This window comes from Streptomyces sp. DH10 (assembly GCF_029813805.1).
Lineage (GTDB): Bacteria > Actinomycetota > Actinomycetes > Streptomycetales > Streptomycetaceae > Streptomyces > Streptomyces coeruleofuscus.
The window spans coordinates 114,032-228,009 of the sequence record NZ_JARVKU010000012.1 but is presented as its reverse complement, the minus strand read 5'-3'; the positions used below and the strand labels follow the sequence as shown (position 1 = coordinate 228,009).

General features: G+C 69.3%; 98 protein-coding genes and 17 pseudogenes (2 of these 115 running past the window's edge). 59 read left to right on the top strand and 56 right to left on the bottom strand.

All coding sequences use genetic code 11. The features are described 5' to 3' along the window. Positions 1-150: the final stretch of a sigma factor gene (locus tag QC385_RS25140; RefSeq protein ID WP_279543658.1), read on the top strand. 717 nt of this gene lie to the left of the window's left edge; only the last 150 of its 867 coding nucleotides appear in the window; the start codon falls outside the window, past its left edge; the stop codon is at positions 148-150. A gap of 20 nt (positions 151-170) precedes the next feature. Here the strand turns inward: QC385_RS25140 and QC385_RS25135 are convergent, their stop codons facing one another. Beyond that, complete coding sequence (locus tag QC385_RS25135) at positions 171-2,075, bottom strand: ABC transporter ATP-binding protein (protein ID WP_279543608.1); 1,905 nt, start codon at positions 2,073-2,075, stop codon at positions 171-173. Beyond that, positions 2,072-2,260, bottom strand: a pseudogene (locus QC385_RS25130) (ABC transporter ATP-binding protein); the annotation flags it as partial. The pseudogene QC385_RS25130 and the gene QC385_RS25135, both read right to left, overlap by 4 nt. A gap of 100 nt (positions 2,261-2,360) precedes the next feature. Between QC385_RS25130 and QC385_RS25125 the strand changes: the two are divergent. Next, positions 2,361-2,738, top strand: coding sequence for a hypothetical protein (locus QC385_RS25125; RefSeq protein ID WP_336621326.1), 378 nt, complete (start codon positions 2,361-2,363; stop codon positions 2,736-2,738). Positions 2,739-2,952: 214 nt separating this feature from the next. Here QC385_RS25125 and QC385_RS25120 read toward each other — a convergent pair whose 3' ends face one another. Both QC385_RS25120 and QC385_RS25115 read right to left on the bottom strand, forming a co-directional pair. Then, the gene (locus QC385_RS25120; protein WP_279543607.1) at positions 2,953-3,150 is read right to left on the bottom strand and encodes a hypothetical protein; all 198 of its coding nucleotides are present in this window, start codon (positions 3,148-3,150) and stop codon (positions 2,953-2,955) included. A 288-nt stretch (positions 3,151-3,438) separates the two neighbouring features. Further along, complete coding sequence (locus QC385_RS25115; RefSeq protein ID WP_279543606.1) at positions 3,439-3,978, bottom strand: cysteine hydrolase family protein; 540 nt, start codon at positions 3,976-3,978, stop codon at positions 3,439-3,441. A 532-nt stretch (positions 3,979-4,510) separates the two neighbouring features. Between QC385_RS25115 and QC385_RS25110 the strand changes: the two genes are divergently transcribed. After that, the gene (locus QC385_RS25110) at positions 4,511-5,038 is read left to right on the top strand and encodes a hypothetical protein (protein WP_279543605.1); all 528 of its coding nucleotides are present in this window, start codon (positions 4,511-4,513) and stop codon (positions 5,036-5,038) included. A 16-nt stretch (positions 5,039-5,054) separates the two neighbouring features. On the opposite strand, the pseudogene QC385_RS25105 reads toward QC385_RS25110, so the two are convergent. The 4 genes and pseudogenes from QC385_RS25105 to QC385_RS25090 all read right to left on the bottom strand — a co-directional run. Next, a pseudogene (locus tag QC385_RS25105) lies at positions 5,055-5,180 on the bottom strand (IS21-like element helper ATPase IstB); the annotation flags it as partial. Between the two features lie 620 nt (positions 5,181-5,800). After that, positions 5,801-6,412, bottom strand: coding sequence for a hypothetical protein (locus QC385_RS25100; RefSeq protein WP_279543604.1), 612 nt, complete (start codon positions 6,410-6,412; stop codon positions 5,801-5,803). Positions 6,413-6,961: 549 nt separating this feature from the next. Continuing rightward, positions 6,962-7,300, bottom strand: a complete 339-nt coding sequence (locus tag QC385_RS25095; RefSeq protein ID WP_279543603.1) for a DUF6336 family protein — start codon at positions 7,298-7,300, stop codon at positions 6,962-6,964. A 282-nt stretch (positions 7,301-7,582) separates the two neighbouring features. Then, positions 7,583-7,684 (bottom strand): annotated as a pseudogene (locus tag QC385_RS25090) (TerD family protein); the annotation flags it as partial. 194 nt (positions 7,685-7,878) lie between these two features. Here QC385_RS25090 and QC385_RS25085 point away from each other — a divergent pair. The 5 genes and pseudogenes from QC385_RS25085 to QC385_RS25065 all read left to right on the top strand — a co-directional run. Further along, positions 7,879-8,169 (top strand): annotated as a pseudogene (locus tag QC385_RS25085) (transposase); the annotation flags it as partial. Between the two features lie 102 nt (positions 8,170-8,271). After that, positions 8,272-9,162: a GNAT family N-acetyltransferase gene (locus QC385_RS25080; protein ID WP_336621330.1), complete on the top strand. Its 891-nt coding sequence runs from the start codon at positions 8,272-8,274 to the stop codon at positions 9,160-9,162. A gap of 169 nt (positions 9,163-9,331) precedes the next feature. Then, complete coding sequence (locus tag QC385_RS25075; RefSeq protein ID WP_336621325.1) at positions 9,332-9,880, top strand: winged helix-turn-helix domain-containing protein; 549 nt, start codon at positions 9,332-9,334, stop codon at positions 9,878-9,880. Further along, entirely contained in the window at positions 9,877-10,467 is a 591-nt protein-coding gene (locus QC385_RS25070) for a transposase (RefSeq protein WP_279543602.1), read from the top strand. Before QC385_RS25075 ends, QC385_RS25070 begins: the two co-directional genes overlap by 4 nt. 120 nt (positions 10,468-10,587) lie before the next feature. Beyond that, positions 10,588-11,421, top strand: coding sequence for an alpha/beta fold hydrolase (locus QC385_RS25065; protein ID WP_279543600.1), 834 nt, complete (start codon positions 10,588-10,590; stop codon positions 11,419-11,421). A gap of 96 nt (positions 11,422-11,517) precedes the next feature. Here the strand turns inward: QC385_RS25065 and QC385_RS25060 are convergent, their stop codons facing one another. Next, entirely contained in the window at positions 11,518-11,850 is a 333-nt protein-coding gene (locus QC385_RS25060; protein ID WP_443032983.1) for a winged helix-turn-helix transcriptional regulator, read from the bottom strand. 402 nt (positions 11,851-12,252) lie between these two features. Here QC385_RS25060 and QC385_RS25055 point away from each other — a divergent pair, with 402 nt between their 5' ends. Continuing rightward, positions 12,253-12,555: a hypothetical protein gene (locus QC385_RS25055; protein ID WP_279543599.1), complete on the top strand. Its 303-nt coding sequence runs from the start codon at positions 12,253-12,255 to the stop codon at positions 12,553-12,555. A 15-nt stretch (positions 12,556-12,570) separates the two neighbouring features. On the opposite strand, the gene QC385_RS44320 is transcribed toward QC385_RS25055, so the two are convergent. Both QC385_RS44320 and QC385_RS44315 read right to left on the bottom strand, forming a co-directional pair. Further along, positions 12,571-12,810: a transposase gene (locus tag QC385_RS44320; RefSeq protein WP_279543598.1), complete on the bottom strand. Its 240-nt coding sequence runs from the start codon at positions 12,808-12,810 to the stop codon at positions 12,571-12,573. After that, positions 12,807-13,151, bottom strand: coding sequence for a transposase (locus QC385_RS44315; protein ID WP_279543597.1), 345 nt, complete (start codon positions 13,149-13,151; stop codon positions 12,807-12,809). The genes QC385_RS44320 and QC385_RS44315 overlap by 4 nt, the downstream gene beginning before the upstream one ends. Positions 13,152-13,312: 161 nt before the next feature. On the opposite strand from QC385_RS44315, the gene QC385_RS25040 reads away from it, so the two are divergent. After that, on the top strand, positions 13,313-13,852 hold the full coding sequence (locus tag QC385_RS25040; protein WP_279543665.1) for a hypothetical protein: 540 nt from the start codon (positions 13,313-13,315) through the stop codon (positions 13,850-13,852). Here the strand turns inward: QC385_RS25040 and QC385_RS25035 are convergent. From QC385_RS25035 to QC385_RS25000, 8 genes and pseudogenes are all read right to left on the bottom strand, one after another. Continuing rightward, positions 13,761-13,958, bottom strand: a pseudogene (locus QC385_RS25035) (leucine zipper domain-containing protein); the annotation flags it as partial. The gene QC385_RS25040 and the pseudogene QC385_RS25035 sit on opposite strands and share 92 nt — an antisense overlap. A gap of 193 nt (positions 13,959-14,151) precedes the next feature. Next, a pseudogene (locus QC385_RS25030) lies at positions 14,152-14,314 on the bottom strand (HNH endonuclease); the annotation flags it as partial. Between the two features lie 283 nt (positions 14,315-14,597). After that, positions 14,598-16,088 (bottom strand): aldehyde dehydrogenase, encoded by a 1,491-nt coding sequence (locus tag QC385_RS25025; protein ID WP_279543596.1) that lies wholly within the window; start codon positions 16,086-16,088, stop codon positions 14,598-14,600. A gap of 159 nt (positions 16,089-16,247) precedes the next feature. Further along, positions 16,248-16,973 (bottom strand): GMC family oxidoreductase, encoded by a 726-nt coding sequence (locus QC385_RS25020; protein ID WP_279543595.1) that lies wholly within the window; start codon positions 16,971-16,973, stop codon positions 16,248-16,250. Positions 16,974-17,062: 89 nt separating this feature from the next. Beyond that, entirely contained in the window at positions 17,063-19,975 is a 2,913-nt protein-coding gene (locus tag QC385_RS25015; protein WP_279543594.1) for an ATP-binding protein, read from the bottom strand. Positions 19,976-20,248: 273 nt separating this feature from the next. Beyond that, positions 20,249-20,431: a hypothetical protein gene (locus tag QC385_RS25010; protein WP_279543593.1), complete on the bottom strand. Its 183-nt coding sequence runs from the start codon at positions 20,429-20,431 to the stop codon at positions 20,249-20,251. Positions 20,432-20,686: 255 nt separating this feature from the next. Next, positions 20,687-21,516: pseudogene (locus QC385_RS25005) on the bottom strand (IS5 family transposase). A 1,030-nt stretch (positions 21,517-22,546) separates the two neighbouring features. Beyond that, on the bottom strand, positions 22,547-23,557 hold the full coding sequence (locus QC385_RS25000) for a hypothetical protein (protein WP_279543655.1): 1,011 nt from the start codon (positions 23,555-23,557) through the stop codon (positions 22,547-22,549). Between the two features lie 132 nt (positions 23,558-23,689). On the opposite strand from QC385_RS25000, the gene QC385_RS24995 reads away from it, so the two are divergent. From QC385_RS24995 to QC385_RS24980, 4 genes are all read left to right on the top strand, one after another. Next, positions 23,690-24,361, top strand: a complete 672-nt coding sequence (locus QC385_RS24995) for a TetR/AcrR family transcriptional regulator (protein WP_279543592.1) — start codon at positions 23,690-23,692, stop codon at positions 24,359-24,361. Between the two features lie 370 nt (positions 24,362-24,731). Then, complete coding sequence (locus QC385_RS24990; protein ID WP_279543591.1) at positions 24,732-24,962, top strand: hypothetical protein; 231 nt, start codon at positions 24,732-24,734, stop codon at positions 24,960-24,962. A 108-nt stretch (positions 24,963-25,070) separates the two neighbouring features. Beyond that, the gene (locus QC385_RS24985; protein WP_279543590.1) at positions 25,071-25,853 is read left to right on the top strand and encodes a phosphotransferase enzyme family protein; all 783 of its coding nucleotides are present in this window, start codon (positions 25,071-25,073) and stop codon (positions 25,851-25,853) included. Positions 25,854-25,979: 126 nt separating this feature from the next. After that, positions 25,980-27,362 (top strand): cytochrome P450, encoded by a 1,383-nt coding sequence (locus QC385_RS24980; RefSeq protein ID WP_336621324.1) that lies wholly within the window; start codon positions 25,980-25,982, stop codon positions 27,360-27,362. Positions 27,363-27,418: 56 nt separating this feature from the next. Here QC385_RS24980 and QC385_RS24975 read toward each other — a convergent pair whose 3' ends face one another. From QC385_RS24975 to QC385_RS24965, 3 genes and pseudogenes are all read right to left on the bottom strand, one after another. Next, complete coding sequence (locus QC385_RS24975; RefSeq protein WP_279543588.1) at positions 27,419-28,189, bottom strand: transposase; 771 nt, start codon at positions 28,187-28,189, stop codon at positions 27,419-27,421. A gap of 163 nt (positions 28,190-28,352) precedes the next feature. After that, on the bottom strand, positions 28,353-29,525 hold the full coding sequence (locus QC385_RS24970) for an MFS transporter (RefSeq protein ID WP_443032982.1): 1,173 nt from the start codon (positions 29,523-29,525) through the stop codon (positions 28,353-28,355). Positions 29,526-29,577: 52 nt separating this feature from the next. After that, positions 29,578-30,477: pseudogene (locus QC385_RS24965) on the bottom strand (flavoprotein); the annotation flags it as partial. Positions 30,478-30,695: 218 nt separating this feature from the next. On the opposite strand from QC385_RS24965, the gene QC385_RS24960 reads away from it, so the two are divergent. The 6 genes from QC385_RS24960 to QC385_RS24935 all read left to right on the top strand — a co-directional run bounded on the left by QC385_RS24960 (position 30,696) and on the right by QC385_RS24935 (position 33,220). Next, the gene (locus tag QC385_RS24960) at positions 30,696-31,070 is read left to right on the top strand and encodes an ArsR/SmtB family transcription factor (RefSeq protein ID WP_279543587.1); all 375 of its coding nucleotides are present in this window, start codon (positions 30,696-30,698) and stop codon (positions 31,068-31,070) included. Positions 31,071-31,096: 26 nt separating this feature from the next. Further along, positions 31,097-31,603: a GNAT family N-acetyltransferase gene (locus tag QC385_RS24955; protein WP_279543586.1), complete on the top strand. Its 507-nt coding sequence runs from the start codon at positions 31,097-31,099 to the stop codon at positions 31,601-31,603. Between the two features lie 194 nt (positions 31,604-31,797). Beyond that, positions 31,798-32,133, top strand: coding sequence for a hypothetical protein (locus QC385_RS24950; protein WP_279543585.1), 336 nt, complete (start codon positions 31,798-31,800; stop codon positions 32,131-32,133). Next, the gene (locus QC385_RS24945) at positions 32,130-32,579 is read left to right on the top strand and encodes a MerR family transcriptional regulator (RefSeq protein WP_279543584.1); all 450 of its coding nucleotides are present in this window, start codon (positions 32,130-32,132) and stop codon (positions 32,577-32,579) included. Before QC385_RS24950 ends, QC385_RS24945 begins: the two co-directional genes overlap by 4 nt. Then, positions 32,560-32,874: a hypothetical protein gene (locus QC385_RS24940; protein ID WP_279543583.1), complete on the top strand. Its 315-nt coding sequence runs from the start codon at positions 32,560-32,562 to the stop codon at positions 32,872-32,874. Before QC385_RS24945 ends, QC385_RS24940 begins: the two co-directional genes overlap by 20 nt. 10 nt (positions 32,875-32,884) lie before the next feature. Then, entirely contained in the window at positions 32,885-33,220 is a 336-nt protein-coding gene (locus QC385_RS24935; protein WP_279543582.1) for a YnfA family protein, read from the top strand. Between the two features lie 65 nt (positions 33,221-33,285). Here the strand turns inward: QC385_RS24935 and QC385_RS24930 are convergent, their stop codons facing one another. Further along, positions 33,286-33,825 (bottom strand): DinB family protein, encoded by a 540-nt coding sequence (locus tag QC385_RS24930; protein ID WP_279543581.1) that lies wholly within the window; start codon positions 33,823-33,825, stop codon positions 33,286-33,288. Between the two features lie 30 nt (positions 33,826-33,855). On the opposite strand from QC385_RS24930, the gene QC385_RS24925 reads away from it, so the two are divergent. Then, positions 33,856-34,332: a MerR family DNA-binding protein gene (locus tag QC385_RS24925; protein ID WP_279543580.1), complete on the top strand. Its 477-nt coding sequence runs from the start codon at positions 33,856-33,858 to the stop codon at positions 34,330-34,332. Here the strand turns inward: QC385_RS24925 and QC385_RS24920 are convergent. Genes QC385_RS24920 through QC385_RS24910 form a run of 3 tightly spaced genes read right to left on the bottom strand, consistent with a single transcriptional unit; the run spans position 34,233 to position 36,693 of the window. Then, entirely contained in the window at positions 34,233-35,297 is a 1,065-nt protein-coding gene (locus QC385_RS24920) for an ArsO family NAD(P)H-dependent flavin-containing monooxygenase (protein WP_279543579.1), read from the bottom strand. The two genes, QC385_RS24925 and QC385_RS24920, sit on opposite strands and share 100 nt — an antisense overlap. Further along, the gene (gene arsB / locus QC385_RS24915; RefSeq protein ID WP_279543578.1) at positions 35,294-36,388 is read right to left on the bottom strand and encodes an ACR3 family arsenite efflux transporter; all 1,095 of its coding nucleotides are present in this window, start codon (positions 36,386-36,388) and stop codon (positions 35,294-35,296) included. Before arsB ends, QC385_RS24920 begins: the two co-directional genes overlap by 4 nt. Beyond that, positions 36,385-36,693 (bottom strand): ArsR/SmtB family transcription factor, encoded by a 309-nt coding sequence (locus QC385_RS24910; RefSeq protein WP_279543577.1) that lies wholly within the window; start codon positions 36,691-36,693, stop codon positions 36,385-36,387. Before QC385_RS24910 ends, arsB begins: the two co-directional genes overlap by 4 nt. Positions 36,694-36,780: 87 nt before the next feature. Here QC385_RS24910 and QC385_RS24905 point away from each other — a divergent pair, with 87 nt between their 5' ends. The 3 genes and pseudogenes from QC385_RS24905 (at position 36,781) to trxB (ending at position 38,877) form a co-directional block, all read left to right on the top strand. Beyond that, the gene (locus tag QC385_RS24905; protein ID WP_279543576.1) at positions 36,781-37,416 is read left to right on the top strand and encodes an arsenate-mycothiol transferase ArsC; all 636 of its coding nucleotides are present in this window, start codon (positions 36,781-36,783) and stop codon (positions 37,414-37,416) included. 47 nt (positions 37,417-37,463) lie between these two features. Continuing rightward, positions 37,464-37,883, top strand: a complete 420-nt coding sequence (locus QC385_RS24900; RefSeq protein WP_279543575.1) for an arsenate reductase ArsC — start codon at positions 37,464-37,466, stop codon at positions 37,881-37,883. A 28-nt stretch (positions 37,884-37,911) separates the two neighbouring features. Next, positions 37,912-38,877: pseudogene (trxB, locus tag QC385_RS24895) on the top strand (thioredoxin-disulfide reductase). Positions 38,878-39,160: 283 nt separating this feature from the next. On the opposite strand, the gene QC385_RS24890 reads toward trxB, so the two are convergent. From QC385_RS24890 to QC385_RS24880, 3 genes and pseudogenes are all read right to left on the bottom strand, one after another. Continuing rightward, the gene (locus QC385_RS24890; protein WP_279543574.1) at positions 39,161-39,730 is read right to left on the bottom strand and encodes a hypothetical protein; all 570 of its coding nucleotides are present in this window, start codon (positions 39,728-39,730) and stop codon (positions 39,161-39,163) included. Between the two features lie 398 nt (positions 39,731-40,128). Continuing rightward, positions 40,129-40,722 carry an isochorismatase family protein gene (locus QC385_RS24885; RefSeq protein WP_279543573.1) on the bottom strand — a complete coding sequence of 198 codons (594 nt, stop codon included), beginning with the start codon at positions 40,720-40,722 and terminating at the stop codon, positions 40,129-40,131. A gap of 236 nt (positions 40,723-40,958) precedes the next feature. Then, a pseudogene (locus tag QC385_RS24880) lies at positions 40,959-41,117 on the bottom strand (HNH endonuclease); the annotation flags it as partial. Positions 41,118-41,548: 431 nt separating this feature from the next. Between QC385_RS24880 and QC385_RS24870 the strand changes: the two are divergent. Continuing rightward, positions 41,549-42,493, top strand: a complete 945-nt coding sequence (locus QC385_RS24870; protein WP_279543572.1) for a MerR family transcriptional regulator — start codon at positions 41,549-41,551, stop codon at positions 42,491-42,493. A gap of 24 nt (positions 42,494-42,517) precedes the next feature. Here the strand turns inward: QC385_RS24870 and QC385_RS24865 are convergent, their stop codons facing one another. After that, a complete protein-coding gene (locus QC385_RS24865) occupies positions 42,518-42,667 on the bottom strand; it encodes a hypothetical protein (protein WP_279543664.1) in 150 nt (49 codons plus the stop codon). 166 nt (positions 42,668-42,833) lie between these two features. On the opposite strand from QC385_RS24865, the gene QC385_RS24860 reads away from it, so the two are divergent. After that, positions 42,834-43,001 carry a hypothetical protein gene (locus tag QC385_RS24860; RefSeq protein ID WP_279543571.1) on the top strand — a complete coding sequence of 56 codons (168 nt, stop codon included), beginning with the start codon at positions 42,834-42,836 and terminating at the stop codon, positions 42,999-43,001. Between the two features lie 149 nt (positions 43,002-43,150). Here the strand turns inward: QC385_RS24860 and QC385_RS24855 are convergent, their stop codons facing one another. Next, positions 43,151-44,035, bottom strand: coding sequence for a helix-turn-helix transcriptional regulator (locus tag QC385_RS24855; RefSeq protein ID WP_279543570.1), 885 nt, complete (start codon positions 44,033-44,035; stop codon positions 43,151-43,153). Between the two features lie 102 nt (positions 44,036-44,137). Here QC385_RS24855 and QC385_RS24850 point away from each other — a divergent pair, with 102 nt between their 5' ends. After that, the gene (locus tag QC385_RS24850; protein ID WP_279543569.1) at positions 44,138-45,661 is read left to right on the top strand and encodes an MFS transporter; all 1,524 of its coding nucleotides are present in this window, start codon (positions 44,138-44,140) and stop codon (positions 45,659-45,661) included. A gap of 72 nt (positions 45,662-45,733) precedes the next feature. Here QC385_RS24850 and QC385_RS44310 read toward each other — a convergent pair. After that, positions 45,734-45,841 (bottom strand): annotated as a pseudogene (locus QC385_RS44310) (LuxR C-terminal-related transcriptional regulator); the annotation flags it as partial. A gap of 78 nt (positions 45,842-45,919) precedes the next feature. Here QC385_RS44310 and QC385_RS24845 point away from each other — a divergent pair. After that, a pseudogene (locus QC385_RS24845) lies at positions 45,920-46,111 on the top strand (IS5/IS1182 family transposase); the annotation flags it as partial. After that, a complete protein-coding gene (locus QC385_RS24840; protein WP_279543568.1) occupies positions 46,108-46,623 on the top strand; it encodes a hypothetical protein in 516 nt (171 codons plus the stop codon). The pseudogene QC385_RS24845 and the gene QC385_RS24840, both read left to right, overlap by 4 nt. On the opposite strand, the gene QC385_RS24835 is transcribed toward QC385_RS24840, so the two are convergent. Together QC385_RS24835 and QC385_RS24830 are read right to left on the bottom strand one after the other, a co-directional pair. Continuing rightward, positions 46,610-46,999, bottom strand: coding sequence for a hypothetical protein (locus QC385_RS24835; protein ID WP_279543567.1), 390 nt, complete (start codon positions 46,997-46,999; stop codon positions 46,610-46,612). The two genes, QC385_RS24840 and QC385_RS24835, sit on opposite strands and share 14 nt — an antisense overlap. Positions 47,000-47,189: 190 nt before the next feature. Then, the gene (locus tag QC385_RS24830; RefSeq protein WP_279543566.1) at positions 47,190-48,329 is read right to left on the bottom strand and encodes a PucR family transcriptional regulator; all 1,140 of its coding nucleotides are present in this window, start codon (positions 48,327-48,329) and stop codon (positions 47,190-47,192) included. An 86-nt stretch (positions 48,330-48,415) separates the two neighbouring features. On the opposite strand from QC385_RS24830, the gene QC385_RS24825 reads away from it, so the two are divergent. From QC385_RS24825 to QC385_RS24815, 3 genes are all read left to right on the top strand, one after another. Next, the gene (locus QC385_RS24825; RefSeq protein ID WP_279543565.1) at positions 48,416-49,471 is read left to right on the top strand and encodes a ferredoxin reductase; all 1,056 of its coding nucleotides are present in this window, start codon (positions 48,416-48,418) and stop codon (positions 49,469-49,471) included. Between the two features lie 7 nt (positions 49,472-49,478). Further along, the gene (locus QC385_RS24820; RefSeq protein WP_279543564.1) at positions 49,479-50,597 is read left to right on the top strand and encodes a fatty acid desaturase family protein; all 1,119 of its coding nucleotides are present in this window, start codon (positions 49,479-49,481) and stop codon (positions 50,595-50,597) included. Positions 50,598-51,328: 731 nt separating this feature from the next. After that, the gene (locus tag QC385_RS24815; RefSeq protein WP_279543563.1) at positions 51,329-52,111 is read left to right on the top strand and encodes a HEAT repeat domain-containing protein; all 783 of its coding nucleotides are present in this window, start codon (positions 51,329-51,331) and stop codon (positions 52,109-52,111) included. 100 nt (positions 52,112-52,211) lie between these two features. On the opposite strand, the gene QC385_RS24810 is transcribed toward QC385_RS24815, so the two are convergent. Further along, a complete protein-coding gene (locus tag QC385_RS24810; protein WP_279543562.1) occupies positions 52,212-52,736 on the bottom strand; it encodes a copper chaperone PCu(A)C in 525 nt (174 codons plus the stop codon). A 243-nt stretch (positions 52,737-52,979) separates the two neighbouring features. Further along, positions 52,980-53,384 (bottom strand): DUF6336 family protein, encoded by a 405-nt coding sequence (locus QC385_RS24805; RefSeq protein ID WP_279543561.1) that lies wholly within the window; start codon positions 53,382-53,384, stop codon positions 52,980-52,982. 445 nt (positions 53,385-53,829) lie between these two features. Between QC385_RS24805 and QC385_RS24800 the strand changes: the two are divergent. Together QC385_RS24800 and QC385_RS24795 are read left to right on the top strand one after the other, a co-directional pair. After that, a pseudogene (locus QC385_RS24800) lies at positions 53,830-54,011 on the top strand (lamin tail domain-containing protein); the annotation flags it as partial. 256 nt (positions 54,012-54,267) lie between these two features. Beyond that, complete coding sequence (locus QC385_RS24795; protein WP_279543560.1) at positions 54,268-54,621, top strand: hypothetical protein; 354 nt, start codon at positions 54,268-54,270, stop codon at positions 54,619-54,621. Between the two features lie 172 nt (positions 54,622-54,793). On the opposite strand, the gene QC385_RS24790 is transcribed toward QC385_RS24795, so the two are convergent. Further along, positions 54,794-55,792: a YdcF family protein gene (locus QC385_RS24790; protein WP_279543559.1), complete on the bottom strand. Its 999-nt coding sequence runs from the start codon at positions 55,790-55,792 to the stop codon at positions 54,794-54,796. Between the two features lie 979 nt (positions 55,793-56,771). Between QC385_RS24790 and QC385_RS24785 the strand changes: the two genes are divergently transcribed. Together QC385_RS24785 and QC385_RS24780 are read left to right on the top strand one after the other, a co-directional pair. Next, the gene (locus QC385_RS24785) at positions 56,772-57,233 is read left to right on the top strand and encodes a cupin domain-containing protein (protein ID WP_279543558.1); all 462 of its coding nucleotides are present in this window, start codon (positions 56,772-56,774) and stop codon (positions 57,231-57,233) included. Positions 57,234-57,751: 518 nt separating this feature from the next. After that, a pseudogene (locus tag QC385_RS24780) lies at positions 57,752-58,929 on the top strand (PP2C family protein-serine/threonine phosphatase). Positions 58,930-60,215: 1,286 nt separating this feature from the next. Here QC385_RS24780 and QC385_RS24775 read toward each other — a convergent pair. Continuing rightward, a complete protein-coding gene (locus QC385_RS24775; RefSeq protein ID WP_279543556.1) occupies positions 60,216-61,088 on the bottom strand; it encodes an alpha/beta fold hydrolase in 873 nt (290 codons plus the stop codon). Positions 61,089-61,625: 537 nt separating this feature from the next. Between QC385_RS24775 and QC385_RS24770 the strand changes: the two genes are divergently transcribed. Further along, entirely contained in the window at positions 61,626-62,888 is a 1,263-nt protein-coding gene (locus QC385_RS24770) for a TolB family protein (protein ID WP_279543555.1), read from the top strand. 9 nt (positions 62,889-62,897) lie between these two features. Here QC385_RS24770 and QC385_RS24765 read toward each other — a convergent pair. Together QC385_RS24765 and QC385_RS24760 are read right to left on the bottom strand one after the other, a co-directional pair. Continuing rightward, positions 62,898-64,109 (bottom strand): annotated as a pseudogene (locus QC385_RS24765) (transposase). Positions 64,110-64,364: 255 nt separating this feature from the next. Beyond that, positions 64,365-64,985, bottom strand: a complete 621-nt coding sequence (locus QC385_RS24760; RefSeq protein WP_279543554.1) for a class I SAM-dependent methyltransferase — start codon at positions 64,983-64,985, stop codon at positions 64,365-64,367. A 292-nt stretch (positions 64,986-65,277) separates the two neighbouring features. On the opposite strand from QC385_RS24760, the gene QC385_RS24755 reads away from it, so the two are divergent. Next, positions 65,278-66,192: a S41 family peptidase gene (locus QC385_RS24755; RefSeq protein ID WP_279543552.1), complete on the top strand. Its 915-nt coding sequence runs from the start codon at positions 65,278-65,280 to the stop codon at positions 66,190-66,192. A 344-nt stretch (positions 66,193-66,536) separates the two neighbouring features. Here the strand turns inward: QC385_RS24755 and QC385_RS24750 are convergent, their stop codons facing one another. Then, positions 66,537-66,899, bottom strand: coding sequence for a DUF1330 domain-containing protein (locus QC385_RS24750; RefSeq protein ID WP_279543551.1), 363 nt, complete (start codon positions 66,897-66,899; stop codon positions 66,537-66,539). Between the two features lie 617 nt (positions 66,900-67,516). Between QC385_RS24750 and QC385_RS24745 the strand changes: the two genes are divergently transcribed. Together QC385_RS24745 and QC385_RS24740 are read left to right on the top strand one after the other, a co-directional pair. After that, positions 67,517-69,121: an SDR family oxidoreductase gene (locus QC385_RS24745; protein WP_279543549.1), complete on the top strand. Its 1,605-nt coding sequence runs from the start codon at positions 67,517-67,519 to the stop codon at positions 69,119-69,121. Between the two features lie 4 nt (positions 69,122-69,125). Further along, positions 69,126-69,248 carry a hypothetical protein gene (locus tag QC385_RS24740; protein ID WP_279543547.1) on the top strand — a complete coding sequence of 41 codons (123 nt, stop codon included), beginning with the start codon at positions 69,126-69,128 and terminating at the stop codon, positions 69,246-69,248. Between the two features lie 598 nt (positions 69,249-69,846). On the opposite strand, the gene QC385_RS24735 is transcribed toward QC385_RS24740, so the two are convergent. Further along, positions 69,847-70,845, bottom strand: coding sequence for a MerR family transcriptional regulator (locus QC385_RS24735; RefSeq protein WP_279543545.1), 999 nt, complete (start codon positions 70,843-70,845; stop codon positions 69,847-69,849). A gap of 162 nt (positions 70,846-71,007) precedes the next feature. Here QC385_RS24735 and QC385_RS24730 point away from each other — a divergent pair, with 162 nt between their 5' ends. From QC385_RS24730 to QC385_RS24715, 4 genes are all read left to right on the top strand, one after another. After that, positions 71,008-71,616, top strand: coding sequence for an RNA polymerase sigma factor (locus QC385_RS24730; protein ID WP_279543544.1), 609 nt, complete (start codon positions 71,008-71,010; stop codon positions 71,614-71,616). Between the two features lie 106 nt (positions 71,617-71,722). Then, entirely contained in the window at positions 71,723-72,550 is an 828-nt protein-coding gene (locus QC385_RS24725; protein ID WP_279543543.1) for a DUF4397 domain-containing protein, read from the top strand. Further along, the gene (locus tag QC385_RS24720; protein WP_279543542.1) at positions 72,543-73,193 is read left to right on the top strand and encodes a class F sortase; all 651 of its coding nucleotides are present in this window, start codon (positions 72,543-72,545) and stop codon (positions 73,191-73,193) included. The genes QC385_RS24725 and QC385_RS24720 overlap by 8 nt, the downstream gene beginning before the upstream one ends. After that, a complete protein-coding gene (locus QC385_RS24715; RefSeq protein ID WP_279543541.1) occupies positions 73,193-73,660 on the top strand; it encodes a hypothetical protein in 468 nt (155 codons plus the stop codon). Before QC385_RS24720 ends, QC385_RS24715 begins: the two co-directional genes overlap by 1 nt. Positions 73,661-73,795: 135 nt before the next feature. Here the strand turns inward: QC385_RS24715 and QC385_RS24710 are convergent, their stop codons facing one another. The 5 genes and pseudogenes from QC385_RS24710 to QC385_RS24690 all read right to left on the bottom strand — a co-directional run bounded on the left by QC385_RS24710 (position 73,796) and on the right by QC385_RS24690 (position 81,708). Continuing rightward, positions 73,796-75,001 (bottom strand): hypothetical protein, encoded by a 1,206-nt coding sequence (locus tag QC385_RS24710; protein ID WP_279543540.1) that lies wholly within the window; start codon positions 74,999-75,001, stop codon positions 73,796-73,798. A 267-nt stretch (positions 75,002-75,268) separates the two neighbouring features. After that, complete coding sequence (locus QC385_RS24705; RefSeq protein ID WP_279543539.1) at positions 75,269-80,140, bottom strand: ricin-type beta-trefoil lectin domain protein; 4,872 nt, start codon at positions 80,138-80,140, stop codon at positions 75,269-75,271. Between the two features lie 673 nt (positions 80,141-80,813). Next, positions 80,814-80,927, bottom strand: coding sequence for a DUF6207 family protein (locus QC385_RS24700; RefSeq protein WP_279543654.1), 114 nt, complete (start codon positions 80,925-80,927; stop codon positions 80,814-80,816). A gap of 37 nt (positions 80,928-80,964) precedes the next feature. Then, a pseudogene (locus QC385_RS24695) lies at positions 80,965-81,051 on the bottom strand (hypothetical protein); the annotation flags it as partial. Positions 81,052-81,210: 159 nt separating this feature from the next. Continuing rightward, positions 81,211-81,708 carry a VOC family protein gene (locus tag QC385_RS24690; protein WP_279543538.1) on the bottom strand — a complete coding sequence of 166 codons (498 nt, stop codon included), beginning with the start codon at positions 81,706-81,708 and terminating at the stop codon, positions 81,211-81,213. 657 nt (positions 81,709-82,365) lie between these two features. On the opposite strand from QC385_RS24690, the gene QC385_RS24685 reads away from it, so the two are divergent. Further along, the gene (locus tag QC385_RS24685; RefSeq protein WP_279543537.1) at positions 82,366-83,070 is read left to right on the top strand and encodes an alpha/beta fold hydrolase; all 705 of its coding nucleotides are present in this window, start codon (positions 82,366-82,368) and stop codon (positions 83,068-83,070) included. A gap of 381 nt (positions 83,071-83,451) precedes the next feature. Next, positions 83,452-84,006, top strand: coding sequence for a hypothetical protein (locus QC385_RS24680; RefSeq protein WP_279543536.1), 555 nt, complete (start codon positions 83,452-83,454; stop codon positions 84,004-84,006). A 108-nt stretch (positions 84,007-84,114) separates the two neighbouring features. Here the strand turns inward: QC385_RS24680 and QC385_RS24675 are convergent, their stop codons facing one another. Beyond that, positions 84,115-84,705, bottom strand: a complete 591-nt coding sequence (locus QC385_RS24675; RefSeq protein ID WP_279543535.1) for a LysE family transporter — start codon at positions 84,703-84,705, stop codon at positions 84,115-84,117. Positions 84,706-84,983: 278 nt separating this feature from the next. Between QC385_RS24675 and QC385_RS24670 the strand changes: the two genes are divergently transcribed. After that, entirely contained in the window at positions 84,984-85,439 is a 456-nt protein-coding gene (locus tag QC385_RS24670; protein ID WP_279543534.1) for a nuclear transport factor 2 family protein, read from the top strand. Between the two features lie 281 nt (positions 85,440-85,720). On the opposite strand, the gene QC385_RS24660 is transcribed toward QC385_RS24670, so the two are convergent. Continuing rightward, on the bottom strand, positions 85,721-87,907 hold the full coding sequence (locus QC385_RS24660) for an FG-GAP repeat domain-containing protein (RefSeq protein ID WP_279543533.1): 2,187 nt from the start codon (positions 87,905-87,907) through the stop codon (positions 85,721-85,723). A gap of 250 nt (positions 87,908-88,157) precedes the next feature. On the opposite strand from QC385_RS24660, the gene QC385_RS24655 reads away from it, so the two are divergent. The 8 genes from QC385_RS24655 (at position 88,158) to yicI (ending at position 99,054) form a co-directional block, all read left to right on the top strand. Continuing rightward, positions 88,158-89,297, top strand: coding sequence for a S1 family peptidase (locus QC385_RS24655; RefSeq protein WP_279543653.1), 1,140 nt, complete (start codon positions 88,158-88,160; stop codon positions 89,295-89,297). 209 nt (positions 89,298-89,506) lie between these two features. Next, positions 89,507-89,929, top strand: a complete 423-nt coding sequence (locus QC385_RS24650) for a DUF350 domain-containing protein (protein WP_279543532.1) — start codon at positions 89,507-89,509, stop codon at positions 89,927-89,929. Between the two features lie 1,060 nt (positions 89,930-90,989). Next, complete coding sequence (locus tag QC385_RS24645; protein WP_279543531.1) at positions 90,990-92,051, top strand: LacI family DNA-binding transcriptional regulator; 1,062 nt, start codon at positions 90,990-90,992, stop codon at positions 92,049-92,051. Between the two features lie 93 nt (positions 92,052-92,144). Then, complete coding sequence (locus tag QC385_RS24640) at positions 92,145-93,398, top strand: ABC transporter substrate-binding protein (RefSeq protein ID WP_443032980.1); 1,254 nt, start codon at positions 92,145-92,147, stop codon at positions 93,396-93,398. 5 nt (positions 93,399-93,403) lie between these two features. After that, positions 93,404-94,363, top strand: coding sequence for a carbohydrate ABC transporter permease (locus QC385_RS24635; RefSeq protein WP_279543529.1), 960 nt, complete (start codon positions 93,404-93,406; stop codon positions 94,361-94,363). Between the two features lie 18 nt (positions 94,364-94,381). Then, complete coding sequence (locus tag QC385_RS24630) at positions 94,382-95,209, top strand: carbohydrate ABC transporter permease (RefSeq protein ID WP_279543528.1); 828 nt, start codon at positions 94,382-94,384, stop codon at positions 95,207-95,209. A gap of 12 nt (positions 95,210-95,221) precedes the next feature. After that, the gene (locus tag QC385_RS24625) at positions 95,222-96,646 is read left to right on the top strand and encodes a GH1 family beta-glucosidase (protein ID WP_279543527.1); all 1,425 of its coding nucleotides are present in this window, start codon (positions 95,222-95,224) and stop codon (positions 96,644-96,646) included. Then, a complete protein-coding gene (yicI, locus tag QC385_RS24620; protein WP_279543526.1) occupies positions 96,643-99,054 on the top strand; it encodes an alpha-xylosidase in 2,412 nt (803 codons plus the stop codon). Before QC385_RS24625 ends, yicI begins: the two co-directional genes overlap by 4 nt. An 88-nt stretch (positions 99,055-99,142) precedes the next feature. Here yicI and tal read toward each other — a convergent pair whose 3' ends face one another. Next, complete coding sequence (gene tal / locus QC385_RS24615; protein ID WP_279543525.1) at positions 99,143-100,258, bottom strand: transaldolase; 1,116 nt, start codon at positions 100,256-100,258, stop codon at positions 99,143-99,145. Between the two features lie 526 nt (positions 100,259-100,784). On the opposite strand from tal, the gene folE reads away from it, so the two are divergent. Further along, positions 100,785-101,381 (top strand): GTP cyclohydrolase I FolE, encoded by a 597-nt coding sequence (gene folE / locus QC385_RS24610; RefSeq protein WP_279543524.1) that lies wholly within the window; start codon positions 100,785-100,787, stop codon positions 101,379-101,381. A gap of 298 nt (positions 101,382-101,679) precedes the next feature. Here the strand turns inward: folE and QC385_RS24605 are convergent, their stop codons facing one another. From QC385_RS24605 to QC385_RS24590, 4 genes are all read right to left on the bottom strand, one after another. Further along, entirely contained in the window at positions 101,680-103,062 is a 1,383-nt protein-coding gene (locus tag QC385_RS24605; RefSeq protein WP_279543523.1) for a C40 family peptidase, read from the bottom strand. Between the two features lie 528 nt (positions 103,063-103,590). Next, entirely contained in the window at positions 103,591-103,899 is a 309-nt protein-coding gene (locus tag QC385_RS24600) for a DUF7677 family protein (protein WP_279543522.1), read from the bottom strand. Positions 103,900-104,019: 120 nt separating this feature from the next. Continuing rightward, positions 104,020-104,412, bottom strand: coding sequence for a VOC family protein (locus QC385_RS24595; protein WP_279543521.1), 393 nt, complete (start codon positions 104,410-104,412; stop codon positions 104,020-104,022). Further along, positions 104,409-104,711 carry an ArsR/SmtB family transcription factor gene (locus tag QC385_RS24590; RefSeq protein WP_279543520.1) on the bottom strand — a complete coding sequence of 101 codons (303 nt, stop codon included), beginning with the start codon at positions 104,709-104,711 and terminating at the stop codon, positions 104,409-104,411. Before QC385_RS24590 ends, QC385_RS24595 begins: the two co-directional genes overlap by 4 nt. 338 nt (positions 104,712-105,049) lie before the next feature. Between QC385_RS24590 and QC385_RS24585 the strand changes: the two genes are divergently transcribed. The 3 genes and pseudogenes from QC385_RS24585 to QC385_RS24575 all read left to right on the top strand — a co-directional run bounded on the left by QC385_RS24585 (position 105,050) and on the right by QC385_RS24575 (position 111,775). Next, complete coding sequence (locus QC385_RS24585) at positions 105,050-106,015, top strand: ADP-ribosylglycohydrolase family protein (RefSeq protein WP_279543519.1); 966 nt, start codon at positions 105,050-105,052, stop codon at positions 106,013-106,015. A 356-nt stretch (positions 106,016-106,371) separates the two neighbouring features. Then, a pseudogene (locus QC385_RS24580) lies at positions 106,372-106,668 on the top strand (LysR family transcriptional regulator); the annotation flags it as partial. Positions 106,669-107,029: 361 nt separating this feature from the next. Continuing rightward, on the top strand, positions 107,030-111,775 hold the full coding sequence (locus QC385_RS24575; protein WP_279543518.1) for a CHAT domain-containing protein: 4,746 nt from the start codon (positions 107,030-107,032) through the stop codon (positions 111,773-111,775). A gap of 148 nt (positions 111,776-111,923) precedes the next feature. Here the strand turns inward: QC385_RS24575 and gap are convergent, their stop codons facing one another. Both gap and QC385_RS24565 read right to left on the bottom strand, forming a co-directional pair. Continuing rightward, the gene (gene gap / locus QC385_RS24570; protein ID WP_279543517.1) at positions 111,924-112,922 is read right to left on the bottom strand and encodes a type I glyceraldehyde-3-phosphate dehydrogenase; all 999 of its coding nucleotides are present in this window, start codon (positions 112,920-112,922) and stop codon (positions 111,924-111,926) included. Positions 112,923-113,029: 107 nt separating this feature from the next. Further along, a protein-coding gene (locus QC385_RS24565) for a GlxA family transcriptional regulator (RefSeq protein ID WP_279543516.1) crosses the window boundary here: on the bottom strand, positions 113,030-113,978 show its 3' portion. The gene runs 8 nt beyond the window's last position; only the last 949 of its 957 coding nucleotides appear in the window; its start codon lies off the right edge, out of view — the gene reads right to left on this strand; its stop codon occupies positions 113,030-113,032.

Genomic DNA, 113,978 nt, shown 5'->3' with positions numbered 1-113,978 from the left:
GGCGCGCCCGCCGCCGTCCTGGCCACACCGGCTGGCGTGTCCGCCGTAGTCACCGCAGACATCGACCTGGCCGACGGACTCCCCCGCATCACGGCAGTAGGTGCCGTGCGCAACCCGGAGAAGCTGGGGCGGGTGCCAGCGGGGCGCTGAGCAGGCCCGGTCTGCCTCGATCACGCTGCGATCGTGCGCCTCCTTTGCCGCGATGATTCCGGCCTCGCACCTAGCGCCCCCGCGCTCTTGCTCTTCGCGACGCCGGGATTCTGAGTATGCGATGCCTTCACGATCGGCGCGGCTTCGCGTCGCGCCCGCTGTCGGGTGGTCCGGAGTTCAGGATGGGGTGACGGCGAGGACACGGTTGAGTGCGCTGTCGGAGCGGGTTGTGAGTTCGTCCAGGTGCCCTCCTCTGTGATGCGGCCGGCTTCGAGGACGGCGATGCGGTCGGCGCGGCGGATGGTGGCGGGGCGGTGGGCGATGACGATGGTGGTGCGGTTTTCCTTGCCGAGTGCGGTGGCGAGTTGGGCGTCGCTGGCGTTGTCCAGGTGGGCGGTGGTCTCGTCGAGCACGAGGACTCTCGGCTCGGCAAGCAATGCTCGGGCGAGGGCGATCCGGGCGCGCTGGCCGCCGGAGAGGGTGGAGCCGCGTTCGCCGACGAGGGTGTTCATGGGGGCGATCCGGTCGACGCCGCACAGCCGGGCCGTTTCGGCGAGGAGGTCGTCGTCCGCCTCGGGCGCGGCGAAGCGCAGGTTGTGGGCGAGGGTGCCGTGGAAGAGGGAGGTGTCCTGGCCCACTACGGCGATGGCACGTCGGAGTTCGGCGTCGCTCACGTCACGCACGTCGACGGGATCGCCATCGCCGGGGATCAGGTCGACGGTTCCCTCGGAGGGGTCCCAGAAGCGGGCCAGCAGGTGGGCGCATGTCGACTTGCCGGCCCCTGAGGCGCCGACCAGTGCGAGGGTCTGCCCGGCGCGGACTGTCAGATCGACTCCGTCCAGCACGGGCCGGTATCCGTAGTCGAAGCTCACCTGGTGCAGCCGGACGCCCAGCGGGCCGGAGGGGAGCGGGCGGGGTGAGGCGGGCGGCGGGGCGAGAGCGGGGGCCTTGAGGGCCGCGTCGACGCGGGCGGCGGCGGCGCGCAGTCCCACGGCCTGGCTCAGCGCCCTGGCCGACTCGGCGACGGGGCCGAGCACCGACAGGGCCAGCGCCATCGCCGCCGGGGCCCATGCGCCGTGCAGCCGTCCGGAGGTCACGGACTGTGCTGCGGCGGCCACGACGCCGAGGACCGCGAGGACGATGAGGAGGTCGCGGACCGCGGCGGCCATGGCCTCCCAGGTGGCCTCGGCGCGTTGGGCCTGACCCACCTGCCGGCCCTGTTCGGCGAGACGGCGGCGCCGCTCGGCCAGCCAGCCGAAGGCGAGCAGCTCACGCAGCCCGTCGACGGTCTCCACGGTGTCGGCCGACAGCTTCGCGGCGGCCGCCCGGGTGCATGCCCCGCGCGCCGCGCGTCCGCGCGCGTCGGCGAAGGGCGCCGCGGCGAGCAGCGCGGCGACCGGCACCACCGCCGCAAGCAGCCAGGGTTCCACCATGGCGAGGACCGCAGCGCCGCCGGTGAACGCTGCGCTGGACGCGAGGAGGGCGGTGGTGTGGGCGTAAAAGAACTCCAGTGCTTCGACGTCGGCCATGGCGGTGGCGGCGAGGTCGCCGCTGCGTCGGCCGGCGACGCGGGCGGGCGCGCTGCGGGCGAGTCCGTCGAAGACGCGTATGCGTAGTTCGGCCAGCACCCGGTAGGCCAGGTCGTGGCTGAGGTCCATCTCGCGCCAGGTCATCAGGGTGCGTACGAGGACGAGGACGATGAGCGCGCCGACCGTGCCGACCGAGGGGGCGCGGTCTTCGATGACGGCGGTTCCGACGGTGTGCGCGGCCAGTGTCAGCAACGTGACGAGCGAGCCCTGTTCGATGAGTGCGGCGGCGCAGGTGCGGGCCATCATGACCCGGTGCCTGGCGAGGGCGGGGAGCAGAGCGCGCAGTGAGCCGCGCGCGGGCATGTCGGCGCTGCCGCGGCCGGTGGTGGTGCTCATGCGGCGAGCCCTCCCTGGTGAGCGTGGCCCGCCTTGACGAGCTCCGTGTAGACGCCCCCGGCTTCGACGAGGGTGGTGTGCTCGCCGACGGCGTCCACGCGTCCGCCGTCGAGGACGACGATGCGGTCGGCGTGCTGGACGGCGGCGAGTCGGTGGGCGACGACCAGGACGGTCCGGCCGCCGGTGCGCGCGGAGACTTCCTCTTATCTGGCTGCGCGGGCGAGCCGATACGATTGATCACTACTTCGGCGTATGCGTGCCGTTGATCACCAGGGGGAAGCATCCGTGTCCAGCCGCGTTCAGCCGGTGCAGCAAAGTGATCCGCATCGTGTCGGTCCCTATCGCGTCGTGGGCCGGATCGGGTCCGGCGGCATGGGCACCGTGTATGCCGCGCTCAGTGCCAGCGGGGAGCGGATGGCCGTCAAGGTTGTGCATCCGACGCAGGCCGCCGACGACGAATTCCGTGCTCGGTTCCGGCGGGAGGTCCAGCTGTCCCAGCGCGTTACGGGCCCCTGCCTGATTCCGGTGGTCGATGCCGACCCCGATGCGCCACCGAATCCGATGCACCGTCACCCTCCGTATGTACACCTGGTGGAGCGGGCGGGAGTGGAGTGGCTGCCACTCCCATACGCATCGTGCGGCGCACCGGTGCGGTGGGGATGAGTGCACGGCATCGTCGGCGCGCGAACCGGTGCGCACGATGCACCGCACCAGCGCACCGGATGCCGGGGTGTCCTGCACTCCCCCACCGCACCAGTGCACCGGAGTGGAGTCCACCCGATGCGCTCCACCGTGGTCTCCACTCTCCGGGTGGACTCCACTCCCTACCCGGCCGCCGATCCGCGCCCGGGTGCGCGGTGGAGTTCACCGTGCGCACTCATCCCCAGCGGCGGCCCCGCACGGAGCGCCACGGGTTCGGCCGGCCGCCGGGGTACTGCCGAGAGCGGGAGCGGCGCCGGACGGGCGGCGGCTTCGGCGACGGGTACAGCGCCGCGCGCAGCCGGGCCGCGTCGGCGAGCTGCTCCAGGCGCTCGCGCTGCTCCGGTGAGAGGTGCGGCAAGGTCGGGTGGACCATCGGGGCCTCCGTGCTTCGGTGGGTTCGCTCCCCTGCACCATCGCGGTCTGCGTCGCCTGCGGGAGCGCTCGCGCGGCCCTCGTCCCGACAGGCGCTCCGGCGACTTCGCCCGTCGTCCCGTGAGACGGGCACGAGGGGTTCGGGCCCTGGTGGCCGAGGTCAGAGGTGGGGCAGCCATCCTGCTGAGCAAGCGACCGGCGGCTTTCCGGCCAGCGGAGGCGATGCCGTCTTGCCCCCGCATGCGAGAGTCCGCACGGCCTCCCGTTATTGTGGTGCGATGGCCTTGAGCTACTCCTCGACGCCGACGACATCTGCCCACTGCGGGAACAGCTTTTCGGTGAGCATCTGGTGCACCTCCGGATCGGTGTCGAGGCAGGCATCCGCCAGGACGGTGAGGCCGAAGTCCAGGTCGATGGCGCGCCACAGGGTGGAAAGCACTACAGCGCTGGTGGCGATGCCGGTGAGAACAAGACTGTCGATATCGCGGGCCCTGAGCACCAAGTCGAGGTCGCTGCCCGAGAACGCGCTCCCCCGCCTCTTGGTAACCACGACGTCGCCCTGCTGGGGCGCGACGTCGGGATGGATTTCGGTGCCAGGGGCCGCTTCGGTGAACAAGCCGGCCCGCACGATATTTGTCATCACCTTGTTGCGAGGGCTGACTTCAGGATCTCCCGGCCGTAATCCCATCACCACGTAGATCACGGGGATGCCAGCAGCCCGGGCACCGTCGATCGCCCTTCGCAAGCGCGGCAGATATCCGGAACTGTCGTCGGCGATGGCTACGACGTCCCGTTGGACGTCCATCACCATAAGTGCGCTGTTTGCCATGCCTGCCGTCCCTTCTCCGTTGGTGAACAAGAGCAGTCTGATGGATCACTTCCGGCCTGACAGGCCAGGGACGGCTTGGAGGCGAGCGATCCGCCCGGGCGGAGTCGCAGGAGTCTCAAGGGTGGGATGCCCGGTCCCGCTCATGCGTTTCTCGGTGTCCGTGCAGGTCCTCCTTTACGGCTGCCGCCCGGGGGCAGCCGGGATTTGTGCTTGCCTGCCGCAGGTCAGGCCGCGAGCCGTAATGCTGACACGTAAGGCACGTGCGCGGTCAGATTTTCTGAAACCGCTGCGTACCCCCTCGTGGTGGCTGTGCCGGTTTGAGTCGGCCCCGGCAGGGCGGTCCGAAGTGGCCCCAGTTCACGCCGCATCCGGCGATTGTGGTGGCTTGAAGTGGCCCCGGGTGTTGGCGTGATGCGGCTCCGCCAGGTCGGCGGCTGACGCGGGCTGGAAGAATCTGCTGGATCGGATGCGGCCACTGAGATGACTGGAGGAGCGAGTGACTGCTCAGCCCCGTGACGAGGCTCCGGCGACGGTGGCCACGGACGCCGGAATGCTCGTCTTGTGGGACCCGAAGCGGTTCGAGGCCGTAGTCGACTACGACACTTGGGAGGCAGAGCTCCTGGAGGACGAGGACGTCGTCCGCCATATCCAGGCAGGTGCTTTGGTTCCGCTGAACGTCGGCGGAGACGGCGCTTTCGGGGTTCTGGTCCGCTCGGGCACTGCCGACGCGCCGGCCCGGTTGACCGAGCGCGAGACAGCCCACCAACTGGTGGCCTCCCAGCCCTACCTCTTCGTTTCCCGCGGTCGTGCACTCGTGGGCGGCATTGAAGACGTCAGCGCAGACGGCTCGGACGACGTGATCGAGTGCCCCGTGCCCGAGGGCCGCCATGCTGTGATCGTCCATTTGATCGACTGGCAGGCCGAACCTGGCAGCCAGGACGAGGACGGGCGGCCCGTTCCAGGCGCCCTGCCGGACTTCGTGGTCCTGATCAACCCTGCTCGGTCCAGTCAGGAGGTATACCGGACCGCCGTGCAGACCTTCGAGGCCCCGAACGGCTGACGTCAGCGGATCGGGTTCAGGCAGCCTTGAGCTGCTGCTGTGCCTTGGTGTGGGCGAGGCAGTATGACTCGGTCCCGGTCTCGGGGATCGCGCCGTTGAAGGTGAGACGGTCGACGATGGCCGCGCAGAGCCGGGGATCACTGCGGCCGGCCCCAGGACGGGGGTCTTTGGCAGGTCGCCTCCAAGACGCCTGCCCGCATACCCCCCGGACACACCGGATCTCGACCCGCGCCGCATCCCTTACTCGTGCCGGGCCCTGGCACGGCTCCTACGCTGGAGGTGCTCGGGGCTGCGGAGGTGTGCCATGCCCGCGAGCTCTTCAACGGCGTGATCTCGTTCGGGCTGGTCAGCGTCCCGATCACAGTCCTGAGCGCGACCGAAGATCGCAGCGTGCGCTTCCGGGTGGCTGGTCAAGGGATGACTTCCCGGCGAGGGCAGCCCGTGTTCCGGTCGGCACACGTGGACAAGGGGTGCGCATCGGGTACAGGGCATCCAATGTGTGTCACGTTCCGTATGTAGGTCGGGTGGGGTGGGCCAGTCCTCGCTCCCCTTCGTGATGACCTTGCTCTTGCCGTAGTCCTTGAAGCAGGCTTGGCAGGAGCCCGGGTACGCGCCCCGCCCCGCGCCGTGCGGCCGCAGCGCGTTCTTCTCCGCCCATCTCCTTCGAGCTCGCTTCTTCGGCTGCTGCTCGCATGCCGCCCGGCGGCCTTCTGTGCCAGGGTCCGTCCCACGGGCGGATCGTGGTGGCGGAGTCAGTGCGGGTCATTCCGGGTTGTGCAGGTCCAACACGTTGCCAAACTGGGTGAACGATGAGTTCTCTCTGCACATAACGGAAACACGCGCTCGTTCACCGGGCAACAGAACGAGGAGCATCAAGGGCCCTGCCACGTCTCGTCTGGAGATCGCCGGTGTCCCGGGGGCGGCCGGTGACAAGTGCTCGATCTCGATGAGGTCCGCGTCCCCGCTCACCAGAAGCTCCCAGGTATGTACGAGTTCTCCTTCGTCACCGTCTGGGCCACGCCCGGTGTGGACAAGGGACTCGGATTCGGCGACGACGGACATGGAAGCCCCGGCGAGCGCGTCCTCGACCATGGCCGAAGTGCCCAACTCCTTGCCGACGATGCCCCCACTGAGATGGTCCGGACACTCCCAGCCACCGTCCGCGCGCCGCACGGAGTAGTACAGCTCTTCGGCGATGAGACCGTCGTCCCTGCGGTGCAAGAGCAGGACGAAGCCGAGGTCGCCGCTGATCCACACGTCAGCGACGATGACAGTGTCAGCGGGGATGGCCAAGTGGCGTGCCGCCGCGCGGTCGGTTGGTGGGTGCCCCAGCTGGAGGGCGGTCTCAGCGATGTCGGCCATCGGCTTTCTCATGATCCTCTTGCTTCCTCGTTTCTCGGAGTTCCTCGAATCGGCCCTGCATTCGTGGCGACCTTTGGGGGTGGCGCGCCGGGAGGGCACGCCACCTCTCTCATCGGTTTAGGTGCGGGGCGGCCGACGCCTTTGCGAGTCGGCCGCCCCCTACGCCGGGTTACTTGGCCATGCAGGAGTAGGACATGTCAGCCGCATATCCGTTGAAGCCGGAGACGATGACGGCCCCGTAGGTCCAGATCCTCGTCCTGGCTTCACCTGGACGTTGTAGCGGACCGCCCAGCCGATCTTGCCTGGTGCCTTCCAGCTTCCCTTGGCCTGCAGCCAAGTACATCGCGGCAGGTGATCTCCCGTGGACCTTCACCTACGGAAAGGCCGGCTCCAGCACCGCCGCCGGTGAAGGCATGCTGCTGAAGGCCTCGGTCCCATGCACCGGGCGTCCTCGCCAGCGGCGGTCGAAGACTCCTCGACCAGTGCTCGACGTTGGCGAATCTCGTACGGTCGTTCTTCGTCCGTCGTCTGCGTTGAGCGCCCGCTCCGGGCGTGCGTGGCTCAGTCGCCGTATAGCCAGCTGCCGTAACCGGCGCCGTCCACGAGGAAGTGCAGGCCGAAGGCGCCGGGGCACAGCACCAGGGCCAGCACCCCGACCCGTAGCAGGACCGGGGCCGCGACGGTGATGGGCCCGGCCTGGCCCGTGACGGTGTGCCAGTCGCGGCAGCGCCGGATGTCTCCCCCGCAGGTCCACCAGAAGAAGAGCCCGAGGAGGATCCCCACCACGGCCATGAAGACGGCGAACAATCCGACGACGCCGAGGAACGTCCTGCGGTCGTGGTGGTCGCCGACGAACAGGGAGGCCATCCCGAGCAGGGGCACGGCGGCCAGCCCGTACAAGGCTCCACGCGCGGGGGCCGCAGCGGCGAGCAGCTGGTCGATGCGCTCCCACTCCGCGAGCTCCGCCCGGCCGCGTTCGTCGTCGGCCAGGTGCTCGTGGCGGGAGTCCTGGCGCGCGTCGAAGAGGGCGTCCTCGAGGGCCGCCGCGACGACGGACCACGCCGGTCGAAGAGGGCGTGGTCGGCCGGCAATTGTTGATGGTCTGCCACCTTCAGTGCGGGCGGGGCGCTGGCCTTCTGCTGAGTCCCGAGCGGTGCCCGCCCTTCTCGCACGGCTAAAGGACTACACGGTGACTCGGTGGTCTAGCGCGATGCCAACAAGGCCGGAGGCGTAGCCACGGCCAATAGCCCGGAACTTCCATTCTGCGCCGTTCCGATAGAGGTGGGCCAGGGCTGGCGTCAACGAGCTGACGGCCGCCAGATCCTCGCGCTCGCGGACTAGGTGCTGCTGCGACGGTGCTTCCTCCAGGGCGGCCGCCGCCTCAGCATGGGCCATACCGCGGGCGGGCCGGCTGACCGAGGGGCGGCCGCCCCTCGCTTACAGGTCATCTCATTTGGCGAGTTCGATAGCTTGCTGCGGTGGGGATCGTTGAGCGACTGGTGCTGGATGAGCTGTGGGAATTGTTCCAGGGCGTGGTGCCGGAGGCACTGACTCGTCCGCAAGGCGGAGGCCGGCGTCGGCATGGTGACCGGGAGGTGCTGGCTGTGATCGTGTTTGCGGCCACGTCGGGCTGCACCTGGCAGCAGCTGCCGTCGGCCTCGTTCGGGCCGTCGGGAGCAACAGCTCACCGGCGCTTCACGGAGTGGTCGAAGGCCAGGGTGTGGGCGAAGGTCCACCGCCTGGGCCTCGACGAGCTCGGTGCCTGCGGCGCCGGTGCCACCGAAGTCCAAGGTCGCTCTGTGCGCGGCGATACGCCCTGGTTTCCGGGCGGGGATGTCGAACCGGGCCTTGCAGCGCAAGTACGGGGCGAAATGAAGTGGCGTCGCTGGTGTCCTGTTGCTTGGATGCCCGGCGTGACTTCTGCTGATGTTGACGATCACCCTGAGCGGGCATTGCTGGACCGGCTCGAGGAGTACTACGACGCGGTCCCGCGGCACGGCGCCCGCGTTGAGGACCACGGGCCGCTCACCCTGTTCGTGCGGGAGGGCCAGGGCTGGCCGTTCTACGCACGTCCCGCACGGGGATGGTCCGGACCGCTGGAGTCCACCGACGTGCAGAAGGTTCGTGCCCGCCAGCGGGAGCTGGGGATCCCAGAGAGTTTCGAATGGGTCGCCGAGACCACGCCCAAGCTGCGGGCGGCAGTCGAGGAGTCGGGACTCGTGGTCCACGAACATCCGCTGATGGTGCTCGAGCCCGGTACTCCCGCAGCTTCCTTGGAGGGGTTGCCCGGCAGCGTAGAGGTGCGGATCGTAGGCGCGGACGATCCGACACTGCCCAGCGCCCTGGCCATTCCTCACCTCGCCTTCGCCGAGCCTGGAACCCACGTCGGCCTCGCGGGAACACCCCAACTGACGGAAGCGATCGACGCCGGCGTCGCCGACGGATCGGTGGAACGCGCGACCGTGCGTATCCGGGCAGGTCTGACGGCGGTCGCTGCAGCTGTCGAGCACGGATCAGCGCTGTCCGCGGGCCAGCACCAACCGCTGGCAGGAGTCAGCGAGATCGTCGGCGTCGGAACGCTCCCCGCAGCTCGCCGTCGCGGTCTCGCACTCGCGGTCACCGCAGCGCTGGTGGCCGACGCCCGATCGCGGGGCGCGGCAACCGTCTTCCTGTCGGCTGGTGACGAAGATGTCGCGCGGGTCTACGCCCGACTCGGCTTCCGCAGGATCGGTACGGCGCTGATCGCCGAACCCTCGGAATAGGCCGACTCCGTCCACTTCGCAGTGGTGTTACTTCTCACAGACATTTCCGGGCTCTGTGATCGACGAGTGGGGTCCAAACTCGGATAGAGACGGTGTCCGTTTCACCTACGAAGCCACGTGACCCAGCCAATTGAGACAGCTCTTTACTGATATTTCGTAAGTTCGGTGGGTGTGGTGGGCGTGTGGGTGGGAGGCTGTCGGGGTGGCATATCAACCTTCCCCTTCGGTTGCCGGCTCCTCCCTTCCTCCTTTGTCGCGGCCTCAGTTGGCGGAGGCGCGTCGTGTTCGGGCAGTCGAGTTGTTCGAGGGTGGCGTCTCGAATGCGGAGATCGCGAGGGCGGTGGGAGTGTGTGCCGAGAGTGTGCGGCGCTGGCGGCGGGTGTGGGAGCAAGACGGTGCTTCGGGCCTGCGCAGACGGGCAGCCACCGGACGCCCACCCAAGCTGGACGACACCCAGGTCGAGATGGTCCGGGCCGCGTTGGAGCAAGGTGCCCAGGCTCATGGTTTCGAGGCCGACCTGTGGACCCTGGAACGAGTCGGCGCGGTCGTCACCCGGGCAACGGGGGTGGTGTTGTCGAGGGCGTCGGTGTGGCGGCTGCTGACCGGCCGGCTCGGATGGAGCCTGCAACGGCCCGAGCGGCGGGCGGTCGAGCGGGACGAGTCGGAGATCGCCCGCTGGATCGCGCACGAGTGGCCGCGCATCAAAAAGGGGCCGTGAACACACGTGCCTGGATCGTCTTCCTCGACGAATCAGGCGTCTCCCTGCTCCCTCAGGTCCGCCGCACCTATTCGCCCCGAGGGCGGACTCCGCTCCTGCGGCACCGTCTGAACTGGAAGCGCGCGTCGATGGCCGGAGCCTTGGGCTACCACTCCACCGACCCCGATCGCGGGGCCCGCCTGTGCTTCCACCTCAAGCCCGGCAGCTACGACACCGCCGGGCTCATCGAGGTCCTGGAGCACGTGAAGGTGTTCTACCGCGGCGAGCGAGTGGTCCTGGTCTGGGACGGCCTGTCCGCCCACTGGAGCCGGGCGATGCGGGCCTGGGCCGCCGAACAGGACTGGCTCACCCTGGAACGATTACCCGCCTACGCTCCCGAGCTGAACCCGGTGGAACTCCTGTGGTCCTCGCTCAAGAAGCGTGAACTCGCCAACCTCGCCGGCGACCACCTCGCCGATGTCGCCGACGCCACCGAGCAAGGCATCCACCGCATCAACGCCAACCCCCGACTGCCATGGTCATTCCTCGCCCACACCGGCCTGACCATCCGCCCACCACACCCACCGAACTTACGAAAAGATCAGTAGGGCGTGTTTTAGAACTGGGGTCCGTGCCTCGCCTGGTGCCGTGATGACCGAAGCAGTCGTCAACTCCACGACGACATTTGTACAAGACCGATGGTCGACACCCCACGCATCATCACTCGCATGAATGAGTACGACGTTGAGCATGTACATGGAATACATGTGGTCCACGATGGCCCTCGACAGGCGCTACCGCTGCTGCTCATCCACGGATCGGGCGCCTCGGGCGGCTCCTGGAGCCCGATGGTCCCGGCACTCGCCGGTCATCATCACGTCCTCCGGGTCGATCTCCCGGGCTGCGGCCAGTCACCGCCCGCGGCGTCCTACGACGTGCCCGAGCAGGCGGTCCACGTAGCGGCGCACCTGGACCGCCTAGGCCTCGGTCCCGTCACCGTGGTCGGACACTCCAGTGGCGGCTATGTGGCCACCGCGCTTGCCGAACAGCGCCCCGACCTGGTGAGGTCGATCGCGTTGATCAGCACCGGCCCAAGCTCCGACGCGCTCCTCCCGCAGCCGCTCGTCCTTCGCGTCCTGCTGGGCCCGCCGTTCGGGCCTCTCCTGTGGTCGAGGCGTTCAGACGCGATGATCCGCAAGAGGATCGGGGCGACGGCTGCTCGTCCAGTGGATGTCCCGGACGACGTGGTCGCCGAGATGCGGGGCACCACGTACCGCACGTTCAGGACGGTGCTGCGCCGGAACACGGAGTACATCGCCGAGCGGAGTGTGCCCGAGCGTCTCGCCGCCCTCGACGTGCCCGTACTGGCGCTTTTCGGCGCTGCCGACCCCCGTTGGGAGCCGTCGTCGGTGCACCAGTACGACGCGGTGCCGAACGCGCGGGTCGAACAATTGCCCGGGGTCGGGCACCTGCCTATGCTCGAAGCGCCCGAGGCGACCAGCAAGCTGCTTCTCGATTTTGCGGCTTCCCCAGACTTCTCGGTGTCCGCGGCCCAGCCATAGCCGCCGGTCGGCGGTGGTCTTCCCGGAGTACAACGACCCGCCCCGTACGACGGATGCGGCGCCGTCCGGTGCGGCACGCGCCAACGCAGGTTCGAGTCAGCCGATGGAGGAGATGCCGCCCTCGCGAGCATCGAGCAGCTCGTCCCAGTGCTCGGACGCCCATCGGCACGCGGCGGCCAGCGGCTCCAGCGTGCTGCGGCCCAGCGGTGTCAGCGCGTACTCCACCCGCAGTTTCGGGTCGGCGTGCACCGTGCGTGACACAAACCCGTTCCGCTCCAAGCCGCGGAGCGACTGGGTGAGCGCCTTCGGGGTGACGCGGCCCAGTGGCACGCGGAAAGCTCGCCGCGCTGGCCGCCCTCGGACTGGACTGGGCAGCCGTGTAGCCGTGTGGAAGGCTGCATCAGGGTCCGTGCCGGACGCAGCCGGCATCGGGCCCTCTGCACGTATCGGAAGCGGGAGGACCGCGGCGACGCAATGCACGGCTTCGGATGCCGTGTTCGAATCAACCGAACACTTCCTTCCAAATTCGGAAGGCCAGGCGTCTACCCGCTGTTTCAGCGGTTCTGGGTCTTCATCCAGCGAACGAGAGCCTTTTAGACGGTGGGGGCATCGGGGCCGGCGCACGCCTCAACGAGAGTGCGGTTGAGCTCCCGACGAGGGATGCGGCTGCGCTTCAGGGCGTCGGCTATGTCCCGCAATTGCTGTGGTAGGAGCGGTCCGCGCGGTGGCTGAACTCTCGCACGTTTTGCATGCCCGGGGCTGCGGCGAGACCCTAGAAATGGCGAGGCTGCCGCCCGGCAGGCATGACTCGCAGTCGTTATGGGAGGTCTCATGGCTGTCCTGGTGGAGGTCGAGATTCCGGGAGTGACAGCGCAGCAGTACGACACTGTGGATCAGCGTGTGGGCGCGCGAGCGGAGCAGCCTCCCGAAGGGCTGCTGTTCCACACGGCGATCATCACGGACACAGGTTTGCGGGTCGTTGACCTGTGGGAGTCGACCGAGGCGTGTGAAGCGTTCATCGCGAACCGGCTCCAGCCCGTCATCAGGGAGGTGGGCTACCCCGAGCCGTCGTCCGGGCCGAAGTTCTCGAATGTGCACTATCACTTCGAGCGGCGGCAGCCGGTCGGCGCCTGAGGTTCCCCTTCACGGTTACGGGATGCTGTACTGGTATCCGCCGTCGGCCCAGACCTTGGTCATGCCGGGATGTGACGCGGCCAGGTCGTCGAGCAGGAGTTTGCCGCCGGTGGTGTCGTGCACGTTCGCGGCGGTGACGAGGACGGCCAGCACCAGTCCGAGCGTGTCGGTGATCAGGTGCCGCTCGCGCCCTTTGATCTTCTTGCTGGCGTCGATGCCCTGGCTGGTCTCGGCGACGTTTGCCGAGGTCTTCACGCTCTGCGCGTCCACCACAGCCGCGGTGGGCTCCGTCCTGCGGCCGTAGCCCGCCGTGTCTTGTCGCGTAACAGGTCATGGACCTGCTGGGTGGTGCCGTCGGCCTCCCATTTCGCGTAGTAGTCGTAGACGGTCTTGTACGGCGGGAAGTCGTGCGGCAGGTACTCCCACGGGATGCCGGTGCGGTTGACGTAGAGGATCGCGTTGACGATCTCTCGTAGGTCGTGCACCCGAGCTGCCATGCCGGGTCCGGCCCGTCTCGCCCGCCAGGTGGTGAAGACCGGCTCGATCAAGGCCCAGCGGGCGTCGGACACATCACTGCGGGTACGGAGGACGAACACTCACGTCTCATGCAACGACCACCCACTGCGCCAGTCACAAAAACATCCCAGAACACCAACTACCGAGATCAGATGCCCTCTGCCGCGGGCACCCGATCGAGCCAGCCGCCTCCACCTGCCGTTCGGGACCCTCCCGCACCCGGACATCTAGGTTCTCGTCCATGTGGTCGACTCTTGGGGATTGGCTTGTCCTCCTGACGACGTTCTTGCTCATCGTGCTGGAATTGGCAGCCGGCACGGGCCTCACCAAGCTGCTCTTCGATGGGCTCGGCGCCCTCCCTAGTGCCTACGAGGCGAGGGAAAGGGACGGAGGACAGGAACTGGCTGTGATCTGGGCGGCGTGGGTCATGCGCCTCGTCGCCGACGTGGTCTTGCTGCCCGTGCTGGGCGCGGCATACGTGGCGGCAGGTCTGCGGCTGCTCGATGCGAGCACGCCGACACGCCTGCTGCTGGCACTGCCGTTCATCGCCATCGGCATACCGCTGTTCTTGTCTTTCCTGTTCCTCTGGGACCACCCTGACGGCAGGGTGGGATTCTCCACCATGACGTTGGCAGTGATCGCCCTCCTGACCGGTTTCTTCGCCGGGGGGTGGGCCGTCAGCTGGGACTGCTGTGGTGAGGGCGGCTGGAGCGGTCGCGCATCCCGGACGCGCCCAGTTGCCGGCAGCGGCCTGCCCACCGTGCGGCGGTGGTGTGGCTGACCTGGAAGCGTTCCGCGGCCCTCCGCAGCGGCCAGCCGTCGTCCACGACACACCGGGCCAGACGCAGCCTGCCGGTCGGCGTCAGCGGAGCATTACGGTGGGACACGAGGGCCTCCTGCCGGTCGGCGGTAGATGTCGCAATCCACACCGAACCCAGAAGGCCCTCACCTGTTCAAGCACCCAGCATGCGTGTCACCAACGTCCTGGGACAGCACACCTAGATCCCCGCTTCGCCTCGATCGATGACGGAGGAGACGGCGCGGCTCAGGTTGCCTCTGGCCAGGCGCGCAGCAGGTCGGCTATGCGACTGGCTCGTATGTCACCGGTCTGATCCGGGCAGCCGGCCGCCACTTCGCGCAAGGTGGCCGCCTCGGCTTCGTCGGCCGTAAGGCGCCAGCGGAGCTTCGTTGCGACCCACTCGGCGACGTACCGACAGTGCACCTCGGCGGCAGGCGGTAGCCACCACAGGCGGCCACAGAGCGACCTCACGCCGGACACGACGTACGGGCCGTCCGCCCATGAACCCAGGTGAACGCCCATGCACACCGCCCACCGTCCCACCACCACAGTTGGAAAACGTGTTGGGGGCAACCCCTCACGAGTTCGAATATCGTATCCTCCGCCAGTGCCTCACCGGACACGATGTCGAATGGCCCCGTCGTTCGTGGTGGGGCCCTTCGAGGTTGTCGTTTTCGTCTCGGTCGGGTTCTCGGTCCGCTCCTGCTGCGCCCTCCGGGGGCTTTGCTCAGCCTGGCTGTCCGTGGGCTGTTTCGTTGGGGAGGTTGATCGTCTTGTACTCGGTGAAGGAGCTGAGCCCCTCGGGCCCGAACTCTCGGCCGATGCCGGATTCCTTGTAGCCGCCGAAGGGCGCGCCGAACTCGATTCGGTAACCGTTGATCGTCAGGCTTCCGGTGCGGACTCGGCGGGCGATCCGCAGGGCGCGGTCCTGATCATTGCTCCACACGCTTCCCGACAGCCCGTACTTGGAGTCGTTGGCTATGCGGACGGCGTCGTTGTCGTCGTCGAATGGGATCACGACGAGTACCGGACCGAAGATTTCGTCCTGGGCGATGCGCATGCGGCTCTCGACGTCGGCGAAGATCGTCGGTTCGACGTACCAGCCCTTCGCCAGGCGCGAGGGGCGGCCGCCGCCCACCGTGATCACCGCGCCTTCCTGCCGCCCACTCGCGATGTAGTCCTCGACCCGGCGTCGCTGGCGCTCTGCCACCAGTGGGCCGACCTCGGTGGCGGGATCGTGTGGATCACCGACCGTCAGCGCGGCCGCGGCCTGGGAGACTGCGTCGACGACCTGGCGGTAGCGGCTTCGAGGCGCGAGGATCCGGGTCTGCGCCAGGCAGTGCTGGCCGGACATCATGATCGCGTAGGGCATGAGGGCCGGCACGACGCTGTCGAGGTCGGCGTCCTCCAGGATGATGGCGGGCGACTTCCCGCCGCATTCCAGGGTGACCCGCTTGAACTGCTCACCGCAGAGGGCGGCGACCCGTCGTCCGACCGCTGAGCTGCCGGTGAAACTGATCTTGTCGACCTGCGGATGGCGCACCAGCGCCTCGCTGTTCGCCCGGTCGGCGGGGACGATGTTCAGCACGCCCGGAGGCAGGTGCGCTTCCATCGCGGCCTCGGCGAGCACGTACGCGTCGAGCGGCGTCTCGGGCGCCGGCTTGAGCACTACGGTGCAACCGGCGATGAGTGCGGGGGCGAGGTTCACCATCGTGAGGATGAGCGGGGCGTTCCACGGGACGATCTGCCCGACGACGCCAACCGGCTCCCGGAGGATGCGGGACGTGCCGGTGAGACCTGCTCGGTCCTGCTCGAAGGGGAAGGTCGCGACGAGCCCCCGGAAGTAGTCGAGGAGCATGACGGGAACCGGTGCCTGGAGCTGATGGGAGAAGCTGATCGGCGAGCCCATCTCCTCCGTGATCAGCCGAGCGATCTGCGGGACGCGCGACCGGAGATGGTCGGCGAAGGGCTCCAGGGCGTCCGCTCGCTCCTGAGGCGACATGCGCGGCCACGGTCCGTTGTCGAAGGCAGCACGGGCCGCGCGGACAGCCCTGGCAACGTCGGCGGGCGTCGCGGAGGGAGCCGAACCGATCTGCTCCTCGGTGGCCGGAGAGATGACCTCGAGCAGGTCGGCGGACTCCGGCTCGACCATGTCACCGCCGATGAAGAGTCGATCCTGGACGAGGGCCGAGGCTTGGACGGTCGCGTGCGAAGACATCGCCGACCTCCTTGTCGTCAGCGGGTCAAGGGCGCCGTGGTCCTGGCCCACCATTGGGTTGTCAGTCCCATGGTGGGCAACCGTGAGGTGACTTCGCATCACTGAGCCAACGCTGAGGTTTTTCACGCGCGACCATGATGTTCCCGCCACATGTCAGGCTCACCAGCCGCCGTCGGCGATGAGTGCGGCGGCCCGCCCACCGATCATGACCGTGGTCGCGTTGGTGTTCGCCGAGACGATCGAGGGCATCACTGAGGCGTCGGCGACGCGCAGTCCGTCGATGCCGCGCACCCGCAGCTGCGGATCAACGACCTTGCCGATCGCGCAGGTCCCGACGAGGTGGAAATAGGTGCCTGTGCAGCGCGCCACGTAGTCGCGCACGGCGGCCCCACGGACGGCGTCGGGCCCGGGCAGCACCTGCCGACCGCGCCACTCGGCCAGGGCGGACGCCGCGCCGATCTCGCGCGCCCGCTGGAACCCGATCAACAGGCGGCGCACGTCCTCCTGCTCGCCGAGGTAGCCGGGGTCGATCAGCGGCGCCTGTGTGGGATCGGGGTCGGCCAGTCTCAGCGTGCCGCGCGAGAGCGGCGTCATGACGGCGAAGCCGATGGTGTAGCCGTTCGGAGGGCCCTGAAGGTCCGGTGGGTGGAAGGGCACGTCGATGAAGACGAACTGGAGGTCGGGCTCGTCCACGTCCGGCCTCGTGCGCTGGAGCGCGGTGACTTCGCCGTGCTGGTTGGCGCCGGGCTCGACCGGCCGGCGTGCCTCGTAGGTGATGCCGGCGAGCGGGTAGTCGTGGAGGTTCGCGCCGACGTCCGGGAGGTCTTCGACGACATCGATGCCGAACTCGCGCAGGTGCCGCTTGACACGACGCCTCCGACACAACGTCTGACACGACCTTGGCGGCCTGGGCGGCGCCTTGGCGTCGATGGATCGACGCTGACCTTTGCCGCCCGAGTCCCTGACGATTTCCCCTACGGGGACGCGGGCTCATGCGAGCCGTCGAGATGCTCTGCGAGCTGCTTGCGCGAGGTGATGTCGAGCTTGTGGAAGACGTGGCGCAGGTGGGTCTCCACGGTGTGCAGGCTGATGACGAGCGCTTCCGCGATCTGCCGGTTGGTGAGGCCCTGGGCGGCGAGGCCGGCGACGCCGCGCTCGGCGCCGGTGAGTGCGTCGACACCGGTGAGCGCCAGCCGACGAGGCCGCGCACCGCCGGCTCGAAGCTCCTCGCTCGCCCTCTGCGCCAGCGCGGTCGCCCCACAGGACCAAGCTCCGTCCATTCCGCTCTCCAGCGCGGTCCGCGCCTCGGAGCGCCGACCCCGGCGACGCAACGAAGCGCCCAACTCGACGAGGGAGCGTGCCCACTCAAGGCGCGCCTGCGAGTCCTCGAGCACCGCCACCGATTCCCGCAGCAGGTCCACCCTCTCGTCCGGGGCGCCCGTCAGCGCGGCCGCGCGCAGTGCCACCCCGAGCGTTCCCGGGGCCCCGAACACCCGGGCAAGCTCGAGCTCTTCACGGGCCAGCCGACGTGCCGCATCGGCGTCCGTGCCTGCCAGCGCGAGTGCCGCCTGCGACCGCCAGGGCACGACAGCGGGAGTCAGAACCGCACCCTCCATCCGGGCGCCCAGGGCAAGCAGCTCATTGGTCGTCTCCGCCGTCCGGCCCTGGGCGGCCCGCAGCCGGGCGCGCGCGTCGATCAGAAAGGAAAAGAGCAGCAGAGGACTGTCGGCGTCGGCCAACCCGGTCTCGGTCAGCAGCCGCTCGGCGTCCCCGGTCTTCCCGCGTTCGATCATGGTGTCCACCAGCACGGCGACTGCCATTGGAGCGTGCAGGGAGTGAGCCGGCGGCCTACTGCCGGACGGTCCGGTCCCCGGATGGAGGTGCGCTGCCTCCAACGCGGCGCGAGCATCGGCCTCGGCTTCGGCCAGCATGCCCACGCGGTGGAAGAGCGTCGAACGGAGCACAGCCGCGTTCAGGAACTGCGCGGCCGACCCGTGTCGGCGTGCGTCCTCCACCTCGTCGTCGAGCAGCCGCCGGGCGAGCGAGTGGCTCTCGGCCAGGATCAGCGCCACGAAGAGCTGGGCCTTTATCGGTCCGCGTGCGAACTCGGGCGCCTGGTACCAGCTGCGGACCGCTTCCTCGGCCAGGCGGAGAACCCGAGCGGCCGGTTCGTTGGCGAAGAGTGCCTCGACCGCCGCCAAGCTGGAGATGTGGGGAGGGACAGGTTCGCCGGCGAAGGCGGGCGAGGCGACCTGCCGGACACGGTCACGTAGTCCGCGCGGTGTCGAGAGGTCCACCTGCAGGGCCCCGGCCACGGCTGCCTCCAGGAGCAGCGCGCCCTCGGAGTCCCGCTCGGTGGCCTCGGCGATGAGGCCGTCCAGAGCGGGTGCGACCTCGCGCGCGCGGTCGGACCACACCAGTGCCGTGCGCAGGCGGTACGCGATCTCGATCTTCGTCGCCATGTCGTCGGTGCACTCCAGCGCACGCCTCAGATTTTCTGCGGCCGCTTCGAACTGGCCTGCGTTCTGCTCAGCGGTACCGAGTTCGCGCAGCAACTCGGGCCTGGACGTGTCGTGTGCCGACTCCGCGAGTGCCCGCTTGAGGTAGCGCACCGCGAGGTCGGGCGCGCCCTTTCGGGTGGCCGAGCGGGCGGCGTCGATCAGGATGTCGACGACCTCTCCATCGCCGGCCGGGGCAGCTGCCAGCAGGTGCGACGCCACGTGCTCGACCGCGCCCCCCGCGTGCCACAGCAGCCGGGCGGCCTCCCGGTGCTCTCGCGCCCGCCTACGCGGGGGGAGCCCCGCATAGATCGCCCAGCGCACGAGTGGGTGCGTGAATGCCAGGCCATCGGCGACGCGCAGGATACTAATCGAGACAAGTCCGTCGACGGCCTCGTCGCAGCTTGGTGGGTCGAGCCCTGCCAGTCGGGCGGTCAGCACTACGTCGGCTCCGTCGCCCAACACCGCCACGGCCGCTGCCAGCGCCGTGGCCGACGGCGGCAGGCCCGCCAGACGCAGATTGGTCCACCGCGACACTGTTTCCAGGCCCATCTCGCCGACCTGCTCGACTGCTGCCGAGGTCGGCTGGGCACCCCGGGCACGCAGGGCGCCGATCAGCTGCGTGACCAGGAACGGGTTACCCCCCGTCATCGTCCAGCAACCACGGACGAACCCCAGCTCAAGGGGCACTGCCGCGAATGCGTCCTGCAGCAGGGTTCGTACTGCGTCGAGCGTGAACAGACCCAGTCGGACGATCTCGACCTCCGGGCCCGCGACCAGCTCCGTGAGCAGCAAGCCGTGAGCGCCGGGGTCCTCCGGGCGCACTGCCACGGTCAGCAGCACTGGCAGCCCGTCCACGCGCCGAGCCAGATAGCCCAGGAACCGCAGCGACGGCACATCGGCCCAGTGCGCGTCGTCGACCACGATCATCAGCGGCGCGCGCGCCGCCAGCTTCGCGGTCAGCCCGTAGAGCCCGTGCAGCGTGGCGAAGCTGCGATCGCCGCCGCCGACCGGTTCACCGAGACGATCGGCGCGGCCGCCGCCGAGCAGCCATGCGGAGGGAGCGGCAGCTCCTTCGAGCAACAGCTCACGCTCGCCGTTGTCCGCGCCCGTCAACACCGGCTCGAACAACTGCCTGGCGACGCCGAAGGCGAACTCGGTCTCCATCTGCCCGCCGCGAGCGCTGACCACGGCCACGCCGCTCTCCGCCGCAAGCTCCATCGCGGCTCGTAGCAGCCGGGTCTTGCCGATACCCGCCGAGCCCTCCAGCGCCACGACCGCGCCTCTGCCGGCCTTCGCCCCTGCGATCGCCGCGCCGAGACACCGCAGCTCGCCCTCACGCTCAAGCAGCCGCGGCTTGGCGCCGACCCGATCCAGTCCGTCAGGCACCAGAGACCACCGGGCGAAGGCCCGCTTCCATGGCGCACGCGCGTGCGCGACCGGACGGCTTCACGATGGCGATGGCTCTCTCTCGGTCTCCGGACAGCTGCTCCCGCCGCCCACCATCTCCCTCTCACCGTACGAAACCATGTGCTGGACGGCCACGGCTGAATACGGCGCTGAGCAGGCAGCCGAATCCAGACTCTGGTCGCAGTCCTGGCGAGTCCAGCACCGCCCACCGCCCGCCCTGGCTCGGTCACTGACGGGCGCTGGACCGACACCTCAGCCGTGCAAGCCCAGCTCGCCCGCGCGCATCCCGGCCTGGAACCGCGAACCCGCGCCGAGGGCGTTGAGGCGTTCGGCGACGCGGCGACGGTAGGTGCGCAGGGACATGCCGAGTTCCCGTGCGGCTGTCTCGTCGGTGGCGCCCGAGCCCAGCGCCCGCAGGACAGTCCGGCTCGGCATCGAGCTGGGGCTGGTCGCCGTGCAGGAACGCTGTGAGATCGGTGGCGGTTTCCCAGGCGGCTTCGAACATGCGCGTAGATCCCGCCGACGACTGGACGCGGTGGTCATGGTTTACTCGCGGCCTTCGGGGGCGTTCAGGCCGGCGAGGATCGCGAACCGACGGTCGATGATGATCGTCTCACCTCTGGACTCTCCTTCTCACGCCGGAGACGCGCGAGCCAGCACCCAGCGACGGATTAGGTCGTGTCCGCAAAGTCAGGGCAGCCAGAGTCGTAGGCAGGCGAGGGTGACCAGGGCTTCGTAGTGGCGGGCGCGTTTGTCGTAGCGGGTGGCCAGGGCCTTGTTGTGCTTGAGCTTGTTGAAGCAGCGCTCGACGACGTTGCGGCGCCGGTAGGCGGTCCGGTCGAGTCGGCAAAGGCCCTCGCCGCGGCGGATACGACCGTTGATCTGGTCGATCCGTTCCGGGATCGCGGCCCTGATGCCTCGCCTGCGCAGGTAGGAGCGGATCTTCGTGGACGAGTAGCCTTTGTCCGCGACGACCCGCTCCGGCCGCGTTCTGGGGCGGCCCGGCCCGCACCGGCTGACGTTGATGCGGGCCATGACCTGCTCGAACTGGGTGCAGTCGTTGACGTTTCCGGCGGTGATCGTGAAGGCCAGCGGTCGGCCCTGCCCGTCGCAGGCGAGGTGGATCTTCGTGGTCAGCCCGCCGCGGGACCGGCCGATCGCCTCGCCCGACCAGAGCCCCCTTTTCGGGCCCCGGCCGCATGCTGGTGGGCCCGCACGGTGGTGGAGTCGACGCACACGACTGTCCAGTCGACTGCGCCGACGGCATCGCAGTGCTGCTGGACGTGGGCCAGGAGCCGGTCCCAGGTGCCGTCTGCCGACCAGCGGCGGAAGCGTTCGTAGACGGTCTTCCACGGCCCGTAGCGTTCGGGCAGGTCCCGCCAGGCCGCACCCGTGGACAGCTTCCACAGAATCCCGTTGATGACCTGACGGCGATCCCGCACCGGCCGGCCCATTCGCGGCGGGGCCAGCAACGGCTCGATCACCGCCCACGATTCATCAGTCAGCTCATGACGACGCACCACGAACAGACCAACGACGCCGCCACTTTGCGGACACGACCTAGCCGCACTGGCGCATCAGTGCCTTCCCACGCCCGGCTTCACCGAGGCCAAAACGGCGGACATGCCTATCAGCTCGCCTTGGCCCGGATGCACGGAAATCGAGCTCTAGCGCAAGGGCTTCTTTACCGACCACTGACAGATCGAACAGCCGTGTCATTCACGTCTTATCCTGCGGTTGGGGCGACCGGTGCCGGTCGCCCAGAACAGGACACTCCACGATGACGACTCCCGTGCCGCCGGTCACAGAGCCAGACCCGTCCGCGCTGACCTGCCCGGGCGCCACGGGCACCAAGCCGGTAAAGGCGTCAACCGACGCCTGACACCTCTCGACAGCCGGGCGGTACGCACCATGGCGCGTACCGCCCGGACTGCCGCTCCTGCGGCCCGGTCAACCGTCAGGCCGTGCCGGCGTTTCGCGGCGGGTGAATCGGGTCACCGGTCAGCACCGAACAGGATGTCAGTGCCATCGCCCTGCGCCTCATACCCCTCCCCGTCCAGCACTGAAGTGCAGAAAAGCCAGTGCAAGACCCACAAGTACGGCCGCGGCGGCTGCCCCTGTGCCAATGGTGCATGGCACCGGCCATGGAGAAGTGGGGCCCAGGCGTGCGGTACATCAACACCCGCTCCTGACGTCCCCTAGCACTCCAGTCGTAGATCGCGACCTGACGTGGTGTCATTCATCGAGGGCGAGTCGGATTGGTAGTGGTGCCAGCGGGCTCGGGCATGGTGGTGTCGTCGCCAGTCGGACCAGTTCAGATGCCGGACTACCCGGGCGCGCATGGCCGGCGGCGGTAGGTCGCGGATGCTCGTGGTGAGCAGGTGAAACAGTCGCTGGGCCTCGGGGACGGTCAGCGCGATCGCGCCGCAATCGGCCGGCGGGTCCTGGTCGGGATCGTCCGAGTTCGGCGAATTCCGCTGCCATCTGCTCGGGATCTGCACTGCGGCGCAGTGCAGATCCCCCAGCCCTGGTCATTGTGTGCGGGGTCTGTCACCTCCGATACCGCTGCGCCACTGCCGTGAAGGCGGCCTTGGGCTCCCATTCCATGTCGGGGTAGGTCTGCCCCCGGCGCCCTTCGAGGAGTTTGACGATGCCCAGCCCGGCCCGGTCCAAGTCGTCCCTGGGGTCTGCGTCTGGGCGGTGCGGGTAGCCGGGCAAGGCGAACAGGAACACGAACGCGCTGTCCACGCCCTCGGTCTCGAAGATCTCCAGCAGTTCGCTCAGATAGGCGGCCTGGCCGGCCTCGTCACGCTCGTATATGCCGTTCAGCCGTACAGGGGCCTTGGTCTGCGGGTCGTGCTCGACCACTTCCAGCACCCGCCCGCCGCGGTCTCCCGCGCCGCGGTAGGCCGCGGTGCCGAACCCGGTGATGGCGAGCGGCTTCGGGCCTTGGGCCAGGGTGCGCACCGCGTCCCGGAACCGGTCGGCGACCTCGGCGGAGCGGATCAGCTCGAACGTCACGATGTCGAAGGGAGTCCAGTCGACCTGCTCGAACTGGATGGATGCGTAGGTGAGTTTGCCTTGGAAGCGCTTGCGGACCGTGGCCGCGGCCTCGCGGAGGAAGGCGTTGATGCGTATGCCGAGTTCGCGCATCGCTTCGGCCCGCCGCTCGGGTTGGCTCATCAGCTGCTCGACCCGCTCCTCGGGGCTCTGGCCGGGCAGGAAACCGCGGTTCATCACGCTCAGCTCGACCCCTGCGACGAACACGACTGTGGCCCCCTGCTGCCGGAGTCGTTCCGCTCGCTCGGCGCAGTCGCGGAAGAGCGTGAGGATCTGCTCCGGGTCCAGCTCCAGCGGATAGGGAGAGAACCAGACCTCCAGGCCGAGGTCGGCGGCGGCACCGGCGGCCAGCTCCAGTCGGTCCGGGTCGCCGCCGATGATCTGGACCGCGTTGCAGTGCAGGTCGTCGCGGATGATGGCGAGCTCGCGACGGACCACCGCAGGCTCGAAGTGCTCGCGGGACATCTGGCCGTGCACGACAAATCCGGTGTCGTAGGTCATTCCTCTTGCTCGCATGTGCCGTCCTCTCTATCGGTCCCGGTCGGGTCGGAGACTGACAGGATAAATGCGTGCACGCAAGTTTGCGCGGGCGCAACTTTGCGTGCACGCAGGCATGTGTGGAACGCTGACGCCGTGACGACAACACCGCCAGGGCTGAGGGAGCGGAAGAAGCAGGCCACGCGCGAGGCGCTACGCGAGGCGGCCCTGCGCCTGGCCGTGGAGCGGGGACCGGACCAGGTGCGGGTTGAGGACATCGCCGAGGCGGCCGGGGTCTCGCCGCGCACCTACAACAACTACTTCGCCAGCCGCGAGCAGGCGATCGTCTCCGCTGTTACCGCGGACCGGGAGGCGCGGCTCGCGGCGGCGGTCGCGGCCCGGCCCGCAGGAGTGCGCCTGGCCGACGCCGTCACCGAAGCAGTGGTCGAGCAGTACACGAACACCGGCGAGCGCGAACACGAGGCGCTGCTACTGATCAGCACCCAGACCGCGCTGCGCGACGCGTTCCTCGATACCACCGTCGGCATCGAGCCCCCTCTCACGGCGGTGATCGCCGAACGCCTAGGTGAGGCCGGAGCACACACAGCCCGCGTTCTCGCGGCAAGCGTGGCCGCAGCCGTTCGCATCGCGCTGGAAGGCTGGCTCCGGCCGGACGGGAACGCAGAGGCCGCCGGGGCAGAGGCCGCCGGGAGTTTCGGCGCCCGAGGGCTGGTCGTGCCCTCCGGCTCACTGCCCGACCAGCTCCGCGCGGCGCTGGCCCCGCTCGCGCCCGCGTTCGACGCCGCCGAGCGAAGCACCCAGCCGTGAAGGTGACCCAACTGGGGCACCGATGACCTGCGCATCCGCTTCGTCCCGGTGTCCGGCGCTGCCACCAGCAAGAACCCGCGGGCCACGTCCCTGGCCTGCTCAGCCGTCCGCATGCCGCCGTCATCGCCGGGCTCGTGGTCTTCCTCAGCCGGCTGCACCATCACGGTCTCCGGCGGCTCGGTACTTTGACCACTACCGACTCCCCCCGATGCACCGCATCAGCCCGCAGCCCACTCCCCCGCCCGACTCCCCAACCGCCCTGCCCGCCAGGTGGAAAGCACCGATGCCACCCCTTGAGATGGAGACAGACATATCACCCGAATACTGGCAGGCTGTGAATCCGTCACGCACCACGCTGAGGACCCAGCGCATGGCTCACGAAACCCCGACCATCCCGCCAGCCCCCACTCCTCGCCCCGACCTCTCCCTGGCTCAGGACTGCAACCCCTGCCATGAATGGGGCACCGTCGTCACCCCCGCCGGCCGTCACGAGCTGTGCCCGGCCTGCCAGCGCCCCACGAGCGAAGCCATCAACCCGCAGTGGCCCGGAGAACCGATCGGCCCGCGCGTCCGGTTGGCCACGACGCTCGTGAACCCCTGAACTGCTGAAACCCGCATAGGCGCTTAGTTGTTCTTTAACCTCTGCCCCTCCCTGGTGCGCCTCCTTTAACGGGGTGTTCATGGCGGCCTGATCAGACACACTGGTTCGGTGCAGCATGATGAAGAACAGCCGTTGTCCGGCGGCAATGTCAGCGATGGTGTCGTTCGAGTCGGAGATACCGTCCGCCGTCCGACCGGACCGTGGACTCCCGCAGTGCACGCCTTGCTCACGCACCTGAACGAGGTGGGATTCCGGGCGGCGCCTCGTCCTCTGGGCATTGACGACCAGGGGCGCGAAGTCCTGACCTTTGTGCCGGGACATGTGGTGTGGCCCGACCGGTTCTCTCTGGTGGAGCCCGCTCGGCAACTGGCTCGCGTGGCACGACTGATCCGGGACTTCCACGATGCAGTGCAGGGCTTCACGCCACCACCCGACGCGCACTGGCAGGTGCTGATCCTCGCCGAGGGCAGCGACATCATCGCCCATCACGATCTGGCCCCATGGAACCTTGTGATGGCAGACGAGTCCCAGTGGGCCTTCATCGACTGGGACACCGCCGGCCCCGGTTCCCGCCTGTGGGACGTCGCGTATGCCATGCACGGGTTCATCCCGTTGTCCGCGCATCCTGACTGGCAACGCCGCGACGCGGGCGATCGACTGCGAGTCTTCGCCAACGCCTACGGCCTCGATGAAGCCGAACGCCGTCGGCTGGTCCCTCTGCTAGGGCGCCGTACCCGTCCCATGCACGACTTCCTGCGCGACCAGGCCGCCCGGGGTATCCACCCCTGGGCAACACTGTGGGCCGCAGGCCACGGCGACGCCTGGCGAAGCGACGCCGAGTACATTGAACAGCGCGAAGACCAGTGGGTACACGCCCTGCTCGCCGACTGAGGCACTGAGGAAGCAGCGAGTCGGCTACGCGGCGTTCGACATACTGAGCCATGAACAACAGTCGGCCTCATCGGCGTGATCGGGACGGTTCTGTCCGTCGCGATCGCAGTAGAGACCCTGATTGCCGTGAAGGGATTCCCCGTGACGTCCGCTGCGCCTCTCCCCATACCCCGGGCCGCAGGATCGCTTCCGTTCATCGGCCACGCTCTGAAAATGCGCGACAACCTCGGCTTCATCGACTCGCTGCGCGACTCACGAGAGCCACTCGTCGAGATCGTCCTGCAACCCGGAACGCGCACCGTCGTGGTCCAGGACCCGGCCCTGATCCACCAGATGCTCAAGGCCCTGGCGCCCTCTCTCGACAAGGGCCGGCTCTATGACAAGCTGGGCCAGCTGCTGGGCGACAGCGTCGTCACCGCCACCGGCCGGCCTCACGTACGCAAACGCCGTCAGTTGCAACCGGCGTTCGCCCACACCGAGATCAGCCGGTACGTCGACATCATGCGTGACGAGATCACGGCCACGGTCGCCGGCTGGGAGCCCGGGCGGGCCCTCGACGTGCGTGAGGCGATGGTCGGGCTGAGCCTCGACATGCTGGCCAAGACGGTGTTCTCCGGCAGCCTCGACGACGCCGTCTTCCGACGGCTGCGCAGCGACCTGTCGGTGGTGATGAACGGCGTCGGGGTGCGCCTCATGCTGCCCGACTGGGCCGAGCGCCTGCCGCTGCCCTTCAACCGCCGCTTCGACCGGGCCCGGGCCGGCGTACGCGCCACCGTCAACACCGCCGTCGACGAACTGCAGGCCTCCGGACACGACACCGGGGACATGCTCTCCATGCTGCTGCGCGCCATCGACGAGGAAACCGGCGAGCCGTTGACCGGACATCAGATCTGCTCCGAGATCCTCACCCTGGCCGTGGCGGGCACCGAGACCACCGCGTCGGTGCTGTCCTGGACCCTGTACGAACTCGCCCGCCACCCCGACATCGAGGCCCGTGTCCTGGCCGAGCTGGACGAGGTCCTCGGCGAACGGCCGGTCGCCTTCGACGACGTGACCCGGCTGCCGTACCTGAACCGGGTGATCACCGAAACTCTGCGGCTGCACCACCCCGGCTGGCTGGTCACCCGCCGCACGACCGAGGAGACCCGGCTCGGCGAGTGGACACTGCCCGCCGGCATCGAACTGGCCTACTGCCAGCACGCCCTGCACCGCGACCCCGAGCGCTTCCCCAATCCGCTCACCTTCGACCCGGACCGGTGGAACGACGCCGCGCAGGAGCCTCCGCCAGGCGCGTTCCTGCCCTTCGGGGACGGCAAGCACAAGTGCATGGGGGACCGCTTCGCCCGCACCGAAATGGTCACGGCGCTCGCGACCATGCTGCGTGCGGTAGGGCTGGAACTCGCCGAGAGCCAGGCCATCCGCCAAGTCGCCCGGCTCACCGTACGGCCGCGCGCCCTGCGGATGACCGTCCGCCCCCGCAACCGCCCCCGAGCCGAGGTGGGCCACTAAAGGGTGTTGCAGAAGGTCGGGTTCGGGCAGGCCGGGGTTGTGCTTGACCTGCTGTTTCACCCAGCCAGGGCGAGGTTGTGCATGGTGGCGACGGCTTGGACGGCGTGATGGAGGCCGTCGCCCCTTTGGCGGCAGTCGCGGAGGATCTTCCAGTTCTTCATGCGGGCAAAGGTGTGCTCGACGCGGGCACGGACCCGGCGGTGTTCGGCGTTGTCCTCCTCCTGACCGCGCAGGAGGGGGCGTCCGGCTCGTCGGCGGTGCGGGATGATCAGACCGGTGCCCAGGTAGGCGCCGTCCGCGATCACCGTCGTCCCGGCCGCCGCGGCCGGCAGGTCCGACTCCCGCCAGACGTGGGCATCGGCTTTGTTTCCGGGCGCCGGCCGAGCCGAGGCGACGACCAGGCGGGTGTCAGCATCGATGATGACCTGCACGTTCGCCGAGAAGCGGTAGTTGCGGGAGGAGGCGCCGACCTGCCGATCGCGCACGGGAATGAGGGTGCCGTCCACGATCCACAAACGCTCGACGTCCGCGACGGGCCGCGGCGCCGGCTCCAGCGCGAGCAATGGCCGCAGGCGCTGGATGACCCGACACACCGTCGCCGAAGAGATCCCGAACAGCGGGGCGAGCTGCCGCATCGTGAGGTTCGTGCGGTAGTACACCGCCACCAGCAGAACCCGGTCCGCCAGGGGCAGGCACCACGGCCGGCCACCACCGGGCCCGTTCCCGCCCCGTTCCCGTACCACCTTCACCAGCCTCGCGAACCGGTCCATACGCAAGCCCGTGAACGTCTCCACCCACACCGGCTCAGCCCGCAACACCCCACCCATACAGGGAAAATGCCCGGAGCCGAGCCTTCTGCAACGCCCTTTAGCGCGCGTCTCGTGGATGGGTGGGTCAGTTGATCGGATGCGTCCGTCCGAGCAGTGATCACTGATGCGCGTATTTGCGGGCGTTCGTCATGGTCGCCCACCTGTGGGCCACCCGGATCGGTTACCCGGCGGCGTCGCCGTGTCGGCGGTGGTGGTGTCGTCCGGGCCGGCTGCGTACGGCGCCGGTGACAGTCCACGGTGCAATGAGCGCGGCGGCCAAGGAGAGGGCGGCCAGGAGGAAGAAGAGTGGTCCGTAGCCGCCGAGGGATACGGCCAGGGCGGCGCCTACGAACGGTGCGAGGGCTGCCGCTGTGTGGGCGGGCGCGGCGAGGAGGCCGGAGAGACGGCCGTAGTGGGTGGTGCCCCAGCGGTCGGTGATGGCGGTGGCCTGGAGGAGGGTGAGGTTGCCGCGGATCATGCCGGCCACAACCGACACGGTGATGAGCAGGGCGTACGGGCCGCGGACGGCGGCGAAGGCGACGGTGGTGAGACCCCCGAGCGCGATCAGGATCGTGGTGCGGGCGGTTGCGGTGGTGCGTCGGGCGAGGGCGGCGTACAGGGTGCGGCCGAGAGTCTGTCCGGCGCCGCCGATGCCGAGGGCCCAGGCGGCCTGGTGGGTGGTGTATCCGCGTTCCAGGAACAGCGGGATGAGGGCGACGACGACGGCGTACATCGCGAAGCTGGACAGGGTGAAGGCGGTGGCGAGTAGCACGAAGGCACGGCTGCGCCCGGCCTTGGCCGCGCCTGTGGCCGTGTGTGCAGGGCTCTTTGGGGCGTCGGGCCAGGGTGCGCGCAGTGCCAGGGCGTGGGCGGGGATGGTGACGGCGGCGAGGATGGCAGCGAGCGCGAGGTAGGTGTGGCGCCAGGACAGGTGGTCGGCGAAGGCGGCTGTCAGGGGTGCGAAGACGGTGGAGGCGAGTCCGCCGGCGAGGGTGACGATGGTCAGGGCGCGGACGTGGTCGGGGGCCCACCAGCGGGTGAGGGCGGCGAACGCGGGCTGGTAGAAGGTGGCCGCCATCGCGAGTCCGGCCAGCGTCCAACCGGCGAAGAAGACCGGCAGGTTCGGGGCCGCGGCCACGATCAGCAGGCTGACGACGCCGAGCGCAGAGCCGATGGTCATGACGGCGCGCGGGCCGCGCCGGTCGAGGATGCGTCCGACGCGGATTCCGGCGAGGGCGGAGACGATGAGGCCGAGCGAGAACGCTGCGGTGGTCGCCCCGGCCGGCCAGCCGGTCGCGGCAGTGATCTGGGGGTTGAGGACGGGAAAGGCGTAGTAGACGATGCCCCAGCTCACGATCTGCGTCAGGCAGAGGGCGGGTAGGGCGGCGCGGGGGTGCCCAGGTCGGTCACGAGCCGCAGCAGCCGCCCGCCGGGGCCTGCTCGTCGGCCGCTCCGACCGCGGTGGGGGCGCCGACCTGGACGAGCTGGGGCGCGGGCGCGCAGCAGCCGCTGCCGGCCTCCTGAGCGTCGGGCGCGTCGAACAAGCCCGCGCCGCCGCAGACTCCGGTCTCGGGGAGGGTGAGTTCGACGCGGTCGGCCGCGTCGAGGTCGCCGGCGATCGCGGCGGCGACGGAGCGCACCTGCTCGTAGCCGGTCATGGCCAGGAAGGTCGGGGCGCGTCCGTAGGACTTCATCCCGACCAGGTACACGCCCGGTTCGGGGTGGGAGAGCTCGCGGTGGCCGTGCGGGTAGACCGTGCCGCAGGAGTGCTGGTTCGGGTCGATCAGCGGCACCAGCTCGACCGGTGCCTGGAGGCGCTCGTCCAGGCCCAGGCGCAGCTCGCCGAGGAAGGACAGGTCGGGGCGGAAGCCAGTCAGCACGATCACCTCGTCGACCGTGTCCAGGCGGCGCCCGTCCTCGCCGACCAGGACCAAGCGGCCGTCGTCCGCCCGCTCGATCGCCTCGGTACGAAAGCCGGTGACCGCGTCCGCGTGGCCCTCGTCGACGGCGGCCTTCGCCGCCAGACCCAGCGCGCCGCGCGCCGGGAGCTGGTCAGCCTCGCCGCCGCCGAAGGTGGAGCCCGAGATGCCCCGCCGCAGGACCCACACCCCCTTCGTCCCCGCGCCGTCGTCGGACTCCGCGAGGTCGGCCAGGTAGGCGAGGGCGGTGAAGGCGGAGGCACCGGAGCCGATCACGGCGGTGCGCTTGCCCGCGTACCGGGCGCGGACGGCGGGGTCCTTGAGGTCGGGGACGTGGTAGGTGATCCGGTCCGCGGCGGCCTTCTCGCCGAGAGCGGGACCGCTCCCGCGCTGAACACCACGGGCATCGGGCGCGCCGCACGGAGAGGCATGAGGTTCTGGTCAGCAGTCACGATGCGCATCCTCGCCGGTGGCCACCCCCGCCCGCTGCGGCACCCCATCACCTTCAGTGCAAGACACCGGACGTCGGCCGGGGAGTCGTCCAGAGCTCTGATCGCACCCGGCGCCGACTCCCAGACTGGTTCGACGTGTGTCAACATAGACGCATGTCGAATGCGATGGTGCTGCCGCTGATCGAGCCCGCCGACGGCCAGGGTGTGGCGCCGTGCTGCCCGCCGCTGACCGAGCGCCCGATGACCGCCGACGAGGCAGAGACAGCCGCGCGGATGTTCAAGGCGCTCGGTGACCCCGTGCGCCTGCGGCTGTTCTCCGCCGTGGCCTCCCACGAGGGCGGGGAGGCGTGCGTGTGCGACATCTCCGACGTCGGCGTCTCCCAGCCCACGGTGTCCCACCACCTGAAGAAGCTGAAGGAGGCCGGGCTGCTGACCTCCGAGCGGCGCGGCACCTGGGTCTACTACCGCGTCGAGCCGTCCGTGCTCGCCGCGATGGGCAAGCTGCTGACCCTGCCGGCCGCGGCCTGACCAGAGATCGGGCGAAGGGGGAAGCAGTGAGCGGGGCACTGCGTGCGGTGGTCGTGCCGCTGGTGGCGGAGTACGCCGAGCAGGTGCTGGCGATCTACCAGGCGGGTATCGACGAGGGCAACGCCACCTTCGAGGCCAGCCCACCGGCCTGGGAGACATTCGACGCCGCGAAACCGCCCGAACACCGCTTCGCTGCCCTCGATGAACACGGGGCGGTACTGGGCTGGGTAGCGGCGAGCGGGGTCTCGGATCGGTACGCGTACGCGGGCGTGGTCGAGCACTCCGTCTACGTCCACCCCGCCGCCCGCGGACGCGGCATCGCCTCAGCCCTACTCAAGGCGCTGACCGACTCCACCGAACAGGCCGGGATCTGGACGATCCAGTCGGGGATCTTTCCCGAGAACGCCGCCAGTCTCGCCGTTCACCAGCGGGCCGGCTTCCGGGTCATCGGCACGCGGGAGCGGATCGGGCGCCATCACGGCGTCTGGCGGGACGTCGTCCTCCTCGAGCGCCGTAGCCCAGTGGTCAACTGAAATCCAGTTCGCACCGCTGAGCGACTGGTCGCGCACGCCGGGGCTGCCTCTCGACCTGCCCTCGCGCGAGCCAGCGGCAGAGGCAGCGGCAGCGGCAGCGGCAGCAGAGCTTGCATCCGGTACCCAGGTACAGGTTTACCGTCGGAGATGTCCCCGCCCGCACCGTGCGGGGACGGATGACGGGAGTGGTCACGATGACGACCTGGGTACCGCAGTCCTGCACGCTGCCCACCGCTGAGCAGCCGCTGCGGGTCGCGGAGTTCGACGCGCTGTTCGCCGAGCGGCTGACCGGGATGTCCCGGCCCGACCGGGTGCGCCTGGAGCTGCGGCTCACCGGCGGTCCGGGCGCGGAGGAGACGGTGCGTGATCTGGTGGCCCGCGAGAGCGGCTGCTGCTCGTTCTTCGCCTTCACCGTCCACCCCGGTCCGGAGCAGATCCGTCTGGACATTGCGGTCGACGGCGCGCACGAGGCCGTGCTGGACGCGATTGAGGAGCGGCCAGCCGCGGCGGCCGGCCGGGATGTGCGGTGACCGGCGGCGGCCTGCGCAGCGGGCAGGTCGCGGACGCGGCCGGGGTGAACATCCAGACCCTGCGCTATTACGAACGGCGCGGTCTGCTCGCCGAACCCGACCGCAGTCCCGGCGGGCACCGCCTCTACCCCGAGGAAGCGGTCACCGCGCTGCGGGTCATCAAGGCCGCCCAAAGGCTCGGCTTCACCCTGGAGGAGGTCGCCGAACTGCTGGAAGCCGGGCGGCACCGCCACGCCCGCCCCGTGGCGGGACTCCAGCAGCGGGCCGCGGCCAAGCTCGCCGAGGTCGACGCGAAGATCGCTGATCTGACCACCATCCGCACCGCTCTGGCCGCGGCCGTCGACGCCGGCTGCGACGACCTGACCGTCTGCGCCTCCAGCACATGCTGCCCCATTCCCTTCACCGATCTCGCCGAGGAGAACCGCCATGGCGGACCCTGCTGCTGACCCCCGCTCCCCCCGCGCCCCGAAGGCGCTCGGGACTCTGGCCGCCCTGGCGTGTGTGACGTGCTGCGCGCTGCCCGTGCTGATCACGGCCGGTGTTCTGGGCACCGGCGCCGGGGCGGTGGTGGGGTGGCTGCCCGCCCTCGCCGTCGCCCTGGCCGCGGCTGCCCTCGGCACCTGGTGGCTCGGCCAGCGTCGCCGCTCCTGCTCCTGCCCGCCGAAGGCCCCGGGAGACAGCGGATGCGGCTGCAAGGCGTCCGCCAATCCGCTGAAGATCAGCAGCACGGGCCGCCAGTAGGTCCGCCGGTATGGTCGTCGCTCGTTCCGTTGCCCTGTTCGTCGTCGCCGCCCTCCTCGAAATCGGCGGCGCCTGGCTTGTCTGGCAGGGCACCCGCGGGCACAAGGGCCGGATCTGGATCGGCGCCGGCGTCATCGCCCTCGGCCTCAACGGGGTGGCGACCACCTTCCGGTCCGACGACAACTTCGGCCGCATCCTCGCCGCTACGGCGGGATCTTCGTGGCCGGGATCGATCGCCTGGGGCATGATCGCCGACGGCTACCCCCTTGACCGCTGGGACGTGATCGGCGCGCTGGTGTGCCTCGCCGGGATGGCCGTGATCATGTACGCGCCCCGCAGCCACTGACCAACTCGGGATCAGGGTGACCGACTCGGGCCCGCCGGGTGGCGAGCGGCACTCCCGGACCGCGTTCAGCCTGGCGCGTCGAGGGTCAGCTGGCGGTGATGGAAGTCGAAGTGCTGGGTGGGATAGCGGTAGATGTCCGCGAGGGTCATGAAGTCCTTGAAGAACGGGTCCCATCGAACGGGATAGTGCATGCCGCGGGCGAGGGCGACTTCGGAGTCGGCGGCAAAACGCCGCTCCAACGCGCCGGTGACCCGGTCGAACATGGCTCCCATCCGCTGCGGGCCGACCACCCTGGCAGCCCCGCAGGGTCCGAGGTAGTTGACGAGGTCGAACGGCTTGGTCCCCGCGTCCAGCAGCCGGGCGAACTCACGGATCAGCCGCCGGGGCAGCCTGCTGAACGCACGCGCCATGACCAGTAGCACGCGGGTGAGGACGTAGCCGAACAGCATGTGCCACAGCAGCTGCCGGTTGGTCCACCGCATGCCGTCACTCGAGCGATCAAAGCCGCCCTGCGAGGCGGTGTCCAACAGAGCGTGGAAGGTCCGCCGTGCCCGCGCGTAGTCGTCGCCTACAGCCTGCCGGTCCATCGCCGCGTGCTCACCCATGATGCTCACCTGCACTCGTGCCCGAGGTGGATGATTCCCGCCCTGGTCGGAGTGGAACCGGACACAGGGGCGACGTCAGTCCCGGGCCAGAAGTGGGCCGAAGGTCTACTCGGCAATGCGCAGTGCTTCGGCCCTGAACTACCGGGCAGGACCCAAGCCGCCGGGCTCACCCTCGCCAAGATCCGCTCGGTCCCTGCCCTGCGCGACAGCGGCCAGGCGCCGTGCGCCCAGGTCGGCACGCTCATCGAGGAGCACCTGACGGAGATCGACCGACGGATGGCCGAACTCCGCCAGGGCCGCACCGTGTTGCGGGAGCTTGACCGCCGGGCCGCCGTGACCGACCCGGCACCCGCGCGGCCGGCGACATCTGCACGACCCTCCCCCGGGCCTGACACCGGTGCGCGCCGTCAGCCGCTCAGCATCTGTGCGATCTCCCGGGCGGCGTCACGGGCTGGTCGACCCACACCGATGAGCGTGGCAGAGGCCGGGCCGGTCCAGTCTCCGTAGCCGAGCAGGTGCAGGCGTGGTTCGCCGAGGGCGCGGGTGCCGTCGGTGGGGATGTGCCCTCGCGGGCCGCGCAGGTTCAGCGGGGCGAGATGGGCCAGCGCCGGGCGGAAGCCGGTGCACCAGATGACCGCATCCGCGCCGGTGTGGCTGCCGTCGGTCCACCGGGCGCCGTCGGCGGTGAGCCGGGAGAACATCGGCTTCGCCTTCAGGAGTCCGACGTCGCGGGCTGCGCGAACCGGGGGTACGGCGACGATGTCGCCCAGCGAGGCCACCCCGCCGGTGTCGCTGCGGCCGGCGTCGAGGGCGCGGCGGCGGGCGGTGGCGACGTCGAACAGAGCGCGGCCATCGATGTCGTCGGCCAGGAAGTGGGGCGGACGCTGGGTCACCCACGTCACGTCGACGTGGCCGTCCAGAGCGAGGTCGGCGGCGATCTGCGCGCCGGAGTTGCCGCCGCCGACCACGATGACGCGCTGGCCGGTGAAGTCGGCCGGACGGCGGTAGTTCACGGTGTGCAGCTGCCGGCCGGTGAAGACGGACCCGCCGGGGACGGCGGGGAGGAAGGGCCGCGACCAGTTGCCGGTGGCGCTGATGACCGCGCGGGCCCGCCAGTTGCCGGAGTCGGTCTCGACCAGGAGTCGGCCTGCGTCGCGGCGTACGGCCTCCACACGGGTGCCGTGCTGGACGGGCAGGTCATAGCGCTTTTCGTAGTCGGTGAGGTAGTCGACCACGTGCCCGGCGTCCGGGTAGGTCTCGCCTGCCTGAGCGGGCATGAGCCGCCCGGGCAGCGAGGAGTAGGCGGCCGGGGAGAACAGGTGCAGCGAGTCCCACATGTGCTGCCAGGACCCGCCCGGCGCCGGGTCGGCGTCCAGGATGACGTGGTCGAGGTGCTGGCGGCGCAGGTGGTAGCCGGCGGCGAGCCCTGCCTGGCCGCCGCCGACCACCACCACATCCGTGTGCTGCGTCACGGGGCCGTCGTCACCGCGCCGGCGGCGAACTTCCTGCGCCAGGCAAGTGCGACGTAGACCAGGCCGATGAGGACCGGGACTTCGATGAGCGGTCCGACGACACCGGACAGGGCCTGGCCGGAGGTGACGCCGAAGGTGGCGATGGCGACCGCGATGGCCAGCTCGAAGTTGTTGCCCGCCGCGGTGAACGCGAGGGTGGCGGTGCGGTCGTAGGCCAGGCCGAGGCCCTTGCCGAGGAGGAAGGTGCCGAAGAACATGATCGCGAAGTAGACCAGCAACGGCAGCGCGATCCGGGCGACGTCCAGCGGCTGCGAGGTGATGGTCTTGCCCTGCAAGGCGAAGAGGATGACGATCGTGAACAGCAGCCCGTACAGGGCCCACGGGCCGATCTTCGGCAGGAACTTCGCCTCGTAGTCGGTACGGCCCATCTTCTGCTCGCCGATGCGGCGGGTCAGGAAGCCGGCCAGCAGTGGGATGCCGAGGAAGATGATGACGTTCAGCGCGATGTGCCAGACGGACACGTCCAGGCCCTGACCGTCGCCGAGGTTCATCCAGCGCGGCAGCAGGTCGAGGTAGAACCAGCCCAGCAGGCCGAACGCAAGGACCTGGAACACCGAGTTCAGCGCGACGAGGATGGCGGCGGCCTCGCGGTCGCCGCAGGCGAGGTCGTTCCAGATGATGACCATGGCGATGCAGCGTGCGAGCCCGACGATGATCAGGCCCGTGCGGTACTCGGGCAGGTCCGGCAGGAAGATCCACGCCAGGGCGAACATCACCGCCGGGCCGACGATCCAGTTGATGACCAGCGAGGAGACCAGCAGCTTGCGGTCACTGGTCACGCGGTCGAGCTTGTCGTAGCGGACCTTGGCCAGGACCGGATACATCATGATCAGCAGGCCGACGGCGATCGGCAGCGAGATGCCGCCGATCTCGACCTTGGCGAGGGTGTCGTTCAGGCCGGGGATGGCGCGGCCCAGGCCGAGCCCGAGGGCCATCGCGGCGAGGATCCAGACGGCGAGGAAGCGGTCGAGCGTCGACAGCTTCGCGACGACCGATTCCTCGGTGGTCGCGGGTGCTTCAGTGCGGGTCACGGACAGGCCCTCTTGTTGTCGGCGGCATTGCGAGCGGACTCGGCCAGGTCGGCGAACTGGCCGGCGAGCTGGGCGATGACATCGGGCTTGACCTTGTAGTACGTGTACCGGCCGCAGGGCTCCGTCTCGACGACCCCGGCCTCGCGCAGCACTCTCAGGTGGTTGGAGAGGTTGGTCTGCCGGGCACCGGTCTCGTCCACCAGGTGGGTGGTGCACAACGTCTCTTTGGCGAGCAGGGTCACGATCTGGAGCCTGAGGGGGTCGGCCAGAACCCGGATCAGGTCAGTGTCGACTGACGTCATCATGGACTGATACTCTCACATCACTCCGAGCTGATACCAGCCGGGGCTGATGCCTGGGATCCGCATTCCTGCGCCCCGAAGGGGGTTCCCGTGACCGCCTCCCCGCCTCCTGTCCTGCCCGATGAGCGCCTCGCTTCCGGCATCGCCCGCCTCGCCCTGCGCTACCGCGGGCGTTTCTCCATGGAGACCATCCAGCGTCTGGTCACCGACTCCTACGAGCGCCTCGCCGAGCACGCCCGCATCCGCACCCACCTGGTCGTGCTGGCCGAGCACCTGGCCACCGAGCGGCTGGACGCGCTCGCGCATGTCAACGGGGCACCTGGCTGCGGTCTGCCACGGGTGCTGTTCGTGTGCAGCCACAACGCCGGGCGTTCGCAGATGGCCGCCGCCCTGCTCGCACACCGTGCGGGCGGACAGGTGGTCGTCTCGTCCGCGGGCACACTCCCGGCCGCCGAGGTCGAGCCGGCCGTCACGCAGGTTCTCACCGAGGCCGGGGTGGACCTCACCGACGCGTTCCCCAAGCCGCTGACCGACGAGGTCGTCCAAGCCGCCGACATCGTCATCACCATGGGATGCGGGGACGCCTGCCCCGTCCTGCCGGGCCGCCGCTACCTCGACTGGCCGGTCACCGACCCCGAGGGCGCCCCGCTCGCCGTCGTCCGCGGCCTCCGCGACGAGATCGACGCCCACATCACCGAACTGCTCGCCTCCCTGCCGAGCACCTGAAACCGCACCCCGCACCACCGCACGTACCGATGACGAAGGAAGAACCGATGTCCTCCAGCCCGCTCGCCTCCGTGCTGTTCGTATGCGTCCACAACGCCGGCCGCTCACAGATGGCCGCTGGTTTCCTCTCCCACCTCGCGGGCGACCGGATCGAGGTCCGCTCCGCCGGCTCCGTCCCGGGCGACCAGGTCAACCCCTCCGCCGTCGAGGCCATGAAGGAAGTCGGCATCGACATCGCCGACGCCAGGCCGAAGATCCTCACCACCGAGGCCGTCCAGGCATCCGACTACGTCATCACGATGGGCTGCGGCGACGCCTGCCCCATCTTCCCGGGCAAGAAGTACCTCGACTGGGCCCTGGAAGACCCGGCGGGCAAGGGAGTCGAGGCCGTCCGCCCCATCCGCGACGAGATCAAGACCCGCATCGTTACCCTGATCGCCGAGATCGACGCCAAGCAGGAGGCGTGAGCGGCGGAGCGGTACCGACAGTGACGGCGTGCGTGAGGTTGTCATCATCGGCTCCGGCCCCGCCGGATACACCGCCGCCCTGTACACCGCCCGCGCCCAGCTGAAGCCTGTGCTGTTCGGCAGCTCCATCTTCGTCGGCGGATCGCTCACGACCACGACCGAAGTCGAGAACTTCCCCGGCTTCCTCTAAGGGGTCGACGGCCCCGCCCTGATGGAGAACATGCGCGCCCAGGCCGAGAGGTTCGGCGCCCAGATGATCGACGACGACATCATCCCCGTCGACCTGACCGGCGACATCAAGCTCCTCACCGACTCCGCCGGCACCGTCCACCGCGCCAAGACAGTGATCATCGCGACCGGCTCCGGCTACCGCAAGCTCGGCCTGCCCAAGGAGGATGAGCTCTCCGGGCGGGGCGTCTCGTGGTGCGCGACCTGCGACGGGTTCTTCTTCCGCGACCGCGACATCGTCGTGGTCGGCGGCGGTGACACCGCCATGGAGGAAGCCACCTTCCTCACCCGCTTCGCCAAGTCGGTCACCGTCGTCCACCGCCGCTCCACCCTGCGCGCCTCGAAGGCCATGCAGGACCGGGCCTTCGCAAGCGACAAGATCTCCTTCGCCTTCGACAGCGAGATCGCCGAGATCAAGGAGGCGAACGGCATGCTGAGCGGCGTCGTGCTGCGCGACGTCTTCACCGGCGCCACCCGCGACCTGGTCGTGACCGGGTTGTTCATCGCCATCGGCCACGACCCACGCACCGAGCTCTTCAAGAGCCAGCTCGACCTGGATGGCGAGGGCTACGTCAGCGTCGCCTCCCCGTCGACGCGCACCAGCCTGCCCGGGGTGTTCGCCGCCGGCGACGTCGTCGGCCACACCTACCGCCAGGCCATCACCGCCGTCGGCACCGGAGCGGCCGCAGCCCTGGACGCCGAGCGCTACCTCGCATCCCGCAACGCCACCCAGGCCGAACAGGAGCCGGCCGCGGTCCCGGCCTGACCGAACCGCGCCGCGGACCCGCCGGGGAAAACGTCCTGGCGGGCCCGCACCGTGGTGGGCATCGGCCCTGGCTGCTCCCTGAACGCGCGCCAGGGGCTCGGCTCACAGCGTTGAAGGTGGCCGGATCCGCTCACGCGATCCGGCCACCCGACCCGCTGGCACGCCCGGAACATCGCAGATCTGCGATGTTATGCAGCCGCCGGGTCCGTGGTCCGGAACGCCATGAGGGGCGTGGCCCTTGAGAGCCGGATGGGCCACGGCGGTGGGCGACGCCGATGCCGGCTTACGCGCGGTGGAGTTTCCAGTCGCCGACGTTCTGGGCCCGGTTGTAGTAGGCGTTGGTGCACACGTCGTACTTGCCGCCGGCGGGTCCGCCTCCGTTCGTCTCCAGGAAGCCGCCGTTGTCGCCGTAGGTGTTCCACAGGTGGATCACGTCGCCGGGCCGGACGCTCTGGTCACCGGGGCTGGACGCCTGGGCGAAAAGGCGCCAGCGGCCGGTACCGGGGGCGCGGTCCTGGTCCTTGGACGTCGAGACGTTGTACTTGCCGCCGCTGTTCTGCTGATCGGCGGTCGCGTGCCTGTTGGTGTCGAGGTAGCCGCCGTCACCGCCGTAGAGGTTCCGCAGGTAGACCAGGTCCCCGCTGACCACGTTGGCACCAACGGCCTTGCCCTCGGCAGAGAGGATCTGCCAGGTTCCGGTGCCCTCTCCCCGCGTGGGCGAGTCCGCCGTCGACACCGCGTACTTCGCCCCGCTGTCGCTGCTGTGGCCGTTGGTGTCCAGGTAACCGCCCGTCCAGCTGCCGTAGCCGTTCTGCAGGTGGATCTGGTCGCCGTACTTCAGCTCGTTCGCCATGCTTCTCCCTTGGTCAATGGAAGGCATGCGACGGTTCCCGACCCGATGGCCAGGTCATCCCCCCGCAACCATCCAAGTCTCACAGTCCTTGGAGAGGCCTTGGCCTGCTCCGGATGCCAAACCGCCCGTGAGGGGGGCGCTGGAAGCGCGACCGCGGTTCACAAGCACCAGGGCGCACGGAACCGGGCTTCAGGCCGGCGGACCCACCACCACCCCTGCCCGGACGGCGGGTGCTGCGGCCGCCGGCCCGCCCACTATGGGGGCTGCGCGCTCATCAGTGGACAGGCTGGTCGTTGCCCGCTTCGGCAGCCAGGCGCCAGATGCCGGTTGTCCGTGGCGAGTTCGTCGACACGAGCGCCGGCCGACGATCCCGAACGACGTCGAGCCGGTGCCAGGATCTATTCCGGCACTGGCGCCGAGCCGGAGACCGCAACGCCTGCCCGGCGGAAGTCCTCCAGAGTCGACGCTGTGGTGTCCGGGGCGACGCCGACCGAGTAGTCCAGGAGTACCCGGGCGCTGAACCCGGCCTTGACGGCGTCGAGGGCCGTCGCGCGGACGCAGTGGTCGGTGGCGATGCCTACTACGTCGACCTCTTCCACTCCCCGCGCACGCAGCCAGTCCGCCAGGGGCGTGCCGTGTTCGTCGGCGCCTTCGAAGCCGCTCTTGGAAGCACTGTGGGCTCCCTTGAAGAAGACGGCATCCACCTTGCCGCCCGTGGCCGTGGGAGCGAAGTTCGGGTGGAACTCGCCGCCCTCGTGCCCGGCCACGCAGTGAACGGGGAAGCTGTCCTTGAAGTCGGGGTCCTCGGAGAAGTGGCTCCCCGGGTCGATGTGGTGATCCCGGGTGGCGACGACGTACTGATAGTCAGCCCCCGCACCGCGTTCCACCAGATCGGCGACAGCAGTCGCGATCCGCGCCCCACCCGAGACCGGAACACTGCCTCCCTCACAGAAGTCGTTCTGCACATCCACGACGATCAACCCTCGGCTCATCACGAACACCCTTCAGCACGACGGAACACCCCCCGCGTTCTACAGGCCGCCGCACGCCCCCGGGAGACAAAAGCAGCTGCGCTCACCCGCATGGACCACGGTTTTCACCACAGGAACGTCCCGCCCTTAGGCCATGCGCGTGCACAGGGCCGGTACACCCGGGGATGTCGCCGTTCCCGGGGCAGACGACATCGGCCAGCGCCCCACCGCCTGGGGCGGCGGGTTGGGCAGGCCGGTTATGCGACTTGCTCGTACGTCACGGTCTGCTCCGGGCAGCCGGCCGCCACCTCGCGCGGGGCCGCCACCTCGGCCTCATCCGCTGTGAGACTCCAGATGAGCTTCGTTGCCACCCACTCGGCGACGTACCGGCAGTGCACGTCGGCGGCAGGCGGCAGGCGGCAGGCGGCAGGCGGCAGGCGGCAGCACGATTCCTGAGCCGGTCGATCAGGTCCGCAACCGCAGGCGCCGCGGACGTGGCGGTGGCCGTCCGCCCTTCTTCGGCCGCGAGGACTACAAGGCCCGGCATGCGGTCGAATGCGGGATCAGCCGTCTCAAAGCAGCACCGGGCCGTGGCGACCCGGTTCGACAAGCTTGCGGTTCGGTTCGAGGCGACGGTTCAGGTCTCGGCGATTCATCAGTGGCTGTGAACCCTCAGTCTGCCGTCGTGCGGATGCCCCAGCAGGAAAGGACGGGCCTGCGGTCATTACGGAGGAAGAGCGCGTTTCCTGGCATTGGCGCGGGGCGGTGTGTATGGGGTTGCACCTTCCGTAGCGGCATGTGGTCCGGTGGACTTACGTCCCGGTCCCTTGAGGAAAGGTCCCTGCTCATGCATTCGTCTTTCATGCCACCCCGCCAGGTCAAGATCGGTGACGCGGCGGCCTTCGCCGGCACCACGCCGCGGGCGATTCGCCATTACCACGAGATCGGGCTGCTCCCCGAGCCTGAGCGGGGCGGCGATGACCGCCGCCGCTACGGGTACGAGGACATGATCCGACTGCTGTGGATTCGCAAGATGGCCGATGCCGGGATTGCCCTGGACGACATCCGTGACGCCTTTACCATCGGCACGGCTTCCGCCGGTGCGGACAGCGGAGACGGTATCGCGGGCATCCTGGAGCGGTTGGAGGAAACCCTCGCCGAGCAGGAGGCGGAATTGCGGCGGCAACGGACCGCCGTGCAGCGGATGCGCACCGAAGGCAGCCGGATGGGCCTGCTCTCCGACTTCGTCACCGAACGCCTCAAGAGCCTGCCCGAGGGCTCCCTGCGTCAGGCGGACCTGGACAGTTTGCTGGTCACTGAGCGGATCTTCGGCCCGCTCGGCGCGGCCGTCCAGGCCACCCGCTTCGTCGTCCTGGCCACGCATCCCACTCTGCGGGAGGATTCCGACCGCATCGATGACGCCGAGGAGGCACTCGATGACAGTGTCGCCGTCGATGATCCACGGGTGGCTCAAGTGGCTGTCGAGCGGCACACCTTCGAAAGCGCCCTGCAGGCCGTCATCGAGGAGTCCGGCCTGGGTAAGGACGACGATGACCTCTTCGACGCCTGGGACACTTTGCACCCTGCCACGGCCGATGACGGCGAGGGCGAGGCCGACCTCCGCTCTGGCAGGCGGGAGGCTGACTCCATGAGCGTGTTCGAAGCCACCGGCAAGATGCCCTACGACTTCTCCCCAGCCCGCCTGCGCTGTATGGAACTGGCCGAAGAACTTTCGCCCAAGACTCACCCGCTACCGAAAACACGGCCTAGGCGACGTCCGGGATGTCGTTGAGACCGCCGTGGATGCCGATCGAGTTCAGCGGCCTGACTGGGAAGCGCCCTGCACCAGCTGAACGACCACGTCCAGGATCCCCTTCTTCTCATCGAACCGGCTCCGGGCCTGCGTACGCCGGCGCAGCCGCAGGATGATGATGACAGGCAGCAGAACCGCCACGTTGATCGTCACCAACATCAGGTCAGCCCTCCCCCACCAGGCACGCGTATCCACCGACTTGTGTAACCCGAAGGACTTCGAGCGGCGGTCTGCAGCGGGGGGCTGTACGAGCCGCATCAGAGTCGGGACGCCGCGTGTCTGTGGAGCCGACCTCACAACGTGCGCCTCCAGCAGCTGCGTGCAGCAGCCGGTAGCGGAGCCTTTCGGCTCGGCGGCCAGTTCGCCTTCAAGCAGCGCGGCCGCCCTCACGCTCGCGCTCGGCGTCCTCGCGGTGCGCTGGCTGCCGCGCGAGGAGCGGGACACGACGGCCGAGGTCCCGGACCGGCAGGAGCAGGCCGTGTCCTGAGTGCACGGAATCCGCATGTCCTGAGCAGGCGGGACCCGGTATGCGCTGAGTACGCGGGGCCACGTCCCCCGCGTACAGCCGCCCCGCTTCTTCCGTACGGACGCCCCCGCCCTCTTCGCGGGCGTGCCCCGGGAGGAGCGCGGGCGGTTTCAGCGCTGCTCGGCCCGTACGGTCGTCGACTCCGGCTCGTCACCCCGGCCGCTTTGCTGGCTCAGCACGCGCAACGCGTCCGCGGAGGTCGCGTCGTTGGGGGTGTAGATCTCGACGCGGTGGTCGGGGCTGTCGGGCTGGAGCCACACCTGGTAGTCCACGCTCACCGCGCCGACGGTGGGGTGATGCAGATGCATGGCCCCCGTCGTGCAGTCGGAGACGTCACCCGTCGCCCACATCGCGCCGAAGTCCGCGCTGTGTATAAGGAGTTCGCCGATCAGCCCGGCGAGCCGGGCGTCCGTGGGGTAGCGGCCCGCGGTGAGGCGCAGATAGGCGACGTGGACCTTGGCGAGATCCGGCCAGTTGCGGTACATGTCGCGGGTGTGCGGGTCGAGGAAGAACATCCTGGGGATCGACGGACGCCCCTGCGGATTCTGTGGCGCCTCGAAGGGGATGTGCTCGGCGACCAGCGCGTGCCCGGTGCGGTTCCACGCGAGGACGTCGCCGCGCCTGCCGAGCACCACCGCGGGCGTGGTCTCGCCCAGTGACTCCAGGAGGGTCAGTACCCGTGGGTGGGGCTCCTCGCGGGGCGGTTCGCCCAGACCGGGCTTCACCGACTGCCGGGCGAGGTTGTGCAGATGGACGGTCTCCACCTGGTCGAGCCGGAGCACCCGGGCGAGCGCGTCGAGCACCTGCTCGGAGGCGGTCTCGGCCTGCCCCTGTTCCAGACGCGTGTAGTACCCCGCGCTCACACCCGCGAGCTGGGCGAGCTCTTCCCGCCTGAGACCGGGGACCCGGCGGGAGGTGCCGTAGGTCAGCAGACCGATCTCAGCCGGAGTGACCCGGTCACGACGGCTCTTCAGGAACGTTCCGAGGCTCTCCATGTAACGAGCGTAGGACGCTCGCCCGCTCCGTGGGTGTACCTGTCGGGTGTACCCACGCCATGGGGATGGCTGTCGGCCACGCCGTGCCCGAGTGTCGGCACCATGACTCGACAGTATGCGAACAACGCACCCGGACTGCGGGCCTGGCTCGGGCTCGCGGTGGTCCTCGGCCCGGTCCTCCTCGTCTCCATGGACGGATCGATCCTGTTCCTGGCGATGCCCCGGATCAGCCAGGCCCTCTCGCCCACCGCCGACCAGGCGCTGTGGATCCTGGACATCTACGGCTTCGCCGTCGGCTCCCTGCTGGTCGCCTTCGGCAGCATCGGCGACCGCTACGGACGGCTGAAGCTCTTGATGATCGGCGCGACCGTGTTCGGACTCGGCTCCGCCGGGGCCGCGTTCGCACCGACCCCCGAACTCCTCATCGCCTGCCGGGCGCTCATGGGCGTGGCCGGGGCGACCCTGCTGCCCTCGGCGCTGGCCGTACTGAGCGAGCTGTTCCCCGATCCCCGGCGCCGGGCCCAGGCCATCGGCATCTTCGCCGCGGCCTTCGCGGCCGGTTTCGCCATCGGTCCGGTCATCGGTGGCGCCCTCCTCGGCCAGTTCTGGTGGGGCTCGGTCTTCCTCGTCAACCTCCCCGTCATCGTCGTGTTCCTGGTGTTCGCGCCGGTCCTCCTCCGAGAGGTCCGGTCGGGCGGGACGGGCCGCGTCGACCCGCTCAGCGTCGTGACCTCCGCCGGGGGCCTGCTGCTCACGATCTACGGGATCAAGCACCTGGCCGCCGACGGGATCTCGGCCCTTCCGATCATCACGATGATCGCGGGCATCGCCGTACTGACCTTCTTCGGCCTGCGCCAACGGCACCTCGACAACCCACTGATCGACTTCTCCCTCTTCCGCGACCGCGTCTTCACCATCGCCGTCATCACGGGCCTGCTGCCCCTGGCCGCATGGTCGGCGGCGGCGTACCTGTCCGGCATCTACCTCCAGTCCGTACTGAACCTGAGCGTCCTGCACGCGGCGCTCCTGGCCCTCCCGGGCGCCGCGGCCCTCACCATCTCCTGCATCGTCACACCGGCCGTCGTCGAACGCATCGGCAAGCGGGCCGCGCTCCTCGTCTGCCACTTCTCCATCGCGGGCGGCCTGTTGCTGCTGCTCCCCATCACAGTCGCCGGCGGGATCGGCTGGTACATCGCCTCGACCGTGATCGCCGGACTGGGATACGGCATCTCCTTCGCCGTCGTCGCGGACACCGCGGTCGGCGCGGTCCCCCCGGAGCGTGCGGGCTCGGCCGGCGCGATCGCCGAGACCAGCAACGAGATCGGCAACGCCCTCGGCATAGCGATCCTCGGCTCGCTCGCGGCGCTGCTCTTCCGCCTCCAGGGCCCGGACCTCGCCCCCACCCTCGACGAGACCCTCCAACTGCCCTCCCTGCTCCCCTCCGTGATCCGGGACGCGAAGTCCGCGTTCGTCACCGGCCTGCACGTCGTCGTGGTCGCGGCGAGCCTTCTGCACGCCGCCCTCGGAACGGCCGCCCTGCGCTGGCTCCCCAAGTCGGCGCCGGAGGAGCAGACCACCGAGGTCCACGAGGAGCCCGCAGAGGAGCGCATGGCGAGCAGGCCGTAGCGGGGCCGGACTGACGAGTGAGGCTAACGATGCGTCGCCGCCGGCCAGCCGGATCCGGATCGCAAGACCCGTCTTCGTCATCAGGGCCGCCGCATGGGTCTTGGCCGTCGTCACGCTCAAGTGCAGGACCTCGCCGATCTCCCGGTTGGACAGGCCCTCGCCGACCAGGGCCAGCGCCTCACACTCGCGCGGGTGTCAGGTCCTCCGGCGGCGGAGGGGGAGAGAGGGAGCGGGCTCCGGCGTGGCCACCGCCCGATCGATCCGAAGCGGTGGAGGGTCGAGCAGACCTACGGCATCCTGATACTGCACCGGCGACTGGTCCGCGACTACGAGCACCGCCCGGCCTCTTCCGCGTCCCGCGTGTACTGGGCGATGACCCAGGTCATGGCCCGCCGGCTCACCGGCGCGAACACTTCCACCTGGCGCGAGGCGCAGACGGTGACCGCGTGAACCTCCAGCACCTGCTCGACGCCCTCGGCATCCAGGAGGATGCCGCCCGCGCCCTGGCCGACGGTCTCCGCGGACAGATCACCGAACTGCAGGCTCGGCTGCGGGAGGCCGAGATCCACCTCGAACACCTCGCGATCACCCGGAAGACTGTCACCGGCCTCGCTGACCGACTCCCGGCCGTCCCGCCGAACCTGCCCGAGAACCCGGACTACCCCCGCATCGTCGCTGTCTTCAACGAGGTCACCGGCCCGCTGAGGGCCCGTGATGTCTTCGAAGCCCTCGACCACGAACTGCTGCCGAAGAACATCGAAGGCACCCGCGCCAAGCTGAAACGCCTCCTCAAACTCGGAATCCTCACCGAGGTCGACGTCAGCAGCTTAACCAGGAAGCAGCAGCCTCCCGAAGCCCCGCGACCAGCAGCCCTGCCCAACCCTCGCCCAGAAGCGGACATCAGTTCGCGGATCCCTCTAAGGGGGATATTCACCCCTGGTCAGGCGCCTAAAGTCGGTTGAAGCCGGCGAGGCGGGGCGAGATGACGAAGGGGAATGATTCACCGTCGGGAGTCTTGAGGGCCGCCACGATGTCGTGGTCCGGTTCACCGAATATCTCGAAGTGCTGCACGGTGCAGTGCTCCATCACCTCGCGGATGTACGGGTCCGACAGCCGCCAGTGGGCGCGGATTGCATCGGAGTCGCGGTAGAGCTGAAAGCTATGCGCCAGCATCCGCTCCTCATCGATGAAGACCTCCACCATGATCTGGGGACCGTGCTCTTGAGTGAATGCCACCGCCCGCGCGATGGCATGCCGGAAGCCGTCGAGGTGGCCGTCGGTGATGCGCATGGTGTTGCGGAAGAGAATGGTGCTTTGTTCGTGATCTTCATGCGTCAAGTGTCATATCTAAACCAAAGTTGAGGTCAAGGGCGCAGCTCGGCCGAGAGTGTCGGCGACGGTGTTGGCGCTGTTGGAACGGGCATCAACTCCCAAACCGTCCTCTCGGAGACAGCGCCCCCAACGGGCTTCCCGAGGCCCTGTCTGGTGCATGAGCCAGCTGATGGCACCGAGAACGAGGCCGTACTCGTCAGCTGACCCGAAGACCGACCGCCAGCGTCAGTTCAAGGACCCGGCGTGGCGATGCGAGGTCCGGAAACAGCTCCCGCAGCTGCGACATCCGGTACCGGACTGTCTGGGGATGGACGAACAACGCCGCCGCCACCTCGTTCCGCCTGCCCTGGTGCAGCAGCCACTCCCGCAACGTCTCCTCCAGCCGTCGCGCGGTCGCGAGAGGCAAGTTCCGCAACGGTGCGAGGGCTCGGGCACGCAGGTCTGCGAGCGCGTCCACGTCGGCGCTCAGCACCAGCTCGGGCAGGTGGTCCTCGGTGTCGCGAATATCGGAGGAGAGGGAGCGCGCGCGTACGGCTCGTGCGTACGAGGCGGACGCACGAGTCCATGGCCGGGCCGGGCCGACCACGGCGGTGCGGTCGGTCAGCCGCCGCAAGAGATGTGATCGGTCCGCATCGGGGACGAGCAGCACACCGGTGGCGTCCGGCAGATCGTCGAGGACGAGGGTGCTCGGGTCGAGCGCGCGGTAGGCAGGCCGGGCCTGGGCGGAGGGCAGCAGGACCGCCGTCAGCGAAACCGGAGGCTGCCATCCGGCCCGTTGAGCAGAGGCCAACAGCACGTCCGGGCTCGCGCCGGCGAGGAGGTCGCGGGCCAGGTGTTCCAAGTGGCGCTCGTGGGCCCTGCCCCGGGCGGCCAGTTCGTCGGCGTGGCCCGCGGCGCTCGCAGCGGAGAGCTCGTCGATGTAGGCGAAGGTCAGCTCGGCGAACTTGGCGACCTCGGCGGCGGGCAGTCCTGCGGGTACGGCACCCGCTGCCAGGCATCGCCAGGCCACGCGGGCGCCGACGCGGTATGCGCTGAGCAGGGCGTCCATCGAACGGCCGTCACGCACCTCGCCGCGGCCCAGCTCGTAGGCTGCGTCACCGGCATCGCCGCCCGTGGCGTTCCCGCTCGCGAGGTCCAGGTAGTGCCCCAGGGCGGTGCGGACGGCTCGGCGGATGGTTCCGCCCATGCTGCCCGAAAGGGCGTTGGCGTAGGAAGGGACCTCGTCGATGATCGCCTGGACGACCTCGTCGGCGGTGGTCTTCAGCGCGGCCCGAAGTGCGGTGACCGTCGTCTCGTCCAGGGCCAGTTCGCTGGCCCTCCGGATTGCATGGCTCATGTTTTGTTCCCTGCGAACAATTCAGCCGATCAGATTCACGTCCTGCGGTCAGGACTTTACGCCTTGAAGCGCAGCAAGCTGGAGTCATGACGAGTGCAGCCCTCCGCAGCAGGGCGTGGAAACTGCTCGAGATGGTCACGACACCGCTACTGCCGTCGGACTACCTCGACCTGGTCAGCCCGCTGCGTGCGGGCGCTGACCTGCGTGGGCGCATCGAGGCCGTGCACCCCGAGACGAAGGACGCCGCGACCATCGTGATCAGGCCGGGACGGGGCTGGCGCGGCCACACAGCCGGTCAGTACATGCGGATCGGGGTCGACGTCGACGGGGTGCGCCTGTGGCGTGCCTACTCCCTCACCTCGCCGACCAACCGCCCCGACGGCCGCGTCACGATCACCGTGAAGGCGATCCCGGACGGCAAGGTCAGCAACCACCTGGTCCGCAGGGCCAAACCGGGCACGCTGATCCAGCTCGACCAGCCGACCGGTGACTTCGTGCTGCCGCAGGCCAAGCCCGCCAAGGTGCTCTACCTGACGGCCGGCAGCGGCATCACGCCCGTGATGGGCATGCTGCGCGACACCGAGTTCGACGACGTCGTCATGGTCCACTGCGCGCCACAGCCGCAAGATGTGATCTTCCGCAAGGAACTGCTCGACCTGGTCGCGGACAAGAAGCTGCGGCTCACCGAGGTGCACACCGACACAGACGGCATGCTCGACATCGCCCGTCTCGACGAACTCGTGCCCGACTGGGCCGAGCGCGAGACCTGGGCGTGCGGGCCCGCGGGCCTGCTCGACGCCGCCGAAGAGCACTGGACCGAGCACGGCGTACAAGAGCGCCTGCACACCGAACGCTTCCGCCCCAGCATCGTCGTCACCGGCGCCGGCGGCGAGGTCACGTTCAGCGCCACCGGCACGACCGTCGACGCGGACGGCGCCACGCCGTTGCTGGACATCGGCGAGGAGGCCGGCGTGCTCATGCCCTCGGGGTGCCGCATGGGCATCTGCTTCGGCTGCGTCACGCCGCTCAAGGCGGGCGCCGTCCGCGACCTGCGGACCGGCGAGATCACCGAGGCCGAGCCGGGCGTCCTCATCCAGACCTGCGTGTCCGCCGCGGCGGGCCCCTGCGACATCGAACGGTAGGAGCAACTTGACCGCCATCGACCCCACCGCCCACCTGACCGCGGAGCAGATCGAGGAGCTTGGCCGCGAGCTGGACGCGATCCGCGACGAGGTGATCGCCAGCCGCGGCGAGGGGGATGCCGCCTACATCCGTAAGGTCATCTCGGCGCAGCGCAAGCTCGAGCTGGTCAGCAGGGGCGTGCTGCTGTTCTCGATCTTCCCGCCCGCGTGGCTGCTCGGCACCGTCGGCCTGTCCGTGGCGAAGATCATGGACAACATGGAGATCGGCCACAACGTCCTGCACGGCCAGTGGGACTGGATGCGGGATCCGAAGATCCACTCCACCACCTGGGAGTGGGATCACGTCTCGCCGTCCGACCAGTGGAAGCACTCGCACAACGAGCTGCACCACACGTACACCAACGTGATCGGCAAGGACAACGACCTCGGCTACGGCATCATGCGCGTCGACGAGGACCAGAAGTGGCACCCGTTCCACCTCGGCCAGCCGTTGTGGAACTTCATCAACGCCTGCTTCTTCGAGTACGGCATCGCAGCGTACGACCTGGAGCTCGGCAAGAACCTGCACAAGCGCCGCCGCAAGAACCCGGAGTTCCGCGCGCGGGCCAAGGCCGTGGGCCGCAAGATCCGCAAGCAGGTGCTCAAGGACTACGTGATCCACCCGCTGCTGTCGGGCCCGTCGTTCCTCCCCACACTCGCCGCCACGTTCACCGCGAACCTGGTCCGCAACATCTGGTCCCACTCGGTGATCATGTGCGGGCACTTCCCCGAGGGCGTGCAGGTCTTCGAGCGCCGGTCGATCAAGGGCGAGACGCGCGGCCAGTGGTACCTGCGCCAGATGATGGGCTCGGCGAACATCAGCGGCAGCAGGGCCATGCACTTCATGACCGGCAACCTCTCGCACCAGATCGAGCACCACCTCTTCCCGGACCTGCCGAGCAACCGGTACGCCGAGGTCGCGGTGAAGGTGCGCGCGCTGTTCGAGAAGTACGAGCTGGAGTACGTCACCGGGCCGCTGCCCAAGCAGGTGTTCTCCGCGTGGCGCAAGGTCGTCCGGCTCTCACTGCCGAACAAGAAGCCCAAGGTCAAAACGCCGGGCCGCGAGCAGGAGCTCCTCGCGGCCTGATTCCCGGATCCCGGGTGTCAGATGAGCTGGAGAGCCGAAGTACACGGGGAACCGGCCCATCCGGTAGTAGAGGCTGGCCGGCCAGGAACCGTCGGGCTGCTGAGGCTGGGGAAGCAGGGTGCGCCGCTGGTCCTGGCCGGCGGTGAGCGAGAGGTTGTCGGCCGCCAGCGTCCAAAAGGCGCCGGTGGCGCACCCGCGGAGGGAGAGCCGCCCCGATGCTCGGTGGCCGCTGCATGCCCTCCTGCGGGCACGTGGCGACCATCGTGGACACCCCCCTTTGTCCGCGACCTGACGGCGGCCGGTAGCGAAGTCTGTCTAGGGGAAACGCCCGCTCCTGACGGGCCCGCGCCGCATCGGACAAGGGGTGCGTGGTCGGCCCGACCACGATCGGACAAGGGGTGCGAGGTCGGCCCGACCACGACGGGACAAGGGGTCATGGTCGGGCCGACCAGACTCACCAAGGGGGCCCGCTTCGACCCTTACAGCACCAGTTCGTGTGACTTCGATTGATAGGTGACCCCGTGCCCTCGGGCGTCGATGAGGTCGGCGGGCTGCGAGGATCTGTAGGTGGCCCTCATGAGGATCAAGGGGGCACTGCGCCGTCGCTGACCGGCTGCACGGACAGTCGGGGAACGGCTATGGCAGGACGCACGGAGGCAGGTCCGGGGCACGCGGTGCTTGCGAACGGACACGCACTTGGCCTAGCGCTTGCGTCTCGATACCGTCGTGCGGTGGTCACCGAGCCGGACAACCTGACATGGCGCGAACGCCGGGCGGCTCGCCGTTGGCTCCGTACCTTGCGCCAGCACCGGGACGGCGCCACCAGGCAGCGTGCGTGCTGGCAGCTCGGGCAGACCGGCGTCCCCGGGGCGGCGGAGGCACTCGCCGACGCTGCCGCGCACGATCAGAGCGACTACGTTCGGACCTCCGCGCTGATGGCGCTGGCCCGACTCGACGCCAGGCCGTTCGCCGACGTGTTCAGCCACGCCCTCAACGACTGGAGCAACATGGTGGTGGAGGCCGCGATCAAAGGTCTGATCGCGGTCGGTGACCCGAGCCATGCCGAGGACGTGGCGGTGCACCTCGACCACGAGCTGCACGGCGTGCGGCGCGCAGCATCCGCCGCCCTGCACGAGTGGGGCTGGGCCACCGATGACGTCCGCCGCGCCCGGGTCGCGATCGCCCGCGAGGCGTGGTCCGAGGTCGCGGCGCTGGATGCGGGCGCGGTTGCCGAGGTGGCCAGGCTGCTCGCCAACGACCGGTACTGGTTTACGTATAATTGGGATGAAGAGCGCCAAATGGGGATTCGGGCGCTTGAGCAGCTTATGGAACGGCATGCCGTGCAACTCTCCGATGCCGACCTGCTCGTCGTGGAGGAGTTGGCGTCTCTCGAAGCCCCGGCCGTCAGGGGCAGAGACGAATACGGGCGCCCCCTCTATTACCGGGAGTTCGACCTGACCGGCTTGCGGCGGCTGTGCTCGGTGGAGTTGAAACGCAGGGCGCCTGATGAGTGATGCAGGGCAGCCCCAGGGTGCTATCGGGCCACGACGTCCCGGGACCGCCGATCACCGGCGGTACAACCGGATGAGAAGCCCGGCCTGACCTGCACACTCGTCACGCGCATGGGGGGCATGCCCCGCCCTCCAGCCACTCGCCGACAGCCGGTGTGGGTGGCTCACCGCGTCGGGGAGGGGCCTTAGTCGTAGACGGGATCTGCGACTGGACGTTGCAGGTGATCGATCCTGCGTTCTCGAAGCGCATGGTGAACTTCATGAAGTCGCCGCCCCTGATGAGCCGTCGCACGTCCCGCAGCACCAGATGGGCCTTGCCCTGTTCCAGCTCCACGAGCTGGTTCACCGGAAGATCCACTCCGCCGGGAAGCGGCTTGCTGTCGGAGTCGACGATGTCCACCGAGGCCGCGTTCGGTGTGCTGGCACCTACGAGATTGCCGGCCTGGTCGCTCATGTTGTGGAGCCCCACGTAGGCGGGGACGTCGTCTCCAGGCTGCCACGGCTCGCCCAACGGTACGGCCACGTGCGCGTACCGGATCACGAGGTCGCCGACACGGGCGTTCCGGCCCGGCGCATCCCAGTCCGGCAGGAAGAAGTCCTCATCCCCGCCGCAGCCGCTTGCGGTCAACGCCAGAGCAACGGCGGTCGCCAGGAGGGTGCACCGGCCGCGGTGCGCAGCGTCAAAATCGGACACTCCGAGCAGGGACGACGGCCCGACCGGAGGTGGGCACGGCGCCGCTGGTCTCGCTCGGACGTGAAGTGGGTCATTTCGGGTGGGGCGTCTAAGCTGCGCCGCAGGGACGCATGGGGCCGCCCAGCCGGTCCGGAGCTCGGCCACGTCGCCGAAGCGCCCGCGCCGGGCGCGCGTGGCTCAGTTGCCGTACAGCCAGCTGCCGTACTCGGCGCCGTCCACGAGGAAGTGCAGGCCGAAGGCGCCGGGGAACAGCACCAGGGCCAGCACCCCGATCCGCAGCAGGACCGGGGCCGCGACGGTCACGGGTCCGGCCTGGCCCCTGACGGTGCGCCAGTCGCGACAGCGCCGGATGTCTCCCCCGCAGGTCCACCAGAAAAAGAGCCCGAGGAGGATCCCCACCACGGCCACGAAGACGGCGAACAATCCGACGACGCCGAGGAACGTCCTACGGTCGTGGTGGTCGCCGACGAACAGGGAGGCCACCCCGAGCAGGGGCACGGCGGCCAGCCCGTACAGGGCCCCATGCGCGGCTACTTCCCGGATCCGGAGCAGGGGTCGGATGATCGCGTCCTCGGTGCGCATACGCGGCACCGTAACCCAGCCGTGCCGCCGGGATCACACCGCCTCTGGCCACCCCCGGATCGGCCTTCGAACCGGGCGCAGCCCGACGATGACGGGCCCGGACTGGCAGGGGCGTTCCGGGCTTCGATCTGCCGTGACCGGTACTTCGCGTCCCACTACTCGCCGTGCCCCAGGAGCATCGGGTAGAGGCAGGCGGCGCCGGCGGCCAGGCCTCTACCGCCGCAGGCAACGTGCCTCTACGTCCTTCGAACGGGTGAAGGTCTCTGTCTGTGCGCAACCACCGGACCCGGGTGCGTGTCCTGCACAGGCGACACCACCCGCTCGACCATGGGGAACCCGCTCTTGCGCAAGAACCTCGTCACAGCTGCCGCTGTTGCGGCCGGCGCGCTGACCAGCCCTGTCCTTTATTCCCGCACACGCCGCCGATTACAGCTCGGTGTTGAACGGCCACGACACCGACTCCGACACCCACAACGTCGTCTACCGCGACAACTGCAACTCCTGTGGAACAACGACAAGGACACCATCCACCCGTACAAGCCCTCAGGCAGCCGCGACGACGTCCACACCTACACCAAGCACAACGATGACCCCGACCGCAACGGATACATCAACTTCCACGGCTAAAGCCACCCCGCCCCAGGCCCGGCCCCGCTGCGCAACCCGCCTCAGCCCAAGGCTGGTGCGCTGAGGCGAAGGCGCCAGCACTGCGATCCCAGCGCATCCGTGCCCAACGCACCACCGCCCCGCCGGTCGGCGAACACACCGAACGCCCGCGCAGCTTCACCCTCTCGCTCGCGCGCATCGGGCCTTGAACGACCGCTGCCCGCCACACAGAAGAGAGCTGCTGTGGTCACGGGCACTCGAAGGGACAACGAGCTCCGTGAGCGAGAAAAAGGGACGTCCGCACCGCAACGGCCGCACAGGAAGGACAAGTCAGAGAAAGGCCGGCCGATCCAAGCGCGCTTCGGGCAAGCTCGTGCGCCTGTACCGCCGCTACCACGCGTGGCGTGCCCCGTTCCCGCTGTGGGCGCGGATCGCGTGCGACATCCTGTTCTGGGCCATCACCGCCGCAGCGGCCTACATCGCAATCGGCAGCCTGTGCGGAGCCATCCTCATCGCAGCTCCCCTCCTCGGGTTCCTCGGACTCGCATCGCGCAAGGAGCACGACGACGGCATCGACTGGAGCGACCACCGCATGGGAGGACAGCCCAAGAACCCCGGCCCCAAAATCTAGTGCTGTCCTTGTCCTCATCAACCTGGGCGCCGACCTCGACGAGCTAGCCGCGCGCACCCCGCGCAGCGGGCTGCGTGCACCGGTCGGGCAGCCCGGCCAGCCCTCTCCCTCCTCAACCGCGCCATGTACGGCGCCGTTGTCAGGACCTCTTACGAGGTGTGCGGCCGGCGCTTCAGTGCTCGAAGACCGCCGTCGCCACCGGCACTGCCAGCAGCAGGCTGAGCCCGACCAGAGGGAGGCGGTCCAGCCACAGGATGGCGGCGAATTCGCGCAGTGTCGCGGCCAGCCAGTAGGCGGGGGAGGTCGGCGCGCCCACGACGTGCACGGGCACGCCGACGCGGCGGGCCAGCAGGGTCGTGCGGTAGACGTGGAAGCCGCTGGTGACCACCGTGGCACGGTGGCCGGGAGTGGTGCCGTCCACGAGGGCCGCGCTGAAGCGGAGGTTCTGCCCGGTGTTGACGGAGCGGTCTTCCCGCACGATCCGGTCGGCGGGCACTCCGCGTCCGCGCAGATAGTCGGCCATCGCGTCCGCCTCGGAGCGGACCTCGTCGTTACCTTGGCCGCCCGAGACGACGAACACCACACGAGGCGTGTCCGGTGCGCGGGCGGCGTCGATCGCGAGGGCGCGCTCCAGCCTGCCGGTCAGCAGCGGGCCGGGCCGGTCGCCGTTGAGCCCGGCGCCCAGGACGACGACATGGGTGGTTTCCGGCAGGGGGGTGCTACGGCCCCGGACGTACACGTAGCCGGCGAAGACGATGAAGAGCAGAGTGAGGTATCCCGCGGCCGCGTTCACCGCGACCACGAGGGCACCGAACGCCTCGCCGCCGACCGCGTGGAAGACCGCGTCGAGGCCGAGCACCGCCAGCACCGCGCAGCCGGCGGCCCCGGTCGCCAGCAGGGCTGCCTGCGGTCCGTAGCGCCGGACCAGGAGGACGCCGTCGGCCAGCAGCAGCAAGCCCAGCGCGAGCGCCAGGAGCAGGGCGGCGACGGCGAGGACGGTGGCGATGGTCGGGTGGGCTGCTGCACTGCGACCGGCCACGCCGAGTCCGGCAGAGGTCACCGCGAGGCAGAACAGGACGGCGGTGGAGAACCGGTGCGGTGCCAGCAGGGCGTTGACGACGCCGCCCGCGGCGAACACGACCGCTGCGAGGTACTCCGGGTACTCCGGCATGTGCCGCACCGCTCCGCTCTCCCGCCCGCCGGGCCGCTGCCCGTACCCGCCCGCCTCTCGCCGCCCGCGGGTTCCCGGACCCGGTACGGACGGCTGCCGGCCATCCTCCCAGACCTGCTGTGGTGCGCCGAACGCGGGCGAGCGGTGGTGCGTTCGGCGGGACCGGCATGTCGTGCCGGTGGTGCTGCCCGGCGGCCGCGCAGGAAGCACACGGCCGGGGGGGGCGTCAGGAGTCGCCGCGCAGGACGCGACAGGAGGCCTCGACCATGGGGATGGGTGGGGTCGAAGGCCGTGTAGGCGATTCCCAGGCGCGCGCCGAGGGGTTCCGGCGCGGCCCCGTCGTCGCAGTAGTAGTCGTCGGTGGCCCACTCCGCCAGGGCGCACTTCGCCGCGACGAGCAGCCGGTCGGGGTCGTCGCTGCCGGGTGGACCAGCATCATCAGTCCACGAGGCGGTCGTTGACGTGTGCGCCGGGTTCTGGATCGTCGCGGACCGGTGGCGGCGGTAGCAGCCACGTGACCGACGTGGACGTGGGCGGTGGGGACCGGCTGGCACTGGCGGTGGTGCAGTACCGGATGGCCACCACTGAACAGATGCACCTGGTGATCGCGCCGGGGTGCGGATCGAGCAGACGAGGCGCCGGCTGGCCAAGCTGCGCACCGAAGGACTGGTCGGCCGGGTCGCCCTGCCGCGGGCCGGGCGGACCCGGGTCTGGTTTCCCACCCGGTACGGGGTGCGGGTCGCCGGTGAGCGGCCGGAGATGCGAGGGCGGCGGCCGCCGAAGACAGTGGCCGATCCGACCGCCGTGCGGCTGCGGATCGGCCGTGGGCTGACGGTGACCGAGGCAGCGGCCCTCTACTGCCCGAAAGCCCGTCGGCAGTCCGCTGTACAAGACGCAGCGTTGCAAGGTGAACCATCACGCTGTTCCAGGCGTCCACAGGAGGGAAACGCAACTCTGCCTATCCATCAAGGAGTTCATCATGTTGGATCGTCGCTCTCTTCTGCGGACCAGTGGCGTGGCGGCAGCTGGCGCGGTCGGCGCCGCCGCTTTGGCCTCGACTGCTGAGGCCTCTTCCACACCGTCCCGTGGCCATCACTTGCTTGATCCCGACCCGACCGCCGGCGTAACGCGCACCTTGCTCCAGGAGAACCCGTCGCCCGCCGAGGGCTGGAAGACCGTGCAGACCCTCGTCGAGATACCTCGGCGTAAGGAATCGGGCCGCCACAGCCACCCGGGAGTGGAGGTCGGATACATCGTCCGCGGCGACGTACTGATGGAGTTCGACGACGGGACCACCCTGCGGCTTCGCACCGGCGACCCCTTCTTTATCCCCACTGAAACCATCCACAATGCCCGCAATATCGGGAAAGTAACAACGATGATGCTGTCCACATACGTCGTCGACGAGACCAAGCCGCTGGTGACCACGCACACCCATTGAATCTCTTTCAACTGCATAGTCGCAGGTCAAGAGAGTGTGGGCGGTTTGGGCGGTATGGCTGATCCGTCGGGTTGAGCAGCGGGTTCTGCGCAGGCCCCTCAGGACTTCAGCCGGGCGAAGGCGCGTTCACTGCGCCTCGCTTGCGCCTTCGGAGTCTTCACCGTGTCAGTGGTGCATGGCGTCGGCCATGGAGAAGTGGGGCCCGGGTGTGCGGTACGTCAGCACGCGCTCCTGACGAGCACCGAGGCCAACGTCTGACCGCCCATGAGCGACTGTTTTCAGGCCCAAGATCAAAGATGGGCTGTTGACGTATCCGTGTCGTTGTCTGGGTCATGTTCGTTCTCGGTTCCGCGAGAGCATGACGTGACCGTCTTCGATTACCGCGAGTGTCCACTGGTTGACGCTCTCCGCGGCGGTTCTCATGCTGGTAGGAGGGGCTGGTGGAAGGGACCGCAGTCGTGCGTGGTGGGCAGAGTGGTCTTCCCCGCGTGCTGACGGCAGCCGAGACGGCGGCGCCGGTGGACGCTGTCGACGTGGTTGCGGAGGACCTGCGGCGGCGTTTCAAGGCCACGAAGGTCTCCTTCCTCATCGTGGACCTGACGGGCAAGGCGGTGGCGCGGCTGTCCACCGCCCCTTCGGAGGGTGGCCGGGAGGCTGAGCGGATCCCCATGTTCGGCAGCGTCTACGAGGAAGTGATCCGTACCCAGCGGCTGTACCAGGAGGCGACCGGGCACGGGCATCGGGTGATCGTGCCGGTCACCAACCGGGGGGATGCGATCGGGCTGCTGGAGCTGCTCCTTCCGGCCGACCCCGGCGCGGACGTCCTCGATGCGGTCGGGGAGGCCGCCCACCTCCTGGCCTACATCGTGATCGCCAACGGGCGCTTCACCGACCTCTACACCTGGGGCAAACGCTCCAGACCCCCCCCACCCTGGCGGCAGAAATCCAGTACCAGCTACTGCCCCCGTCACTGTCGTGCGAGGCCGCACAGTTCACCCTGAGCGGGAACCTGGAGCCCTACGAAGACCTCAGCGGCGACACCTTTGACTACACCCTGGACCACGACACCCTGCACGTGTCGGTGACCGACCCCATGGGCCACGACATCGACGCCGCTCTGGCCGCCACCCTCCTGGTCAGCGCCCTGCGCGGCGCCCGCCGCGCAGGAGCCGGCCTGGCCGAGCAGGCCCACCGGGCCGACCAGGCACTGATCGAACACAGCCACGGTCACGCCACCGGACAGCTCCTGCGCATCCATCTCCACACCGGACAGGCCCAGCTCGTCAACGCCGGCCACCCCTGGCCACTGCGCATGCGTGACGGGACTATGGAGGTGATCACCTGCAAGGTGGACCATCCCTTCGGACTGTCCGAGTTCACACTCCGCCCCTACCGTGTTCAGGACCTCGATCTGCGCCCCGGCGACCGTTTGCTCATGGTCACCGACGGCATGCTCGAACGCCACGGGGAGACGGTCGACCTACCCGTCCTCCTCGAACACACCCGCCACCTGCACCCGCGGGAAACCGTGCTGGCGCTGACGTCCGCAGTCCGGGACGCCGCCGACGGCCGGCTCGCGGACGACGCCACCGCCATGTGCCTGGACTGGCACGGCCCCCAGGAGACCCAGCGGCACGTCAGCTCCGGCGCAGACACCGGGCAGGCCTCAGCTGCCCGCACCAAGCAGCAGCCATGACCAGGGCGCTCCCCATGAGCGGCGGCACGGAACGCGGGGCCGGTGACGTAGTCCATCGCGCCGCTCACCGCGACGATCACGCAGCCGCCCGTTCTGTCGAGCCCGTGAGCTCAACGACTCGGGTGTCCACGGCCGTGGACGCTGTCTGCGGCAGCGACCGGCCGACGGACAGGCGTGCCTCCAGCGCGGGCGAGTAGCTGTCGAGTGGCTGGTGAGAATGCGACGGTGTGCCTGGGGAGGCCAGCACCGTCCCCTTCAAGGATCCAGTCGCACAGGCGGTCCAAGGGCGGTCACCCGGCCGGTCCGGGGTTAAGAAACAGCCTCTGAAGGACCTTGCCTCAGGCGGCTAGGCTCCCGCGACATGAGCAGCCACCAGCCCTCCGTGTCGGACCGCTTCATCGGCGAGTTCCGGGAACTTCGGCACGGTCGGCCTGACGGACCTTCGCTCCTTGCCGCCGCACGCGACGAAGGAGATCAGGACGAACAAGCCCTCGCCCGACCGCGCGAAAGGGTGGTTCTTTCCGCCCCCGGGCCAGCGTTCATGACGTCCTCAGCCCTGACATGAGCTGATCGGCGCGTTGTCCTTGCTCACCGACGGCCAGTGGTTCTGGTATTCCGACCTCGCCTACTACGTCGAGCGCTTCCACCTCACCGCTGACCAGCCGTTCGTCCAGCACGCCTGAAGCCGGAACTGGACTCCGCCCCAGCTAACTCATGACGACCTCGTCAGGATCGCAAAGGTCGTGTTCGAAGACGAAGGCGCTTGACTCAGCGCTCGACCTGCCTGTGCATGGCCTTGCCCAGGTCGAACCAGACTCCAGCGCACGCGGCGGAGAGCGGTTCACGCTCCTCTTGGTCCTCACCGAGCCCCTTGCGCTCCCCCACACCGACGAGAGATGGGGCCACGATGTGCCGCTGCGGGATCCATCCCCGGCACTTCCGTTACGCGGCCACCACGAGGCTTCCCAGTACCCGCGTCCCACCACTCGCCGCCGCCAGGAGCATCAGGTGGAGGCAGGTGGCGCCGGCGGCCGGGCCTCCACCGCCGCAGCCAACGTACGTCGACGTCATTCGAACGGGTGAAGGGAGCCGGCCTCGATCTCGCGCCGCGCGCTGCCCTGGGCGGAGACGTAAAGCGGTTCACAGCGATGCGCGGCGGACGCGGCGAGGGCGGTGCAGGAAGGCGCCAATGCCAGTACGCCCGGGCGGGCGGCCACAGCAGCAGCTCACCGCCGCCACCGGGGGTTCCGCCCTGCGGATAGCTGGTGGACCGACATCCACCGGCCCTATGCGTGATGCCGCCCGGTGAAGAATTCGGCGAGGGAGGAGGCGAGCGCTTCCGGGGCCTCTTCGGCGACGTGGTGTCCGGAGTCGATGCCGTGGCCGCGTACGTCCGAAACCCATGACCGCCAGATCTTCACTGGATCCCCGTACAGGTCCTCGAGGTCGTCTCGCAGTGACCAGAGGATCAGTGCCGGGCACTGGATCCGTGCCCCGGCGGCGCGGTCGTCCTCCTCGTGCCGGCGGTCGATGGTGAGACCCGCCCGGTAGTCCTCCAGCATCGCCCGCACCACGTCGGGATTTCGCGTGGCCGCACGCCACTCGTCGTAGTTGTCCTGCCCCATAGCCCGGGGGTCGCCTCGGTACCAGCTGTCCGGGTCGGCGTTGATGACGCGCTCGGGGATGTCCGGCTGGGCGAAGAAGAACCAGTGCCACCACTGTGTAGCGAACTCGGTCGTGATGCGGGACAGGTGCTCGGTGAGAGGCAGACAGTCCATCAGCGCCACCCGCGAGACCGCCTCTGGGTGATCGAGGGCGAGACGCAGCGCGACATAGCCTCCGCGATCGTGTCCGGCAAGCGCGAACCGGCCATGTCCGAGAGAACGCACCACCTCCACCACGTCGCCGGCGACGGCCCGCTTGGAGTGTCCCGCGTGATCTGCGGTAGGTGCCGGTCCTGTGGACCGCCCGTACCCGCGAAGATCGGGACAGATGACGGTGAAACCCCGCTGGACGAGAAGCGGGGCGACGCGATGCCAGGTGGCAGAGGTGCGGGGGTGGCCATGCAGCAGCACTACCGGCGGCCCTTCCCCGCCATGGCGAACAAAGATCGATCCCTCATCGACCTCAACCCGCTGTGTTTCAAAACCCTCGAACAAGTCCCGAACCTCCCGCCCTCTCACACCGCCCGTGCCGCCGATAGGCCTACACCGACGAGCGCTCAACCGGCCCAGCCTGCCTCCTGCCCCCACGTTCGCCGTAGATTCAAAGGGATCCGAGACTGTCTCCAAGGCCTCACCGCCATGACGACAACCGATCCTGACTCGCTGGCCGAACGCCTCACCGCCCTGGCGACACCATTGACCGCAACGCAGCGCCGCCGCTGCACCACTGGCCGCATACGGCCCCTCGAATCCACCCGTCACTGCATGGCCGACTGCGCGGCTTCTCAGTCCTGGTGCCGTCTGCCAGGACTGAGCAAGCGTACGGACCGCTGATCTCGCCGCCTGGTTGTACCGCATTCATCGGATTGTCCAGAGGCGGCAGTTGGAGTTTTATCAGAGGTGCGCCGCCTGGCGCCGCGACGTCCGGTGACCGCCCGGTCGACGCTGACGGCCGCCGCCGACGCCTGGCACGCGGGGCATGCCGAGCCCGGGCGGCGTCCACGTCCGCACCAGTCGAGGGGGAACACATCCATGCGAAGCAGACTCGGAGCCACAGCCGTGGCCGTCACCACCTGCGTGTGCGCGGCGGCGCTGCTGGCGCCGACGGGAGCACAGGCGGCACCGCACGACCCGCACCGCCAGCACCACGGGAAGAAGCCGGGCGCCCGGCACACCGTCCGCCTCAGCCAGGGCGCCGACGGCGCCTCGGACGCCCCGTCGCTCAGCGCCGACGGCCGCTACGCGGTCTTCACGTCATCGGCCTCCAACCTGGTCCCCGATGACACGAACGGCGCCCCGGACGTCTTCCTGCGGGACCTGAGGACCGGCCGCACCCAGCGTGTCAGTACCGACGCCGCCGGAGGCCAGTCCGGGCTCGGCGGCACCGAGGGAGCCATCAGCGCGAACGGACGGTACGTGGTCTTCGTGTCGGCCTCGACCGACCTGATTCCGGGCGAAGTCCACGACAAGCAGTCGGTCTACTGGCGCGACCTGCGGACCGGGGAAGTGAGGTACGTCGGCAACGACCTCGGCAATTACCTGACGCGGGCGCTGCACGCGTCCGTCAGCACCGACGGTCGGTATGTCGCGTTCGCGGTGAGCGAGACGGTCCCCCGACCGGGCGCGTCGGTCGCCGTACGCGACATGCGCACCGGGGAGCTGACGAAGCACCCGTTCGCCCTGCACCGGGCCACCAGGCCGCTGCTCAACGACGACGGCAGCGTCATGGTGTACACGAACAGCAGCTACTGGCCGTACGACAATCCGGCCTCCGACGTCAAGGTGGCCGACCCACTCACCGGGACCCACAGGTCGCTGCACACCACGCCCGACGGCGCCCGTGGCAACGGCAGGGCGTCCCAGGCCGGCCTCAGCGGCAACGGCCGCTACGCCTCCTTCACCTCGACGTCCACCGACCTCGGCCCCGAGGACACCAACGGCGACGGTACCAACGTCTTCGTCCGCGAACTGCGCACCGACGCCCTGCGCATCGTCGAGGCGCCCGACCCCGCCCTGTCGACCGCCGACGGGGCGCTGAGCCGCGACGGCCGGCACCTGCTCTTCCGGGCGTTCGCGGGCACGTCGGACCCGGGCACCTGGTACCTGCGCGACCTGCGCAACGGCCGCACCAGGGTGGCGATCACCGACGCGACCGGCACCCCGGTCCAGGCCGACACCGGGGACCGGCCGCTCGACGCCCGGGCCCGGACTGTGGCCTTCTCCTCCACGGCAGACAACCTGGCGCCGGGCCCACGCAGCCCGAAAGCGGACGCCTATGTGCGACGGCTGCGCTGAGCCTGTCGTTTAACCTCCGAGCAGACTTGGCCGTTGCAGGGCGATGAGTGTCTTCTCGCGCCGGACGGTATTGCCGACGTCGTAGCAAGGCGCCCGGTATCTGTTTCTCGTGCCGCGTGGCCGTCCGGGGCCGGGCCGGTGGGGTTTCGGTGCTCTCGCAGGACAGGGCAGGTGCTGGCGGAGGTTCCGAAACGTCCGGCGGACTCGGCTCGGGGTGAGACGGCCGGGTGTGGTCGGCTGAAGGTGTGCTCCAGGTCGAATCTGCGGAGGAACGTCTGCCAGGCCCGGTCGACGTCAGCGTCGCCGGCGCCGGTTTCGACGACCACAGCCATACCGCCGGCGCCTCGCGGCATTTCGACAAATGCGCGACCTCCAGCCGGATCAACGCCCCCTCCACCAGCGGGAGTCCGCCTTCGTGGTCGAGCCATGCGGCCCAGTGGGTCAGCCGCGGGTGGACGCCGTCCCATGCCTGAGTGACGGCCATGCCGTAGTTCGTCGCGGTGCGGGTGATGACCGCCGGTCCGGGCCAGATCTCCGGCTTGGCGAAGCGGAACTCTGGGCCGTGCTTGGGTGGCCGACCCCCCTCGGGGTCCTAAACCCGGGGCGGCTTCGAGAGCCGCATCACGCGGTCGCTGCCGATGCGTCCGATCAGCCCGACGGGCAGATCCCGCAGGACTCAGGCCAGGCGGGTGACGTCTTAACCGGCGTCGGCGACGATGACGATGTCCGGCTCGCCGGGCCGCCACTGGCCCGCCGCGATGAGTCGTTCGACGAGATCGCGGAGCCGGGTGGCGGTGACTGCGGTGGCGTCGTCGGCGGGCCCGAGGCGGACGGCGTCCAGGATCTGCGTCCAGAATGTGGAGCCCATCACCAGCGCGGCGACGAACGAGTACGGCCAGCCGGGAATGACCTGGGAGGCGGGCTTGGCACGGCCATAGACGTGGCAGAACAACCGGTCCGGCGAACACGGCGCGTCCGACCGCAGCCACGGCGAGACGTCCACCGCCAACACAAGGCGTCCGTCCGGGAACCGGGGCAGTGGCAGGGAGGCCAGCACCTGCCGCAGCCAGTCGGCTTCGATCCGGCCCTGGTTGAGACCGTCGTACATCTCGCCATGCCCACGCCGTGCTCGGGCACCTACGTCAGCTCCACCGCCGAGTGCACCGCACCCGGAGCACACAACACCGCGTCCGCCGGCTCGAACAGCTCATCGCCCCGCATGGTCAGACACGCGTACAACTCGTCCCGCTAGCGCGGCGCTTCCGCGAACGACTCCTCTGGAACAGCTTCGGGCAGCAGACTCACTCTCACGGCCTTCGTCGGGGTCACGTGCACCTTGGTCGGAGCACATGATCAGACGAAGGTCGCTTCCACGTCCGACGAATACCCAGGTGGGCGGTCAAGTTCGAGCCGCTTTTCGAAACCCTCGTATCCGCGGACGCAGTCAGCGGGTCCGGCTCGGTCACTCCGGTGCTGTTAAGGGCGGCGCGCCCAGAACAGGGCATGCCCGCCATCGCCTTCGGGGACGAACTCCTCCCGCTCAACCGTCAGACCTGCCTGCTCGATCCACTTACGGTTGGTGGCAGCATCCGCATGGCTCCACCACATCGGAGCACCGCCCCCGAGCCAGTCTTCCTCGGTCCCGGTCCACTCGCCGTGTCCCGTGGTGGCCACGAAGCAGCCTCCCGGTCGCAGCCATCGGGAGATCTTTCGCAGCAGGGGCGGTTGCTCAGCCTGCGGAATGTGGATCAGGGCGAAGAGGGAGACAACGGCGTCGAAGGAAGCGTCATCGAAGCACGCTGCCGTGGCATCGCCATGAATGAAATCTGCTTGGGGAACCCGCTCCCGGGCACGTCGGACCTGCACCTCACTGATGTCGATTCCGGTGACCCGGTAGCCGGCGGCAGCCAGAGTACGCGCGACCGGCTTCCCGCTTCCGCAGCCCACGTCCAGCACCATCCCGCCGTCCGGGACCCGGCGGCAGAGCTCACCGAGCCATGACTGGTACTTCGTCTCAGCGCCGTACACCTCGTCGTAACGCAGGGAAACCGCATCGTACCCACGCCGGACCATGTCCTTGGGATCTGTGATGTCCACGCGCGAGACGCTAATCCGTAGTCGCAGGGCACCGCGAACGAATTCCCAGCACGCCCGCCGACCCGCGAACGACCGGAAATTAAAGAACAAGCTCAGAGCCTGCTTCTGAACCGGAGTCGGCCGCTCACTGATCATCAGGAGTTAGGGTCACCAATAGATCAACTGGTTTGGCCGACTGGGAGGGCACGTGGTTCGGGGGCGTTTGCCGCGCTTAAGGGCTGCTGGGTTGGTGTGCGTTCTCGCTGTTGGGGCCGGGTGCTCGGGAGGGGAAGCATCGCCCCCTGGCGCGGCAATGTCTGACGAGGCTCGGTCCTACCTGTCCACCGCGTTGACCGTCATGGAGGACAAGGCACTTCGCCGCGACGATGTCGAATGGGATGAGGTACGGCGAACAGCCTTCACCGAAGCCGGCAACGCGCAGCGTCCCGTCGATACCTATGAGGCCATCCAGGCAGCCCTGGGCAGACTGGGAGACGGGCACAGCGAATTCTTCGACCCGAAGAAGGCGAAGGAGCTGTCCGGGGACGAGCAGGTCCGCCAGCCTGTGGAAGGGCGGGCGTTGCCCGGCCGCGTGGGGTATCTGTCGCTCCCCGGAGTGCGGGGATCTGAGAAGGTCTTGCAGCAGTACGTGCGGGAAGGACGAGATGCCGTGGCGAAGGCCAATCGTCCGAACGCCTGCGGCTGGGTGATCGACCTGCGCCGCAACCGCGGTGGCAACATGTGGCCGATGCTCGCCGTCGTGGGACCGATCCTCGGTGACGGCGACGTCGGATCATTCGTCGATGCGGACGGCAAGAAGACGGTGTGGTCCGTCGAGAAGGGCAGCCCTCGTCTGGACGGTGACTCCACCGGCTGGGGAACAAGTCCTCCAGTAGGCGGCGGATCAGCCCCTGTTGCGGTGCTCACCAGCCGTTCCACTGCCAGTTGCGGGGAGGCGGTGACAGTGGCCTTCCGCGGACGGCCCGATACGCGCTCCTTCGGCGAGGACACCACAGGCCTCCCCACCGGCAACGCACGGCATCGACTGTCCGATGGGGCGATCCTCAACCTGACAGAGGTGATGGATGCCGACCGCACGGGGCGTGCATACGACAGCCCCATTCCTCCTGACCAGCCAGTCGTCGACAACCTCGGGCGCGGGAGAGGCAAGGATCCCGTCTTGGACGCGGCAACGGAATGGTTGTCCGAGCAGCCCGGCTGCGCGTAGTCGGATCCGGTGTCAGGCGGCCGCTGCCACCACACAGTCGTGCATGGTGTCGCGTCGTTCGGCTGTCGGTACGCCGGATCTGCAGGTGCTCAGGCAGAAGGCCCGGGCATCGGTGGGCATGCATTGGGGTCAACGCCGCGGCTGCCTCGAGCTCCAGCAACCGCGCCACCAGTGCCGGCCTGAACCCCTTCAACCCCGCTGTGACCTCATCCCATGCGTCCGGCTCCCCCACCCCGCTCCCTTCCGCCTACGTACAACCGACACCGACCACCGTGCCCCCGCGCAGCCCTCGGAAGGATCAGAAGTGCGGAAGTATCTCGGCACTCGAGGAGGCGGCTGCAGGACTAGGTGGTCGACTGGCCCGCTCGGCCGACTTCTGTTCGCAACTTGCGAGCTCGCTCGGCCGGGTCGTAGTTCGGCCCGACGCCCTCGATCAGCAGCAAGTCGCCCTCGATGTGGTCGGTGCGCAACCTCAGGATGGCCCGGTAGGCGGGAGAGTCGTACCAGGCACGGGCTTCGGCAAGGCTGGGGAACTCGATCAGCACCATGCTGCCGGGCCACGTACCCTCGACGACTTCGGCCGGCGGGCCGTGGATGACGAAGCGGCCTGCGAAGGGGTCGAGGGTCGCCTGGATGCGCTCCAGATACTCGATGATGTCGGAGTGATTCCGGTGGCTGCGGAGATGAGCGAAGCCGTAAGCGGACACCACGAGGCTCCTTCGTTCCGGGGTGTTAGCGATGACCAGAACGTAGTTGAGGATGGTTGGAGGGTGCGATTACCCCAGAGGTAATCGCACCGCCACATCGAGGGCACATGCCAAGGCCACTGCCTCACCGTTCGCCTCACGGAATATGTGCCAGGTCCGAGAACAACCAACAGTGCCTGTAGGCGAGTTTGGGAGGCGTCCGCGGTGAGCCGGACGCTGCGGCTCACCGTCGACGACGTGATCCACGACGGCGAGACGGTGCTACTACGGCTCGGAGAGCCCGCCTCACCTGTCCTCGCACCAGTCACCGCACTGCTTTCCGCCGCACCTCACCGAGCCGGTCTTCACCGAGGAGGAGTTCGACATGAAGAGGGACTCGGCCTTCGACAGGGCGGTGGTAGTCCTGCGGAACTACGGTGGTACCACGGCCTCCTCCAAGACGCCCGGCACGCCGGCCTCACCCTCGCGGAGATCCACCGGGCGGGGCTCGGGGGCGTAGCTTCGCTCCCCCGGTGTCGTGCATCCGCCGGGGCGGCCGAGGGGGAAGTCTTCGTGCCGGGGTCGGCCGCGATCCGGCGGCACGACGACGACGGCGGCGGACGACGGGAGGCACGACCATGGCGGCGGACGGACAGCCGACCGGGCAGCAGCTGCACTGCCTGGTCACCGGGGCGTCCGGGTACATCGGCGGGCGCCTGGTGCCGGAGCTGCTGGAGGCCGGTCATCGCGTCCGGTGCCTCGCCCGCTCCCCCGGCAAACTCCGCGATCACCCCTGGGCGGCGGAGGCAGATACCGTCCGGGGGGACGTCACGGATCCGGAGTCGGTCGCCGCCGCGATGCGCGGGATCGATGTCGCCTACTACCTGGTGCACGCCCTCGGAAGCGGCTCCCGGTTCGAGGACACCGACCGCGCCGCCGCGCGGATCTTCGCCGAACAGGCGCGTGCCGCCGGCGTACGGCGGATCGTCTACCTCGGCGGGCTCACACCACGCGGCGTCCCGGAGGAGTCGCTCTCCCCGCATCTGCGTTCCCGGGCCGAGGTGGGAGAGATCTTCCTCGACTCCCCCGTGCCCGCCACCGTGCTGCGGGCCGCCGTCGTGATCGGCTCGGGGTCGGCGTCCTTCGAGATGCTGCGCTACCTCACCGAACGCCTGCCCGTCATGGTCACGCCCAGCTGGGTGCACACCCGCACCCAGCCGATCGGGGTCCGGGACGTGCTGCGCTACCTCGTCGGGTCGGCCACCATGCCGGACGACGTCGACCGGGGGTTCGACATCGGCGGGCCGGACGTCCTCACCTACCGGGACATGATGAACCGGTACGCCTCCGTCGCCGGGCTGCCCCGGCGGTTCATCGTGCCGGTCCCGGTCCTCACTCCCCGGCTGTCCAGCCACTGGGTGGGCCTCGTCACCCCGGTCCCGGCCTCCCTCGCCCGGCCGCTCACCGAGTCGCTGCGGCACGAGGTCGTCTGCCACGAGCACGACATCGCCCAGTACGTGCCGGACGCTCCGGGCCGGCCGCTGCCCTTCGACGAGGCCCTGTCCCTGGCGCTGCGCAGGGTGCGGGAGGCTCAGGTCTCCACGCGCTGGTCCTCCGCCTCGGTGCCCGGAGCCCCCAGCGACCCGCTGCCCACGGACCCGGACTGGGCCGGCGGCAGCCTCTACGAGGACGAGCGGCACAGGCCGGTCGACGCGTCGCGGGAGGCACTGTGGAAGGTCGTCGAGGGCATCGGGGGCGAGAACGGCTGGTACTCCTCTCCACTGGCATGGGCGGTCCGGGGCTGGCTGGACCGGTTCGCCGGTGGGGTCGGACTGCGCCGGGGACGGCGTGACACCGAGCGCCTTAGGGTCGGCGACTCGCTGGACTTCTGGCGGGTCGAAGAAATCGAGCCGGGTCATCTGCTGCGGCTGCGCGCCGAGATGCGGCTCCCCGGCCTCGCCTGGCTGGAGATGTACGCCGAAACCGACGACGAGGGCCGCACCCGGTACCGGCAGCGCGCCCTGTTCCATCCGCGCGGCCTGCTGGGGCACGCCTACTGGTGGAGCGTCGCCCCGTTCCACGCCGTCGTGTTCGGCGGCATGGCGCGCAACATCGCCGTGGCGGCGGCTGGCCGCACCAGCGGACGCCGGAGCGCCTCGCGTGCCACCCGCGTCCGACGGGCCCGCGCCGGGCGAAGGAAGAGGCAGCATCCCCCGTCCGCTGCCTCACCGCACCTGGAGTGACGCCATGACCGTCTCGGTCGTCCTGCTCACCTCGGACGCGCGTCTGTACGACCACCCGTCTCTGCACGCCGCGCTGGCGCGGCCGACGAGGGCCCCCTGTTCGTCAGCGACCCCGCCGTCCGTGTGACCGGCTCCGACGTGCCCGACCGCGATGCCAGCACTTGCGGGCACGTCGCACACCGTCTGCGCCGTCGCGCGCAGCACACGCCCCGCCGGGTGAGCGCGCCAGCCGGGCGTGCACCAGCCGTTCGTATGCACCGGACCGCATCATGCGGCAGCGTGACGGGGCCGCATCGACAGTGAGCGCGCCGTCGCCGGGGGCCGTGTACCGCAGCAAGGGCCAGGGGGGCGGTGACCGCTTCGTCGTAGTCGCCGCCGTCCTCGTCCCAGGAGCATCAGGTCCGCTCCGCCGGACGCGCGGGACCGTCCGGCCACTCCGCCACGGTCACGGTCGCGGCGTCGGTCTCGATCAGCCCATGCCCGAGACTCGAGCCTGAGGCCGATGGCGCCGCCTGCGACGACCACCCCGCCCAGAGCGGCGGCAGGCCCTTGGATCACCGGGTCCCACCCCGCTCGCCGGTGGCACCGGTCCCAGGCCGCGCGCCCCCGATCATCTCCGCACCCCGTTCCCGGCCCGTTGGGCCGACGGCACCGCTCCGTCCCTCACCGCCCGGCCATCGGCCGTGTCCGGATGCAGCCGATCAGAGCTTGTGCACGCAAGCCGATCAGGGCTTGTGCGACACGACCGACTCCAGCAGCGTGACGGCCTCGGCCAGCCCGGCCGGGCGGGGCAGGCCGGCCGACGTCCGGCCTGCCCAGCCGGGGCCGATCGTCAGGACGACCGGTTTGCGGCGGGCCCCGCGCACTCCCCACTCCATCGCGGCGACGTGCTGCGCCAGCGGCCGGCTGGCGGTGGTACGGGACTGCGCCCACAGCCCGACCGCGGCCGGCCCGGTCCGGCGTACGGCCGTGACGAGCGACTCCACGGGCAGGGCACCGCCGAACATCCGCACCGGCAGGCCACGTTCGGCCAGCGCGGCGGCCAGCACCTCCAGCGGCAGCGTGTGATTCTCTCCCGGCACGCAGGCGAGCACCGTGGTGGCGCCCGGGCGGTCGGCGACCGCGGTGGGGGTGCTGCGTCGCAGCGCGCCGGAGACGTGCCAGGACAGGAAGTGCTCGACCTCGACGTACTTCTCGCCCGAGCTCTCCCACTTGCGGCCGACCGCCTGGAGCGTCGGCATGATCACCTCGGTCCAGGCGGTGACCAGACCGTGCTCGTCGATCACGGCTTCGAGCAGCTCGTCCAGCACGGCGGCGTCGAGGCGCAGGGCCGCACGGGCGATGCCCTTGCATTCCTGACGCACATCCCCCAGGCGCAGCCCGCTGCCCGCACGGCTGCGAGCCCGCACGGCCGGGCGCGGTGCCGCGCCGGCGGCCGGCCGGGCCGGGACCGCTTCGGGCGGGGCATCGCCGCGCACCATGCGCGCCGCCTCGGCGGGCGCTATGCCGGTCGCCGTCAGGGCGCACATCCGCTCCAGCCGTGCCATGTCCCCGGCCGTCCAGCGCCGGTGCCGGCCGCCGGTGTGCGCGTCGGGACCGAGGCCGTAGCGGCGGTCCCAGGTGCGGACCGTGGTGGGTGCCACTCCCAGCCGCCGGGCCACCTCGCCGGTGGTCAGGCCGGCGCCCGTCGGCATCCCCTCGTCATCCCGCTCGTGTATGCCCATATCCCCCACTTTACGACGCACAATCGACGCATGTTGCTGTGCGTCGTTTGAGCGTCGAACGCTGGTTCTTGAGCGCATGGTCGCCGCCCCGAACAGCGCGACCGGTGTGGTCCGGCAGATCGTCTTCCGTCCCGCACGGCGCCCGGCAGGAGGAACCAGGCCATGATCACCAACACACGATCCACGACCCTCGCCCCGCCCGTGGAGGAGACGCGCTATGAGGAGGAACTGGCCCGTGGCCTCGTCGCCGCCGACGAGGAGGCGTTCGCCGCGATCTACCGGCGCTGGGGCTCACTCGTCCACACCATGGCCACCCGGCTGCTCGGTGATGCCCACGAGGCGGAGGACGTGACCCAGCAGGTCTTTCTCGGCGCCTGGCACGGGCGGGCCGGTTTCCGCCCGGAACGGGGACCGCTCGGCGCCTGGCTGGTCGGCATCACCCGACGCAAGACCGTCGACGCGCTGGCGGCCAGGACGAGACGTCTGACGCTCATCGACTCGGCCGCCCACGACTCCGACGCCGGCGCTGAGCAGGGCGAGACGGCACCGGAGCGCGTCCTGGACCGGGTGCTGCTCATCGACGCCCTGTCCCGGCTGCCGCAGCAGCAGCGCGAAGTGCTCTGCATGGCCTTCTACGAGGACCTGACCCAGGCGCAGATCGCGGAACGCACCGGCATACCCCTGGGGACCGTCAAGAGCCACGCCCGTCGGGGGCTGCACCGGTTGCGCCTGGTGATCGAACAGTCCGCCGCTCCCGGCACGGGCACGTGACCGCGCCGAAGAAGCACCGCCGGCCGCGCATCCGCGGTGGGCCCCACACCTGAAACGGGACTGAGACTCCGCACCGTACGGAGACTCCTTTTGAAGGGAAGATCCCATGAGCTCGCGAATCCACCTCGCCGTCGCAGCCTCGGCCGGCGCCTGCGCCCTGGCCCTCGGCATGGCAGCACCCGCCATGGCCCAGGAGCAGGACAAGACCATGGTGTCCGTCTTCCACGGCATCCCCGGGATGACCGTGGACGTGTACGCCAACGGCGATGAACTGCTCAGCGACTTCAAGCCCGGCACGGTGACGGACCCGCAGTCCCTGGACGCCGGTACCTACGACATCCAGATCTTCGAAGCGGGCAAGGGACCCGAGGGCGCTCCCGCCCTGGAGAAGAAGGTCGAGGTGCCCGAGGGCGCGAACGCCACGGTCGCCGCCCACCTCTCCGCCGACGGCAAGCCCCAGCTGACGGCCTTCGTCAACGACGTCTCGCAGGTCGGCGCCGGCAAGGCGCGTCTGACGGTCCGCCATGTCGCGGCCGCACCCGCCGTCGACGTCCGGGCCGGCGGACAGCCCGTCTTCAGCAACCTCACCAACCCGAAGGAGGACACCGCCGAGGTCGACGCGGGCACGGTCAACGCAGACGTGGTGCTCGCCGGTACGGACACCGTGGCCATAGGCCCGGCCGACCTGAGCCTCGAGGAAGGCACCAGCAACGTCGTCTACGCATGGGGCAGCGCCGGCGACAAGAACCTGGCCCTGAAGACCCAGTCCTTCAGCGGCATGGCATCGGCTCCCAAGGGCGTCGACGCGGGCGGCAGCGGTGCCGCCGTCACCACGAACTCCTCCGACACGTGGCCGGCCTGGGCCGCCGCGGCCGGAGTGGTCACGGTGACGGGCGTCCTGACGGCCCGCAGGGTCGCCGGCCGGCGTGGCTGACAGCGCGCGACGGCTGACCGGACCGACCGTGGCGGCTGCCGCTCTGGCAGCCGTCCTCGGTTTTCCGGAGGGACCGTCGCACCCGGCCGCGCCCCCGCCCGCCGTCGTGGCCGCGACCTCTGGACGTACGGACGGGGCGGCCGCGAAGTCGGGCCCCGGCACGGCGCAGGATCCGTCGCCCCGGCGCGTCCTGGTGCGCGACGTCGGCCTCGACGCCCGGGTCGGCCCGGTGGGCGTGACGAACCGGGGAGACATGACCGTGCCCGACGAGCCTTCCGCGGCCGGCTGGTACCGCTATGGCCCTGCACCGGGCAGTGAGCGGGGGTCGGCCGTGCTCGTCGGACACGTCGACAGCGACACCGGTGAGATCGGTGAATTCGCCGCGCTGTACGACGTACAGCGCGGGGATCGCATCGAGGTGCGGCGGGCGGGGGCGGAACCGGTGTACTACCGCGTCGTCTCGCGCGTCACCGTACCCAAGGACGAGTTGCCCTCCTCGGTGTTCCGCCGGTCCGGTGCGCCCGTCCTGACGCTCATCACCTGCGCGCCGCCGTTCGTCCCCGAACGGGGCGGCTATCTGTCCAACCTCGTCGTCACGGCAGAGCCCGCCGAGTCGCGGGGACCGGGGAACGGGAGGGCGTAGTGGACCACGTAGAGCCCGCGCACCTGGTGGAACTGGCACTGCGGAACACCCCGCCGACCGACGACGACGCCGAGGCCCTGCGGCATATCGAGCGGTGCGACCGCTGCCGCGACGAACTGCGGATGATGACCCGCGTGGTGACCGCCGCCCGCAGCGCGGAGCTGGAGGACATGCCGGCCGCGCCTCCGGAGCTGGTCTGGCAGCGCATCACACAGGGCCTGTCACGCCAGCCCGCCCCGCCCCGGCCGCCCCCGAAGGCCCTCGGCCGCAGCGCAAAACGGAAGCTTCTCGCGGTACTCGCCCTCGCCGTACTCGCCCTCGCCGTACTCGCCGGCGGCGTCGCCCGCCACACGTTGAGGCGGAGATGTCTGATGCAGAGCCGGCCGACTGCGAAAACTCCTTCGCGGCGTCGGTGCCGTCACCCGGGCTTGCCCCCTGCCGGGCAGGGCCAAGCATCCGGCAGATGAGCCCGTCGAAGGGGCGCTGCCAGGAGAGGACAGCGGGAGTCGTGTCTGCGAAGAGGCTGGTCCGGTGCCGGCCAGCGGCTCGCGCTATGGAGCGTGTGGAGCAGTCGGTGGCCGACCGTGCCACCCGCCTTCCACTCACACTTGCCTCACCAGGAGTTCCAACTCGCTGACGTGGAATTCGCCGTAGCCCAGTTGCTCGCCCAACGTGCGGTAGCGGGCGTACTGCTGCTCGGTGAGCGGCAGGGCGAGAACCTGCAGGAGCCTGAGGAGCAGCCGGTACCCGAGGTCGGGGTCCACCCGGGTCACAACCTGCTCCATCGCCTCCGCTGCGGCCGGGCCCGGGATTTCGTGCCAGCCAGGGCTGACGGCCCGATCCACCAGCAACGGCGTCACGTCGTGGATCTCTTGGAGCACCGGACCAGTGAAGTCAGCCCGGAGAGGCGGCATGACCTGTGCGTAGGACGGGGCGACTTCCCGCAGGCGTTCGCGACATACCTCCGTGATCGTCTCGAGCCAGGACCGTGCGTCGATTCCTGCCCGGTCGATGCTGAAACCCCGGTCCGACGCGGCCAGCCACAGGGTGGTGATCGTGTCGGGGGACAGCGGTGACTCCAGCAAGCGGACCGTGTCCTGGAGCAGCAGGGCCGCCGCTGAGCCCGGAGTCTGGGCGGTGTCGTCGTTGGCCGCGGCTTGCCGGACCGTCTCCGTGGCCGTGTGGTCGTGCCAGTGGCCCGTGAACCACGAGGTGAGTTCGGAGAAGCCGAAGTCTCCTGTGGCGTCCCGTCGGGTGGTGTCGATCTGCGGCCACCGCACGTTGAGCCCGTCGTAGACCAGCGGTCCGGGGTACCTGAGTCTGGTGTCGAGCACCATGAGGCGGTCGTACTGGTCCTTGGCCACCGGAACCCGGTACGTCTTCAATACGCGTAGCCAGAGGCGGAATCCGAGTTCGCCGTCGCTTTCCCTGACGATCCTTTCCAGTGCTTCGGGTACGTGTTCAGGAAGTGGGGCGTCGGCGCCGGAGTCAGCCATCGCATGCGTCAGCTCACGCGCGGAGGTGTGAATCTCCCGGATTACGGATTCGCACAGCTCTTCCTCGTCGATGGTCGACGAGGATTCCGGCCGATAGCTGTGGGCCTTACCTCCGGGGTGGGCCGGGTACAGAGTCGCGAGTTGGCGGAGCCACCCACGGATGGTCATTCCCCAGTCGGCTGGATCGAAGCGATGACGGGTGGCCGCCAGCCATGCCGTGCGTATCACCTCCTCGGACAGCGTGGAGTCCAGCAGGCTAAGCAGGTCGACACCGAGTTCGACGGCGCCTTCGCCCTCGCAGTCGTCAGCCACCGCCGCGGCGAGGCCCCGTGCCCCTGCTTCATCGACCCTCTCGGCTGAGGTGCTGAGCCTTTCTGCGAGCGCGCTCAGGCCGAAGTCTCCCTCGTAGAGTCCGCTGGGGCGCCTACGAAGCCTTGCCACGTCGTGTTCCTTGTCTCTCAGTGTGTTCCCGCGGTGGGCCCGTCCTGGGACGGGCCCACCGCGGGACGGTGTGCCGGCGAGCGGGCCGGGAATCGAGCCGGCGTTCAGGTCATGCGCCGACTGTCCGTCGTTGTCACCTCAGGAGCGCTTTTTCAGCGGATACGCCGTGTAGACGATGTAGCCCTCGTGGCGGTCGTCCTTGCCCGGCAACCTCTTGAGGATTACGCGGACCTCGTTCCCGGCAGCCTCCCAGGAGCCGTCCGTCTTGTACACCTTGCCCAGGGAATCGTAGTTGTCCCATCTTCCTGTGATCGGGAACTCGCTCTTGTTCTTCCACTGGCCCCGATGGTGGATGAAATTGTCCAGCGCCTCGAAGCTCTTGCCTCTCCGCTTGCCGTTGGGGAAGAAGTAGTAGGCCAGAACCCGGTCGACCGCCTGCTGGGCGATGTCCCTGTCGGTCCACACGGTGCTTATGGGTTCCAGGCCCTTCCGCTCATTCTCGAGGGCGAACCCCCTGGCCTGGTCCGGGGTCACGTTGACGTGCCTGCTGAGTGTGTGGGCCCCGGTGTTCGGGAAGTCCAGTTCATCGGCGAGATTCGCGCAGTTGTGTACCAGGAGGTCCTTCGCACGCGGGCCCTCGGCACGCACGTAGAAGGTGTGCAGACCACGGACGGTGAGGTCGTAGACCTCACGCGGCCTCAGGTCGGTCAGATCCCGCAGCCCGCTGACGGCCTGGACCGTGCCGTCGGGCGAGCGCAGCTCGTCGCCCCTGCGGAGCTCCGAGACCAGGACCCAGCCACGGTCGACGACGAAGACACGGTGCCCCGCGGTGCTTGACAGGGTGCTTCCACCGGCGAAGCTGATGTCGATCAACCGGTCCGTGTCATGAGCGAACGTCGCGCTGACCACCTGCGGGCGGTGTTCACCGCTCTCAGGGTCCTGGGCCAGCACCCGGTCACCGCGGCGTACGTCGCTGATCGCCTTGCGGCTGCCGTCCGCCATCAGCACCTGGGTGTGTCCCGGGAAACTGTTGACCCTGCAGGACGTCGCCAGGTCTTCGAAGAGGTTGACGGTGTCCTCGATCCGCGCCAGCGTCGCGGGGTCCAGGTCGAGCGCCTTCAGCGACCTGTAGGCGTCGGCGACACCGGTGCCGGTCTTCATCGCGGCGTCCAGCGCGCGGATCGCCTCGGCGATCTTCGTGAACGCCTTACCCGGGATGAAGTTGCTCAGGGCCCAGCCGCAGCCGCTGGCGCTGCCGTGCCAGCAGTCGACGAAGTCCTGGACCAGGACCGCCTTGATGATCTTGTAGGTGAGGGTCTGCTGGATGAGTTCGAGCTTGGTGAAGTGCTCGGTGACCTCCTTCTTCAAGCCCTTGAAGGGCTTGCTTTCCAGGAGCAGCGTGTCCTCAGGCGGGCAGCCGTTGGCGCTGGCCGGTACGTCGGGGTCCGTGCACAGGAAGAAGTCGACCGTCGCGTTGAACGTGACGAGGAAGGTGACGGTGCAGCCCTCGAAGCCGATGTCGATGACGCAGTCGTTCTGCTGCTTGGTGTCGGTGATTTCGATGCTGTTGTCGTCGACGACGTACCAGGTGCCGCCGATACCGGTACCCGCACCGCTGCTGACCTGCTGGTTGGCCTGCTTGCGGGCTGCGGACTCCGCGGCTTCCTGTGCCTCCTTGGCGTACTTCAGCGCGTCCTTGGCGGCTTGTTCGGCTTCGGTGGCGGCGGCGTCGGCGCGGTTGGCGGCGGCGCGGGCGTCCTTGGCGGCCTGTTCGGCCTGTGAGGCGGCGTCGCGTGCGGCCTGGGCGTCGAGGGCCGCCTGGTCGGCGGAGGCGCGGGCGTCCTTGGCGTGGCCTTCGGCACGGCCGGCTGCCTTGTCGGCGGCGTCCGCGTCGGCGGTGGCCTGCCGGTTGTAGTCGATGGTGCGGGCCAGGGACGCGGATGCCTTCGAGGCGGCCTTGGCGGCGTCGGCGGCGTAGCCGAGGGCTTCCTTGGAGTAGGTGCGGGCGGTGGCCGCGTGTGTGGCGGCGTTGGCGGCGTGCTGGTAGGCGGCCTTGGCGTCCCCGGTTGCCTGTTCGGCGAGGTTCTTGGCCGCGGCTGCTTCCGCCTGTGCGTTCTTGGCGTGGGCGTCGGCGACGGCCTGTTGCTGCTCGGCGATCGATTTCGACGCCTGACCGGTCAGCACCACCAGGCCGGCGGCCGAGTCGGTGGTCACGTAGGCAGAGCCGAGTTCGATCGCGTCGTTGGCCGGCTTGGCGACCTGTACGGCTGCGTTGCCCGCGTCGGTGGCGGCCTGCGCGGTGACGTGGGCGAAGCCGGCGGCTTTGGCCGAGGCGGCCAGGGCCTTGGCGGCCTCCTTGTTCGCCTCGTCGGCCTGGGTCTTGGCGGTCTTGGCGAGTTGCTCCGCCTCGTCCGCCAGCTCGACGGCCGTCTTGGCTTCGGAGGAGGCGTGCTCGGATGCCTTGATGGCGTCGGCCGCGGCGCTCGTCGCGGTCTTCATCGCGGCGTCGGCCTTCAGTTTGGCGGCGTGGGCGGCGTCCGCGTGGGAACGTGCCCGCTTGGCGGCCGCTTCGGCGCGGGTGGCCGCGGCGTCCGCCTCGGCTGCCGCCTCGGTGGCCGCGTTCGCGGAGGTCCGGGCCCGGCCGGCGGCTGCCTCGGCGTCGTCCGCGTGTGCCGAAGCCGCGTTCGCTGCCTCTCTGGACTCCTTGGCGTTGCTGTCGGACTCGTGGGCCTGGGCGAACGCCTCCTTCGCGTCCGCCTTCGCACGGGCGGCATCCGCCTTGTGCTCGGCGTCCCAGGCATCGTCGCGCAGGTCGCGGGCCTTGTCCCGGGCCTTGACCGCGTCGTTCTTCCGCGCGACCGCGGTCGCCTCGGCGGCTTCGGCCTTGTCCTTGGCGTCCTTGGCGTTCGCCGCCTCGGTCTGGGCGTTCTCCTTGTGCTGAGCCGCTTCGGCCTGTTTGGCCGCGGCGGTTTCCTTCTCGGCCTTGGCCGTCTTCTCCTCGGCCTCGGCCGCGAGCCTCTTGGCGTGCGCGTCGGCGGCGGCCGCCTTGGCGTCGCCTTCGGCCTTCAGCGCCTCGGCGAGTTTGGCTTCCGCGGTCTCCTTGTCCTTCTTGGCGTTGTCGCGGTGCACCTTCGCCGCGTCGGCCGCCGCCTTGGCCTGGGATTCGGCCATTGCCGCGGCGGCCTTGCGGAACTCCGCCTTCGACTGCGCGGCTTGGGCGAGAGCGCGCTGGGCGATGGTCTGGCTGTCGCCCGCGGAAGCCCTGGTCGCGGCCTCGGCTGTCTCAGCGGCCTTCACCATCGCCGTCAGCGCCGCCACCGACCCTTTGGTGACCTGCGCTTTCTGCTGGCCGGCCAGGAGCCCACGACCCCGCGGCGCACCAGCGGCGTCCGCGATTCCGTACGCGGCCTGCTCAGCTGTGTCGGACGCGGTGGCCGCCTTCTTGGCGTCCTCCAACTGGGTCTTGAGCGCGGCCAGGTGCTTCTTCGCCGCCGCCTGGGCATCGGCGACGAGCTTCTTCGCCTTGTCGAACTCGGCCTTCTCCGGATACAGGGGGCTGTCCGTGCCCTTGTGACCGGTCGGCTTGATCAGGAACTTCTGCGCACTGGTGTCCTTGCAGTCCCACAGCCGCGCGTCCGTGCTCTTGGTGAACGCGCTCAAGTCCAGGCACTTGCCCGTGCTGACGCTTTTCAGGGGCCCGGCGGCACGGACGTCGCCCTGCCAGGACTGTCCCTTGGACTTGTAGCAGTCATAGATCTGGATCTTCGTGCCGTTCGCCGAGTTGTTCCCGGCCACGTCCAGGCACTTCATGGAGCCGACGTTGCGGAAGTAGAGGTCGTCCTCGCTGCCCTCCAGAGTCCACTGCTGGGCCGCGCCGCCGTTGCAGGTGTAGATCTGCACGGGTGTGCCGTTGGCTTCCTTGCCGCCTGCGACATCCAGGCAGTGGCCCTTCGCGCCCGGCACCTCGATCGTGACCGGGCTCTCGCCGATCCAGCCCAGCCCTCCGGCGGAGTAGTAGTCCTGCCAGCGGGCGGAGAAGTCCGCGATCCACGACTGGCCGAGGATCTGCCCCAGGGTGAACGTGCCGTCCTGCAACGCCTTGGTGGCGGTGACGTTGGCGGCGAGGATCTGCTGGCGCTGCGTGGCCTGCGAGGTGATCTCCTGCTGCCACTCGGCGGACGCCTGGGCCACCTCCTTGCCCAGAACCCGGTTCGGGTCGATCGGGGCGTGCCAGGCACACGAGGCGAAGCGGGACTTCAGATCCTCGACCGCGATGCGGTACTCCGGCGTGCCCGGGGCCGGGGCCGTGCGGGGGAAGCCGCCGGAGGCCAGGAAGATGCGGGCGTCATCGGCGAACACCCTGGGAACGAACAACTCGTTGGGTTCGATCTTCCCCGAGTTCTTCTTCCAGACCTTCCACGCCTGCTGCTCCTCCGGTGTGCCCCCGGTGGTGTACAGCGGGTCGCCGATCGCGAGCGCGGCGGCCTTCGTCTTGTCGTCAGCGGTGGGAGACGGATCGTAGAACGGGGAGAACAAGTCGATCGACTTGTTGTACGACTGGTACAGCCACGGCATCAGACCGGTCCGCTCGAAGACCTCGAACTCCCCGGGCGGTTCGTCAGGGTAGGAGGTCAGGCCCATGACGGTTTTGGCAAACGCCAACTCCTGGTCATTGGCCTTCTTGACCCACTGGTTTCTGCTGGCGTCGTCCGCGAGGTAGGCCTGGTGCAGGGGGGTCTTGGTGTCGGCGAGGTCCCGCTTGAGCTTCTGGTGGAGCTGGTCGGCCGGCAGCCCGATGGCACCCTGCGCCAGAGCGAACAAGCTGGGGCCGCCCTTGCGCAGGGCGTCGACGGCCACACACTGATCCTCCCGCAGCTGCTCAGCCGCCTTGGTGTCGAAGCCGTCGTACGAGTCGCCCGTCGCGGCGACAGTCGCGGTGCGCTGTTCGGCGCCCCGGCCGAGCTGGCCAGGCTGGACGACCAGGCCACCGAGGACGGCCAGGGCAGCCACGGACGTGACAGCCGAAGTGACCGTCGCGGATATGGGTGATCTGGGGCTTAACAACCCCGGTCTGAATCGCAAGGGGGCATCCTTCGTAGCAAGCAAACGAGAGCAGGCGGGAGTGACCGCCCGAACAGGCGGTGGCGATGTGCGCGCGGGTCAGTCAGTCCGCGGTTGCGGTGCGGGAGCAGGGGCAGCAGTCAGCGGCGACAGAGCAGGCGTTCACGACGAGCCGGTATCGCGGCATGACGAAGCAATCCTCCCCGTAGCGGCACTGCACCCCGGCCGCCGAATGGCATGCGCGCGTCGCGAAGGGATGGTCAAGGCCCCTCGGGGCGCGCGGGGTTCAACTTAGCCACAGGCCAGCCGGGCACGGCAAGCACTGCCCCAGGCGCCCGGACCACTCAACGGGACATCGTGTGCGCGCCTCCTCGCGGCGCGGCATCCGCAAACGCCGAGCTCACAGCGGGAGTTACCTGTGCGGGAGATGTGAAGGATGAGCGCAGATACCGCCAACTCCCTGCCAAAGATTGACCGAAAGTCACCTACTCGTCGGTAGCCCGCCGATGAAGAGGGCCTGACGCGCCGTTTGCATCTGACAACTCGCCGCAATCGACGTTGAGAACCGGCTCCCTCACAAGACCCCGGACACTGCTGCCCCGCCGCCCCTCTGTGCGACCTTTTACGAGTCGAGCGGCTGCCGCAAGTCCAGGAAGCAGCGCGGCCGAACACCGGGCTGACCGGCGTCCCGCGTCGACTGCTCCCCTGGCGCCGTCGCCCATCGGTCGGCGAGCAGCTGCTGAGAAGGCGAGTGCGCATTCGTCGTAAGCGGCCGCGACGTCGACGACGACCAGGCCCGGCCTGCTATGAGTCGTAACCTTTGTCAGCGCGGAACTTGTCGGGCCCGCGAGGGGTTTCACATGCGGAGCGGTCAGGGTGCCCAAGTTCTCGTTCGTCGCCCGACAACCTTGGACACCCCCTTCTCCTCTTGGACTCAGGGTGCCGACCACCGGCGGGCAGCATGGCGGCTCAGGAACCGGGGCTCAGGGCCGCCTGCGCTCCACCCGCACGGAGGTGAGTCATCCCCCGAAGTCTGAGGCGTCCGGGAAGAAGTCGGCACCTTGGACGTACGCCATCGCCTCGGCCCACTTCGGGTCGCCCAGACGGCGTTCCATCTCCTCCGGGCTGACGTCCTCCACTCGCGTCTGGAGCCACCACAGATTGCCCAGGGGATCGCGTACCCGTCCGACCCGGTCGCCGAAGAAGAGGTGTGTCACTTCGGTCACGGACGTACCGCCGGCCGCGACGGCCCTGCGGTGCGCGGCGTCGGCGTCCTCGACGTAGAGGCGCAGGAAGGCGGGGGTCGGCGGCCAGTGTGGCGGTGCGTCGAACGGCATGACGACCGAGTCGCCGATCCGTACCTCCGCGTGCCCGATCCGGCCGTCGTCCCCGACGACCCGGGTGATCTCCTCTGCGTCGAACGCCTCCTTCAGGTAGTCGATGAGCCCGGCTGTGTCGCGCGAGATGATCCATGGCGTGACGGTGTGGTAGCCGTCCGGGATCGGTTTTACGGTCATCCGCTGCCTTCCTGAGTGTGTGCTGCTCGTCCTGACGCTAGGCGGCCTCTAGGCCAGATTCCGGCCTAGAAGCCCCGGTGGGGACGATGTTCAGCCCCACGGCGGTGACATGGAACGTCCCACCCGAACTGATCCCGCGCGACGCGATCGAGACCAATGCCGGCCCAGTGAGTGATCCCCGGGGTGAGCTGATCTGTCCAGGGCGGGGGTGGTGTCCGAGTGCCGAGTTGTCGGAAATCGCGATGGTGTATTCATCCCCGGAGGGCGACGAACATGTCGCTGACGGCAGAGTGTGGACGGCTGAGCAAGCCCGGGATGTGACCCGTGGCTGTTTGCTGGAGGGCGGTCCGGAGGGGGGAAGCAGCCGGGGACGCGGTGCTGCTGCTGGTGGTGTCGGAGCTGTTCAAGGGTCGGAGACGGTGGAGGTACAGGATGCCAGCGTGGTCCCGCCACAGCTTGGTGCCCCTGGGGCGCCAGCAAGCAGGACGGGGTCGGCTGACATCTGGTGCAGGACCTCTCAGACGAAAGCTCTGAAAAGATCAGACCGTGACAACCGACTCCTGCAAACGATCTGACGGATCGCCACACGAGGTCCGCATCTCTACTCCAGACGGCGGTCTACTTTGGGCCGAGCGCGATGGCACGGGGAACCCGGTCGTGCTCTTGCACGGCGCCGGCATGGACTCCCGGCTGTGGGACGCCGTCGTTCCCGAGCTGGCCCGTCACCACGACGTGATCCGCTACGACGCCCGCGGGCTGGGACGCTCCGCACCACCAGGCAAGCCCTTCAGCGACGTTGAGGATCTGTGCGCGGTCCTTGACCACTTCCGCCTTCGTCAAGCCGCGTTGGTCGGGTTGAGCATGGGCGGGGAGACCGCGCTGGACTTCACCCTCACTCACCCCGAACGCGTCACCGCACTCGCTCTGGTCGGCGCCTCGGTCAGCGGTCACGTCTGGCCGCAAAGTCCCGAGCTGTCGGCCTACGCCACGGCCCGGCGCGAGCATCAGACGGCCACCTTGGTCGAGCTGGAACTGACGATCTGGGCAGCCATGGGCCGCACGGCTCCCGGAGGAGAGCTCATCGAGACCATGGTTGCCTCGAATGCCGAGCGACGAGTCGTGAGCGAACAGCACTGCGTTGTCTCGGCGGGCCGTGATGCCGAACCAAACCTCGGAGAAATCGCCGCGCCGACGCTGGTCATCCACGGCGGCCATGACCACCCAGAGATCGCGGTGATCGCCCAACGACTTGTCACCGACATCCCCAACGCCCGCTGCGAGACGATCCCGGACGCCGACCACTACCTGCCACTCCGCACACCCGGACGCCTCACCGAGCTACTGCTGTCACACCTGCCCTGAAGCGCGGACCACGACGTGCGGTGACGTCCGATCCGGTCGACCCGCAAACTCGCTGCCCCTTACTGCGCAAAGGCCGTGGCTGGGTGATCTGCATCGACCGCGAGTGTGCACGACGGTCTGCGGCCTATCGGCGGCGATGCCGTCGCCTTCCCGCAGCCCCGGTCGAGACCTCGCTGATCAGCTGGATTTCGCGCCCCATACCCTCTTACGTCAACAGGCCGACGTAGACGGAGAGAGCGCATGGCGGCGGACAGGGACATACACGGACTCGCGGCAGGAGCCGACCGCGCGGCCCAGCCAGCCGAGAACGCTCCGCCCCGACGCCGCCGTACGGGCCCGATTCACTGGTTTCTGTTCAACAGCGCGTGCGTAGCGGCCTCGGTGACCCTGATGTGGTTCGCGCCGGTTGCGCCCCTGCCCGCTTTCCTGCGCGGCCCGGCCTTCGTCATCTCCGCGCTGGTGACACCTCTGGCGCTCATCCTGGTGCCCGGCGTCTTGCTCCGCCACGTCACTCACAAGAAGGCGCCGAAACTGGCCATCGGGGCGCTCGCGGTTGCCCTCCCTGCCGCGATCGTGCTGGCGGTCATCACCCGAGAGGCCGGCGAAGAGCGGGGCCTGGAGAAGAGGGGCCGGTGGACCGAGGCCGTCGTGGTCGGCGTCGACAACGGCAAGACCGACGAGTGCACGCTCCGCACCCGCGACGGCCGGGAGATCTCACCTCAGATGACGGACGGCTGCGACCCGGAAAGCGTTGAGCCAGGCGACGAATTGCGCGTGCTGTACGACCCCAAGGGCGCAGTTGCTCCGTTGGAGGACGACGACACGGCAGTCGAGCTGGACCCCGGCTCGTACCGAGGGACAATCGGCGGCCTGGCAGTGCTGGTCATCGTGACAGGCACGTGGGGCTGCGTCCGGGTGAGTCGTGGGGAGAAGTAGGCGGGGACACCCTCTGGAGACGGTGCACAAACACGATCCCATGCCGGGAAGTCGGCGGGCACCGAGCGCCAGTTGACGAGGTTGTCGAGCCACTCCGACATCAACCGATCAGACGCGGCTCAGCTGGAGTAACGCGAAGACCAGGAGCGAGGCACCGCAGCAGGCTTCGAGTACGGGTAGGGCCAGTGGTGGCAGCGCCCTGCGCAGCACAACGATCAGCCCCGCCGCGATCAGGCACCACAGCATCGAGGAGGCCATGAATCCGGCGCAGAAGACGCCCAGCTCCGCCGCCCGGCCCGGGCCGAGCACGGCGCCCACTCCGCCGGCCGCGCCCGACCAATAGACAACGTTCCATGGGTTCGCCAGGGACATGCCCGCCCCCACAGCCATGGCCCTGCGGTCCTGTTCGGCGTACGGCTGTGCCGTCGGATCGGACACCTTCCGCACGAGCGCGTCGCGCAGGCCCGTCACCCCCAACCAGGCCAGCAACAAGCACCCGGTCACGGTGAGCGGCACGCGCAAGGCCGGCACCGCGAACAGCGCCCCCGCCCCCGCCCCCGCCAGGCCGAGCACCGCCCAGACGGCGTCGCCCGCAGAGAGCCGACCTGGACCGCGAAGGCAGGGCCGATCCGCCCCGGATGCCGCGCCGAAGAGACTCGCCGACTCCTTGCCTTCGGCAGCGAGCATTCTGATGTCCATTCTCCCTTTCCTCTAACTGGACTTGCAGACCACCGCGAAATTTGCCGCCCTGAGCCAGTTTGGAGCCGTTGGCAGGGTCGCCGTCGGCGTAGAGGTAGGGGCTGGTGAAGTGGCCGATGTTGGAGGCGTAGTAACGGGCGGCGAAGGGGTTCAGGCGTCCTGATGGCAGCCAGCGAACCAGTATGGCTGGGGGAAGTCTTTAGGACGTGCCGACCGTGCAGCACAACGATGTCTGATTGCCGCCAGCAAGGTCCTGCTGTGGTCCTCATGCTGGCGACATGACGATGTCATCCACTACGGAGTCAGCAACAGTTCTCACCGGCATGTATGCGGCTGAGGCGGAGTACCTGGCGGCGGGAGGCCCTGGCGAGGCTTCGTTCGACCTCCTCGCACCCTTCTTTGCGCCGGATGTCGAGCTGCATCAAGCAGATTCCCTGCCCTACGGAGGCACTTGGCGTGGGCACAACGGCATGACGCAGTTCTTCCTCACGATGGGAGAGGTGTGGGAGTCGTTCGAGATGGTGGAACAGGAGTTCCTGGCCACCGGTGAGACTGCGGTCGTGCTCACACAGGTCCGTGCTCGCGCTCGCGCGACCAACCGTGAACTCAGCTTCCCCATTCTGCAAGCGATCACGGTCAAGGACGGGCGGATCACCAAGGTCCGTCCGTTCTACTGGGACACGCGGGCTATCGCCGACGCCTGCGCCGCGCCGACACCGACACCGACAGACTGAGGTCGACGGCAAAGCCCACTGGTCACAGCCACTCGTTGAGGACTGCCACCAAACCGGTCGCCTCGTAACGGACGGCAAGCTTGTCGTATCTCGTGGCCACGGCCCGGTGACGCTTGAGGCGGTTGATCCCACACTCGACCGAGTGGCGCTCGCGGTAGTCGGTCGTGTCGAACTTTCCGGGGCGCGGTGGTCGGGCGGCCCGGCCGCGCCCCGGAAGCGGAATCAGAGACGTACCCGCATCCGGGGCCCCACGGTCCCGGACCGCCCTCGAATCCGTGCCGTCAGGAGATGCGGATGTCCGACCAGTTCGTCGTCTTGCCGACCTGGGACCGGTTGTCGAAGCCGCCCTTACCGTTGCCCCGGTTCAGCCAGGCTCGGCCGTCCTTGTCGAGTGAGACCAGGTCGGCCCGGCCGTCGCCGGACAGGTCGAGTCCGCCGACCACGTCCTTGTAGGAGGTGCCCCAGTCCTTGAAGACCAGCGTCCGCGGCTTGAAGGTGCCGGCGCCGGTCCCGTTGAACCGCCACAGCTCGTTCGACGCGTCGACGGCCAGCAGGTCGTTCTTGCCGTCGCCGCCCAGGTCTCCCGCGGCGATCAGTCTCTTGTAGCCGCCGAAGCCGGACCCGGCGAGCGCTCGGGCCTTGAAGCCGCCGGCGCCGTTGTTCGCGTACAGGTACAGCTTCCCGGTCGAGGCGGACCGGGTCAGCAGGTCGGCCCTGCCGTCGCCCGTCACGTCGCCGGGTGAGACGACCGCGTTGTACGCGCTCCAGTCCGAGGAGACCTTCACGGAGAGCGACTGCTGGTCGGGCAGCCCGCCGCCGCAGATCGTCTGGTGGACGCGGGCCTCGCCCTTCGAGGAGCGGACGAACACGTCGTTGCAGCGGTCGCCGTCGAGGTCGCCGAAGGGCAGGACGAGCTCGCTCGTAGCGGAGCTGCTCGCGCGCTGCCCCGCCGTCAGCTTCGTCGCGTCACCCGCGTACAGCTTGAGCCCGGCGCTGCCCCGGCCGAACAGGTCGGCCTTGCCGTCGTCCGTGTAGTCACGCCACTTGGGCAGCGCGCGGCCGGTGGTGGTGGCCTGGTACACGCCGTCCAGGACGGTGTTGTTCGTCTCGCCCCGCAGGTACTCGTCCCACAGCACGACGGGCCGACCGAGCGCGTCGGCGGCCACCTGCGGCGGCCCGGCGAACTGGGCGCTCTTCGCACTCAGCCGCCGCGGGGCGGACCATGTGCCGCCCTTGAAGACGGCGGCCATCGTGTACTCCTCGTACGAGTAGCCCTCCCGCCACGTCACCGTGACCGTGCCGCCGGAGGTTGCGGCCGCGGCGACATTGCGCACCTTCTGGTGGGTGGAGAAGCGCTGCGCGTACGACCGCCAGAGGCCGGTGGCCGCCGAACGCACCGCGTACCAGGGGGTGGTGGGCCCTCCGGCCACGAAGAGGTCGCCGTTGGGCAGGTGGACGGGCGCCGTCATCCTGTACGTGCTGCCACGGCTGTCGGCGGACTGAGGGGTGCTCCACTGCGTGGCGCCGGCGGGTCGGCGGGAGTGCATAAGGTGCGCGTCGTCGTAGAAGACGTCGAAGCCGCCCTGCGGAACGGCGAACACCTTCGGGCGCGCGAGATCCTTGCCCGGGACCGGGAAGCCCTGGACCGTGGTCCAGGCGGACGCGCCGGAGGCCTTCTCCAGTGCGACGACGGCCTTGCTCGCCTGCCACTGCCACACCAGCAGGGCGGTGCCGTCCTTGTCGACCGCGAGGTCCATGTTGGCGATGTCGCGGCTGCCGGACGGCGGCTGCGCGTTGAGGTCGGCCGGAGCGGTCCACGCGGCCTGCGGGCCGGTCTTCTCGGCGGCCCTCACGACACCGGAGACCGACCACACGGCGACCAACCGGCCGTCGGGGGCCGCCGCCAGGTGGTGGTAGCCCTTCTCGGGGACGGCGGCGACGTATTCGGGCTCGGAGAAGGCGGTCGCGCCGGGCGTGAGGGTGGCGACCTTCAGCCAGTGGTTGCCCTGGTCGTCGGCGCGCTTGGCCCGCCAGGCCAGGCGCACCGAGCCGTCGCCGAGCGCAGCCAACTCGGTGTTGTATCCGCCGGCGTCCGGCCAGGCCTGCGGGGTGAGCCAGCGAGTGCTGCCGGCGGGCCGGATCCGGGTGGAACGCCCGTCGTGGGTGAGGGAGACCAGGGCGCCGTCCCCGGCCGACACCAGGGCGCTCAGCCCGCCCGAGGCTTCACCTGGGTTGGGTGCCGGAGCGTGGAGGGCGCGGGTGCCCCACGGGCCCGGCGCACGCGTCTCGACGGCGGCCAGAGCGGTGCCGGCAGCCGTGGCGGTGGCAGGGGTGGTGGCGGCGGTGGTTGCGGTGGTCGTGGCGGCGCCAGTGGCCGTGGTGGTGTGGGCGGCGGCCGGGTCGGCGGCCGCCAGAGCGAAGACGGGAGTGAGCGCGATGCCGAGCACCGCGCGGGACTGCGAAATCATGGGAATGCCCCCCCGGGCAGGACGAATCGGTTGGCGCGGATTCGTCGAACTGTTCGAACAAGTCAGACGCAGCGTATATCATCCAAGATCGTCCCGCGTGGGGGAATTCCCTCCCCGGCCGGAATTGGCATAGACCTTTACGCGACCACGGACTAGGCTCTGCCGCGCACATCACGAGAGCGCTCTCAAGCACTGCTGTTCCACCCCCACCCTGTTGGAACAACGAAGGGTCATTCCCTTGAGACGCACCATGACACTGCGCACCGCACTGTCCGCACTCCTCCTGCTCGGAACCTGGGCGACCGCGAGTGCCCTGCCTGCCTCCGCCGCGGACGCTCCCGCGCGCTCCACCGAAGCACCGGCCTCCCCCGAGCTCCTCTCCGCGATGCAGCGCGACCTGGCGCTGACGCGGAACGAGGCCGAGGCACGCCTGGCCGCGGAGAAGACCGCGACGGCCGTCGAACGCAAGGCGCGTAGCGCGGCCGGTTCGGCCTACGGCGGCTCCTGGTTCGACGCCGGCAGTGGCCGACTCACCGTCGCCGTCACCCGCGCCGCGCAGGCCGACGCCGTACGCGCGACCGGAGCGGCCGTACGCCTCGTGCGGTACGACGCGCGGCAACTCGACGCGGCGAAGAAGAGCATCGACGGGCTGTCCGCGCCCGCCGGAGTCGCCAGCTGGCACGTGGATCCGAAAGCCAACAAGGTCGTCGTGAACGTCGTCGCCGCGCACCGGGACGACAACGATGTCCGGGCCTTCCTCGCCCGAGCCCGCGAAGCGGGCCCCGTGACGGTGCGCCAGACCCCCACCGCGCCCCGTACCTTTTCCGCCGGCACCGTGGGCGGTGACCCCTACTACACCGGCAACGTCCGCTGCTCCATCGGCTTCTCCGTGCACGGCGGCTTCGTCACCGCCGGGCACTGCGGCCAGCCGAGTGCGGCCGTGTACGGCTGGGACCGGTCCTACATCGGCAATTTCCAGGGGTCGTCGTTCCCGGGTAACGACTACGCCTGGGTGAACGTGGGCAGCGGCTGGTGGACCGTGCCGGTCGTCCTCGGCTGGGGTACGGTTCCCGACCAGCTCGTCCGCGGCTCCGCCGAGGCCCCGGTGGGTGCCTCCGTCTGCCGTTCCGGCTCCACTACTCACTGGCATTGCGGCACCGTGCTGGCGAAGAACGAGACGGTGAACTACAGCCAGGGCGCCGTCCATCAGATGACGAAGACGAGCGTCTGTGCCGAACCCGGCGACTCAGGAGGCTCCTTCATCAGCGGCGACCAGGCCCAGGGCGTCACCTCCGGCGGCTGGGGCAACTGCACCAGCGGCGGCCAGACCTGGCACCAGCCCGTCAACGAGATCCTCAACCGGTACGGGCTGACACTGCACACGGCCTGATCGCTGATCAGCGCGGCCGAGCGGACTCCGTCACGGAAGTGCCGGCGGAGTCCGCTCGAACTTCACCTACACGGACCTGGCCGGATCAAAAGTCCCACCAGCGGAGAAGGATCCGGGGTGCTGATCAGCAGGCGAAACGGATGCGCTAGATTTTGCCTCTCTTTGACCGCGATCACTCACGATCTCTACCCTTCGGAGTCGGCAACCCCATGAGCGACATCGTCAACGGACTCGGGCGGGCCACTGCGTACGGCGGCCTGGGACTGGTCCTGTTGGTCCTCGGCATCGTCCTGGTCGACGTGCTGACGCCTGGAAAGCTCGGCCGGCAGATCTGGGAGCAGCGCAATCGCAACGCCGCCACGGTCCTCAGCTCCGCACTGCTCGGTATCGGCGGCATAGTGTTCACGTCCATCTGGACGACGTACGAGGACTTCGGCAAGGGGCTGGTCTCGACCGCGGCGTTCGGGCTGCTGGGGCTGGTGATGATGGCCGTGGCGTTCCTGGTGGTGGACCTGATCACGCCGGGGCGCCTGGGTGCGACGCTGGTCGAGGCAGAGCCTCATCCCGCGGTCTGGGTGACGGCGTCCTGCAACCTCGCGGTGTCCGCCGTCATCTCGGCCTCCATCGCCTGAACCGCTGTCCCTTGGAGAGGGCACACCATCACACGCCGTGGTGGTCTCTGCTCCATCGAGAAGGCGGCTTCAGCGGTGGGACCGCCCGCACGTCCCGCGCCACGGAGTCATCGCCGTCACGAGCACGACTGCCCTGGCGCGGGTTGACGGAGCCGACAGCAGCCGCCACGGTGATCCACTAGCTCACCGCCCAGGTGCGGCGGGCACGGGCGTTGAAGGCCGTCGCCCGGGTGGCCGGAGCAGCGTGGTGCCGCGCAGGAGCGAAGACGAACAGCGCCGGCGGGAAGGGTTGTTCCGGGGCCGTTCTCTGTAAGTCTCGGGCCAGTGGCTGCGCTGGGCGCGGGCGGCGTTGCCGCGTCCGCTCAGGGGGTGCGGAGCGGTAGGCGTCGTAGGGCTCCAGCTGGGCGACCAAGTGGGTCTAGGACATCGTGCGGTCGATCTCCACGAACTCGCTGGAGCCGTCGGTCAGAGGACCACCCCGTCGGGGACCAGGGCCCCGGGCCGGGAGGGGTGCGCGACTGCGAGTTGCCATTGCGCCTGGTCAGCCGCTCCCTTGTGGTGAAAGGCGAGGACAGTGCCGGCCAGGGCGAGGCGGTGCCCCGGCGACGCGGCGGTGCCGACCAGCGGCCCCGCCTCCCGGGGGTGGCGGGTTCCGTAGGTCGGTCGATACGGTCCTACGTCACGGTCTGGGCCGGGCAGTCGGCCGCTGCCTTGCGCAGGGGGTTGCTTCGGCATCATCGGCCGCAAGGCTTCAGCGGGGCTTCGTTGTTCCACGTCGCGCGCGACCCCGTCCAGCGTATGGCGCAGGAGATGGGACACGCGGGCTGAACCGAGTCTCGCCAAGGCGGCCGCTCCTGGGAGTCGCGGACATGCCCAACTATCGGGCGGCGCCGCTCTTGACACGTGTTCAGGGCCGGCGAACTCCCCGTCCCGAGCCAGAGGTATCGCTCGAGGTATTGCCCTTACCGACCCGCCGTGCTTAAGGTCACCCCGTTTGTCGAATCGATTCGATTGATTCGAGGAAGCCGGTGGGCCCAAGACAGGCCGGGCGGAGGTGGGGATGACCACGATCAAGGATGTCGCCGAGCGGGCGGGCGTCGCGCCGAGCACCGTGTCGTACGTCCTGAGCGGGTCGCGCAAGATCTCCGAAGACACCCGGCGCGCGGTGCAGGCCGCGATCGACGAGCTCGGGTACCACCCGCGCGCGAGTGCCCGTACGCTGCGCAGCGCACGGACCCGGGTGCTGGCGCTGGCCGCGCCCCGCGTGCCTGGGGCGTACCGGGCGATCGACGGGCGGTTCGCGATCGACGTCACCGACGCCGCCCGTGTGCACGGGTACGACGTGCTGTTGATGACGGACAGCGACGGCGTCGGCGGGCTGCGCCGGGTGGCCCGCAGCAGGCTCGCGGACGCCGCGGTGCTGATGGCCGTCGAGGACCGAGACCCCCGTGTCGAGGTCCTGCGCGAACTGCGCTTCCCCGGGGCGCTGCTCGGTCACGACGATCACGCGGCGCTGCCCTGGACCGACCTCGACTGGGAGGCCGCCGTCGCCCTCGCCGTGCGTGAGACCGCCGCTGCCGGTCACCGGCGGATCCTCTTCCTCTCGTCGGCCGAGCACGAGGTCGCCGCACGCCGCGGCTATGCCCTGCACGGCCTGGACGGCGCCCGGCGAGCGGCCGTCGAGACGGCGGCCGATGTCCGCGTGGTCCCCTCCCACCGCGACGCGGACGTCCTCGCGCGGCGGCTGAGCGAGGCGCTGGCCGCACGGCCCGTCCCCACCGCGCTGGTCGTCCAGCACCTGATCCTCCTCCCCCGCCTGCTGGACGCGGTGGCGGCGGCCGGGTTGCGGATTCCCCATGATCTGACCGTCGTGCTCGTCGGCAGCCTCCCGGACGAGATGGGCATCCGGCACCTGCCGCGGATCGATCTGCCCGTCGCGGAGATGTCCACGGCCGTGGCCCGACTCGCCGTCGAGGCGATCGGCACCGGCGGCGACGACCGGTCATCGACTTCGCAGGAGCCCCTCGCGGCACCTGCCTCGACCCTGTCCTCCGGCACGCCGCACCACCTGATCCAGCCGCGGATGGCCGGGCCCGTCATCGCCCCGCCGTCGCCCGGCTGACCGCTCACACGGCCCGTACGGCACGGCCGGCCTCGCCCGCGACGCCAGATCACCGCATGTCCACAGCCGCACATGTAACGGAGGATCAAGACCTTGCCGTTCTTAGCAGGACGCATCAGAAGGAGACGTGGACGCGTTCCCGCGCTCGCCGCCACCCTTGCCTGTGCCCTCGTCGCGCCAGGGCTGACCGGCTGTGCCGCGGAGCCCGACCCGGGCACCGTCACCGTGCTCAACTCGGCTACCGACACCGCCGAGCACACCGCCAACCAGCGGTTCTTCGACCGCTGCGGCAAGCCGCTCGGCCTGAAGGTCGAGCAGATCAGCGTGCCCGCCGACCAGATCGCCTCCAAGGCGCTTCGGATGGCGTCGTCCGACTCGCTCACCGACATCCTGGAGCTCGACGGCTCGGAGCTGCCCCAGTTCGCGCAGACCGAGGGCCTGCGGCCGCTCGACGAGGTCGGGGTCGACACCGCCGGCCTCTCCGCGAGCGCGAAGTCCCTCGGCTCGTACGACGGCACCCAGTACGGCATCGCCCGTTCCGTCAACTCCCTCGCGCTGATCTACAACACCAAGCTCCTGAAGGAGGCGGGCGTCGCCCCGCCCACCACCTGGCAGGAGCTGCGGGCCGCCGCGAAGAAGCTGACCGCGGGCGACACGTACGGGATGGCCTTCAGCGCGAGCCCGAACGCGGACGGCGTCTACCAGTTCCTTCCGTTCTTCTGGTCCGCCGGCGGCGACGAGGCCAGGATCGACAACGGCAAGGGCGAGGCCGCGCTCCAGCTCTGGAAGGACCTGGTCGCGGACGGCTCCGCCTCCAGGTCCGTCGTCAACTGGAACCAGCAGGACGTCAACGATCAGTTCGTGGCGGGCCGCGCCGCCATGATGATCAACGGACCGTGGCAGGTGCCGGTCCTCAGCGCCCAGGAGGACGTGGACTGGGCGGTCGCGAGCATTCCGGTGCCCGAGGCGGGAAAGCCGGCGGTGCCGCCCATCGGCGGCACCGTCATGGCCGTACCGAAGAACGACGAGGACCCGGTCCGCGAGAAGAACGCCGGCAAGGTCCTGAACTGCCTCAACTCCGAGAAGAACCAGCTCCAGTGGGGCGCATCGGTCAACAACGTGCCCACCCGCACCACGGCCGCACGGGCGTACGCGAAGCAGAACCCGAAGCTCGCCGCCTTCGCCGAGCTCGTCACCACCGCTCGCTCCCGTACCGCCAAGGTCGGCACCGGCTGGCCGGTCGTCGGCGACGCGCTCGCCGGCGCCTTCCAGTCCGTGCTGACGGGCCGGACCAGTCCCGAACAGGCCCTGCGCCGGGCCCAGCAGCAGGCCTCGGAAGGGAGGTGAGGACCATGACCAGCATCACCTCCCCGGCGCCCGCCACGGGCGCCGCAGAAGCGAAGTCCCCGACCGGCCGCGCTCCGGCGCGCCGCGGGCTGCTGCGCTGGCTCTTCGTCGCTCCCGCGCTCGCCTACATGGCGCTCTTCTTCGGCTACCCGCTGGTCCGCAACATCGTGATGAGCTTCCAGCACTACACGCCGAAGACGTACTTCACGGGCGAGGCACCGTTCAACGGCTTCGACAACTGGCGGGCCGTCTTCGCCGATGAGCTGTTCACGGACGCCCTGTGGCACACGGCCCTGTTCACCGTCGGCTCGCTGCTCGGCCAGTTCACCATCGGCCTGGCCCTCGCCGTGTTCTTCTCCCGCCGCTTCCGGCTCTCCGGCTTCGTGCGCGCGATCCTGCTGCTGCCGTGGCTCGTGCCCATGGTCGTCTCCGCCGTCGTCTGGCGGCGCATACTCGACCAGGACCACGGCATGCTGAACACCGCCCTCCACGCGGTCGGCCTGGTCCCGCAGGACGGTGTGCCGTGGCTGAGCAGCCCCGGTGTGGCCCTGCTGTCGGCGGTCCTGGTCAACATCTGGATCGGCATCCCCTTCAACATGGTCATCCTCTACGGCGGTCTCCAGGAGATCCCGCGCGACTTGTACGAGGCCGCGTCGCTCGACGGCTGTGGCCCATGGCGGACGTTCCGAAGCATCACGCTGCCGATGCTGCGCCCGGTGATCACCGTCGTGCTCGTGCTGGGCTTCATGTCGACGGTGAAGATCCTCGACCTGATCCTGGCGCTGACCTCGGGCGGGCCGGCGGACTCCACGCAGACGCTGGGCACGGTCACGTACCAGCTCTCCTTCCTTCAGCTCGACTTCGGCCAGGGCGCCGTGGTGGGCAACGTCCTGATCCTCATCAGCGCGGTCTTCGCCGTGCTGTACCTGCGGGCCAACCGCGCCGACTTCGGCAAGGGGAAGTGACCGGCGATGAACCGACCGATGAAACGACCGGCGAGCGTTCTGCGCGTTCGTTCGGTGTGGAACACCGCCGCCGCGCTGCTGATCCTCGCCGTGCTGCTCTTCCCCGTGTACTGGATGCTCAACACCGCTCTCCAGCCCGAGTCGAGCATCGCCGCCACCGAGTGGTTCCCCGCCTCGCCGTCGCTGAAGAACTTCGACACGGCGATCAGCACCCAGGGCGGCTCGCTGCTCACCAGCTTCGTCGTCGCACTCGGCGCCGTCGTCGTCTGTCTCGCGCTCGCCGCGCCCGCCGCCTACGGGCTCGCCCAGTTCGGACTCCGCGGCGGGCAGGGCATCGTCTTCGCCACGCTCATCACGCAGATGGTCCCGGGCATCGTCATCGCCAACGCCCTCTACAGCGCCTATGCGCAGCTCGACCTCGTCAACTCCTATCTGGGGCTGATCCTCGCGGACGCCTCGCTCGGTCTGCCGTTCGCGGTCGTGCTGCTGCGGGCGTTCATGGTGTCGATCCCGAGCGAGGTCGTCGAGGCCGCGATGGTGGACGGGGCGAACCGCTTCACCGCGTTCGTGCGGATCGTGCTGCCCATGAGCCGCAACGCCCTGATCACGGCGGGGCTGTTCACCTTCCTCTTCGCCTGGTCGGACTTCATGTTCGCGCTCACCCTCAACACCACGGACGACGTCAAGCCCATCACGCTCGGCATCTACCAGTTCGTCGGCGCACATGTCAGCGACTGGGGCGCGGTCATGGCGACCGCGGTGCTCTCCGCCGTACCGGCCGCGATCCTGCTCGTCGTCGCCCAGAAGTACATCGCCGCCGGGATCACCGGCGGATCGGTCAAGTAGGGAGGTGCTTCCGTGAGTTACTCCGAGTCCGTCGAGTTCCCCGAGTTCCCCGCCGGCTTCTTCTTCGGTGCCGCCACGGCCAGTTACCAGATCGAGGGCGCGCACGACGAGGACGGCAGGGGCCCGTCCATCTGGGACACCTTCTGCCGCGAGCCCGGGCGCGTCGCGGACGGCGCCACCGGTGACGTCGCCTGCGACCACTACCACCGCTACCGCGAGGACATCGCGCTGCTGCGCGAACTGGACGTGGACAGCTACCGCTTCTCCATCGCCTGGCCGCGTATCCAGCCGGCCGGCTCCGGCCCCGTCAACGCGGCCGGGCTCGACTTCTACGACCGGCTCGTCGACGAGCTGCTGGCCTCCGGCATCTCTCCTGCCGCCACCCTCTACCACTGGGACCTGCCGCAGGCCCTGGAGGACCGGGGTGGCTGGCGGGTACGCGAGACGGCGGAGCGGTTCGCCGAGTACGCCGGGGTGGTCGCCGCCCGGCTCGGCGACCGGGTGGACCGCTGGATCACGCTCAACGAGCCCTTCTGCAGCGCCTTCGTCGGCTACGCGGCGGGCGCCCACGCCCCGGGCGCCCGGGAGGGCCGCGGCGCGCTCGCCGCCGCACACCATCTGCTCGTCGGCCACGGGCTGGCCGTGCGCGCGCTGCGCGCGGCGGGGGCACGGGAGGTCGGGATCACGCTCAACCCCGACCGGCTGCTGCCGGCCACGGGCTCCCCCGCCGACCTGGCCGCCGTACGCCGTGTCGGGACGCTCCACAACGACGTGTGGTTCGAGCCGCTGTTCGCCGGGCGCTACCCGGAGCACGAAGCCGAGACCTGGGGCGAGCTGGTGCCCAGCGGCGCCGGCTCGTACCGCCTCGACGGCGACCTCGGTCTCATCGGAGCACCGCTCGACTTCGTCGGCATCAACTACTACCGCCCGATCACCGTCTCCGACGCCCCGTACCGCGACGCCGACCCGGCCACCCGCACCGCGGTCGACGTCCGGGCCGAGGAGACCTGGCGCGACGATGTCCGCCACACCACCATGGGCTGGCCCGTCGTCCCGCACACCTTCACGGATCTGCTGGTCGAGCTGGCCGAGCGCTACCCCGCGCTGCCGCCGCTCCTGATCACCGAGAACGGCTCGGCGGAGGCGGACACCGTCGACGCCGACGGCCGGGTGCGCGACGTGGAGCGGGTCGACTACCTCCACAGCCATCTGGACGCGCTCGCCGCCGCCCTGCGCGCGGGTGTCGACGTGCGCGGCTACTACGTGTGGTCGCTGCTGGACAACTTCGAGTGGGCCCGTGGCTACGGCCAGCGCTTCGGCATCGTCCGGGTCGACCACGACACGCAAGTACGCACACCCAAGGACAGCTACCGCTGGTACCAGCGGCTGATCGCCGCCCACCGCGCCCGGACCGCCCCTGGCGAGGACGCCCGATGAAGTTCACCGACGGCTACTGGATGATGCGCGAAGGCGTCCAGGCGTCGTACGCCGCCGAGGTCGCCGACGTCCGCGTCGACGAGGACCGGTTCACGCTCCACGCGCCCGTGCGGCACGTCACGCGCCGCGGCCACACCCTCAACAGCCCGCTGCTGACCGTCGAGTGCTGGTCCCCCGCCGAGGGCGTGATCGGCATCCGCTCCACTCACCACGCGGGCGCTGCCGAGCGCGGCCCGGAGTTCACGCTGCACACCGAGCCCGCCCACGCGGCCAGGGTCACCCGGGAGGGCTCGCTGCTGGAACTCACGGCCGGGGAGCTGTCCTTGCGCGTGGACACCGCCGCCCCGTGGCGGCTGGACTTCACCGTGGACGGTCGCGTCCTCACCTCGGCGACGGCGCGCGGCACCGGCTTCGCGGTCACGGGCGACGGCAGCCACTACTCGCTGGCGCAACTCACGCTCGATGTCGACGAGTTGGTGTACGGGCTCGGCGAACGGTTCACGCCGTTCGTGAAGAACGGCCAGAGCGTGGACATCTGGCAGGCCGACGGTGGCACCGCGAGCGAGCAGGCGTACAAGAACATCCCCTTCCACCTCACCAACCGCGGCTACGGCGTCTTCGTCAACCACCCCGGCAAGGTGAGCTACGAGGTCGACTCGGAGGCCGTCGGGCAGGTGCAGTTCAGCGTCGAGGACCAGTCGCTGGAGTACTTCGTCGTCTATGGTCCGACGCCCAAGGACGTCCTGGACCGCTACACGGCGCTGACCGGCCGCCCGGCGCTGCCGCCGGCCTGGTCGTTCGGGCTGTGGCTGTCGACGTCGTTCACGACCTCGTACGACGAGGAGACGGTGAACCGGTTCGTGCGCGGGATGGCCGAGCGCGACATCCCGCTGGGCGTCTTCCACTTCGACTGCTTCTGGATGCGCGAGTACCAGTGGTGCGACTTCACCTGGGACCCGGAGGTCTTCCCGGACCCGGAGGGCATGCTGCGCCGGTTGAAGGAGGAGCACGACCTGCGCGTGTCGGTGTGGATCAACCCGTACATCGCGCAGAAGTCCGCGCTGTTCGCGGAGGCCAAGCGGCACGGCCATCTGGTCCGCAAGGCCAACGGCGACGTGTGGCAGTGGGACCTGTGGCAGGCCGGCATGGCCCTGGTCGACTTCACCGATCCAGAGGCGCGGGAGTGGTACGCGGGCAAGCTGCGCGCGCTCACCGCGCAGGGCGTCGACTGCTTCAAGACCGACTTCGGCGAGCGGATCCCGACCGATGCGGTCTGGCACGACGGCTCCGACCCAGAGCGCATGCACAACTACTACACACAGCTCTACAACGAGACGGTCTTCGAGGTGCTGAGCGAGGCCCGGGGCGCCGGTGAGGCCGTGCTCTTCGCCCGCTCGGCGACGGCGGGCGGACAGCGGTTCCCGGTGCACTGGGGCGGCGACTGCGAGTCGCACTTCGGCGCGATGGCCGAGTCGCTGCGCGGTGGATTGTCCCTCGGCCTGTCCGGATTCGGCTTCTGGAGCCATGACATCGGCGGCTTCGAGGGAACGCCGACGCCCGAGGTGTTCAAGCGGTGGGTGCAGTTCGGGCTGCTGTCGTCGCACAGCCGGTTGCACGGCAGCAAGTCGTACCGGGTGCCGTGGGACTACGACGAGGAGGCGGTCACCGTCACCCGCGACTTCACCCGCCTCAAGCACCGGCTCATGCCCTACCTGTTCCGTGCGGCACAGCAGGCCGCCGAGCGCGGCACGCCGATGATGCGGGCGATGGTCCTGGAGTTCACCGACGACCCGGCCTGCCACACCCTCGACCGGCAGTACATGCTCGGCGACGGCCTGCTCGTCGCCCCGGTGTTCTCGGCCGACGGAGTCGTCGACTACTACGTCCCGGACGGCACCTGGACGCATCTGTTGTCGGGTGAACAGGTCCAGGGGCCGGGCTGGCGACGCGAGCGGTACGGCTACGACAGCCTGCCCCTGCTGGCCCGGCCCGGCTCGGTCATCCCGTACGGCGTGAGCGACGACGCGGCGGAGTACGACTGGGCGTACGGGGTGACGCTGCGGGTCCACACGCCCGTCGACGGTGCGACGGTCGTGACACGGATCCCGGCACCGGGCACCCGGGGCGGGGCGGCGGCCGTCTTCCGGACGACTCGCGACGGCGACACGGTCACGGTCGAGGCGGAGGGGGCACCGGGGCCGTGGCAGGTGCTGCTGGTCGGGGCGCAGGCGGAACCCGGCGACACGGGATCGTCGGTGTCGGTGTCGGCTTCGGCTTCGGCTTCGGCTTCGGCTTCGGCTTCGGCTTCGGCTTCGGCTTCGGCTTCGGCTGAGCGGACCGCACTCGGCACTCTTCTCGCCGTATCCGCGGGCACGGCCCGCCTCACGGCGCTACTCACCGGGAGCTGACACAGCTCTCGCAGAGAACGGAGACAGGATGCCCACCCTCGTCGTGCGTGAGGCTGCTCCGGGACGGTCCGGTCGGCGGCCGGCTGCGTCAGGCCGCGGCGGGCTCGGCGTGAAGCTCCCTGTCCAGTTGCTCGAAGAGCTCGTTGCCGGAGGCCGTGAACGTACTGATGCCCTCGTCCTCCAGCACACGCACCACGTCCTCGTAGGACACTCCGACAGCCTCCAGGTCATCGAGTACCTGCTGGGCTTCCCCGTAAGCGCCATGGATGGTGTCGCCCTGGATGCGGCCGTGATCCGCTACTGCGCGGAGGGTTTGTTCGGGCATGGTGTTGACCACCCCGGGAGCCACCAGTTCGTCGACGTAGCGGGTGTCGTGGTAGGCGGGGTCTTTCACCCCGGTGGATGCCCACAGCGGGCGTTGCGGGCGCATCCCGGCCGCCGCCAGGGTCTTCCATCGGTCCCCTGCGCACGCCTGCTCGAAGTGCTGGTAGGCCAAGCGTGCGTTGGCGATCGCTGCCCGGCCGCGCAGGTCCCGTGCCTTCGGGGTGCCGATCTTGTCCAGTCGGCTGTCGACCTCGGTGTCCACCCGGCTGACGAAGAAAGAGGCCACCGACGCGATGGACGTCAGGTCCTGGCCCGCCGCATGCGCCCTGCCCATGCCGTCCAGGAAGGCGCGAAGCACCTGGTCGTAGCGGTCCAGAGAGAAGATCAGGGTCACGTTGATACTGATGCCCTCGCCAAGCGCCGTGCTGATCGCCTCCAGGCCCTCTTGGGTGGCGGGGATCTTCACGAACATGTTCGGGCGGTCCACCAACCACCACAGGGCCCGTGCCTCGGCGACCGTCGCCGCAGTGTCGTGGGCGACGCGCGGATCCACCTCGAGCGACACTCGCCCGTCGACACCGCCACTTGCCTCGTACACCGGGCGCAGTACGTCGCAGGCCCAGCGCACGTCGAACGCCGTCAGCAGCCGGACGGCTTCCTCGACCCGAACCCCGCGCCGGGCGAGACCCTTTACCTGCTCGTCGTAGCGGGCACCCGAGCGGATCGCCCTGGCGAAGATCGTCGGGTTGCTGGTGATGCCGACGACCCGCTGTTCCTCCACCAGGTCGGTCAGCCGGCCACCCGCGAGCCGCTCCCGGCTCAGATCATCCAGCCAGACCGCTACGCCTTCGGCGGCCAGCCGGTCCAGGTTCTCGCTCATGATCTTCCTTTCTCGCGTCGCTTCGGGCGATGCCCTCTGAGGAGGCGGGCGAGGTGATGGCGGGGCCCACCCTCGCCTCGTCACCTTCCGTGGCCCCCGCCTGCCGTCAGTGAGACGCCGAAGTCGCGAAGCCTTGTGGTGGCTGCGGACAGCATGACACCTGCCCTTCTATCGGTAGCCCTCACTAGCAATAGAAGCGCGGAAATCTTCTTTAGTCAATGATTATTGGTTTTACAATGGGGCTCATGGACCACCCGAAGGAAGCACCCCGCACCGGCGTAGGGATCGCCGAAAGCGGCCCCTAGGCGTACCTGGCCCCCAGCCCCGGCCACTGCTGCGTCCGTCCGGAGCCGGCTTCCTCACCACCCGCCAGCTTGCGCCCATCCTGAGGCGCAACGCCTCACCCCCGCAGTTCCACACCTCACGAGGAGTACGTCATGGACGCCACCGCACCGATCACGGCCTCGTCACCGGAAGACGCCGGTATGCCCACCCGCTTCGCCGGCATCCCCGGACCCAAACGGCGATGCCGTCCATCACCCCACTGCGCGTCGTCCACGACACCGGCGGCATGGACCTGCCCGGCGCCGAACGCGCCGCCGCCCAGTTCCTTGAGGCGCTCGGCATCCAAACCGACACCGAGAGCCTGAACGGCACCCCCGGCCGCATGGCCCGCGCCTATGCCGAACTGTTCAGCCCGCGCCCCTTCGACCTGACGACCTTCCCCAACGACGAGGGCTACGACGAGCTGGTGCTGGCGCGCAGAATCCCCGTCCGATCGGTCTGCGAGCACCACATGCTGCCCGTCATCGGCACCGCACACGTCGGCTATCTGCCCGGCAGCCGCATCCTCGGCCTGTCGAAACTGGCCCGGGTCGTCGAACACTTCGCCTTCCGTCCCCAGGTCCAGGAACGCCTGACCAAGCAAGTCGCCGACTGGCTGCACACCCACCTCGAGCCCAAAGGCGTCGGGGTCGTGATCGAAGCCGAACACACCTGTATGACCCTGCGCGGAGTCCAGGCCACCGGCTCCAGCACCCTCACCTCCACCCTCCTCGGCACACTCCGCCACGACGCCCGTTCACGCGCCGAATTCCTCTCCCTCACCGGCATGCCCACCTGAACCACCACTACGTTCCAGCCCTGCACGCGGGCCACCGTGGCCACACCAGTGCACTCAGCTGTCGGTGGACTTCCTGGGCGCCGTCCGGCTCGGCTTCGCGTTTCTCAACGGCTGCGGTCAGGTTGACGACTTGCTGTTCGTCCGCGTCGCGCATGGGAATGCCGCCGAACCCCCGTACACCGACGGTTCCCCGGCGTGGAGGAGCATCTCCACGCCGGGCTGCCCTGTCCAGCTCCAGGGCCAGATCCTGCATGAGGAACATCGGCACGCCGCCTCGGCAACCGGCCCGAGGGGGACGTCAGGCCGGGCGGACCGCACCCTTGATCGCCGACTGACCGGCGAAGAACACCGACTCCTCACGGATGAGCGCTCCCGGCCCCGGGGCGTGAATCAGCCTGCCGTCGCCGCTCCAGATGCCGACGTGGCCGAGGTCGTCATGGAAGAAGACGAGGTCTCCGACCTGGATGTCAACGAGCGAGACCTGCACTCCCGCTCCCCACTGGGCCTGGGCGGTCCGGGGAAGCGTGACACCGGCGGCCTTCCACGCGGCCTGGGTCAGACCGGGGGCGTCGTACGATCCCGGCCCGACCGCACCCCATACGCAGGGCCGACCGATCTGCGCCCGGGCGAAGGCGACCACCCGCTCGACCTGGGTGCTGTGGCCGGAGCCCGGCGACAGCCAGGGCCTACCGTCAACACCTGGTGTGAAGATGGTGGAGGGAGTTTCGCGTGCCGTGAAGGCAACCGATTCCGTCGGGGCGGCAGCCCCTGTCGGTGCAGCGGGAGCGGGCGCGATGACCGGCTCCGCGGGCACTGCCGCAGCAGGGGCCGCCAGGGCAGAAGCGGAGATGCTCGGCATACCGGCGCCATAGGTCGCGGTGGTCACGTCGACCGGTGGACCGGGGGTGTAGTAAGCGGTGGGATCGGCTGACAGGGCAGTGGCGTACGGTGCTGTCGCGCCGGTCGCGCCGATCGTCGGACCGGCGCCGTACGTGTCGGTCCCGCCTGTTGGAAGATCCGCATCGTGAGTACCCGCGGTGGGGTGCGGGATGGTGGGCAGCGCCATGGTGGACTGCGGGCCGGACTGTGGGCTGAACTCCGGGCCGGGCAGTGGGGCGGGCTCCGGGGCGGACGCTGGTGCGGGCTCGTACAGCGGCCGCGGCGCCACGTCGCCGAGGACCGGCTGTGCACCGGTGCGCCAGGCGCTCTCGTCCCACCGGGACTCGCCTGCCGCAGCCGGTGCGACACGCTGGTCGGCGAGCTCCGGGAGGGATCCAGTGGTCGATGCCTGAGCTGATCCGGCGGTCAGCTCACGCGCAACACCGGTGGATGCTTGGGGCGCTTCGAGAGCTCGGGGTTCCGCGGGACGTTCCGCCGGGCGCTCGGGTCGTGCCGCCTGGGGCGCGCGGTCGGGACGGACCGGCAACCTCCTGTCCGGCTGCGGCGCCGGCACGGTCGGCCCCAGCTTGGCACGGGCGACGTCGAACCACTGCCGGGCAAGGGTTCCGACCGTGGGCTCCGCGTCCCCGCGGGACCGGCCGCCCGCTGCCGCACCCCGCTGGCGCGGGATCGCAGCGGCACGGGTCGCGTTGAAGGTACCCGTGTCGCTCTCGGCCCGGTCGTAGAGGCTGTCGATCCACCGCCGGACCTCGTCAGGGCTCGGGCTCTCGCTCTCATTCACCAACGCGGGAACCACCAAACCGCGAGAGACGGGCCTCGACAGTGAAGGCCTTCGGGGCAAGGGAGTTGGCCATGCCCGCGAAGTCGGCCACTTCAGGGCGCGAGGTTCGTTCCGACTCCATGAAAAATAGGGCCCTTCTTCCGTCCGAGAGCGCACGAAATCACCTGCCTGTCGGTGGAAGTCGTGCACGCAGTGGTCAACTTAGCCAACTTGTGAGCCTTCCGTGAAGATCGAAGCCTGAAAAGCCCGAAATGCCCCTGTGATCTTCCGCGCTCCATTCGCAGCCCCCACGCAATCCATCTCACAGGTGCAGACCTTGGACGATATGGGGGCATCACAGGCGGCTGAGTGAGCACTCAGGCCCCGGCCCGAGTCGGCTCGCAGTGCGCAGGGACCAGGACAGGTGTGGCTGGTGCCTACGCATCTGAAGGCTTCGACCGGGAGATCCGCAAACGACGCGACGTGGTGGAGCGCTGCTTCCCTCGCTCCTGATGTGGGTGTGCTGCCTCACGAGTACCACTGGCTCATTCACGGACCGTGGAGTTCGGTCTCCCAAGCCTGGAACGGCGGCTCGACCTGGTAACTCGGGTCACAATGGCCGCGGATCCACTGTGCGGCACGGTACTGCGCATCCCCTTCGTTCAGCACCTTGCCGTCTGTGTCGACTTCCAGCACATTGCCGTAGATCGCGAAGACCTGCTCCAACGATGAACCGAACTGGAAGAGAGCAGGTCGGTAGTCAAAGCCATCGAGCAGGTCAACGTCGATGGTGCCGTTCGCCAAGTAGAAGGCGAAGAGCCGAAGCGATGCCCGTACGTCGACAGGAAGCTGTCCCATCGGCACATCGTGCCTGGTGTCTACGTCACCGTGGCAAGATCTTCTGACCACATCCCCTGGCCGACCGACCTCGAAGACCGGTCTCGCCCCAGTGGCCGAGCCGCGCACCCGGGCGACTGCCTACTGCGGCTTGGTCGCGATCTGGATCAGGTTGCCGCAGGTGTCGTCGAAGACGGCGGTGGTGACGGGGCCCATCTCCAGGGGTTCCTGGGTGAAGCGCACTCCGAGGCCGTGCAGGCGCCGGTACTCCGCCTTCACGTCGTCGACGGCGAACTGGGCGAGTGGGATGCCTTCCTGGACGAGTGCGTCGCGGAAGGTCTTGACGGCCGGGTGGCCCGCGGGCTCCAGGAGGAGTTCGGTGCCCTCGGGCTCCTCGGGCGAGACGACGGTCAGCCACCGGTCCTTCTCGCCCACCGGGACGTCGTGCTTCTTCACGAAGCCGAGGATCTCGGTGTAGAAGTGCTCGGCCTTGACCTGGTCGTCGACGAAAACGCTGGTCAGATGGATCTTCATGGAGTGCTCTTCTCGGATCCGGACGTATCGGCCACCAGCCATCGCTCGGCTATCTGCCGCAGCGGGGCTGTGTTCAGCTCGTGGAACTTGTAGCGGCCCTCCCGCCGTGTCTCGACGAGCCCGGCGGCCTCCAGCACGGCGAGGTGTTGGGAGACCGCTTGGCGCGAGATGCCGAGTTGGTGCTTCATGCTCAGTCGGGAGCAGATCTCGAACAGCGTCTGTCCGGACTTCTCCGCGAGTTCGTCGAGGATGGTGCGGCGGGTGGGGTCGGCCAAAGCTTTGAAAAGGTCATCGGCCACGACCACACAATAGGCAACTGTTCACTTGCATATCAAGTCGACGCGCACCTCCAACCAGAAGCAGCGATCAAGTGGTCCGGGACTGCGTGCCCCAGGCGGTGAAGGTCAGCGCGGGGGCGGTGGTGTGCGCGGCGACCGCGCCCCTGGATGGAGCCAGGCCGCGCCTGCCTCGTCGATCCACCAGGTCCCGCCGCTGGTGGCGCCTCGGTACTCGGCCATCACATCGGCACGGCTCCGGTCTCACCGTCGGCCGACGGGGTCTTCATTCACCCCAGAACGTGAGCCGAAGAAGCGAATTGGGCCGCGCAGCCGTCGGTAGGCACAGCTAACCTGCGCGAATGAAGCGGATTCAGCGGGCCGCCGGCGCGGTCGTCGGCTCAGCGGTGGGTGACGCCCTGGGCGGCCCTTTCGAGTTCGGTCCCCAGGGAGCGTTCTCCGCGCGGTTTCCCGCGCCCGGTGGCGGTGGCGAGATGTGCGGAGGCGGTGGCTGGGACCCCGGCGAGGCCACTGACGACACGCAGATGGCCGTCCTGGTCGCGGAGTCGCTGCTGGAGCGGGGCGGGCTGGACCTGCCGGACATCTTCGCCCGCTTCCAGCGGTGGGCAGCATCAGGACCGAAGGATATCGGCCTGCAGACCGAAGACGTCCTGACCAACGGCATGCCCTGGGACCTCGCCGCCGCGATCCATTTCCAGGTCAATCGACGAGCAGCGGGAAACGGCTCCTTGATGCGGGCATCGACCTCCGCGGTCCACTTCGCGGCCGCCGGCCAGGAAGCCACCATGGACGCGGCCCGTCATATCGCCGCCCTCACCCACGGTGACCGCGCGGCCTGGGAAGGCACCGCGATCTTCCACGAACTCATCCGCGTCACTTTCGAGGACACCGACCCCCTCACCGCGCTCCCGGACATCCTTGCTCTCGTCCACCCCGACCACCGCGGCCGCTACGCCACCGTCCTCGCACCCGGCTGGCACCCCGATCAGGCGACCGAGTTCAACGGTGCCGTCTGGCCCTGCCTGGGCTCCGCCGTCTGGGCCCTGCGCACCACCGCCAGCTTCGAAGACGCGATACGCGCGGCGATCGACCTCGGCGGCGACACGGACACCGTCGCCGCGGTGACCGGGGGCCTCGCCGGGGCGTACTACGGCCTGGACGCAATCCCCGCCCACTGGACCCAGCCGCTTCATGTCCCCCTCCCAGGATTCGACGGACGGGTACTGCACCTGGCAGATCTGCTCCACCTCGCACACCGCCTCTCAACCACTCGCGCCGGTGATCCGCCGACTGCTGGGGGCTGTTGACACCGCGCAGGCAAGAGCACGAACCCGGCGTCCGCCGAAGGGACCGGCCGACCGACGCCACCGTCACCAGCCGGTCGGACCGGCCGCCCGCCACGACGGGGTGGATGGGCTGCACGGGGTTCGGTTTGCGCTTGGGTGTCCCAGAGAGATGGGTGCGCGGGGTCTCTACACGCGGGTGCGTACCTCGACAGGTTCTGCGGGCGGCGCCGCCATCGAGTGCCTCAGACAGCTGTGACCGCGCTTCGGTGCGATTACGGTCAGTGCATCGGTGGTCGACGTCGTCGAGGCGATCCTTCCCGCAACCATGATCAGGGCCAATCGAGTCGTCGGTTGATTACTTGAGGGCAGAGGCGCGTATGGACATTCGGCAGCTGAAGTACTTCGTTGCGATTGTTGATCATGAGGGATTCAACCGTGCGGCGTCGGCGCTGTACGTGTCGCAGCCGTCGCTGTCGCAGGCCGTTCGGGCACTGGAGCGTGATCTCGGCTCCGAGCTGTTCCATCGCATCGGGCGCAGGGCAGTGCTGACGGAGGCCGGAAGGGCCCTGATCGAGCCTGCCCGGGAGGCCGTGCGGAGTCTTCAGACGGCGCGGGCGAGTGTCGCGGCGGTGCATGAGCTGCGTGAGGGGGAGCGGATCACCAAGGCCACGATGCTGGCCGGCTGGACCGTGCTCTATGTGACGGTCGCCGTCCTCTGGTGGCCCGCCTCTGTTGTGGTCGTCGGCCTGTTCATGACGGCACGGCAGCGAGGCCGCCGGGCGGTGGAGACGTATGCCGTGCTCGGGGAGGCGGCGACCCGGTTGCACGCCCCCGAACTGGCCCGTGGGCTGGGCTTGGACCACGACGGTCCACTCCACGCCCGTACCGGCCAGGCGATGACTCTCCTCGTGCAGGGCCAGGGCCATTTGATCCCCCTGACGGTCGGATGGTCGCAGCCCAGGCCGCCGGACTGACCGCACCATGGCCGGTCAAGTCCTCGCGGGAGATGGTCCGTCAGGGTTTCACAATCGGGGGGTGAACACGGTGGGACAGGACGCGCTGGCATCCGTGGAAGCGCGGTTGCGGTGGTTCCGGGCGGATGGCGACCCGGGGCATTTACTCGGCGAGAAGGCGCAGGCCGAAGCGAGTGCGCTGGCCGCCATGCTCGATTCCGACAACGATCTCCGATGCCATATCACGCTCGGCTTGTTTCACTGGTACCGCAGTGGCGTTCTCTCCGAGCACGGCGCTCCGGAGGAGCGCGCGAAGGCTGAGGAACTCCTGCTGCCGTGCTACGTCGCCGGGTCGGCCCTTCCTGTCGCCCTGGTGCCGATCCTGGCCGAGCGCTCTTTGCGGTTGTTCACCGAACGGCTGGACGAGACGTTCGCCGGTTCGGCAGGCCCCCCGCCCAGCGTGTTGGTGTCCGTCTGGGCACGCAGTCTGCGGGAAGCACCCAGCGGCCCTCGTGACGAGATCATCGCCAGGGTGCTGCCCACCGGTGGTGCCTATACGCCGGAGCAGGTCGACCTTCTGGTCGACGTGGGCCGGGCCATCGTTGCCGCGACCCCTCCCGACCACGGTGACCGAGCCCGTCGCCTGGACGCGTTGGCCAATGCCTTGTTCGGACGCTTCCTTTCCGAGGACGCCGAGGCCGATCTGAAAGCAGCCTATGAAGCGGGCCGCATCGCCCAGGAGATCACTGGGTCCGGTCTTCCGCCCGATCCCGAACTGACCGGCCGACGGCGTATGGTGGAGCGCCTCCATCTCGGACGTACGGCGCGGTTGCAGGAACTCGACACGGCCATCGAGGACGCCCGCCGCGCGCTGGCGGCTGCTGAGGAAGCCGATCGGCGCACCTGTCTCTACACCCTGGCAACCGCCTTGGACAGCCGGTACAGCAGGATCGGGTCCGCAGCTGATCTTCAACAGGCCGTGGACGCATACGATGAGCTGATCCGGAGCGCCCCTGCCGGCTATCCCCGCGTCCTGCGTGTAGGAGAGATCAGCGACCTCGCTCAGGCGGTGTCCGAGCTCTACCGACTGCACCGCCGACGGACCGATCTCGACAAGAGCATCGACATTCTGATGTTGCTGCTCCACACCACCGACGAGCACGACCCTCTGAACAGCGAGGTCGTCGGTGGCCTCGTCGGCATGCTCACAAGCCGCTTCGAAATCACCGGTATGCGGGGAGACATCGAAGCCGCGGTAACGCTCCTGGAGACGAGCGCGCGTCGTCTGTCCGCCAGTGCTCCGCAGATCGCACAGGTGCTGCTGCTTCACGGTCGCGTCCTGGAGTTACGGGAGGAGCGCTTGTCGCAGCCCCCGGACCTCGACTCCGCGATCGTCCTGTATCAGCGGGCCTCGCTGGTTCCAGGGGCCGATCAGACGGTACATCTCAACGCGCTGGCCCATCTGGGCTCGGCATTGCGTAAGCGGTCACAGCGATCCGGGAGCGCGAGTGACATCGATGCGTCTGTTTCCGCATGTCGCCAGTCCGTCGAAGAAGCGCCGCCCGGGCACCCGTTGCTCGCTTCCCTGCAAACCAACCTCGCCGCTTCACACAACGCCCGATATCATCTGACGGGCGGCCTCACGGATCTCGATACGGAAATAGAGATCAACCGGATACTGAAAGACTCCGCCCGCCCGGAAGATCCCGAGTACCCCCTGTATTTCGTCCGCCTCGGCAACGCACTGGCTTTCCGGTTCCATGCGACAGGTGAAGCCTCGGATGTGAACGAGGCGATCGACATACTCCGCACGGGACTGGAGCGTGCGGCTGACGACAGCCCGCATGTCGCGATGCTCGAGCATGCCCTTCGGGACACCTATCGCCTGCGTGGCAACCTCACCAAAGACTGGCGAGACCTGGAAGCCGCCGCCGCGGCCACAAAGGCTCAACCGTCCGTCCCCGCCTCTGCCGACGTTCCTCGACGAGAGGGTCTCGGCTACTACATCGACGAACACGGCGTTGTGCGCCTTGAGAACAACCGCTGGAACGGAGGACTGCTGCCGATCCTGATGAAAGTGCGTAAGACGTTGGCCGCCATACCGACGACGTCTCCGGAGTGGCCCTACGCACAGCAGCTGAAGAAGGTCCTGAGCCAACGACCGGAGACACTCGGAGGCGTACCGGGGGTGAGGAAGGCCGTCGACGACTACGGCGCCGCCCTTGTGCCGATCACCGTGAAGCAGTCGGCTGGGGGACGCCTCGACTTCGATGCCTTTCTCGAGGAACTCAGAGCCCAATTCGCGGACCCCGTCACGCGGCCGTACGGGGAGCTTCGCATTCATGCGGTGATCGACATGCACGAAAAGATGCTCCAAGAGCTGGAATCCGGCGGCAAGAGGTACTCCTACCTGGCACTCGCGTGTTCCAGGTTCGCCCTGTACGAGCACTCGGGGCACCTGTCCGAACTCGACACAGCCTTGAATGCCGTGCGCTCTGCCATCGCTGCGACGCCCCCGGGGCATCACGAGCAGGCTGCGCACCACTGGTTCCTGGCCGATGCCCTGCGAGAACGCCATGAGCGGACAGGGGAACCGGAGGATCTCAGGGGCCTGATCGCCTCGCTGCGTCACCTGGCACGGATGCTGCCCACCGCCGGCCAGGGGCCAGGCCGGCTGTACTTCAACCTCGCGTGCGCCCATCAACTGGCCTTCGAACAGTGGCGGACCGAGCGGGACCGCACAGAGGCTCTACGATCGCTGGAGCAGGCACAGGCTTGCCTGACCGCCGAAGACCTTGATCACGAGCTGTACCGGGCACTGCGGGTCTGGCGGTCGCACGAGGGACGGGACTCCATCAGTCCTCTCGGCTTGCTCGACGACGTGATCGTGGCGTGCCGCGCTGTCCTCGGCTCTCTGCCCGATCACGATGCGGACCGGGTGGCATGCCAATCGAGTCTCGGTGAGCTCCTGCGTCTGCGTCACGCTCGCACCGGGGACCGTCGGTCCCTTGACGAAGCCGTGGAGGTCTCCCGGTGTGCCGTCGATCCGGCGGTGGTGCCGCGGGCGGCTCGCGCCGCCGATCTGACCAGACTGGCCGCACTGCTGCACCACCGTTACCGCATGGACCAGAACGACTCCGACCGCACCGCGGCGATCGACGCCTATGTGCGCGCATCCGCGCACCTCACCGCGGCGCCGGCGGTCCGGATTCACGCCGCCCGGGCTGCCGCCGACCTCCTGGCGCCGGACAACCCCGGGGAAGCCGCCCGGGTTCTCGGCACAGCGGTGCGGCTGCTGCCCGACACCGCCCCGCGTCAGCAGGCGCGTGAAGTACAGCAAAGCGCTCTGTCGGCATTCCCGGGGCTCGTCGCCGATGCGGTTGCGCTCACGCTCGCCACCGAGGAGGCGGATGGGCAGGCGCCGCTGCGGGCTCTGACCCTGCTGGAGTCGGGCCGCGCGGTATTGATCGGTCAGGCGTTGGAGGTGCGCGGTGACGTCGCACTCCTCCAACAACATCATCCCGCTCTCGCGCGGCGCCTCGTCGACACTCGCTCCGCCCTGCACCTCGCTGACAGTGACTGGGAGAGGGAGGAGGAGACTGCCGGTGGCTCACCGGCTCCAGCCTCCCGTCACGGCCGCCATCTGGCCGAGGAACTCGCCGAGGTGCTCCAGGAGATCCGTCAGCAGCCGGGTTTCGCCTCGTTCGCCATGCCCCCGACCCTCAAGTCACTGACGGCCCAGGCCGCGCAGGGCCCCATCATCGCCTACAACATCAGCACGTACCGCAGTGACGCCCTGATCATCACGGAAGCCGGGGTGACGAACGTGGAGTTGCCCGCGCTCGATCCTCAGGCCGTACGGCATCAAGTGCTGGCCTTCCAGCGGGCATTGCGGCAGACCGCGGATGCGCAATTGCGGCCCGTGCAGCGCAGGGACGCCCAGGACCGCTTGCGGGAGGGGCTCGCCTGGCTCTGGGACAACGCCGCCGGTCCCGTACTGCATCACCTCCGTATCCGCACAGCGCACCGTGCGTCGACGCCGTGGCCGCGCGTGTGGTGGGTACCGGGGGGTCTGCTGGGGCAACTCCCCCTGCACGCGGCAGGTCACCACGACGACAGCCCCGATGCCGCGGACCGCCGTACGGTGATGGACCGGGTGGTCTCCTCCTTCTCGCCCAGTCTCCGCGCGCTGGACTTCTCCCGGGCGCGCAGCAGGAACCATCACCGGCGGCCGGACAAGGCACTCGTGGTATCGATGAGGACAACTCCCGGCATGGACGCGCCACTTGCCGGCGCCGGCCTCGAAGCCGACCTGCTGAAGGCCCTGCTTCCCGCATCGCTTCACCTACCGGCCCCGACCAGCGCACAGGTCATGACGCACGTGGCCGATTACCCCATCGTGCATTTCGCCTGCCACGCCCTGTGCCATCCGACGGACCCGTCGCACAGCACGTTGTTGCTCGCGGACCACGAGGACGCGCCTTTGACCGTGCGACGTCTGAACACCCTTCACCTCCAGCAGAGCCAGCTCGCCTATCTGTCCGCCTGCAGCACTGCCGCCACCGCCGCCGACTTCCTGCTCGACGAAGCCATTCATCTCACATCGGCGTTCCAGCTTGCCGGCTTCCCGCATGTCATCGGCACCCTGTGGCAGGTGAACGACGTTGCCGCCCTCCGGGTCGCCACGGCCTTCTACGGTCATCTCGCCGAAGCCGGCACCGGCCAGGGCGATGTGGCGCTGGCGCTGCACAAGACCCTCCGGGACCTGCGAGACCGTTGCCCCAGACTGGTCAGCACCTGGGCTGCTCATCTGCACACCGGTGCCTGATGCCTGCGGGGCGGGTGGTGCGTACTGGATCCGCGCTACCTGCTTTCTGTGACTGAGCGCTCTGGCCGGCCCGACTGGTCAGCCAGAGCGCCCACAGCAGGTGCCGGCGGCGGGATCGCCGGAGGTGGGGTACCACCCCGGCGCCCGGTCAGCGGGTGGTGAGGAGCTCGAGGGTGTCGATCACGCGGTTCGAGAAGCCCCACTCGTTGTCGTACCAGGCGACCACCTTGACGTGGCGGCCGTCGACGCGGGTGAGGGCAGAGTCGAAGATCGACGAGGCGGGATTGCCCACGATGTCGGACGACACGAGCGGGTCCTCCGAGTACTCGAGGACGCCGGCGAGCGGCCCCTCCGCCGCGGCGCGGTACGCCGCCAGCACGTCCTCGCGCGTCACGTCGCGCGCGACGGTCGTGTTGAGTTCCACGATCGAGCCCACCGGCACCGGTACGCGGATCGAGTCGCCCGACAGCTTGCCGTCGAGGTTCGGCAGCACCAGGCCGATCGCCTTGGCGGCGCCGGTCGTCGTCGGCACGATGTTGACGCCGGCGGCCCGGGCGCGACGGGCGTCGCGGTGCGGCCCGTCCTGCAGGTTCTGCTCCTGCGTGTAGGCGTGCACCGTCGTCATGAATCCGTGCTCGATGCCTGCGAGGTCGTCGAGCACCTTGGCCAGCGGCGCGAGCGCGTTGGTGGTGCAGGATGCGTTCGAGACGATCGTGTGCACCGCCGGGTCGTAGGCGTCGGTGTTGACCCCGAAGGCGAGCGTGACGTCGGCGCCGTCCGACGGCGCGCTGACGAGCACCTTCTTCGCGCCCGCGTCGAGGTGGGCCCGGGCGGCCTTGGCCGAGGTGAAGCGGCCGGTGGATTCCAGGACGATGTCAACACCGAGTTCGGCCCACGGCAGCTGCCCCGGTTCGCGCTCGGCCAGCACCGTGATCCGTCGGCCGTCGACGACGAGGGCGTCCCCGTCGGCGGTCACCGGGCGCCCGAGCCGGCCGGCCGCGCTGTCGTAGGCGAGCAGCCGGGCGAGCGTGGCGGGCTCGGTGAGGTCGTTCACGGCGACGATCTCGAGAGTGCTGTCGCGTTCGAGCAGTGCGCGCAGCACATTGCGTCCGATGCGGCCGAACCCGTTGATGGCGATGCGAGTCATGAGTGATGTCCCTTCCCTTCCGCACCAGGCTCGCCCGCGGCTCGCACCGCTGACAGTGGCGGTAACGCCACGGTTCAAAAGGATCTCGCCACGCGGTGCCGGGCGGGTCACTCGCCCCGGGTGAAGGTGCGCCGGTACTCGCTCGGTGTGGTGCCGAGGATGTGCTGGAAGTGCAGGCGCAGGTTCGCGCCGGTGCCGAGCCCGACGTCGGCGGCGATCTGTTCGACGCTGCGCTCCGAGCGCTCGAGCAGTTCGCGGGCCAGGTCGATGCGGGCGCGCATCACCCACTGCATCGGCGTGTAGCCGGTCTCCTCGACGAAGCGCCGGGAGAACGTGCGCGGCGAGACTCCCGCCTGCCGCGCCAGGATGTCGAGGGTGAGGGGCTCACCGAGCCGGTGCAGCGTCCACTCCCGGGTGGCGGCGAACCGCTCGCCGAGCGGCTCGGGGACGCTGCGCGGCACGTACTGGGCCTGGCCGCCGCTGCGGTAGGGGGCGGCGACCAGGCGCCGGGCCGCGTGGTTGGACGCGGCCACACCGAGGTCGCCGCGCAGGATGTGCAGGCACAGGTCGATGCCGGAGGCGGCGCCGGCCGAGGTGAGCACGCTGCCCTCGTCGACGAACAGCACGTTCTCGTCCACCTGGACGAGCGGGTGCCTGGCCATGAGTGCCCGCGTGTAGTGCCAGTGCGTCGTGGCGCGCCTGCCGTCGAGCAGGCCCGTGGCGGCGAGCGCGAAGGCGCCCGTCGAGATGGCGGCGAGCCGGGCGCCCCGGTGGTGGGCGGCGATCAGTGCCTCTACGACGGCCTGCGGCGGGTCGTCGCGGTCCGGGAACCGGTAGCCGGGGACGAAGACGATGTCGGCCCACGCAAGCGCGTCGAGGCCGTGGGCGACGTGGTACGCGAGGCCATCGCCGCCGGTCACGAGACCGGGTGTCGCCCCGCACACCCGCACCTCGTACGGCATGCTCGCGCGGGTCGTGAAGACCTGCGCGGGGATGCCGACATCGAGCGGCTTCGCACCCTCGAGCACGAGGACGGCGACGCGATGCAGGCGGGAA

What these genes read in the sequence shown, in the direction of transcription:
- QC385_RS25135 (WP_279543608.1), bottom strand. Translation starts at nt 2,075, where the DNA reads ATGAGCACCACCACCGGCCGCGGCAGCGCCGACATGCCCGCGCGCGGC.
- QC385_RS25120 (WP_279543607.1), bottom strand. Translation starts at nt 3,150, where the DNA reads ATGGTCCACCCGACCTTGCCGCACCTCTCACCGGAGCAGCGCGAGCGC.
- QC385_RS25115 (WP_279543606.1), bottom strand. Translation starts at nt 3,978, where the DNA reads ATGGCAAACAGCGCACTTATGGTGATGGACGTCCAACGGGACGTCGTA.
- QC385_RS25100 (WP_279543604.1), bottom strand. Translation starts at nt 6,412, where the DNA reads ATGAGAAAGCCGATGGCCGACATCGCTGAGACCGCCCTCCAGCTGGGG.
- QC385_RS25080 (WP_336621330.1), top strand. Translation starts at nt 8,272, where the DNA reads ATGAAGTGGCGTCGCTGGTGTCCTGTTGCTTGGATGCCCGGCGTGACT.
- QC385_RS25065 (WP_279543600.1), top strand. Translation starts at nt 10,588, where the DNA reads ATGAATGAGTACGACGTTGAGCATGTACATGGAATACATGTGGTCCAC.
- QC385_RS25060 (WP_443032983.1), bottom strand. Translation starts at nt 11,850, where the DNA reads ATGCCGGCTGCGTCCGGCACGGACCCTGATGCAGCCTTCCACACGGCT.
- QC385_RS25055 (WP_279543599.1), top strand. Translation starts at nt 12,253, where the DNA reads ATGGCTGTCCTGGTGGAGGTCGAGATTCCGGGAGTGACAGCGCAGCAG.
- QC385_RS25040 (WP_279543665.1), top strand. Translation starts at nt 13,313, where the DNA reads ATGTGGTCGACTCTTGGGGATTGGCTTGTCCTCCTGACGACGTTCTTG.
- QC385_RS25025 (WP_279543596.1), bottom strand. Translation starts at nt 16,088, where the DNA reads ATGTCTTCGCACGCGACCGTCCAAGCCTCGGCCCTCGTCCAGGATCGA.
- QC385_RS25010 (WP_279543593.1), bottom strand. Translation starts at nt 20,431, where the DNA reads ATGCCGAGCCGGACTGTCCTGCGGGCGCTGGGCTCGGGCGCCACCGAC.
- QC385_RS25000 (WP_279543655.1), bottom strand. Translation starts at nt 23,557, where the DNA reads ATGACCTACGACACCGGATTTGTCGTGCACGGCCAGATGTCCCGCGAG.
- QC385_RS24990 (WP_279543591.1), top strand. Translation starts at nt 24,732, where the DNA reads ATGGCTCACGAAACCCCGACCATCCCGCCAGCCCCCACTCCTCGCCCC.
- QC385_RS24975 (WP_279543588.1), bottom strand. Translation starts at nt 28,189, where the DNA reads ATGGGTGGGGTGTTGCGGGCTGAGCCGGTGTGGGTGGAGACGTTCACG.
- QC385_RS24960 (WP_279543587.1), top strand. Translation starts at nt 30,696, where the DNA reads ATGTCGAATGCGATGGTGCTGCCGCTGATCGAGCCCGCCGACGGCCAG.
- QC385_RS24950 (WP_279543585.1), top strand. Translation starts at nt 31,798, where the DNA reads ATGACGACCTGGGTACCGCAGTCCTGCACGCTGCCCACCGCTGAGCAG.
- QC385_RS24940 (WP_279543583.1), top strand. Translation starts at nt 32,560, where the DNA reads ATGGCGGACCCTGCTGCTGACCCCCGCTCCCCCCGCGCCCCGAAGGCG.
- QC385_RS24935 (WP_279543582.1), top strand. Translation starts at nt 32,885, where the DNA reads ATGGTCGTCGCTCGTTCCGTTGCCCTGTTCGTCGTCGCCGCCCTCCTC.
- QC385_RS24930 (WP_279543581.1), bottom strand. Translation starts at nt 33,825, where the DNA reads ATGGGTGAGCACGCGGCGATGGACCGGCAGGCTGTAGGCGACGACTAC.
- QC385_RS24925 (WP_279543580.1), top strand. Translation starts at nt 33,856, where the DNA reads ATGATTCCCGCCCTGGTCGGAGTGGAACCGGACACAGGGGCGACGTCA.
- QC385_RS24910 (WP_279543577.1), bottom strand. Translation starts at nt 36,693, where the DNA reads ATGATGACGTCAGTCGACACTGACCTGATCCGGGTTCTGGCCGACCCC.
- QC385_RS24900 (WP_279543575.1), top strand. Translation starts at nt 37,464, where the DNA reads ATGTCCTCCAGCCCGCTCGCCTCCGTGCTGTTCGTATGCGTCCACAAC.
- QC385_RS24890 (WP_279543574.1), bottom strand. Translation starts at nt 39,730, where the DNA reads ATGGCGAACGAGCTGAAGTACGGCGACCAGATCCACCTGCAGAACGGC.
- QC385_RS24885 (WP_279543573.1), bottom strand. Translation starts at nt 40,722, where the DNA reads ATGAGCCGAGGGTTGATCGTCGTGGATGTGCAGAACGACTTCTGTGAG.
- QC385_RS24870 (WP_279543572.1), top strand. Translation starts at nt 41,549, where the DNA reads ATGCATTCGTCTTTCATGCCACCCCGCCAGGTCAAGATCGGTGACGCG.
- QC385_RS24855 (WP_279543570.1), bottom strand. Translation starts at nt 44,035, where the DNA reads ATGGAGAGCCTCGGAACGTTCCTGAAGAGCCGTCGTGACCGGGTCACT.
- QC385_RS24850 (WP_279543569.1), top strand. Translation starts at nt 44,138, where the DNA reads ATGACTCGACAGTATGCGAACAACGCACCCGGACTGCGGGCCTGGCTC.
- QC385_RS24830 (WP_279543566.1), bottom strand. Translation starts at nt 48,329, where the DNA reads ATGAGCCATGCAATCCGGAGGGCCAGCGAACTGGCCCTGGACGAGACG.
- QC385_RS24825 (WP_279543565.1), top strand. Translation starts at nt 48,416, where the DNA reads ATGACGAGTGCAGCCCTCCGCAGCAGGGCGTGGAAACTGCTCGAGATG.
- QC385_RS24805 (WP_279543561.1), bottom strand. Translation starts at nt 53,384, where the DNA reads ATGCGCACCGAGGACGCGATCATCCGACCCCTGCTCCGGATCCGGGAA.
- QC385_RS24790 (WP_279543559.1), bottom strand. Translation starts at nt 55,792, where the DNA reads ATGCCGGAGTACCCGGAGTACCTCGCAGCGGTCGTGTTCGCCGCGGGC.
- QC385_RS24785 (WP_279543558.1), top strand. Translation starts at nt 56,772, where the DNA reads ATGTTGGATCGTCGCTCTCTTCTGCGGACCAGTGGCGTGGCGGCAGCT.
- QC385_RS24770 (WP_279543555.1), top strand. Translation starts at nt 61,626, where the DNA reads ATGCGAAGCAGACTCGGAGCCACAGCCGTGGCCGTCACCACCTGCGTG.
- QC385_RS24755 (WP_279543552.1), top strand. Translation starts at nt 65,278, where the DNA reads ATGTCTGACGAGGCTCGGTCCTACCTGTCCACCGCGTTGACCGTCATG.
- QC385_RS24745 (WP_279543549.1), top strand. Translation starts at nt 67,517, where the DNA reads ATGGCGGCGGACGGACAGCCGACCGGGCAGCAGCTGCACTGCCTGGTC.
- QC385_RS24740 (WP_279543547.1), top strand. Translation starts at nt 69,126, where the DNA reads ATGACCGTCTCGGTCGTCCTGCTCACCTCGGACGCGCGTCTGTACGAC.
- QC385_RS24735 (WP_279543545.1), bottom strand. Translation starts at nt 70,845, where the DNA reads ATGGGCATACACGAGCGGGATGACGAGGGGATGCCGACGGGCGCCGGC.
- QC385_RS24730 (WP_279543544.1), top strand. Translation starts at nt 71,008, where the DNA reads ATGATCACCAACACACGATCCACGACCCTCGCCCCGCCCGTGGAGGAG.
- QC385_RS24725 (WP_279543543.1), top strand. Translation starts at nt 71,723, where the DNA reads ATGAGCTCGCGAATCCACCTCGCCGTCGCAGCCTCGGCCGGCGCCTGC.
- QC385_RS24690 (WP_279543538.1), bottom strand. Translation starts at nt 81,708, where the DNA reads ATGACCGTAAAACCGATCCCGGACGGCTACCACACCGTCACGCCATGG.
- QC385_RS24675 (WP_279543535.1), bottom strand. Translation starts at nt 84,705, where the DNA reads ATGGACATCAGAATGCTCGCTGCCGAAGGCAAGGAGTCGGCGAGTCTC.
- QC385_RS24670 (WP_279543534.1), top strand. Translation starts at nt 84,984, where the DNA reads ATGACGATGTCATCCACTACGGAGTCAGCAACAGTTCTCACCGGCATG.
- QC385_RS24660 (WP_279543533.1), bottom strand. Translation starts at nt 87,907, where the DNA reads ATGATTTCGCAGTCCCGCGCGGTGCTCGGCATCGCGCTCACTCCCGTC.
- QC385_RS24655 (WP_279543653.1), top strand. Translation starts at nt 88,158, where the DNA reads ATGACACTGCGCACCGCACTGTCCGCACTCCTCCTGCTCGGAACCTGG.
- QC385_RS24650 (WP_279543532.1), top strand. Translation starts at nt 89,507, where the DNA reads ATGAGCGACATCGTCAACGGACTCGGGCGGGCCACTGCGTACGGCGGC.
- QC385_RS24645 (WP_279543531.1), top strand. Translation starts at nt 90,990, where the DNA reads ATGACCACGATCAAGGATGTCGCCGAGCGGGCGGGCGTCGCGCCGAGC.
- QC385_RS24635 (WP_279543529.1), top strand. Translation starts at nt 93,404, where the DNA reads ATGACCAGCATCACCTCCCCGGCGCCCGCCACGGGCGCCGCAGAAGCG.
- QC385_RS24630 (WP_279543528.1), top strand. Translation starts at nt 94,382, where the DNA reads ATGAAACGACCGGCGAGCGTTCTGCGCGTTCGTTCGGTGTGGAACACC.
- yicI (WP_279543526.1), top strand. Translation starts at nt 96,643, where the DNA reads ATGAAGTTCACCGACGGCTACTGGATGATGCGCGAAGGCGTCCAGGCG.
- tal (WP_279543525.1), bottom strand. Translation starts at nt 100,258, where the DNA reads ATGAGCGAGAACCTGGACCGGCTGGCCGCCGAAGGCGTAGCGGTCTGG.
- folE (WP_279543524.1), top strand. Translation starts at nt 100,785, where the DNA reads ATGCCGTCCATCACCCCACTGCGCGTCGTCCACGACACCGGCGGCATG.
- QC385_RS24600 (WP_279543522.1), bottom strand. Translation starts at nt 103,899, where the DNA reads ATGGGACAGCTTCCTGTCGACGTACGGGCATCGCTTCGGCTCTTCGCC.
- QC385_RS24595 (WP_279543521.1), bottom strand. Translation starts at nt 104,412, where the DNA reads ATGAAGATCCATCTGACCAGCGTTTTCGTCGACGACCAGGTCAAGGCC.
- QC385_RS24585 (WP_279543519.1), top strand. Translation starts at nt 105,050, where the DNA reads ATGAAGCGGATTCAGCGGGCCGCCGGCGCGGTCGTCGGCTCAGCGGTG.
- gap (WP_279543517.1), bottom strand. Translation starts at nt 112,922, where the DNA reads ATGACTCGCATCGCCATCAACGGGTTCGGCCGCATCGGACGCAATGTG.